This is a genomic window from Roseivirga sp., assembly GCF_034669765.1.
Lineage (GTDB): Bacteria > Bacteroidota > Bacteroidia > Cytophagales > Cyclobacteriaceae > Roseivirga.
Genome location: NZ_JAXMOQ010000002.1, coordinates 1 through 115,343, shown reverse-complemented (window position 1 = coordinate 115,343; position 115,343 = coordinate 1). Strand labels below are relative to the sequence as shown.

General features: G+C 39.8%; 69 protein-coding genes and 1 pseudogene (1 of these 70 running past the window's edge). 45 read left to right on the top strand and 25 right to left on the bottom strand.

Annotated features, from left to right (window positions below; translation table 11 throughout):
* Together VOI17_RS03505 and VOI17_RS03500 are read right to left on the bottom strand one after the other, a co-directional pair.
* Window positions 1-1,071: the 5' portion of an efflux RND transporter periplasmic adaptor subunit gene (locus VOI17_RS03505; RefSeq protein WP_323755856.1), read on the bottom strand. 3 nt of this gene lie to the left of the window's left edge; the window shows 1,071 of its 1,074 coding nt (coding positions 1-1,071); the start codon lies at window positions 1,069-1,071; the stop codon falls past the left edge of the window.
* A gap of 3 nt (window positions 1,072-1,074) precedes the next feature.
* Window positions 1,075-2,388 (bottom strand): TolC family protein, encoded by a 1,314-nt coding sequence (locus tag VOI17_RS03500; protein ID WP_323755855.1) that lies wholly within the window; start codon window positions 2,386-2,388, stop codon window positions 1,075-1,077.
* 142 nt (window positions 2,389-2,530) lie between these two features.
* Here VOI17_RS03500 and VOI17_RS03495 point away from each other — a divergent pair, with 142 nt between their 5' ends.
* The 3 genes from VOI17_RS03495 to VOI17_RS03485 all read left to right on the top strand — a co-directional run bounded on the left by VOI17_RS03495 (window position 2,531) and on the right by VOI17_RS03485 (window position 4,297).
* Window positions 2,531-2,998 carry a hypothetical protein gene (locus tag VOI17_RS03495; protein WP_323755854.1) on the top strand — a complete coding sequence of 156 codons (468 nt, stop codon included), beginning with the start codon at window positions 2,531-2,533 and terminating at the stop codon, window positions 2,996-2,998.
* Between the two features lie 181 nt (window positions 2,999-3,179).
* Window positions 3,180-3,689, top strand: coding sequence for a hypothetical protein (locus VOI17_RS03490; protein ID WP_323755853.1), 510 nt, complete (start codon window positions 3,180-3,182; stop codon window positions 3,687-3,689).
* Window positions 3,689-4,297, top strand: a complete 609-nt coding sequence (locus VOI17_RS03485; RefSeq protein ID WP_323755852.1) for a hypothetical protein — start codon at window positions 3,689-3,691, stop codon at window positions 4,295-4,297. The genes VOI17_RS03490 and VOI17_RS03485 overlap by 1 nt, the downstream gene beginning before the upstream one ends.
* 14 nt (window positions 4,298-4,311) lie before the next feature.
* On the opposite strand, the gene VOI17_RS03480 is transcribed toward VOI17_RS03485, so the two are convergent.
* Complete coding sequence (locus VOI17_RS03480) at window positions 4,312-5,421, bottom strand: serine hydrolase domain-containing protein (protein WP_323755851.1); 1,110 nt, start codon at window positions 5,419-5,421, stop codon at window positions 4,312-4,314.
* A 3-nt stretch (window positions 5,422-5,424) separates the two neighbouring features.
* On the bottom strand, window positions 5,425-6,999 hold the full coding sequence (locus VOI17_RS03475) for a D-aminoacylase (protein WP_323755850.1): 1,575 nt from the start codon (window positions 6,997-6,999) through the stop codon (window positions 5,425-5,427).
* Between the two features lie 577 nt (window positions 7,000-7,576).
* Here VOI17_RS03475 and VOI17_RS03470 point away from each other — a divergent pair.
* From VOI17_RS03470 to VOI17_RS03435, 8 genes are all read left to right on the top strand, one after another.
* A complete protein-coding gene (locus VOI17_RS03470; protein ID WP_323755849.1) occupies window positions 7,577-12,862 on the top strand; it encodes a PAS domain S-box protein in 5,286 nt (1,761 codons plus the stop codon).
* A 1-nt stretch (window position 12,863) separates the two neighbouring features.
* A complete protein-coding gene (locus VOI17_RS03465) occupies window positions 12,864-13,304 on the top strand; it encodes a response regulator (protein ID WP_323755848.1) in 441 nt (146 codons plus the stop codon).
* Between the two features lie 82 nt (window positions 13,305-13,386).
* A complete protein-coding gene (locus VOI17_RS03460; protein WP_323755847.1) occupies window positions 13,387-14,808 on the top strand; it encodes a response regulator in 1,422 nt (473 codons plus the stop codon).
* Window positions 14,809-15,134: 326 nt separating this feature from the next.
* Window positions 15,135-17,654, top strand: coding sequence for a cation-translocating P-type ATPase (locus VOI17_RS03455; protein WP_323755846.1), 2,520 nt, complete (start codon window positions 15,135-15,137; stop codon window positions 17,652-17,654).
* Between the two features lie 262 nt (window positions 17,655-17,916).
* On the top strand, window positions 17,917-18,318 hold the full coding sequence (locus VOI17_RS03450) for a response regulator (RefSeq protein WP_323755845.1): 402 nt from the start codon (window positions 17,917-17,919) through the stop codon (window positions 18,316-18,318).
* A 358-nt stretch (window positions 18,319-18,676) separates the two neighbouring features.
* Window positions 18,677-19,072, top strand: a complete 396-nt coding sequence (locus VOI17_RS03445; protein ID WP_323755844.1) for a response regulator — start codon at window positions 18,677-18,679, stop codon at window positions 19,070-19,072.
* Between the two features lie 10 nt (window positions 19,073-19,082).
* Complete coding sequence (locus VOI17_RS03440) at window positions 19,083-21,134, top strand: LruC domain-containing protein (RefSeq protein WP_323755843.1); 2,052 nt, start codon at window positions 19,083-19,085, stop codon at window positions 21,132-21,134.
* Window positions 21,135-21,312: 178 nt separating this feature from the next.
* A complete protein-coding gene (locus tag VOI17_RS03435) occupies window positions 21,313-21,684 on the top strand; it encodes a VOC family protein (protein WP_323755842.1) in 372 nt (123 codons plus the stop codon).
* Window positions 21,685-21,755: 71 nt separating this feature from the next.
* On the opposite strand, the gene VOI17_RS03430 is transcribed toward VOI17_RS03435, so the two are convergent.
* A complete protein-coding gene (locus VOI17_RS03430; RefSeq protein WP_323755841.1) occupies window positions 21,756-22,277 on the bottom strand; it encodes a hypothetical protein in 522 nt (173 codons plus the stop codon).
* 373 nt (window positions 22,278-22,650) lie between these two features.
* On the opposite strand from VOI17_RS03430, the gene VOI17_RS03425 reads away from it, so the two are divergent.
* The 14 genes from VOI17_RS03425 to VOI17_RS03360 all read left to right on the top strand — a co-directional run bounded on the left by VOI17_RS03425 (window position 22,651) and on the right by VOI17_RS03360 (window position 37,678).
* Window positions 22,651-23,412 (top strand): sugar transferase, encoded by a 762-nt coding sequence (locus VOI17_RS03425; RefSeq protein ID WP_323755840.1) that lies wholly within the window; start codon window positions 22,651-22,653, stop codon window positions 23,410-23,412.
* A 3-nt stretch (window positions 23,413-23,415) separates the two neighbouring features.
* On the top strand, window positions 23,416-24,585 hold the full coding sequence (locus VOI17_RS03420) for an acyltransferase (protein WP_323755839.1): 1,170 nt from the start codon (window positions 23,416-23,418) through the stop codon (window positions 24,583-24,585).
* A gap of 5 nt (window positions 24,586-24,590) precedes the next feature.
* Window positions 24,591-25,292 (top strand): TolC family protein, encoded by a 702-nt coding sequence (locus tag VOI17_RS03415; RefSeq protein WP_323755838.1) that lies wholly within the window; start codon window positions 24,591-24,593, stop codon window positions 25,290-25,292.
* A 3-nt stretch (window positions 25,293-25,295) separates the two neighbouring features.
* On the top strand, window positions 25,296-27,332 hold the full coding sequence (locus VOI17_RS03410) for a hypothetical protein (RefSeq protein WP_323755837.1): 2,037 nt from the start codon (window positions 25,296-25,298) through the stop codon (window positions 27,330-27,332).
* A 75-nt stretch (window positions 27,333-27,407) separates the two neighbouring features.
* On the top strand, window positions 27,408-28,565 hold the full coding sequence (locus tag VOI17_RS03405) for a glycosyltransferase (protein ID WP_323755836.1): 1,158 nt from the start codon (window positions 27,408-27,410) through the stop codon (window positions 28,563-28,565).
* Between the two features lie 43 nt (window positions 28,566-28,608).
* Entirely contained in the window at window positions 28,609-28,917 is a 309-nt protein-coding gene (locus VOI17_RS03400) for a nucleotidyltransferase family protein (RefSeq protein WP_323755835.1), read from the top strand.
* The gene (locus VOI17_RS03395; RefSeq protein ID WP_323755834.1) at window positions 28,898-29,233 is read left to right on the top strand and encodes a DUF86 domain-containing protein; all 336 of its coding nucleotides are present in this window, start codon (window positions 28,898-28,900) and stop codon (window positions 29,231-29,233) included. Before VOI17_RS03400 ends, VOI17_RS03395 begins: the two co-directional genes overlap by 20 nt.
* A 108-nt stretch (window positions 29,234-29,341) precedes the next feature.
* Window positions 29,342-30,784, top strand: a complete 1,443-nt coding sequence (locus VOI17_RS03390) for an O-antigen ligase family protein (protein ID WP_323755833.1) — start codon at window positions 29,342-29,344, stop codon at window positions 30,782-30,784.
* A gap of 1 nt (window position 30,785) precedes the next feature.
* Window positions 30,786-31,964, top strand: coding sequence for a glycosyltransferase (locus VOI17_RS03385; RefSeq protein ID WP_323755832.1), 1,179 nt, complete (start codon window positions 30,786-30,788; stop codon window positions 31,962-31,964).
* Between the two features lie 139 nt (window positions 31,965-32,103).
* On the top strand, window positions 32,104-33,270 hold the full coding sequence (locus tag VOI17_RS03380; protein WP_323755831.1) for a glycosyltransferase family 4 protein: 1,167 nt from the start codon (window positions 32,104-32,106) through the stop codon (window positions 33,268-33,270).
* A complete protein-coding gene (locus VOI17_RS03375) occupies window positions 33,270-34,571 on the top strand; it encodes an oligosaccharide flippase family protein (RefSeq protein ID WP_323755830.1) in 1,302 nt (433 codons plus the stop codon). Before VOI17_RS03380 ends, VOI17_RS03375 begins: the two co-directional genes overlap by 1 nt.
* Window positions 34,572-34,578: 7 nt before the next feature.
* Window positions 34,579-35,379, top strand: coding sequence for a class I SAM-dependent methyltransferase (locus VOI17_RS03370; protein WP_323755829.1), 801 nt, complete (start codon window positions 34,579-34,581; stop codon window positions 35,377-35,379).
* 3 nt (window positions 35,380-35,382) lie between these two features.
* Window positions 35,383-36,267 carry a glycosyltransferase family 2 protein gene (locus tag VOI17_RS03365; protein WP_323755828.1) on the top strand — a complete coding sequence of 295 codons (885 nt, stop codon included), beginning with the start codon at window positions 35,383-35,385 and terminating at the stop codon, window positions 36,265-36,267.
* A gap of 211 nt (window positions 36,268-36,478) precedes the next feature.
* Complete coding sequence (locus VOI17_RS03360; protein WP_323755827.1) at window positions 36,479-37,678, top strand: glycosyltransferase family 2 protein; 1,200 nt, start codon at window positions 36,479-36,481, stop codon at window positions 37,676-37,678.
* Between the two features lie 43 nt (window positions 37,679-37,721).
* Here the strand turns inward: VOI17_RS03360 and VOI17_RS03355 are convergent, their stop codons facing one another.
* A complete protein-coding gene (locus VOI17_RS03355; RefSeq protein WP_323755826.1) occupies window positions 37,722-38,450 on the bottom strand; it encodes a LytR/AlgR family response regulator transcription factor in 729 nt (242 codons plus the stop codon).
* 58 nt (window positions 38,451-38,508) lie between these two features.
* Complete coding sequence (locus tag VOI17_RS03350) at window positions 38,509-41,730, bottom strand: PAS domain S-box protein (RefSeq protein WP_323755825.1); 3,222 nt, start codon at window positions 41,728-41,730, stop codon at window positions 38,509-38,511.
* Between the two features lie 196 nt (window positions 41,731-41,926).
* Between VOI17_RS03350 and VOI17_RS03345 the strand changes: the two genes are divergently transcribed.
* Window positions 41,927-43,840: a M14 family metallopeptidase gene (locus VOI17_RS03345; RefSeq protein WP_323755824.1), complete on the top strand. Its 1,914-nt coding sequence runs from the start codon at window positions 41,927-41,929 to the stop codon at window positions 43,838-43,840.
* Window positions 43,841-43,935: 95 nt separating this feature from the next.
* Here VOI17_RS03345 and VOI17_RS03340 read toward each other — a convergent pair whose 3' ends face one another.
* Window positions 43,936-44,412, bottom strand: a complete 477-nt coding sequence (locus VOI17_RS03340; protein ID WP_323755823.1) for a DUF456 domain-containing protein — start codon at window positions 44,410-44,412, stop codon at window positions 43,936-43,938.
* Window positions 44,413-44,463: 51 nt separating this feature from the next.
* Here VOI17_RS03340 and VOI17_RS03335 point away from each other — a divergent pair, with 51 nt between their 5' ends.
* Together VOI17_RS03335 and VOI17_RS03330 are read left to right on the top strand one after the other, a co-directional pair.
* Window positions 44,464-44,988 carry a hypothetical protein gene (locus VOI17_RS03335; RefSeq protein WP_323755822.1) on the top strand — a complete coding sequence of 175 codons (525 nt, stop codon included), beginning with the start codon at window positions 44,464-44,466 and terminating at the stop codon, window positions 44,986-44,988.
* Between the two features lie 764 nt (window positions 44,989-45,752).
* Window positions 45,753-46,235, top strand: a complete 483-nt coding sequence (locus VOI17_RS03330; protein WP_323755821.1) for a DUF4348 domain-containing protein — start codon at window positions 45,753-45,755, stop codon at window positions 46,233-46,235.
* Between the two features lie 384 nt (window positions 46,236-46,619).
* Here the strand turns inward: VOI17_RS03330 and VOI17_RS03325 are convergent, their stop codons facing one another.
* Window positions 46,620-49,706 (bottom strand): VPS10 domain-containing protein, encoded by a 3,087-nt coding sequence (locus VOI17_RS03325; RefSeq protein WP_323755820.1) that lies wholly within the window; start codon window positions 49,704-49,706, stop codon window positions 46,620-46,622.
* A gap of 1,047 nt (window positions 49,707-50,753) precedes the next feature.
* Complete coding sequence (locus VOI17_RS03320) at window positions 50,754-52,640, bottom strand: YfbK domain-containing protein (RefSeq protein ID WP_323755819.1); 1,887 nt, start codon at window positions 52,638-52,640, stop codon at window positions 50,754-50,756.
* A gap of 95 nt (window positions 52,641-52,735) precedes the next feature.
* On the opposite strand from VOI17_RS03320, the gene VOI17_RS03315 reads away from it, so the two are divergent.
* On the top strand, window positions 52,736-53,323 hold the full coding sequence (locus VOI17_RS03315; protein WP_323755818.1) for a sigma-70 family RNA polymerase sigma factor: 588 nt from the start codon (window positions 52,736-52,738) through the stop codon (window positions 53,321-53,323).
* Window positions 53,307-54,629, top strand: a complete 1,323-nt coding sequence (locus VOI17_RS03310) for a TonB family protein (RefSeq protein ID WP_323755817.1) — start codon at window positions 53,307-53,309, stop codon at window positions 54,627-54,629. Before VOI17_RS03315 ends, VOI17_RS03310 begins: the two co-directional genes overlap by 17 nt.
* Here the strand turns inward: VOI17_RS03310 and VOI17_RS03305 are convergent.
* Window positions 54,626-55,570, bottom strand: coding sequence for a hypothetical protein (locus VOI17_RS03305; protein WP_323755816.1), 945 nt, complete (start codon window positions 55,568-55,570; stop codon window positions 54,626-54,628). The two genes, VOI17_RS03310 and VOI17_RS03305, sit on opposite strands and share 4 nt — an antisense overlap.
* A 181-nt stretch (window positions 55,571-55,751) precedes the next feature.
* On the opposite strand from VOI17_RS03305, the gene VOI17_RS03300 reads away from it, so the two are divergent.
* A complete protein-coding gene (locus tag VOI17_RS03300; RefSeq protein ID WP_323755815.1) occupies window positions 55,752-58,862 on the top strand; it encodes a VPS10 domain-containing protein in 3,111 nt (1,036 codons plus the stop codon).
* Window positions 58,863-58,872: 10 nt separating this feature from the next.
* Window positions 58,873-60,345: a S10 family peptidase gene (locus tag VOI17_RS03295; RefSeq protein WP_323755814.1), complete on the top strand. Its 1,473-nt coding sequence runs from the start codon at window positions 58,873-58,875 to the stop codon at window positions 60,343-60,345.
* Between the two features lie 115 nt (window positions 60,346-60,460).
* Here the strand turns inward: VOI17_RS03295 and VOI17_RS03290 are convergent, their stop codons facing one another.
* The gene (locus VOI17_RS03290) at window positions 60,461-61,057 is read right to left on the bottom strand and encodes a hypothetical protein (protein WP_323755813.1); all 597 of its coding nucleotides are present in this window, start codon (window positions 61,055-61,057) and stop codon (window positions 60,461-60,463) included.
* 109 nt (window positions 61,058-61,166) lie between these two features.
* On the opposite strand from VOI17_RS03290, the gene VOI17_RS03285 reads away from it, so the two are divergent.
* Complete coding sequence (locus VOI17_RS03285) at window positions 61,167-61,649, top strand: GNAT family N-acetyltransferase (protein WP_323755812.1); 483 nt, start codon at window positions 61,167-61,169, stop codon at window positions 61,647-61,649.
* 73 nt (window positions 61,650-61,722) lie between these two features.
* Here the strand turns inward: VOI17_RS03285 and VOI17_RS03280 are convergent, their stop codons facing one another.
* The 7 genes from VOI17_RS03280 to VOI17_RS03250 form a co-directional block, all read right to left on the bottom strand.
* A complete protein-coding gene (locus tag VOI17_RS03280; protein ID WP_323755811.1) occupies window positions 61,723-62,796 on the bottom strand; it encodes a phytase in 1,074 nt (357 codons plus the stop codon).
* A gap of 109 nt (window positions 62,797-62,905) precedes the next feature.
* A complete protein-coding gene (locus tag VOI17_RS03275; RefSeq protein WP_323755810.1) occupies window positions 62,906-65,677 on the bottom strand; it encodes a TonB-dependent receptor in 2,772 nt (923 codons plus the stop codon).
* Between the two features lie 335 nt (window positions 65,678-66,012).
* Window positions 66,013-68,373: an ABC transporter permease gene (locus VOI17_RS03270; protein ID WP_323755809.1), complete on the bottom strand. Its 2,361-nt coding sequence runs from the start codon at window positions 68,371-68,373 to the stop codon at window positions 66,013-66,015.
* A gap of 74 nt (window positions 68,374-68,447) precedes the next feature.
* Entirely contained in the window at window positions 68,448-69,830 is a 1,383-nt protein-coding gene (locus VOI17_RS03265; protein WP_323755808.1) for a thioredoxin-like domain-containing protein, read from the bottom strand.
* Between the two features lie 568 nt (window positions 69,831-70,398).
* Window positions 70,399-73,236, bottom strand: coding sequence for a PD-(D/E)XK nuclease family protein (locus VOI17_RS03260; protein ID WP_323755807.1), 2,838 nt, complete (start codon window positions 73,234-73,236; stop codon window positions 70,399-70,401).
* On the bottom strand, window positions 73,233-76,373 hold the full coding sequence (locus VOI17_RS03255) for a UvrD-helicase domain-containing protein (protein WP_323755806.1): 3,141 nt from the start codon (window positions 76,371-76,373) through the stop codon (window positions 73,233-73,235). Before VOI17_RS03255 ends, VOI17_RS03260 begins: the two co-directional genes overlap by 4 nt.
* A gap of 60 nt (window positions 76,374-76,433) precedes the next feature.
* Window positions 76,434-79,541, bottom strand: coding sequence for a gliding motility-associated C-terminal domain-containing protein (locus tag VOI17_RS03250; protein ID WP_323755805.1), 3,108 nt, complete (start codon window positions 79,539-79,541; stop codon window positions 76,434-76,436).
* A gap of 220 nt (window positions 79,542-79,761) precedes the next feature.
* Here VOI17_RS03250 and VOI17_RS03245 point away from each other — a divergent pair, with 220 nt between their 5' ends.
* From VOI17_RS03245 to VOI17_RS03230, 4 genes are all read left to right on the top strand, one after another.
* Window positions 79,762-80,151 carry a DUF3127 domain-containing protein gene (locus VOI17_RS03245; protein WP_323755804.1) on the top strand — a complete coding sequence of 130 codons (390 nt, stop codon included), beginning with the start codon at window positions 79,762-79,764 and terminating at the stop codon, window positions 80,149-80,151.
* Window position 80,152: 1 nt separating this feature from the next.
* The gene (gene lhgO, locus VOI17_RS03240; protein ID WP_323755803.1) at window positions 80,153-81,352 is read left to right on the top strand and encodes an L-2-hydroxyglutarate oxidase; all 1,200 of its coding nucleotides are present in this window, start codon (window positions 80,153-80,155) and stop codon (window positions 81,350-81,352) included.
* A gap of 141 nt (window positions 81,353-81,493) precedes the next feature.
* The gene (locus tag VOI17_RS03235; RefSeq protein ID WP_323755802.1) at window positions 81,494-82,606 is read left to right on the top strand and encodes an acyl-CoA desaturase; all 1,113 of its coding nucleotides are present in this window, start codon (window positions 81,494-81,496) and stop codon (window positions 82,604-82,606) included.
* A gap of 56 nt (window positions 82,607-82,662) precedes the next feature.
* On the top strand, window positions 82,663-83,139 hold the full coding sequence (locus VOI17_RS03230; protein WP_323755801.1) for an SRPBCC family protein: 477 nt from the start codon (window positions 82,663-82,665) through the stop codon (window positions 83,137-83,139).
* On the opposite strand, the gene VOI17_RS03225 is transcribed toward VOI17_RS03230, so the two are convergent.
* Window positions 83,136-84,101 (bottom strand): YheT family hydrolase, encoded by a 966-nt coding sequence (locus tag VOI17_RS03225; protein ID WP_323755800.1) that lies wholly within the window; start codon window positions 84,099-84,101, stop codon window positions 83,136-83,138. The two genes, VOI17_RS03230 and VOI17_RS03225, sit on opposite strands and share 4 nt — an antisense overlap.
* A gap of 309 nt (window positions 84,102-84,410) precedes the next feature.
* On the opposite strand from VOI17_RS03225, the gene VOI17_RS03220 reads away from it, so the two are divergent.
* Window positions 84,411-85,028 (top strand): deoxynucleoside kinase, encoded by a 618-nt coding sequence (locus VOI17_RS03220; RefSeq protein ID WP_323755799.1) that lies wholly within the window; start codon window positions 84,411-84,413, stop codon window positions 85,026-85,028.
* Between the two features lie 140 nt (window positions 85,029-85,168).
* On the opposite strand, the gene VOI17_RS03215 is transcribed toward VOI17_RS03220, so the two are convergent.
* On the bottom strand, window positions 85,169-86,656 hold the full coding sequence (locus tag VOI17_RS03215; RefSeq protein WP_323755798.1) for a YfcC family protein: 1,488 nt from the start codon (window positions 86,654-86,656) through the stop codon (window positions 85,169-85,171).
* A 132-nt stretch (window positions 86,657-86,788) separates the two neighbouring features.
* Here VOI17_RS03215 and VOI17_RS03210 point away from each other — a divergent pair, with 132 nt between their 5' ends.
* The 4 genes from VOI17_RS03210 to VOI17_RS03195 all read left to right on the top strand — a co-directional run bounded on the left by VOI17_RS03210 (window position 86,789) and on the right by VOI17_RS03195 (window position 89,967).
* Window positions 86,789-86,983: a YwbE family protein gene (locus VOI17_RS03210; RefSeq protein WP_323755797.1), complete on the top strand. Its 195-nt coding sequence runs from the start codon at window positions 86,789-86,791 to the stop codon at window positions 86,981-86,983.
* The gene (locus VOI17_RS03205) at window positions 86,980-87,513 is read left to right on the top strand and encodes a GNAT family N-acetyltransferase (RefSeq protein WP_323755796.1); all 534 of its coding nucleotides are present in this window, start codon (window positions 86,980-86,982) and stop codon (window positions 87,511-87,513) included. Before VOI17_RS03210 ends, VOI17_RS03205 begins: the two co-directional genes overlap by 4 nt.
* Window positions 87,514-87,556: 43 nt before the next feature.
* On the top strand, window positions 87,557-88,537 hold the full coding sequence (locus VOI17_RS03200) for an NADPH:quinone oxidoreductase family protein (RefSeq protein ID WP_323755795.1): 981 nt from the start codon (window positions 87,557-87,559) through the stop codon (window positions 88,535-88,537).
* A 77-nt stretch (window positions 88,538-88,614) separates the two neighbouring features.
* Window positions 88,615-89,967, top strand: a complete 1,353-nt coding sequence (locus tag VOI17_RS03195) for a DEAD/DEAH box helicase (RefSeq protein WP_323755794.1) — start codon at window positions 88,615-88,617, stop codon at window positions 89,965-89,967.
* Between the two features lie 321 nt (window positions 89,968-90,288).
* On the opposite strand, the gene VOI17_RS03190 is transcribed toward VOI17_RS03195, so the two are convergent.
* Both VOI17_RS03190 and VOI17_RS03185 read right to left on the bottom strand, forming a co-directional pair.
* Window positions 90,289-92,028 carry a M14 family metallopeptidase gene (locus VOI17_RS03190; protein ID WP_323755793.1) on the bottom strand — a complete coding sequence of 580 codons (1,740 nt, stop codon included), beginning with the start codon at window positions 92,026-92,028 and terminating at the stop codon, window positions 90,289-90,291.
* Between the two features lie 8 nt (window positions 92,029-92,036).
* Window positions 92,037-93,656, bottom strand: a complete 1,620-nt coding sequence (locus tag VOI17_RS03185; protein WP_323755792.1) for a M14 family metallopeptidase — start codon at window positions 93,654-93,656, stop codon at window positions 92,037-92,039.
* Between the two features lie 480 nt (window positions 93,657-94,136).
* Here VOI17_RS03185 and VOI17_RS03180 point away from each other — a divergent pair, with 480 nt between their 5' ends.
* Both VOI17_RS03180 and VOI17_RS03175 read left to right on the top strand, forming a co-directional pair.
* Window positions 94,137-95,696, top strand: a complete 1,560-nt coding sequence (locus tag VOI17_RS03180; protein ID WP_323755791.1) for a sensor histidine kinase — start codon at window positions 94,137-94,139, stop codon at window positions 95,694-95,696.
* On the top strand, window positions 95,689-96,360 hold the full coding sequence (locus VOI17_RS03175; RefSeq protein WP_323755790.1) for a LytTR family DNA-binding domain-containing protein: 672 nt from the start codon (window positions 95,689-95,691) through the stop codon (window positions 96,358-96,360). Before VOI17_RS03180 ends, VOI17_RS03175 begins: the two co-directional genes overlap by 8 nt.
* Before the next feature lie 95 nt (window positions 96,361-96,455).
* Here the strand turns inward: VOI17_RS03175 and VOI17_RS03170 are convergent, their stop codons facing one another.
* Both VOI17_RS03170 and VOI17_RS03165 read right to left on the bottom strand, forming a co-directional pair.
* Window positions 96,456-110,594 carry a putative Ig domain-containing protein gene (locus VOI17_RS03170; RefSeq protein WP_323755789.1) on the bottom strand — a complete coding sequence of 4,713 codons (14,139 nt, stop codon included), beginning with the start codon at window positions 110,592-110,594 and terminating at the stop codon, window positions 96,456-96,458.
* A 305-nt stretch (window positions 110,595-110,899) separates the two neighbouring features.
* Window positions 110,900-113,350, bottom strand: a complete 2,451-nt coding sequence (locus VOI17_RS03165; RefSeq protein ID WP_323755788.1) for an ATP-binding protein — start codon at window positions 113,348-113,350, stop codon at window positions 110,900-110,902.
* A 925-nt stretch (window positions 113,351-114,275) separates the two neighbouring features.
* Between VOI17_RS03165 and VOI17_RS03160 the strand changes: the two are divergent.
* Window positions 114,276-115,343: pseudogene (locus tag VOI17_RS03160) on the top strand (hypothetical protein); the annotation flags it as partial.

Here is a 115,343-nt window from a genome sequence, read left to right as displayed (position 1 = left end):
AAAAGTAACTTTTGCTCCTTTGTACAGCTTGCCTTCGTGGCTTAGAATAAAGCGCTCGTTTTCTCCAAGTCCAGAAATCACCTCTACCTTATCGTTATAGGTTCTTCCCAATCTTAACCACCTTAGAATAGCGATTTTGTCATCCGTCACTACATAAACCCCAGTCAATTGCCCTTTCTTGATCAATGCGCTGGTTGGCAGCATGATTTGGGAGGTTTCAGTTTCCTGTGAGTTTGTTGCGAATTTCACATTCACGAACATGCCCGAACGCAATGCTTTGTCAGCTTCTTTGATAGCAATTTTCACCAAGTATTGACCACCCGTATTTTGTGCCGAAGGGCTCAACTCAATGATATTTCCTTCAAATTCTTTCTCAATGGACTTCACATAAACCATCGCTTTTGTGTCTTCCGTAATGTTTGAAATGTCAGATTCTGAAATAGAAGCCACCACTTGATAGTTCTTAGCATCTTCCAAAGCAATAAGTGGCATCCCTGGATTGGCCATCATACCTTCCTTGATAAATGAGTTGACCACAACCCCAGAGAAAGGCGCTTTGATATTGGAGTAAGCAAATTGTGCCTCCACTCCTTTTTTCATTTGTTCAGCAGCATCCACATTGGCTTTCGCCATTTCAAATCGGGTCGTCATGTCGTCCAATTCCTTCTGAGAAGCACTTCCTTTTTCAAACAATGATTTAAACCGTTGAAAGTCTGTTTCTGCATTCTTTAAACCACTTTTAGCCTGAATAATAGAAGCCTCTACTTGTGCCTTTTGGGCGATCAAATCGGCATTACTAATGTTAATGAGCGTTTGTCCTTTGTTTACTTTATCACCCACTTTTACATGAACCTTAGTCACATTCCCCATCATTCGGGTGCTTAGGTTTGCATTTTGACCTGCCTCAATTTTTCCACTGGCGGCTATATAACCTGCCGCTTCAGTAGCGCTTACTTGCGTTACTTTTACAGGCACTGAAGGAAGTTCAGTGATTTCTTTTTGTTCCGTTGTGCCACAGCCAACCGTTAGGAATGCAGCAAATGTTAGAAGTATATATTGGTATGTTTTCATCGTTTATCTAGTTAAAAACCTTAAGTATTCTTTCGTTAAGTTGTATTCAAATAGGGCTTGTAGGTGTTCCAGTTCTTTCTGAAACATTTGAGTTTCGGCCATCAACAAGTCGGCAGTTTTTTCTAAGCCTTCCATAAATCGGTCTTTTCTGATTCGGTAGGCTTCGGCTTTCTGCTCAAAGGCTTTTTGTGATAGCTCCACCTTGTTTTCCGCATCAGCCAATTGACGGTTCGTTTTGTTCAGTTCGAACTGGGCCTGTTGTGTGTAATTTTCTTTTTCGATTGTGGCTTTTTCTACCATTGCTTGGGCTTTCTGAATTTTGCCTACATTCTTGTTGCCATCGAAAATATTCCATGAAATCTGTAAGCCTACCAAATAGCCATCGGCACCAAAACCAAAAGCGTTATTGTCGTACACTTGGTAATTTCCAAAAGCATTGACTCTAGGCATTGCGCTCATTTTGTTGGACTTGAGCATTTTCTCATGCCCTAAAAGCGCCTTGTTCATGGCTATCAAATCCTTTCTGTCTTGCGATAAAAGGTTGGAAAAGTCTTCGGTTTGTAGACGGTTAGAAATAGTAGATTGCGGTTTGTATACTGTTCCGTCAATATCAGTTCCTAGCAGAGTTGCCAGTCCATCGGAAGCATTTCTAATGTTGCTTTTGGCGTATCGCAATTGGTTTTCAACTTCAATTTGTCTAACGGCCACATCCAAGACATCTGCCCTCTTTGCCATGCCCTGATCGAAGTAGTCGTTCATCAGCTTAAGCCCTTGGTCGGCAGTATGCTTTGCGCGTTCTAAAACCGATACCGCCTCATAAGCCAATTGCAATTGCATATAAGCTCTGATGGCTTCCATTTCCATGTGTTCTTGAATACGAGCAGCTTGTAATTCGTAAGCTTCAACCTGAATTTGAGCTGCTTGTCGCTGATAAACACCATCCAAATTGAGAAGCGGCTGCAATACCTGCACCTCTACCGAATAGTTTTCGATCCGATCTGGATCATTCAAACGGTTTGGGTCGAAATCCGCAGCGGTAAGCCTTTCTTGATTCAGTTTAGAACCGAAAGCCATCAGCGGATTGTTGGTCATCATCGAAGTTTGTGTAGCAGAAACGGAAGGTAGAAACAGTGCTTTCGACTGATTCAGGTCTCCCTTTGCCATGGCCGTTTGTTGCTCGGCAATTTTTGATTGAAGATTATTCTGAAGTACACGTTGTACCAGATCATCTTTTGATATAAGTCGTGTGTCTTGACTTTTGGCTGTAAAAGCCAGCAGTTGACCCGCTATGAGAAGTATTAAAACCTTTTTATTCATTACGCTTTGTCCTTATTTGGATCAAAGGTAGGTGGACACTAGATGGCAGTTGGTAACGAATGTTACACACTCCTTCGATTATGGCTTAGCATTGAAGGTTATTTAGAAGTTCCATACCTTGAGGTTTCCAAAGCCAGATTATATGAGTGAAGAAAAGCATATTGACCCAGCAAGTTTGCCGCTTTACAGAAAGGGAAAGGAGATTTTTGAGCTGGTGATGAAAATCGCTGACTTGATTCCCGATGATGATCCAAGACTTCAGCATACCAAGCAATTTATGATTCAAGATGCCATGATGTTGAGTGTGAAAGTTGCAGGCGCTTCTTCTGGCTTGGGACTTTACGATTTAAAAATGGAAGCCGCAGCAATTATCCGCAAATCTGCCAGAGATTTAATGGTTCAGAATCATGCGTTGGAAATGTTCGATTTTAAGGAGGCTCATTATTTTGATATGGTAAGGGGTTTGATCGAAGAATACCGTCTGTTGTTTATCGATTGGGTAGCCGCCTTTGATCCTTGGGATTACATCATTGACCGTTGGGGTTTATTCAATCCACCTGGCGTTGGCCCACACGACCATGATCCAGATGATGATATTCCGAGGGAATAGATACTAACCAAGAATATCATTTCAGTAAAAACGAGTAATATTACCGTTCAATACAAGGCAAAAAATCAATCAACATGCAATTTTTAAACTCATATAATTGTTAAGCCTGCGTATTTTTATTTACTATTTATAACTTGCATAAGAACCGTGTCGTTAAAAGAGAGCACTAAAAGCATTATAAATGAGACCTACTATATTTATATCATATAACAGTGGTGTTCAACAGGAAGAAACACTCGCTGTGAGATTACAGACAATTGGTGCTGTAAACGGGTTTCACACCCTACTTCCAGATAGGTTTAATCATAAATCAGTAGTAGATAGAGAGACTATAAATCGAATTCAAGAGTCTGATTATTTTCTAATATTTGCTACCTCACATCACCTCTCAAAAATTGTTGAGCAGGAAATCGAAATAGCATTTCAACATTTCAAAGACCCTTCAAAAATCATTGTCCTTTACGACCCTAAAGGATCAGACATCACTAGTTCACCTAACTCCAATAAATTAACCCATATCACTTTTAATCCTCATAATGAAACCGTTGATCTGGTAATCAAAAAAATAATTGCTGTTATCAACGTTGAGGAAAAGAGTAAAGAGAAGAAAGAACAGCAAAATGGTCTTCTTGCACTTCTTGGTATTGGATTAGGACTATGGGCTTTAGGTTCAATTATTAATGAGGACTAATGAGTCGGCCTGTTGCAATAGTTGACACTTCCTTTCTAGTTTACTGTACTCTTCTCAAGGAAGTTGATCTATTAAACAAAATCCGAATTCTGTTCGATCATATTCTATTACCAAAAGAAATAATTAAAGAGTTTACCCCTAAGGAAAATCGGCCAGAGAATAACGCTCGACATCAAATTCTTGGTCGAATCGAAATTAATCAAGGTTTTTATAGGCACTGCACATCCTTAGATCATATTATTTATAAAGAATTAATAAATGAAAAAACTATTGATGCAGGTGAAGCTGAAGTGATATCTCAATCACAGCACAGAGGAATACGATTTATCCTTATGGATGAAAAAAGAGCTTTAAAAAACCTTTCAGAAAAGTTTTCACATATTCATTTCTATAACACAATCACCATTCTCGCTGTCTTGGAACTCCAAGGTTTTTTACCAAATTATCGTGATTGCATCATCGGCCTACATTCTATTCGCAAGTTCAGTTCCAAAGACCTTAGGGATGCATTTTTAAAAGGAATGAACTATACTCAAAGAAACCTCTCAAAAAAGGAGTTAAGTGAAAAAACTAGTCTGAAAAAAATATTAAACACATCCAAAACCTAAGTACAAAAACACCTTTACTTCCCCTCCACAAACATTTCCATGAGTTCGAACTGTAAACCATTGTAGTTGAGCGGATCCATATTGCCGGTGATGGCCAATACGGTTTGGGTTGCCTTGTGAATCAGGAAATAAGTAATTCCTCCTACTGAACCACCACTGTGTCCATAGAATGTATTGCCACTTTTACGCGCATAGGTAAACCAGCCGATTCCGTAATTGGTCGATTTCCCATCGTCAGTTTTCTGCGAAGTCATAAACTCGTCAAGCGCTTCTTGTTTCAGAAACCCAGCCGTCATATGGGCCTGACCGAAAACACAGAGGTCTTCTGTAGTCCCCACAAAACCTCCCCCAGCCCATTTGTAGCTATTGTCTACATAAGGCGCGGCCACAACCTTTCCCTCTTTAAATTGATAGAACTTAGTAAGGTTGGCTGTTTTGCGATCGGCATATTCGGCCACCGTATTGTTCATTTCTAATTTATCAAACACCTGCTGTTGCATGTATTGGAGAAAATCAGAGGTTTGAAAAGAGAACTCACCCGCATTGGCGGTTTCCATGGCAGCCGAAATCAGGTTCCAGCCATAACTTGAATAAGAATAAGTAGTGCCGGGCTTGTTGATCAATGGATCATTCATAAAAATGACCAAGCCATCGGTAACGGAAGGATAGTTCTTTGTACTTAAAAATTCATTGCCTTTATAGTGACGAATTCCAGCCATATGACCACCCAATTGCCTTAAGGTAATCTCATATTTCTTTTCTGGCCAAACAGGAACGTACTTTTGAATAGGCACATCCAAATCCACTTTACCATCCTGGTAAAGCAAGGCCAAACCAGCCGCTGTCAGGGTTTTGGAAACACTTCCAATTCTAAACTTGGTTTTGGAGGGGTCGACAGGCGTTTTATTCTCTAGGTCGGAATAGCCATAGCCTTTAGAGAATACCAATTGCCCTTTTTGGGAAATGGAAATACTTAATCCCGGAACTTGAGTAGCTTCTACAAAAGCCTTTAGCTTTAAATCAGCTTGTTCTTGAAGGCTTTGGGCAGAAACACTTACCCAAAGAAAAAGCGCCAATAGCATCCAAGCTGATTTACGCCACATGGAAGTTTGAAATTGTTTCATAGTCTACTGATTTTTTCTGAGTACTCGCCCTGCCCTTTCGTTGGTCAATTCGCCTTTAACGATGGTGAGTTTCCCATTCACTATTACGTAGTCAATGCCTTCAGGGTAATGATGAGGATCTTCAAAAGTGCCTTTGTCAATTACTGTTTTGGGGTTAAAAACAGTGATATCGGCTTTCATGCCTTCTTTGATATAACCACGGTCTGTAAGTCCTAATCTATCGGCTGGCATGGAGGTCATTTTACGCAAAGCGGTTTGTAGATCAATCACGCCTTGTTCTCTAACATAGTAGCCTAAAACCCGTGGAAATGTTCCGTAGCCTCTTGGGTGCGGATGTCCAACTCCAGGTTCTAACAAAGCACCATCTGAAGCTACCATCACCATTGGATGCTGCATAATGCGTTTTACATCTTCTTCATTAATGGCATGGAAAACGCAAGAAGCTCCACCGTTCAATTGTGCTTCAATCACCAATTCAGCACCGTTTCTAAAAGTGGGTTCTAACCCTCGCTCAATCGCCCAGTCCTTTAAGGTTTTACCATTCAGTTCTGGTTTATAGCCGAAAGAAGCAAACTGCACCACATCCAACTGTGCGCCACCTCTATCAAACTCAATATTGAACATAATTTCTTCAATAATCTTCTCTTTCATTTTTGGGTCTTCTAGCCTTTTCTTTAAGGCGGAAGTTCCCCCTGCCATGGCCCAAGTGGGAATAAGCACCGAAATCCCAGTGGAACTGGCAGTATAAGGATATTGATCTGCCATAATATCTAAGCCAATGCTTCGAGCAGAGTCAATCATGGCTAAAGTTTTTACACTGGCGCCCCACATCGGTCGGCCAATGGCTTTATGGTGGGTAAGAATCACGGGGATATCAGCTTCCCTACTAATCATAATCGCTTCTTGCACGGCATCGAGCAAGCCTAAACCCTCTTCTCTCAAATGCGAAGTATAGATTCCTCCTGCTTCGCCTGCCACTTTAGACAGCGCAATCACTTCATCGACCTTAGAAAAAGAGCCAGGCACATACTTAAGCCCGGTGGAAATACCAAAAGCACCATTGTCCATGGCCTCTTGAACTCTGGCTTTCATTTCTTCAAGTTCTTCTGCTGTAGGCTCGCGGTTTTCAGTTTGCATCACAGCCCTGCGGATGGAGTTATGCCCCACCAAATAAGCAGCGTTTACCCCCAAATCATAGCCTTCTAAACTGTCCAAGTAATCCTTCATAGACGAAGGACCACGACCATCGGGACCACCCAAAACGGTGGTTACTCCTTGTTTAATGGCACTTTCGGCAGTAGGCAAACGCATAATGGCTTCTACATGGGCGTGCATATCGATAAAACCGGGCGAAACCGCCATGTCCGTAGCATCAATACGTTTGGAGGCTTTGGCCTTGCTCAAATCGCCAATTTCCACGATTTGATCTCCGTTAATTCCGATATCGGTGACTTGTGCTTCGTTGGTACTGCCATCATAGACTGTTCCGTTTTCAATAATGATATCGTAAGATGCTGGGGAGCCGCAGGATACGGCAAAGCAAAAAATGAGTGCTGTAAAAAGTAGTTTCTTGATCATAGACTTAAAGTTGAAAAAGGAAGATAGTCAACTTATATGATATATGTCCAGCCCTTGTGTGTTGTATGGCGAATACCATCAACTACCCCACAATAAAATAGCATCATTAAAGCACAGTAACTATGTAGAAGTAGACGATGCAAGCCCCCCGAAAATCTACTGGATCAGGATGGCTTTTAGCGATAGTTTTGTGATTATTGCGTTACTTCACTAACAATCTGATTGATCGGCAGTTTACTACCAACAGTTGTACATTAATAATATTTTATTTATCATATATATCTTCATGGCTAGGAAAGCCCATCAATTTTGATGTACTTAATTGTAAGATGGGACGATGAGCGAATAGAAAAGTTAATACTTTCTTCCTGAAGGTTTTTAGTCTCATACCTTATAGAAAAACAAGAATATTCTGCAAAAAATAATATTCATTTAAGCACTTTTATTAAGAATTAAAGTGATTAAAAAACAATGAATGTTTTAATCAAGGCTCACTTAACTGGGTTTTATAGTCTTCAAAAATTAACTTTTTATTGCTTTTTGTTTCAACCAACATGCTAAAAAATCAACGCTGATCATGAAGCAACCTCATTTATCAAATCTCTTTTTAAACCAAAGCAAAGGTCATATTTGGGTGATTAACCTTGACTTACAGTTAATATATGCAAATAAAGCATACCTAGATTTCGTGTATGAAATAACAGGAAAGCAAAAGAAGATTAACGAGTCAATATTTTTTGAAGGCGATAGTAAAAGTGATATTAAAAAATGGACCACTTATTACAAGAGGGCATTTAAAGGAGAGTATTTTGAAATAGAAGAACATTTCCATGATCAAAAATCAAATGAAACTAAATACCGTCAAGTTACTTTCGAACCGTTAACGGGAGACGATGGTAAATTTTTCGCTATTGCATGCCAATCCAAAGAAATTTCTCAAAACATCAAGCAAAGATCTGAAGCGAAGCAATTGATCGATTCCTCCTTAGATGTTTTTTGCACCATTAATGAAAAAGGAGATTTTGTATATGTAAGTGCTGCTGCTGAGCAGCTTTGGGGATATTCACCTGAAGAGCTAATAGGCAAAAGTTACCTAGATTTTGTTTTGGAAGAAGATTTAGCCAAAACTCTTGAAGTTGCAGAGACTATTCTTAGTGGACAAGACACCCGATCTTTCTCGAATCGCTATAGGAAAAAGGATGGAGGCATTGCTTATAATTTGTGGTCGTCAAGGTGGGATAAAAGTACCAGGTTGCATTACTCTGTTGCCAGAGATGGCAAAGAGAAAATTGAGCAAGAACAAGAAACTCAACTAAGTCAAAAAAGATTCGAGTCCTTGGTTGAGAATAGCATGGATTGCATCATTATTATCTCACCAGAAGGTAATACCACCTATGTATCGGGGTCGATTAAAAAAATTCTTGGCTATTCTCCAACTGAATTAATGGAAATGGACTTTAGTGAATTAGTTCATCCTGAAGATTTACCTAGTGCGGAAAATGCTTTGTTGCTCTGCATGCAACATCCCGGAGTTCCTATGAAAGGTTATACTTCGCGAGTAAAGCATAAGAATGGTTCTTGGCGATGGATTGAACCCGTAATCACCAATTTGCTTCATGATCCTGCTGTTATGGGTATTGTGGATAATTTCAGGGACATCACGGAGCAGGTAGAGGAGCAAGAAAGGCTCAAATTACTTGAAAGCGTTATTACAAATACAAAGGATGCCGTTTTAATAACCGAAGCGGAACGATTAGACGCACCCGGGCCCAAAATCATTTATGTTAATGAAGCTTTTACTAAGATGACAGGCTATGAAGCGAAAGAAATCATCGGTAAATCGCCAAGAATACTGCAAGGTCCTAATTCTAATAAAGAAGAGCTGGCCAAACTAGGCCGTGCACTTAGAAATGGGGAACCCTATGAAGTAACCACCATCAACTACAAAAAGAGTGGAGAAGAATTCTGGATAAATTTTACCGTGACACCCGTGGCCAACGAAAAAGGCTGGCACACACACATGGTTGCTATTGAAAGAGATGTAACTGAACAAAAAAACAGAGAGCTAGAAAAAGACCTCATCAATACCATAAGTAATATTTTCCACCAAAGCATCGACAATAACTTGAGCTCATGCCTATCAAATCTTTGCGAACATATTACGAAGTTCGGTGATTTTGACCTCGCAGAAGTATGGTTGCCTGCTATTGACACTAAAAGTATTAATCGTGTAGCTAATTACGCTAAAGGCAAAGCCGGAAATCTATTTCACAAGGCAACCAAGCAGGTAGCTTCTTGTAGCCTAGGAGAAGGGCTACCAGGTAATGTTTGGGAAAACAAATCGATAGAGATTTGGGGAAATATTGAAGGGGAATGGCTTTCACAAAGAAAATTGGCGGCTAAGAAAGCTGGCATTCAAGTGATGATTGGAGTGCCTTTGATACATAAAGATGAGGTGATCGGTGTACTTTTACTAGGGACTATAAAAACCAAACCAGCCCTAGTTCAATATATTGAGTTATTTAAAAAACTAGAATCAACGATTGGTAGTGAACTGAGTCGAAAGAAAATTGAGATAGAACTAGCACAAATTTTTGATTTTACACCAGATTTGATTTGCATGGCAGGCTTTGATGGTTATATCAAACGGATCAATCCAGCTGGCTTAGCATTGCTAGGCTATTCCTTAGAGGAAATACGCTCAAGACCTATCAGTTCATTTTTATATGAGCACGATCGGCCATTGACACTTGACACTCAAACAAAGCTCTATAAGGGTGAAAACTTACGAGATTTTGAAAATCGTTATGTTACAAAACAAGGTGAAATAATTTGGCTAAGCTGGACTGCAACTTCAACACCCGACCAGGAGATAGTTTATGCCGTTGCCAAAGACATTACAAAAGAAAAGAACCTAAGAGAATTAAATCGTGAGGTTGGCAAGTTGGCTAAAATTGGAAGTTGGGAAGTTAATTTAGTAAATAACACTGTCTTTTGGTCAGACGAAATTCACCAAATCTATGGTACAGACCCACATTCATTTGTACCAAATGTGGAACTCTCCATAAATTTTTATAGAGAGGATTTTCGCGATTTGGCTCGATCAAGTTTCGAGAAATGTATTATAACTCAGGAACCATATTCTATTGAAGCTGTCATAGTCAATTGTAGTAAGAAAGAAGTTTGGGTGCGTACCACCGCGAAAGCAGAATATATAAATGGTGTATGTACAAGAGTTTATGGCAGTTTTCAAGATATAGACGACCGCAAACAATCCGAAATTAGGCTTCAATTCTTGGCAAGCAACTTACCTGGTGTAATATTTCAGTATCTCATTTATCCAGATGGAACCGACAATTCAAAACATGTATCAGAAGGGTCAGAATCAGTTTGGGGCTTTTCTAAAGAAGAAGTAATTCAAAACAATCAATTGGTTTGGGATGGCATTAAAGCTGGAGGTGAGTTTGAAAAAGTTCAAAAGAGTATCTCTGATGCTATAGCATTTAAAGCAAAATGGACATGTAGGTTTAATTATGTGATGCCTTCAGGCGAACTTCGCATACATTTGGGTAAAGGAACCCCGAGTTTCTTAACAGATGGCACTATTTTATTCAACTCAATTATACTTGATATCACTCAAGAGGCTCAAAACGAGGAGTTACTAAATCAAACTGCCCAAATTGCCAGAATAGGCAGTTGGGAGATGGATTTAATCAACCAAAAGGACGATAACATGTACTGGTCTCCAATGTTACGTGAAATAGTCGAAGTGAATAGTGACTACAACCCTACACTAACTGGTGGCATAGAATTTCATATCGGAGAAAGTAAAGAACGAATACGAAAAGCATTAGACCTTTTAATTAACGAGGGGACTGAGTTTGATGAAGAGATACTTCTGCTCACGGCTAAAGGAAATGAGCGATGGAGTCGGGCCATTGGTAAAAGTGAGATTGTAAATAACAAGGTCACCAAAATTTACGGTAGTTATCAAGATATTCACCAGCAAAAAATAGCAAATGAAAACCTTAAAAAAGCATTCAATGAAAAAAACATAATTTTAGAAAGCATAGGTGATGCATTCTTTGCAGTGGATACCGAATGGACAGTTACCTATTGGAACAAAGAGGCCGAATCCTTATTGGGCTTGAAGCGGGAGGAAATTGTCGAAAAACACCTTTGGGAGGTTTTTGCAGATGCTATTGATTCAGATTTCTATCGTGAATACCACAAAGCCATGAGTACCGGTGAGGTAATTTACTTTGAAGAATATTATCAAACACAAAACAAATGGTTTGACGTTTCGGTGTATCCTAGTTTAGAGGGACTTTCCATCTATTTTAAAGATATTACAGCAAAAAAGAAATCAGAACATGAGCGCAAGAGGCTACAAACTACACTAGAAAGCAGCCTGAATGAAATTTACATATTCGATGCAAACACGCTACTATTTAGCTACGTCAACAAAGGTGCGCTGCTTAATCTGGGTTATTCAGAACAAGAAATAAAAGCTTTGACCCCCCTAGATTTAAAGCCTGATCACACAAAATCTTCCTTTAAGGAACTTCTTACTCCCCTATTGAGCAATGAAAGGGACAAAATTGTATTTTTCACTAATCACAAACGAAAAGACGAAAGCCTTTACCCAGTAGAAGTCCACTTACAACTAGTAGCAGAAGATGACAATAAAAGATTTCTAGCAGTAATACTGGACATTACAGAACGCAAAAAAGCAGAGGAAAGCATTCTCCAAGCAAACGAACGATTCGAAAAAGTAACCGAGGCAACAAAGGATGTAATTTGGGATTGGGATATTAAGAACAATACCTTTTATCGCTCTGATGCCATTGAGAATTTTTTTGGTAAACAAGCCTCAAAATTTTTGAATAGAGAGAGCTTCTGGAAAGATAGTTTTCATCCTGATGACTTAGACCAAATTCAAAAAAGTATCGAAGTAGCAATCGCTGACCCTTTATGCACTCGATGGAAACAAGAATACAGGTTATTTAACGAAGATAGAAACTTACTATATGTTATAGACCAAGGCATAATTATTAGAAATATTGCAGGGAAGGCTACTCGAATGGTGGGTGCTATGACTGATATTACTGAGCAAAAACATATGGAGCTGCAATTAAGTGAGCTTAATAAATCACTAAAGCAATATACGCTTGAACTCGAACGCTCAAACGAAGAACTGGAGCAGTTTGCTTTTGTGGCATCTCATGACCTTCAAGAACCCCTGAGGATGGTTTCTAGCTTTATGGATCTTCTGCAATTAAAATATGGAGATCAACTTGACGAAAAGGGACATCAGTATATTCATTTTGCAACAGATGGTGCAAAAAGAATGAAACAAATTATCCTTGACCTATTAGAGTATTCAAGAGCAACTAGACCGAGTGAAGGTATAGAGGAAGTAGATATGAATGCTGTTCTATCTGACTTTAAGCAGCTGAGAAGACAACTAATTACAGAAAAATCTGCCAAAATAAAATCTAATAAACTGCCGACACTCAACACCTATAAAGCAGCGATTACGCAAATTCTGCATTGTCTAATAGATAATGCGCTCAAGTATTCCAAAGAAGATACCCCACCAATAATTGAGATTAAGGCCATCGAAAAAGATTCAGAATGGAAGTTTTCAATTAAAGACAATGGGATAGGAATTGAGCCACAGTTCTATGAAAAAATATTCATTATTTTTCAAAGACTACATAATAAGGATAAGTATTCAGGAACAGGCATTGGTCTTTCTATTGCAAAAAGGCACGTTGAATTTCTAGGAGGCCGTATTTGGTTAGAATCTGTAAACGGAGAAGGCTCTGTGTTTTATTTCACAATTCCCAAAACTAAATAACATGGAAAATAATAAAAATAATCTTGCTCACATACTATTGGTAGAAGACAATGAAGGAGACATTTTACTCACTCAAGAAGCTTTTGAAACATGTAAAGTAAAGACACAAATAAGCATTGCTAAAAATGGTCAAGAAGCACTCGATTTTCTGTTTAAAAGAGGAGAATATGTCAATGCCAAAAAGCCCGACCTTATTCTTTTAGATATTAATTTACCCATATTCAATGGTCATGAGGTTTTGAAGCTAATCAAAGCAGACTCCATGCTCAAAAAAATTCCAGTAATTATGCTCACCACATCATCCAGTCAAAAAGACCTAGATGATGCCTATGAAAATCACTGCAACAGCTATGTTAAAAAGCCACTCGAAATCAACGAGTTTTTAGAAGCCATACTAAAGATTGAGGAGTTTTGGTTGCAGCTAACAACACTGTCTGCGTAATTAACATAATTGATTTCTACTCCAAGAACTGGATGTGAGATTTTGCAAGACAGAAAAATAAATGACATAAGCGAGAAGCAGCATGCAAAAAGATAATAAGAAATATTCAATTCTTATCGTAGAGGATAACCCCGGGGATGTAGTGTTGATTTCTGATTATTTGGAAGAGGAGATAGCCATACCCAAGCTTGAAGTGGCTGAAAATTATGCTCAGTCGCGTGAGTTTCTACTCAATGAAAAATACCGTTTCGATGTTATTCTTCTCGACTTATCTCTGCCAGACTCTTCAGGTGAAGCGCTCGTTGAAGAAATTATTAGAATTTCCAAGAATGCACTAGTAATCGTACTAACAGGTTATTCCAATTTAGATTTCGGCAAGAAATGTTTATCCCTCGGTGCCTCTGACTATTTACTTAAAGACAGCCTGAGCCCAACCATTCTATATAAAAGTATTATCTACGCCATAGAGCGAAACGGGTATCTCAATCAACTTAAAGACTCACAAAGAAGATATTTTGACTTATTCAAATTAAGTCCACAGCCCATGTGGGTATGCGATACGGAAAGCTTAAAGTTTCTCCATGTGAACAACGCAGCTGTTGAATTATATGGCTATAGTAAGGATGAACTTTTGGAAATGTCTATTCCTGATATAATTCCTGACCATCAACCTTCTAATTACCATACCAATGAAACGTCAAAAGTGTTGCGCCAAACTGTTCATCTTAAGAAGAATGGAGACAAAATTATAGTAGATGAAAGAAGTAATAACATTGACTTTAATGGTGAAAAGGCCAGAGTTGTACTTGCCATCGACATTACAGAAAATAGAAAATTACAGGAGAAGCTACAGCTTAATACCTATTTAGTTGAAAACCGTGAACGAAAAAGGATTTCCAGTACACTTCATGAAGGCTTACAACAAACAATTTTGGCTTCTTACATGCGTTTTGAGTTTATCAAAAATAACATATCAAAAATTCATGAGGCGAAATACACTAGTCGCTTTACAGAAGCGGTTACCTATTTAAAAGAAGCAATAAATCAAACACGTAACCTTGCACATACAATTGTCCCCGTTCAAATTGAAGAAGAAGGAATTGTCTTTGCTATTAACGATTTAATAAGCAAAAACAGCAATCTCAATGTTCACTATGATTTTGTTGAGAATATTGGTGATCAAAAACTACCCATTAACCTCGAGGTTTTGTTGTACCGCATAGCTCAAGAAGGAACCAATAATATCATTAAGTATGCTAAGGCATCCAGTGTGCAGTATCATCTAATGAAGAATGAAGTATCTGTCAGTCTTAAAATTGTTGATGACGGGATAGGTTTTGATCCCATAACAATTATAAATAAAACCAGCTATGGTCTACAGTCTATAAAAGGAAGAGTCGAGTCCCTTGCTGGTAATTTTCAAATAAAGTCTGAATTGGGGAAAGGGTCAAGTATAGAGGCAACCCTTCCTTTGTCATCAGGAATCAGCCTGACAAATGATTGATTATTTTTATTAAAAGAAATTCAAAATTAAAGTAGCCCAACTGTAAGCAAAGGGTAGTGAATAAGTGTGTGAAGTGTTAAGTCCACTACCCAAGCCCCGACATTCTCATGTCGGGGTTCTTTTTTTAAAGCTTTGTCAAAGAAGTTGAATTTTAATTAGTGCCCGAAATCAACAACACTACAATGCATGTTATTAACTGTCAGTATTCAGTTTACAAAGAAACATTTACATTTGAGCATTAGAATATAATGGCTCTTTTTGCTTCATTACACAACGTAAGCAGCAACCCTAACAACTATCCCATATTACTTAACTAATCCTTCACAATGCCATCAAACAATTTCAACATTAATGGATTGACAGCTGAGGAGGTAAGCCAAGCCAGGAAGAATTTTGGGGAGAATACATTGGAATACAAACAAGAAAACAATGTAGTGGATGCCATTAAAAAATTGGTGAAAGAACCCATGGTTGCCCTCCTATTTACGGCATCCCTCATTTATTTGATTAGTGGAAAAACTGGTGATGCGATATTTCTTGCCTCTGCCATCATTCTAGTTTCCGTGATTTCTCTATTTCAGGATTCAAGAAGTAGAAATGCATTACAAAAGCTAAAGAAGCTCTCGCAACCCCATTGTAAAGTCATCAGAAATGGAGAAATAATAGAAATTGAAAGCGAAGACCTGGTGGTGGGCGATAGTTTGATGGTAGAAGAAGGAACTTCGATTACGGCTGATGGAATCATCGTTCACTCCAATGATTTCTCTGTCAATGAATCCATCCTTACTGGAGAATCGCTGTCCGTTTTCAAAGACAAAGACAAAGCTGACAACCTGATTTTTAAAGGAACAACAGTGGCCAGCGGTTTAGCCATTGCTACCATTACCAACATTGGCAACGATACCAAATTAGGTAAAATAGGCAAAAGCCTAGAAAGCATAAAAGAAGAAAAAACTCCTCTGGAATTGCAGATAACGAATTTTGTGAAAACAATGGTTATTGCCGGAGCAATCGTTTTTATGGTGGTGTGGGCCATCAATTACTTTCTTTCCTACGACTTACTAGACAGCCTACTGAAAGCCCTAACATTAGCCATGAGTATTTTACCAGAAGAGATTCCAATGGCCTTTACCACCTTTATGGCCATTGGTGCTTGGCGACTGATGAGAATGGGGATTGTGGTAAAGCAGATGAAAACGGTTGAAACATTAGGCAGTGCTACTGTCATCTGCACCGACAAAACGGGGACCATTACCGAAAATAAAATGAGTTTGGCAAAGGTATTCACGCTGAATTCACAAAGAATCTTGGCTCCTGAAGATGCCAATGAGGATGAAAAAGCATTAATTAAAATAGCGATGTGGGCGAGCGAGCCTATTCCCTTTGACGCCATGGAAGTATCATTGCACCATGCATACGAAGACCTACATGAAGAAGATGATCGTCCAAACTTTAAGTTAGTTCATGAATACCCATTAGGTGGAAAGCCACCTATGATGACCCATATTTTTGAAAACAGCTCGGGCAAAAGAATTGTAGCGGCCAAAGGAGCTCCAGAAGCATTAATGGCCGTATCTAATTTGACAGCAGATGAAAAGAGTCAAATTGAAAAAGCCATTCAAGCCATTACCAGCGAAGGTTACAGAGTATTAGGGGTGGGCCAAAGTGATTTTGCAGGGAATAATTACCCCAAAACCCAACAGGAGTTCAGGTTCAGCTTTAAAGGAATTGTGGCCTTTTATGACCCTCCAAAAAAGAACATCAATAAAGTATTTGAAGACTTTTACAAAGCTGGAATTTCAGTAAAGATCATTACTGGTGACAATGCGGCCACCACCACCGCCATTGCAGAGAAAGTTGCATTTAGGGGCTTTGAACAAAGCATTACTGGTGATGAACTGATGAAGCTTACGGACAAAGAATTGCAAGAAAGCGTAATGAATACCAATGTGTTTTGTCGAATGTTTCCCGAAGCAAAACTAAGGATTATCAATGCCTTGAAAACCAATAATCAGATTGTAGCCATGACAGGTGATGGCGTAAATGATGGGCCAGCTTTGAAGGCAGCGCACATCGGCATTGCCATGGGGAATAAAGGGACAGAAATTGCCAAACAAGCAGCTTCACTCATATTAATAGAAGACGATTTATCAAAAATGGTGAATGCTGTGGCCATGGGTAGGAAAATCTATACCAATCTAAAAAAAGCAATTCAATACGTTATATCTATTCACATTCCGATTATCCTCACGGTTTTTATTCCACTGGCTTTAGGATGGATATATCCGAATATTCTTTCTCCAGTGCACATCATATTTTTAGAATTAATCATGGGCCCCACCTGCTCTATTATATTTGAAAATGAGCCGATGGAAAAAAATACCATGTCTCAAAAACCACGACCCTTCACTACTACTTTCTTTAGTTGGAAAGAACTTACGACAAGTATTATTCAAGGATTGGCAATTACAGTAGGTACTTTGGCAGTCTATCAATATTCCGTTTATATGTCATTTGACGAAGCACTCACCAGAACCATGGTGTTTACTGTGTTAATAGCCGCAAACATCTTTTTAACACTGGTAAATCGATCTTTTTACTATTCCATTTTATCCACTTTGAGATACAAAAACAACTTAGTTCTGCTCATCATCTCCATCACAGTAGCCATCACTGGATTGATACTCTTTGTACCTTCTTTGAGTAGTTTCTTTGGGTTTAAGTCCCTTAGTTTTTCTCAGTTGGCCATCTGCATTGGAATAGGTTTTATATCCGTAATCTGGTACGAGTTGGTAAAAATAAAAGCAAGGTTAAAAAGGAATACTCCCAGCATTGCAACCCAGTAGTACTTTACATCCGCCCTAGTTGGTTTTCTTCACCACCAAATCAACCACTCTTATACTAAAAGCCACACTAGAATAATAAAAAACAAAAAGCGATGGGTTAAAAACTTTATTAACGTATTTTTGTGCCATACTAAAGTTAAATTTGTTTTCGTTACCAAGATACTAAGGGCTTCAGAACACTAGCCCAAAAACACCCAAAACACTTTGTGCTGTACTTCAAATAGGAATTTATCCCCTTTCCAAAATTTGGATACTTATTAAGATGCAGAACAACAACATATTTATCACGGTTGACGATGACCCTATCAACCAATTTCTCTCAAAAGTTATCATCACTAAGAATGTGAATAATGCTGAAGTGCATCCCTTTAGCAATGTTCAAGAGGCAATAGGTTTTATTACTGATGGAAGTGCTCATTTTCATAAAATCATTCTGCTCCTCGATATTAACATGCCTCTATTTGATGGCTGGGATTTCTTAGATCAATTCGATTGCTTCGACATTGAACTCAAGAAGAAGTTCGACATTTATTTATTATCCTCCTCCACTGATAAGGCTGACTATAACAAAGCTAAATTTTATCCTTCGGTAGTTGATTTTATAGTAAAGCCACTGACAATCAATTCTTTGGATATTGTTTTTGAACGATTGAAGGCTGCGTAAAACTGAAAAATGGTAGCCAAATCGTACTCCAATAATCAAGTAAATTATAAATATAAACGTGTGTGGTATTCTACCTTCAGGTCTCGACATTCTTATGTCGAGGTTATTTTTTGCTCAAACGATGTATAAGTAGCTAAATACCAATTTCTGACTTAAGGCATTCCGCCTCTGTATTGTTAAAAACTTACGTTCAACCCACTTTTTACTGAGTTTAAATACAGACTTAAGCATTTCACCTGATTCTTTATCGTCAGTTTAATTCCCATTATCGAAGAAAAGAGCCCATTCGTCTTTTCTGTCCAAATAGCGCATTTTCACCTCCTACTTTTGACTCAAGAAAACGAAAAAAATACGCAAAATGGAAAACATATTAATCGTAGAGAGCAACACAATGATGAGATTATTCTTGGCCAATTACCTAGGGGACAATCATTTTGTTAAAGCTGTTAAATCTCCAGCAGAAGCTCTAGAGTGGCTAGAAGGGAACGATGCAGCATTAATATTAGCGGATTATCAAACCAAAAACTCTCAAGAGTATCAGGACCTCAGCCAGCTAAAAAGGCAAGCCGACTTATACACTATGCCAATGATCATTCTAACCGACAATGACAAGAGTGAACAAAGAATTCACGCTTTAGAACTTGGTGTTAGCGATTCAATCAGCAAGCCTTTCAGCCCTATAGAACTAAGTTTAAGAGTAAACGTGGCCCTTAAACCTGGCCAGCTAAGAACTCGCTTACAAAAAGTAGCCTAAACAAAAAAACATGAAAAAGCTAACTACATTACTTACCCTGATACTAATCATGGGCTGTGTTAAAGAGCCAGATTTTGACCAAACAATAGCAGAGCCAGTAGAAACATCTGAATTTGCTGACTTCGATTTCACAAGTGTAACATCTACCGAAATCAACCTTACTTTTAAGGATGCACAAAGTACTCCTTTAAAAGGAATCAAAATTCAGCTTTTAGATCCACTAACAAATCAAGTGTTGGTCACTGGATTTACGAACACAAGCGGGATCTTGAGTCAGAAAGTAGCATTGGCCAACCATTTAACTGAATTGATGATGGAAGCTCAATACATTGGAATTCCGAATAGCATTTCTATTCCAATCCTTTCAAATTCGGTTACCTTAAATTACAATGGATCAATTGATCCATCACAAGTAATTAACAACACTTCGTCTGAAGCCAATAGCGCTACCATAGGTTACGCAGCGGCAGGAACTACATTTAGCAATAATTCCACTACCATTGTATACATGGGCGGTTATAACTCAGCCGGAGTACCTGATTATTTAGAATCGGAACGCGATATCGTTTCCGCTTCGATTTTAGAATACATTAATGCTTCGTTACCAGAAAGTTTACCTGTACCCGATTATCATCCAACGTATTTGGCCAATGGAAAGAAAACGACCTTGGACATTGTGGAAACCGCAGATGTTTGGTTGACTTTTGTGCACGAAGGAGCGGGATGGAGAAACGCCATTGGTTTTTACACCTACCCTACCAACACTCCACCACAGACATTAAATGATGTACAACAAATCAACATTGCCTTCCCTAACCTATCATTTGCTGGTAGTGGCGGTGGACTAATCACTGGAGACAAAATCAATATTGGCCGCTTCGAACCTGGAACTTCTGTGGGTGTAGTACTATTGGCCGATGGTTGGAACGGCAGCAACTCAGAAGACTATAATCATGTGGTGTTTGCCGATAAGAACTTAAACCCTGAACCTGACGACAATCTAAAGCAACATAACGTTTTGCTTTGGGACGAAGAAAACGAACTCTTTTTACTCGGCTTTGAAGATATTAGAAGAGACGACATTCCTTTTAAATGTGATCAGGACTTCAATGATGCCATTCTATTTGTATCCTCAAACCCAGTAAAAGCCATTAGCACCGCCAATGTAAGTCCTATCGACAAGCCAGGCGTTTTAGACACTGATGGTGACGGCATCAACGATGCTTTGGACGAATACCCGAACGATGGTACAAAAGCTTACGACAGCTACTACCCTTCTTCGACTACTTATGGTACTTTCGCTTTTGAAGACAATTGGCCAAATATGGGCGACTATGACTTTAACGATTTGGTAGTAGACTATCAGTTCAAACATATAATGAATGCCGATAACAAAGTAGTAGAAATGGCACCAAAATTCATGGTGAGAGCCGCAGGAGCAGGTTATAGAAATGGCTTTGGGTTTTCGATAGACCTTACTCCAAGTGATATTTTAAGCATCCAGGGTAATGTTTTGAATACTGGAATTATTAAAACCAACGCCAACGGAACAGAAGCAAATCAGCGGAAAGCAGTGTTTATTGTTTCGGACAACGTACACGACCTTTTCGCTAAAAGTGGTTTTATTAATACACGTAAAGAAGACGGCTATGCTGATCCTTCAATTGTGAAAATGACGATTAAACTAAATAGCCCCAAAGCAATCGAAGACTTAGGTTCAGTGCCCTATAATCCCTTTATTATTATTTCTCAGAACAGGGGAAGGGAAGCGCACCTACCAGGCTACTTGCCAACAGATTTAGTGGACGAAAGCTTTTTTGGAACGGAAGATGATGATTCTGATCCATCGCAAGGAGACTATTATAAGTCGAAAACAAGCTTACCTTGGGGGATTAGTTTGCCAGAAAGCTTCGTTTACCCTGAAGAAAATATTGACATAAGAAAAGGACATTTAAGATTTAATGATTGGGCAAAAAGTAGTGGCTATAGCTATATGGATTGGTACAGAGGTATAGATGGATACAGAGAAGTTGGAAAACTGTACACTAAGGGTAGTGACTAAGTGTGTGTGAAGTGTTAAGTCCACTACCCAGGCCCCGGCATGAAAATGTCGGGGTTCTTTTTTATGTCCGGATAGTAAAAGCCTGATCGGTACTCTAAACTTCGAATTGTGCACAGCATAATACGTTGAGTCCTTGCAATAAAATTCCTATCTTCATTTCGAAACAAAACCCACAACTATGAAACTTGGCGCATTCTCCATTAGCCTTAGTGTAAAAGACCTAAAGGCTTCCAAAGATTTTTATGAAGCCCTTGGCTTTGCTGTATTTGCGGGAGATATGGAGAAAAATTACCTGATCATGAAAAATGGCAATGCATTGGTGGGGCTTTTTCATGGCATGTTCCCTAATAACATTCTCACCTTTAACCCAGGTTGGGATGAAAACGCTCAAAAACTCAAATCCTACGATGATGTACGCGACATACAAAAGGAATTGAAAAGCAAAGGCATAGCACTTCAAAGCGCAGCAGACGAAAGTACTTCTGGCCCTGCCAGCATGGTAGTAATGGATCCAGATGGCAATGCTGTGTTGATAGATCAGCATGTTTAGGGAGTTTCCTCTAACCTCAGCCAGTAGTAATAAATGTTTTCTAATTTACTAATACACTAATCACTATCGGTTCATTTCATAGCAAGGTACTTCTCAGGCAAAGGATAGACAGGGCTCTCTCCCATCCAGAATACGCTTACTATAAACCAGCGGTCTTTTCCATGGAGAAGCTGAATACTATTAATTCCTCTGGCAAAGGGTTTTTCATCATCTGCTTTTGTGCGAGACTCGTAAGTGCTAAAAATATGCATGATGGTGCCATATTCTTCAGACTTTCGAGCTATTTCTATTTCATAGAACCCATTTGCTTCTAAACCTGTTCCAGCTTGCTCAACATATTCTTGTACAGTCCAGACTCTATAACCGACCTCCCCTGTTTGAGCATTCTTCCCTGAGGGCATCAAACGTCCTTCAGGAATAAAGAGGCTTTTCATTCTATCCCAGTTCCGCTTCTCTCCAGCAGGCCCTGAGATTACATCATAAAGTGCGGCAATAATGGCATCAGGTGAGGCTACATCTTTAAGGTCGACTGTTTGGGCTTTAGTTTGGGTGGATAAAGAAACAATGAATATTAGAGCAAATAACTTCTTCATGACTTTAATTTAAAGTGATTTTGGTATACTAGATGAGTAAACCACTCAATATAAGTCAATTGAATTATAAAATAAAGAAACCAAACCCTCTTATACTCTTGAGGGGTGATTGAGCACCGAGCCATATAATAATGGACTTTCAGAGGAGGGAAGATATAATTATCCTTCACCTTAGGTTAAACTTCAAGTACATCAGAATGACAATTGGTTATAGCACAAAACTTCTGAGAAGAATCTAGATAAAACTCTCTGCTAAGCAGCAAAACCGCCATCTGCTAAATCATTTCATTCGACTGCCAAAACCTTGCGGTCGTCTAAATTACCCAAGCCCAGCCCCCATTCAGCATAGCTTTGTATCAAATAAAACAGAGCTATGAGACCTTCATTAAAAGTACCCTTTGTAAAAAGAGCTTTCGACATTACAGTAACCGGCATTCTGGTTTTATGCTTGGCACCCTTATTCCTATTGGTCATGATCCTGATCAGGCTAGAATCCAAAGGCCCCATCTTCTACTACTCTTACCGTGTAGGAATGGGCTATAAAATTTTCAAGTTCTATAAGTTCAGGTCTATGCGCACCGATGCCGACCAAATGGTGGAGCAATTAAAGCATTTAAACCAATACGCTAACGATAACGAACAAGCTTTGAAGGCCAAGCCTCTTACGCGTACTATCATTGCTTATTCTAAACACGACAATATTTTAGTAAAGGACGATGAACTGTTTGGTGAAGCAGAATACGAAGCCCACAAAGCATTAGAAGACAAAAAGGCTTTTGTGAAGATCAACAACGACCCAAGAATTACGAAAGTGGGCCAGTTTATCAGAAACACAAGTATCGATGAATTACCTCAACTCTTCAATATTCTTCTTGGTGATATGTCTCTGGTAGGCAACAGACCTCTTCCTCTTTATGAAGCAGAAAAACTCACTACTGATGCCACCATAGGTCGCTTTTTAGCACCAGCCGGACTCACTGGTTTATGGCAGGTAACCGAGCGTGGAAAAGCGGGAATGAGTGCCGAAAGCAGATGTGATTTAGATATTGAATATGCACTAAAACATAACTTCTGGTTGGACATGAAGATCCTCTTCAAAACTCCTCTAGCGGCACTTCAACATGAAAACGTATAAATAATGAGACGATTCACAGAATTTTGGAACTCCTTATTACGTACCCCAAATTCAGGAAACTACATTCCTTTTATTGACGGTTTTAGATTTCTGGCCATCGCACCAGTTCTTTTCCAACACGCCAACGAAAGACTATTGAAGTATAACGTTAGCGCCTTAAATCAAACAGGTTGGGAACAGATGCTTTCTTTCTTGATTAGTAGAGGTACCATTGGAGTGTTTATCTTCTTCGCAATTAGTGGTTTTGTGCTTACCATGCCCTATGCTAAAGGCAACAGAACGCTCAATTACAAAACCTATATATCCAGAAGACTTACCAGAATTGAGCCTCCGTTCATATTCTGGATTAGCTTTTTTGCGCTTATCATCCTTTTTCAAAGCAATTTAGGAATCGGTAAAGTAATGGCGCATTACTTCGCTACACTTACCTATACCCACAGCATTATCTATGGTGAATACTCCATTATCAATCCAGTAGCTTGGTCGCTGGAAGTAGAAATACAATTTTACCTCATTGCCCCTTTTATTGCATTGCTCTATTTCAATCAGAAAGAAGGTTTTGTGAGAAGAAGCTTTCTGATCATCTTCTTAATTGGCTACATCACTTTTCAATTTGTATTGGGCTGGAATGTTCATCCGCTCAAAGCCACTTTACTGGGCCACTTGCAGCACTTTCTGATAGGTATGTTGGCCGCAGATTTATATGTCAACCGAAAAACTATTGGCCGCATCAAACCATGGATTTGGGATGCCCTCGCGCCCACTCTTTTAGTAGTGATGGCCTTTACCTGGACAGAAGAATATTACAAAACATTAATCTTCAACTCGGCACTAATTCTTTTGCTTATAGCGGGCTTCAAAGGCCACTATTTCAACAAGTTTTTGTCCGTAAAATGGATCACGATCATAGGTGGAATGTGTTACACGATTTACCTCATTCATCTACCATTGCTTGAGTTGCTCTATTCAGTTATCGGCTCCTTTGGTTACTCATCCCCTTATTGGTTACAGTTATCGATAAGTCTGATTATCGCCATTCCTATCGTGTTATTTAGCAGTATGATATTCTTTAAAACAATAGAGAAGCCCTTTATGAAGCCAGCAGGATTTAAGAATCTAATGGACAGCATCAAGGGTATTGTTTCAGAGAAAACGGTTCAAACACAAAAATAGGAATCATGAAAAAATTGTTAATCGCCATATTATTGATCAGTGCCACCGCACTAACTGCTCAGGAAACACCCACTGGGATGGACAAGATCAAACCATTGGATTCTCTCATCAGCATGGCCCTAAGAAGTGCTCCATCTGTACACCGCCTCACAACAGGGCAGTTACAGAAAGAGGAGGAAATGGCCATGTCGAAAAAAGACTGGTTACAACATGTGGCATTTACCGCTGGCTATAACTACGGAAACGGTGTAATCTCAGATCAACTATTAACTTCCAGCGACAATCAAAGCACTTTCGTGACGCGACAAAATGCTACTTACAGTTTAGGGCTTAGCATCAGGTTGCCATTCTCGGAACTCGTTTCGAGAAAGAATAAAATCAAGCTGAATAAGTATGCTATTGAAGAAATAGAATACCAAAAAACAGATATTAAAAAAGTGATTGCAGAAGAAGTGACCAAGCGTTATAACCTGCTTAGCCTTTCTTTCAAAATTATTGCACTACAAACTGAAAAGATGCAAGCCAACGAATCGGCATTGATGCTTACGGAAGGATATTTTAAAGCTGGAAAAGCTGAAATGGATGCCTACAGAATGGCTTTAGACATTGCTACTACTTCTAAAATAGAACTTGAAAAAACCAAAAGCGATGCTTGGTATACACTTAAGACATTAGAGCAATTGGTTGGATCTTCAATAATTCGATAAACCATGAGTTTCATTCAAATCGCTCGTTTATTAGTTCGCTTTTCGGCCTACATTGGCCTTACAGCATTGTGCTTAGCTTTTCTTGTGTTCTGGTTTACAAAAGACGCAAAGCAAGAATACCAAAGCCACACGTTGTTGAATACCGGACTTATCTCTGGTTATAACATTGAAAGTAATAATGGCGAGAGAATCGATTACGCTTTCACCAATAATGAAATGGAGAACCTTATCAATTTGGCTACTTCATTCGAAACCCAAAAAGAACTTTCAGCCATGTTATTGGCCCATATTTTATTAGAAAGGTCGAAAGACGAAAACCCAATTTTAAAAGAGAATCAAGAAGTACTTGAAACCAGTTTAGAGAATATCGAAGTAGAAATAAGTGAGAGAGACTCTTTGAAGTCGGTACAGCAAAAGGTTATCGCCCTAAGAGAAGCGGATAAGCAAAATGCCATTTATGAACTCTCTTATTCTAAAAACCCATTTTTTGGGCTAGATCAGTTGGAGAACATTAAAGTAGTAAGAGAAGGCAATAGTGACATGATTCGTATGGAATACACTTCCATAGATCCTTACATTAGTCAGGTAACCCTGTCTTTCTTAACAGATATTTTCATGGAAAGTCAATTGGATACAAAAGAAGGCCAAACTGAGTCGGTAATCCTATTCTTTGAAGAAGCCACTGCCAACACCTTGGCCAAACTAAAGAAGGCTGAAGACGATTTATTGAGTTTCAGAGTAAAAAACCAAATCATCAACTATTACGAACAAACCCGCTTTATTTCTGGAAATAAGGAAGAACTAGACAAGCAATATCAGGAGCAGTTAAAGTTGAAGGCTGGGTCGGAATCGGCCATTAAACGCATTGAATTAGAGATTGATGATAAAAGTGTATTGCCTGTAATTCAAGAAAGAATTGCGGCAAGTCAAAAGAAAATAGCAGGATACACGAATGCATTAACGGAAATTACTTTAACCAACGATAGCCTATTAGACGGGCAAACGCTGATTAAGAAAAGAGACCTTGAAGCGAAAATCAATACGCTCAAGGCAGAAATGATTGAATCAACGAAAACGGTAATTGCTGTAAATCAAACTTCTGATGGTGTACCCACTTCCAACCTTTTAACCCAATGGTTGAACTCTGTAATTAGTAGAGAAGAATCATCGGCCAAACTGGAAGTAATGAGCATGCGTCAAAAAGAATACGAAGCCATCTATGATCGTTTTGCTCCATTAGGTTCTACCCTCACCCGATTGGAAAGAGAAATTGATGTAGCTGAAAGAGAATATTTAGAAAATTTACGCAGCTACAACCAAGCCCGGTTGGACAAATACAATATGTTGATGTCGAGCAATTTGAAAGTAATCGACAAACCATTCTACCCTGCCCAGCCAGAGAAATCAAAAACTTCTATGATGGTAATTCTGGCCTTCATGGTGGGATTGGTTGTTCCATCAAGCGCTGTTATCGGGATGGAATTTATGGATAGCAGTTTGAAAAGTCCTAAAAACACTACTGAGAAAACAGGTTTAAGATTAGCGGGTTTAATGCCAAAATTGCCAAAGGATGTAGAAAAATCCAATATCGATTTCGATACCATCACCGAGCAAGCCATGAACCTTTTCATTCAAGAATTGAGAAGCTCAGGGAAGCAGACCAAAGGCAAGAAAAATGTGGTGGTTTTTAGCATTCAAAACCAAGAAGGAAAAACCACATTGATCGAGAATGCTCAAAAGTTTGTTGAAAAGCACTTCGATGAAAATGAATTCAATTGGATTGAATTGCCATCTATTCTCAATCACCCCTACGGCCATGACAATGTAAAAAATGGCGACATCCACATTTTAGTCACCAAAGCAGATAGAAAATGGACCGAGGCCGACCAACATGCCTTAAAAGTGTATAAAAAATACGTAGGCCAAAAGCCGGTGGTATTCCTTAATGGTGTTAGAGCAGATATTATGGAAGATGTAATTGGCGAAGTACCAAAGAAAAGAAGCTGGTTAAGAAGAAAAGTGAAGGCGGTTTTGAGCTAAGGGCTCAGAAGACAAGAGTGAATACGAAGAAGAAATAAAGAGAAGTTGAAGAAAATTCACAATTAGAAAAAAACAATGAAAACAATTATATGCCATAGTTTCCCTGCTTGGGACACACCCTACATAAAATCCACCATGGAGATTATGACCAGGCTGGCAAAAGATCACCGAGTAATTATGCTCGACTATCACTACACTTGGAAAGATGTGTTGAAAAATAGATTCACACCTAAAAACCAGGTCTTAGGTAAGAAAAACAGAACTAGGAAAATTGAAACTGAAAATGGTTTGGTAGAAGTGTACAATGCCATACCGGTAATTCCAGTAAACTGGATTAACAATGCTACCATTTTCCGTTTAGTCATGCTCATTAACGCTTGGTTCATAGGCCTGAGCATCAAGAAAATATTAAAAACAGTAGACAGAGAGCATACAGTATTGGTGAATGCCTTCAACCCTATTTATGGTTTCTTTACCAGAAAATATTGGGGAGAAATAGAACGCACTTATTACTGCTACGATGAAATATCTGGTACCGAATGGGCCAGTAAATGGGGCGCTGAATATGAATCAAAATTCATAGATCACTGCCAAAGAATTATCACCACTTCTGAACAGTTAAAACAGAAGTTTATAGGCAAACACTCCGATGTTTCTTGTGTAAAGAATGGTGTCAACCTCTTCATATTCAGATCTGAAAGCGCAGAACTTACTAAGAATTATAAAGTGGGCTATATTGGTGCCATTGACCAGCGCGTTGATTTAGACTTACTAGCTCAAAGCGCCAAGGCTTTACCCAGCCTGACCTTTGAAATGCTTGGGCCAGTAAAGGTCGATTTACCTGATAATATGCCGGAGAACATCCTCTTTCGTGGAGCAGTACCTCAAACAGAATTACCCGAAAGTGTTCAGCTTTGGGATGCCTGTATTATTCCCTTTGTGAAGAACGAGCTTACGAAGGCCATTTATCCGTTAAAAATCAATGAATATATGGCCATGGGTAAACCGGTAATCACCACTGATTTTAGTGATTTGTCAGATTTCTATCCATTGATCTACATTGCAGAAAACACCGAAGACTTTGTTTACGGTGTAAAGAAAGAAATTCAAGCAAACAACCGCCTCAAAGTGCAAATGAGAAAGCACTTCGCGCAGCAAAACAGCTGGGAGGCACGGACAAATGAATTTGAGCATTTGCTCAAATTAGATTTTCAAAACGTTGAAAATGGTTGACAGTGATCATAAATGATTTTATTAACTTTGACATATGGAGGTTATGCTAGAACAAAAGTTAAACGAAATCAGAAATCTTTGCGAAGGCCACTTCGTAACGAACCTTTCTGTTTTCGGGTCTTCAATTCATGGGGGCTTTAATAACGACAGTGATTATGATTTTCTGGTTTGCTTTAATGACAGCCTCCCTCTTTCTAGCTACGCAAAAAATTTCTTTAGCCTTCAAAGACAATTGGAAACTTTATTGAATAGGAAAGTCGATTTAGTCACCGAATCGAGTTTGACAAACCCTGTTTTTATTGATCAAATAAAGCGCTCTCAAATTTCCATTTATGACTTCAAGGCAGCTTAAATATATACTCGATATCGAAAGAGTTATTCAAGAACTCATTTGGATTCAAGATAGATTTGACAATGATTTTGAAAAATTTAAGAGTGATTTTATGGGTGTGAGAGCAGCCGAAAGGGCATTTGAGATTTTAGGAGAGGCACTTAACAAGCTTCAAAAAATTGAGCCTAAAATTGAGATTAAAAATGCAGCCGAGATCATTGGATTAAGGAATCTTATCGCTCATGCTTATGACACAATAGATGTAAAAATCCTTTGGTCAATTTTAATTCAAGACATCCCCAATGTAAAAGAGGAGATCGACCAGCTAAAGAATTAATATTTCTTTTATCCCTCCTTCCCGTCAATTATCGAAGCAAAGCTTCCAGTTATCGTAATCTAAAAAATAGCCGCGTGGCTGGCCGTACTTTTATGTTAAGAAAAAAGCATGAAAAGTTACGCCAACATACCTACCAAATACGGAGTCGAGAAATTAAGATCGGGCTTTGGCCTGATCAGTTTACTCGGGCTTATCGTTGTGGGCACTGGGTTAATCCTAGTATCAGGTATGGCGGGCGCAATTATTCTGCTCGGACTCCCTTTCATCGTGACCCTACTAGCTGTACTATGGAGCAAACCAAAACTTGCGCTATGGGGCAGTCTAGTGATGGGCTTTTTAATTTCAGGAATTAGTCGCTACATCAGCGCTCCTTGGGGTTTAACCCTCGATATCCTAATGGTATTGGCTTGGTTGATTATCCTCCTCAACAAGGAAGTAAAAGTCAACTGGAAATTCCTTAAAAACGACATTGTCATCTTCTCTACCATATGGATGGTTTACTTGATTTTCGAAATCGTAAACCCTGCTGGAAACGGATTAGTAGCCTGGTTTTATGCCATGAGAGGCCTTGGTTTCTACCAAGCCTTGAGCATTCCTTTAATATTCTTGCTATTCAGAGATCGAAAAGACTTCATGATCTTTCTTAACATCCTCATTGTGCTTTCTCTTATAGGAGTCGCCTGGGGCTTTAAGCAGCAAATCATCGGGGTGGATGCCGCTGAATACCGTTGGTTATGGGAAGAAGATCACCACGAAGAGCATATTCTACATGGTGTTTTAAGGGTATTCTCATTCTACAGCGATGCAGGTCAGTTTGGAGCTTCACAAGCCATGATGGCCCTTTTTACAGGCATTTTAGCTAGAGGTCCTTTTAAATTCAGAACCAAAGTATGGTATGCCATCTGCGCTGTATTATTCTTCTTAGGCTTTGCCATTTCGGGTACAAGAGGCGCCTTGGCTGTGCCTTTATTTGGTGGAATAGCCTACCTCATTGTTAACAAAAATTTCAAAGTGCTTTTGGGCGGTCTTACTGCCATTGTACTGGTATTCTGTATTCTGAAATATACTTTCATGTTTCAAGGTGTAGAGCAAGTTCGCAGAATGCGCACCGCTTTAGACCCCAATAACAAATCTCTTTCTGTAAGACTCGATAATCAAAGAACCTTTGGTGCCTACTTGGCCAACAAACCTTTTGGTGCCGGAATTGGTACTGCAGGCTTTTGGGGCGCCAGGTTCAACCCAGAATCACTAATGGCCAACACCGCTACCGATAGCTGGTATGTTAAAGTTTGGGCAGAAACCGGCACCGTAGGCCTTCTAATTCACTTAGCTTTTCTAGGCTTTGTATTGGGCAAAGGCGGGCATTTGGTAATGAACCTTAAAGACAAACAAAGTAAAACATATGCACTCGGACTATACGCATGTATTGTAGGAGTGCTCTTTTCCAGCTATGGAAACCAAGTATTTGGCCAAATGCCAACAGGCATGGTAATGAATATGGCCATCCCTTTTCTCTTTTTAATCAAAGAATGGAAACCACAAAAAAACTGATATGGAAACTTTAATCATCATCGTACTCGCAATATTGATCGCCTATTTCGGTGGATCTGCCCTTTACCTTTTCATTTTGGCCTTGGCTTCAAAAGTGAAAACCCGTCCTAGTATTCAATCAGTTGAAAAAAGAAACAAGTTTTTGGTGATGGTACCTGCTTATAAAGAAGATGCCGTAATCATTGAAAGTACGAAGCGCAATATGGCTTTGCGATACCAATACCCTAAAAGAGCTTTTGATTATGTGGTGATTGCCGATGGTTTGAAACTGGAAACAGTAAAAACCCTCAGAAACCTTGGTGCTGATGTGTTGGAAGTGAAGTTTGAAAAAAGCACCAAGGTGAAATCACTTCAAGAAGCCATGAAGGTTTATGGTAAAAATGGAGCTTACAATGCCACCGTAATCTTAGATGCGGATAACGTAATGGACATGCATTTTCTGGCCAAAGCGAATCAATATGTAAATACAGGCATGAAAGCCATTCAAGGCAATCGCGCAGCAGCCAACGGACAAAACACCATTGCTTTATTAGATGGTCTTTCAGAATTCGCCAACCAAGAAATGATTTGCAAAGGCGCCAATGTTTTGGGCTTGTCTTCAAAGCTTTCTGGCTCAGCCATGGTATTTGATTTCGAATTATTCAAAAGCGTAGTTTTTGACTTAACCGCCATCGGTGGTTTCGACAAAGAACTAGAGCTGGCTTTTACAGCTAAAAAGGTGTTCATTCATTTTGCAGAAGACTTGGTGATCAAAGATGAGAAAGTAGGCTCATTTCAGCACTTCTCTAAGCAGAGAGGTCGTTGGTTGGAGTCTCAGTACTCCTTTTTGAGAAAATCGATTAAACCAGCCTTCAAAGCACTTTTAAAAGGCAACTTCGATTACTTCCACAAAACTATGCAACTGGCTTTGCCACCACGCGCGCTAGCCCCTTTTGTAATGCTAATGTTGGTTGCACTTTCATTGCTAACAGGAAATGTTGTTCTGATTGCAGTTGCTGTCATTGGAACCGTAGCCAACTTTGGAGCTTATGTAATTTGTCTTCCTTTCAAAGTACTTCTACAAAACGGCTTAAAGCTTATTGTAGCACTACCTCAATTGGTACTGTCAACGCTTAATGCCTTCACTTGGATGAAGAAGTCACGCACCGAGTTTATTCACACACCACATAACGCAGTATAATCATGTTTGAAGGAATGCCTTGGCCACTCTTGCTTCCCATAGCAACCCTGTTTTTAGTCTGGGGAGTAATGAGATCGAAATTAGAACTGGCAGCTGAAGCCAAAAAAGAAAAGAAGAAAAGCGCTAAAAGAAAGAAAAAATGAAGCCCACTAAATTGAACATATTATTGATCTGTAAATCTCTTCCTTGGAGATTCAAGGGCGGAATTCAAACACATACCTGGAACCTCGCTTTGGCATTAACAGAGAAAGGGCATTCAGTGTCTGTGCTTACTGGTGGCGCTTACCGCAAGGCCGAAAAGCAATATGAAATTGATGGCGTTAACATCATCGAAATTCCATTTTTCCCAGGGAGATACCTTAAGCCAATCTCCAATTTAGCGGAAGAATTCAGTTTTAACTGGCAAGCCAAAAACTGGGTAACAAAAAATCACAACTGTTTCAATGTGATACACACTCAAGGACGCAGCGGATATTTATCATACATGATTCCTGCGCTTAAAGGAAGATTAGCGAATACAATACATGGAATCATCAGCAGAGAGAGCAGTAGTGAAAAAGGTTGGAGTTTCAACTCAAAACTACATACTTGGCTTACTCAAAAGATAGAAAACAAACTCTTAAAAGCTGCACAGCTAAAGATTGCAGTAAGCGAAGATGTTTGCAAAGAAATTAGCCTATCAAACCAGCTTGAAGGTGTAGAAGTAATTCCAAATGGAGTTCAACTTTCATCAATTACAGCAACCAATAAGATGCACATTTCAGCAGAATATAAAACACGTTTTCTTTTCGTGGGCAGACTTCACCCAGTAAAAGGGTTGATACCTGTGATTACCGCCATCGCCAAAACCAAATCAAAAATTCAATTGGATATTGTTGGAAATGGTCCGCAGTATAAAACGCTTAAAGATTTGATCAAGAAGCTTAAGCTAGAAAATCAAGTCAGATTATTGGGAGAGTATTCCAATGCACAAATTCATGAAGCCATGCCATCGTATTGTGCTTTACTATTACCATCGCTATACGAAACTCAAGGGATCGTTTTACTTGAAGCCAATGCACATGGAATACCCGTAGTAGCCACCGATTTGGCTGCCATTCGCGAGTCCGTTGCACATGCAGAAAATGGCATACTGTGTAACATCGAACAGCCAGAATCCTATGTGTTCGCTATGGAATACCTTTTAGAAAACCCAGCTGAAGCGGAAAGAATGGGGGCAATTGGCAAAGAAAGAATTTCATCAGTTTTCACTTGGGACAAAGTGGCCGAACGCACGATTGAGTCATACCAAAAACTTGCAGTATAATGATTAAATCACTGAAAAACAGCGCCATGTTCTCGAACAGCCTCTATTCTATTGCAGGCCAAGCCTCATTCTTGGTAAGTAATTTTCTGCTCTTCATCGTGCTACTTAAAGAATTTCCTCAAGAAGCCGTGGGTGTTTGGGCACTATTCATTACCGTAATATCCATTGTAGACAGTATCCGTCAGGGCTTAATCCAGAATGGGCTGACACGTTTGTTAATTCAAAAAGCGGACGAAGAAGCGCAACAAGCAGGATCTGGAATAACCATCAACTTCTCTGTAATCATCTTAAGCGCTATCCTACTCTATTTTGGTGCAGGCCTTCTGGCGAATTTATGGGAGGCTCCTGCCCTAATTGAATTGTTCAAACAAAGCTGGAAGCCATTGGTGAGTTTAGGTACAATTCAGATGATGAACATTCTCTGTTTTGCCAAAAACAAGTTCAAACTTTATGCTAGGCTAAACCTCATTTACATGGTTACTTTTTTAACCATTATGGTGACGGTTTGGTACACAGGAAACTTAAGTTTTAATGCCATTCTGAATGGTCAATTATTGGCCATAATTCCACCTGTATTGTATATGTTATTCAAGCATCCAATTGCTGTTGCAATGCCACAATTGGCCATCATAAAAGAGCTACTTGGATTCGGAAAATACATTGCCGGAACCAATCTTTTGTCTTTGCTTTTTAACAAAGCCGATGTGCTTATGATTGCCTATTTTCTTGATCCAATTTCACTCGCGCTTTTCCATTTTGCATCAAGGATTATTCAGTACATAGAACTCCCATTAACAGCCCTAAGCCAAGTCATTTATCCGCGATTAGCCGCAAGTTATCATGCAAACGGTGTCAGTCAACTAAAGAAAGAATATGGCCGCTCAATACTCACGTTATTAGCACTCATAATCCCAGGAGTAATGGTTATAGATATTTTCAATATGAGTATTATAAATATTTTATCATCAGCAGATTACCTAGAATCATCTCAACTGATAATTATACTATCTATTGGCTGTTTGTTCAAACCTTGGGGTCGTGTATTCGGACTTACCTTGGATGCGATAGGTAAGCCCAAAGTAAACTTTCAGATGCTGGCTTTCAGCCTATTAGTAAATATGATCATGAATGTCTGGTTAATTCCTCAGTATGGTGTTGTAGGAGCGGCAGTGGCCACTACAAGCAGCATCATTCTTACCATAGTATTAGGGCAAATAAGAATCAAAAAATACATAGACATTTCACCATTACCTGTAGTATTTAACTCATTAAAAAACAAAGCTTTAATAGCTACAAAATAAACTCATTATGGAACTCACTTTCGGAAACGCACAGGTATATACTAGCGAGAGAATGAAGGGCAATCCCCTACTCGCCAAACTGTTCAATAAGGTGTTTGGCTACACCAATGTGGGCAACTATGCACGCTTTACTATTTTCAAAAAACTAATGAAACTTGTTCCCTTTAAGGGCAATGAAAATATACTTGATTTAGGTACCGGATATGGCGAGTATGCCATCAGTTTAGCTACCGCTTTTCCAAACTCAAGGGTGCATGCTTTAGACATAGATCAAAGTAGAATCAACACCCTTAATGAAGCACTCTACAAGTCTGAAATTAAGAACATAAAAACCTATTCCGACTTCCTAGATCGCACTTCAATTAAGGAGCTTGACTTTGCCTTTTCAATTGATGTTTTCGAACACATTGCGCCAGAAAATATGCCTTTCAATACGGTGCATGATCGTCTGAAAAAAGGAGGTCATTTTATGGTGAAAATTCCGAACGTAGAACAAAAAACAATTTTGCCAGATCGCTACTTTGCCGATCATGATGAATGGCTAGAAGAAGAACACATAGGACAAGTGTACGACCTCGATGGATTGAAGAAGAAGTTTGAGCAAGAGGGGTTCGAGGTAGTACATGCCTCCTATTCTGATGGATATTTATCTCGACTGGCATGGGAACTTGCTTACCTAGGAAAGAAAGCAGGCGTAGTTACTCAATTGCTAAGCTTGCCTTTGGCAAAAAGCCTAATCCACATGGACCGTTGGTTCCATCATGGGAAATGGGGCAACGCAATTCAGGTAATCGGAAAAAAGAAATAAGATATGGAAAGCCCACTGGTCAGCATTATTACGGTAAACTACAAACAGGCACAAGTTACTTGTGAGCTATTGGATTCAATAGCTAAACTCAGCTACCCTAACTTGGAAGTAATTGTAGTGAACAATGCTCAATCAAATGATGACACTCAACTCTATCGCAAACATTTCGAGAAAGTCATGGTAATCAGCAAAAAGGAAAACCTGGGTTTTGCAGGAGGAAACAACGAAGGCATTAAAGCCGCTAAAGGCGAATACATCTTTCTTTTGAACAACGACACAGAAATTGCAAACGGAACCATTGAGAAGCTCATAAATTGCTTTACTAGCCCATTTGTTGGTGCAGTGAGTCCGGTGATTAAGTATTTTGACGCGCCAGACACAATTCAGTTTGCTGGTTTTACAGAAATCAATAAGCTGACAGGTAGAAACGAACTCATAAAATCACGCCCTCAACCCACAGGAACTGTATCAACCCCCTATTTTCATGGAGCTGCAGTCATGATTCCTCGGTTTGTGATTGAACAATGTGGCTTAATGCCCGAAGACTATTTCCTTTATTATGAAGAACTAGATTGGTCCAGAGTGTTTCGTGAGGCAGGTTTTGAACTAAAAGTATGTATGGATGCGGAAATCCTCCACAAAGAATCAATCTCCACAGGGAAAAACAGTCCGCTTAAAGTCTATTACCAAACTCGAAATAGAATCTATTTTATGAAGCGCCAGAAAGGACAGAGAAATACAGCCTTCTTGCTTTTCTTCCTCTTACTCAGTTCACCTAAAAACCTTTTGAATCACTTATTGAAATCGGAGTTTAAGCATTTTAAAGCCTTCACTAAAGGGGTTTGTGATGCTTTAATTTTAAGAAAAACAGGGTTTGTAAAGGTATAAACCCTATAACAATCCATTTTATTCCACAAGAATTTAAGCGCCTTTTAAGTTACGACTTAAGAGGCGCTTCTACGATATAGGCACTTTTAAAGGGCCATTTCACTCCTCATCCTATCATTGAGTTATTCATCGGCAAAAGTCTACAACTCATCGAAACTCGTCCGTACAAGCCCCTGATTAGGCTACTTTTATCCTACTAAACAAACAGCACATGGAAACGCTATTCTGGATTTCGACCTTTACTATTCTTTACTCCTTTGCGGGTTACGGCATACTCATCACCTTGCTTAATAAGTGGAAGAAAAAGAAAAACACTTACACACCCTTCTCTGAAGAAGACTGGCCTGAGGTTACACTGTTGATTGCTGCTTATAATGAAGCTGAGATCATCAGACAAAAAATTGCCAATTGTGAAAAGATTGACTATCCGAAAGACAGACTAAAAGTGCTTTTTGTGACAGATGGCTCCACGGACCAAACGAACGACATCATCAATCAATACGCATCCGTTTCGCTTAGATTTAGTCCAGAAAGGAAAGGTAAAATCGCTGCAGTAAACCGAATCATGAGATACATTACTTCGCCTATTACCGTATTTAGCGATGCAAACGTAATGATGAATCCTGGTGCCATCAAAGCTTTGGTTCAACCTTTCGAGTCTAATTTAATGGGCGCTGTTTCGGGTGAAAAAATAGTATTAAGTGATACTGAAGACAGTGCCAGTGCTTCAGGCGAAGGTTTTTATTGGAAATATGAGTCGTTCTTGAAAAAACAAGATGCCGAATGGAATACTTTAGTAGGTTCGGCTGGAGAATTGTTTGCCATCAGAACTCGTTTATTCGTTCCAACAGAAGAAAACACACTTATTGAAGACTTTGTAATGACCATGCGCATGGCAGCCAATGGCTATAAAGTGGGCTACGAACCTAATGCCATGGCAACAGAGACAGCCTCGGCCAATATTGCGGAAGAAACTAAACGTAAAGTAAGAATTAGCGCTGGTGGAATTCAGGCCGTAATCAAACTAGTGAAGCTTTTGAATGTTTTTAAATATGGAAAACTCACCTTTCAGTATGTGTCGCACCGAGCCTTGCGCTGGACGCTTATGCCATTGGCTTTGATAGGCGCTTATGCCAGCACAGTTTGGCTTGCCGACACAGATTGGTTTTACAATTTGGCTTTTAGAGTTCAATCTATTTTCTACCTCCTTGCCTTCTTTGGCTATGTAATTAGAGACCAGAAAACGTCCTACAAACTACTCCACATCCCCTACTACTTTGCATACATGCACATCTGTGTAGTAAAAGGCTGGATCAAGTATTTTAAAGGAAATCAAAAAGTAACTTGGGATAAATCTGAAAGGGTGACTTTAAATGGATCAGAAAATCAATTATCCGTGGTTAGAAACTAAAAAGGAGGCCAATGCTCCCTTTTTAAAATGTTTTAGTGGCTGATTAAAGCAAATTCAATCGCTTCATCAATGCCTCTTTATTGGCCCTAGAAATAGGAATTACCTTATCCTCAATAAGCAAGTTCGACTCTTCAATATCTACGATTTTAGATAAGTTTACGACAAAAGATCGGTGCACTTTCTGGAAGTTAAAAGCATCCAACCTTTCTTGTACCTTCTTCATAGTACTATGTACTATGTAGCCTTTACTGGGGGTTTTAAACAAGGCATAATCTCCTTTAGCTTCTACATAAAGAATATCTTCAATTTTAACCTTAACAAGCTTCGTGTCCACTTTCAAGAAAATGCTATTGTCTATAATCTTAGACATCCCACTGCTTTTTTCAGCAGTTTTAAGTCTTTCATAAGCCCCCATAGCTACTTCAATAGCGGCATTAATGTCTTTTACACCATAAGGTTTTACGAGATAACCAAATGGCCCTCTTTCTCTGGCCCTTGCCACCGTAGTATTATCAGCAAAGGCAGTCGTGAAAATGAATGGGATATCAAATTGATCGTTGATAATTTCAGCCAAATCTACACCATCAATATCTCCTCCAATTTGAATATCTAGCAGCGCCAATTGAGGTGAATGGGCATTACAAAGTTCTATGGCATCATCGGCATTTGCAGCAATTCCTACTACTTCATGATTCAACATCTCCAGAATGTCTTTTAGACTTTCTGAAATCATCATATCATCCTCTACAATTAATATCTTTAGCTGGCTCATTCTTTAAATAAGATTTGAGTTAAAGATAATAATTATATCGCCTTAAAAAAGCTTTAGCTTAATTGGTTGGGATGATAACCACAAATTCAGAACCTTGATCTTGGTCACTATTAACAGAGATAGTACCTCCATGCATTTCTACAAATTCCTTCACAATGGAGAGTCCTAATCCTGACCCTTGAATATTTTTAACATTCGTAGCACGATAAAAAGAAGCAAACAATCCTTTTTGGTCTTTCAATGGAATACCAATCCCGTAATCTTTGAAAGTAATTTTAACCTGATGGGTCTTTTCAAATGATAAAACAACCTCTGGGTCTTTTTTCCCTTCTGAATATTTAAAAGCATTTGAAATGAGGTTGGTAATAATGTGATCGAACAAATTAACATCGATACTAACTGGTTGTGCAACACCAATTACAGACAACGCTATGGCCCTGCCATCAGTGCGACTTTGTGTTAATTGAACTACCGATTTCTTAATTAACTCGTTTAAGTCCGTTGGTCGTTTTTTAATTTCTACACGTCCAGCCTCAATTCTACCTAGCATTAAGATATCGTTCATCAAGAAAGTTACGCGACCAATTTCTGACTCAATCCGATTGAGGTACTTGTTATAACTTTGGAAATCTTCTGGAAATTGATTTTCGAGTTTAAATGCTATTAAGTCTGTATTCTGCTTAATGGTAGTCAGTGGCGTTCTAAACTCATGAGAGGTCATTGAAACAAACCTAGATTTGAGTTCATTCAACTCTCGCTCCTTACTCAATGCCTTTTCCATTTCATTTTGTACTTCCTTCTGCAAAGTAATATCACGCACAAAAGCAGTAAACGAATGAACACCATCTCTAATGATTGGTAGAATCGCTAATTCAATAGGGAATTCCTGGCCACTTTTCCGCATGGCGGTAATTTCTATTCGCTGATTTAAAACAGGCCCCTTCTTTGTTTTAAAGTAGTTTTTCATTCCGTTATCGTGCGCAGAATGATGCTTATTAGGAATAATATTATTTGTTAGTGGTTCACCTATTACCTCTTCACTAGTCCATCCAAAAATTATTTCAGCCTGAGGGTTCCATTCCGTTATCAAGCCTTTTTGGTCAATTGTGATAATCGCGTCAAGTGCTGAATTAATAATGGTACGGAGTTTATTTTCATTTTCTCTTAATTCCTTTTCTGCTCTTAATTGCCTACGTTTTGCTTTGGCATTTTTTAATCGGTTTGAAGCTAAGTTTGCAAGTGTAGTAAGTGTTGCTAAGTGCTCTTCATTAAAGAAGTTTTTCTTGTGATGCTCGGAGTCAATGATTCCAATAATTTTTCCGTCAGCAATTATTGGGACAGTAATTTCTGAGGCCCATACAAAATCAACAGCCTTATACCTATTGTCTTTAGATGTATCATTTACTATTTCTGAAACACCAGTTTCAGCCACATGCCCCACTATCCCCTCACCCAATTTTATTTGAATTGGGTTAATGACTTTTCGACCTTTTGACATGTTAGGCCCATAAAGCGCTAATTGCTCTAAACAGTTGTGGTCTTCGTTAAAAACGTAAACAACGCAATCCTCGAAACCGAACTCATCAATCACATTTTCTGCGATCTCCCAAGCTATTTCTACGATATCTTCTTTAACCAACAACTTGGTAACAAAACCATTAATTGATTTTAGGTAACGCTCATTCTTAGACAGTTTTTCATTCCTTAACCTTAAGTTTTCACGCTCCCGAGCCAATTGCTTTTGGTTTTCATCTTGACTCAGGATGAATCCAATATATTTAGCTAAAAGGTCGATAAACTCTAAATCGTAGGCATCGAAAGGCTGTTGGCGAGCATTTACACAAGTGAAGTTAACCGTTCCTCTTCTCTTTCCATTTACAGAATAAGGGGAAGCAATGTAGGTTTCTAAACCAAATTTCTTAAAGGCTGGGTGGTCGGCAAATTCTGACTTACTAAAATTATCAATAGCCAATTTTGAGTCTTTCGCATAGGTAATATCACAATAAGTCTCGCACAACTCAAAACGTGCTTCTTCACCCATTTCTTCCGTGCTGTTTTCATTGTAGCTATACTGCACAAAATACTGATCACCCTCTATCCTACTTACAATTCCGAATGGTAAATTAAGATAGTTAGCCGCAATCTTCATTCCCTCATTGATTTGGCTGTTTACATCTAAACCAATATTGGAGGTCATTTCGTTGAGCAGTTCCAAACCTACCCTATACTTGTCTAAGCGACTACGGGTAAATATCAGCTCTTCTTCGTCCTTTTTCCTACCAGTGATGTCCATGTGAATCCCTAAGGACCCAATTCGTTCTCCATCAAAATTATAATTAGGAGCACCGCTAATCAAACACCAAATTGGTTGCCCATTTTTGTGTTTCAACCTTACCTCATAAACACTCGCTACTCCTTGAGCTCTTTTGTCGTGCTCTCTGTCAATGATCTCTTTGGTTTGTTTTGGAACCAGTATATCAGAGGCAACTTTACCAATTAATTCATCGACAGCATAGCCTGTGATGTTACACATGGCCTCATTAACAAAAAGGATTCTTTCGTCTAAATCCACTTCCAAAAGCCCGAACTTCAGGTTCTGTATGATGCCTCGGTACTTCTCTTCCGACTTCACAAGTAACTGATCCGATACATGTCGATCCGTAATATCCCGGGCTACAGACATCATACCTAAAAGTCCATGCTCATCCTCAAGTATCTGTACATTTTGACCAATCCAGATGACTTCACCATCTGCACAAACAATAGGGAATTCCAAATAAGTGGTAGTTTCTCCTTTAGCCATTTGGTTTTGGTAAAAAAGAGCTACCCTTTCTTTGTGGTCATCTCTGACCACATCGATATACCGCATCCCAACAACCTCTTCCTTGCTATACCCCACAGCCTTTAATGCTTTGGGATTTGCATAGGTGAAACAACCTTGAGTATCGGTTTCATAAATAATATCATTGGCCGCTTCCACCAACATTTTGTAGCGGTTAATCGACTTAGATCTTGAAGAGTATGATTTTTTGTCCTGCAAATCGAAAGAGATATGGTACAAGTTATCTGAGCAATGGACACTAAGATAATACAATGCGCCATTCATTTCGAATTGAATATTTTCTTTCTTAGATAAATCTATAGAAATAGAAGACCATAATTTTTCTCCAATCTGCTCCCCTACTACTAAGCCCAACTGTGAGTTCCAGAGCGAGGGCACAAACTGTTTACTGACTAAAAGTCCGTTGGTGGTGGTGGTTATTTGAGGCGCTGTATTCACTTAGGTTGAGTTATCCACTACAAATCAATTGAATTAATATTAGACGCCATGATTCTTTCGATAACTGACAGTATTATTCGATAACTGACAGAAATCTTCGATAAATGAATTAGAGTATTCTCCACCACTCCCATTAAAAGCATTCCCATCAGATTGCTTTTCTTTCTATCTTCCCATTCAAACAACCTTATGGAAAATGAATAGGAAACACACGCTGTTATTTTTATTACTCTACTCTCCCTTGCTCTTTGCGCAAGAAGTGAGAGTGCTGAATCCCGTCACCTGGCCTGAATCGGATAAAGACACTGCCACATACACCATCAAGGGTGAAAGACATGGCGTCAGTTTTTTCAAACAGTTTCGGCATGCTGAAGTGCAATACGAACCCACAAATCAGCTCACTTTCGACACCTACCATACCGTCAACGTGATGTATCATTGGTATAAAGTATGGGCCGAAAAGTACCCAGACATTGTGGATTTATATCAAGTAGGCACCAGTTTTGAAGGTCGACCTATTCTACAAATGACCTTGACCAATAAGAAAACTGGCAAAGACACTGATAAGCCAGCTGCCTATTTTGAAGGTGGTCGACACAGTGGTGAAATCACCAGTAGTGAATCCATTCTATGGTTAACCAATCATTTATTAGAAGGCTACGGTAGCGATCCAGCAATTACAAAATTAATTGATACCAAGGCGATTTACCTGAGGCCGCAAAACAACCCTGATGGTTCGAATCTATATTTGAACACCGCCCAGCGAAACCGTTCTACAGTAAGACCACACGATAACGACCGTGATGGTTTGCTTGATGAAGATGACGAAGAAGATTTGGACGGGGATGGCATTATGTACCAAGTGCGTGTAAAAGCCAAAAAGGGCGAAACAGGCACACATATTATCGACCCAAGAGACCCGAAAGGCAGATTAATGAAACGTTCGCAAGATGGAGATTACTTCGTTTACAGCGAAGGCATTGATAACGATGGCGATGGCCGTTTTAATGAAGATGGTATTGGCGGACTCGACTTGCACAGAAACTACCCTGAAAACTGGAGACCAGACACTGGTGAAGACGAAACAGGCAGAGGATACACTCAAAACGGAGCAGGTGCTTTCCCTATGTCGGAACCTGAATCACGCTCTATCGTGATGTGGATGCTAACTCATCCTAACATTTCGGTAGCCAATTCAATGGACACCAGAGTACCGATGCACTTAAGAGCTCCTTCTACTTCTAAAAGTGAAGAGAGAATGTATCCTGAGGATTTGGATATCTACAAAAAGTACGATCAAATAGGAATGGACATTACTGGCTATCCTTGGGCGGGTGATGTTTTTGAAACTTATGCTACGCGATATAAAGTTAACCCTTCTACTGGCGATCCATTAAAGCCAAGTCCACTTTTCGGACATGGCCCTGATTTTGGATACTTCTATTACGGGTCCATTTGGTATGGCGATGAGCTGTGGAACAATGGCGCCATGAAAGATTACGATAACGATGGCATTTATGATGATTATGATGGGCTGCGTTGGGACGATGAAGAAAACGGAGGTCGTGGCTTTAAGGAATGGGAGCCATTCGAACACCCTACCTTAGGCAAAGCCGAAATCGGTGGTTTTCACCCTAAATTCTTTGGGCAAAACGGACCACCATGGCAGTTAGAGAATTGGGCAAAAAAGCAAGCGCTCTTCAACCTAGCCATGGCCATGGATTTACCTCAAATCACTTTGAACAATGTAAGCGTTCAAAGTAAAGGTAAAGACACTTATTTGGTCAAGGTGAAATTCACCAATACAGGCGAATTACCAACCGCGCTGAAGCAAGCGCAATTGGTTAAAATTGTACGCGAAGACCGTGTTCAGTTGCAGTTAGATTCAAAACTGACCAAAGGTGGAGATGATGCTCAAGTACAAATCATCAGCCCTAGCCTATCGGATAAAACTCAGTACATGGACAGAACATTATCTGGGCAAACACAAGAGGCTACTTTTGAAATCAAGCTGAACAAAATCAAAGGGGCTAAAGCGAAGGTGAAAATCCTTTCTACGCGTGGCGGCTATATTGAAACTGAAGTAACCATTGGAACTCCTGAGAAATAATTATAACCATTCTCTACGGAGAGACACAGTTTAAAAACAGCCCGAAAATCAATTGACTTTCGGGCTGTTCTATAAATAAGATATAATCAAACCACTTAAAACAAATAGATAATGAAGTAATAGGCCATTACAAAACAGGCGATAAGCTTGAGTAGTGTACCTGCTAAAAAACCAAGAAAAGACCCTAATGCTGAACGCATGGCTTTATTCGTATCCTGACCAGCACTCATTTCGCCCACAAAAGCACCTACCAATGGGCCTATGATAATACCAAAAGGTGGAAAAAAGAACATACCAATAATCAAACCTATGGTACTCCCCCATACACCCTTTTTAGTGCCGCCAAACCGTTTTGTGCCATAAATAGGAACAATATAATCGAGAACAGTAACGGCCACGGTAATCAGCGCTAAAGTCCATAAAGTATCTTCTGGAATATCGGTTCTGGCTGTGAAATGCAGAAAGAGTAAACCTAAAAAACTAATCGGTGGCCCCGGCAGAATGGGTAAAAAGCAGCCCGCAACGCCCACAAGCATAAAAACGATACCTAAAACAATAAGCAGTATATCCATGGCTAAAAAAGTGATTGATATTTAAAGATGATTAATTTTGGTGTATAAGTCATGATGGACATTCGAAAACAACTTTTAAAGGAACACTCCAAAGAGAATACGAACCTGATCGTTTCATATGTCGCAGAACAACAGGAACGGTTTGATGCGCTGATGAATCTATTTCTGAACGATGAATATCGGGTAACTCAAAGGGCAGCTTGGGTAGTTGGTGAAATTGGCAGAATGAACACTGAAATGCTTAAACCCCATTTGAGTGCGATGGTATTTAATCTCAAGCAACCCAATTTACATGACTCCATTAAACGCAACACCGTGCGTGTGCTTCAGGAACTAGAAATTCCAGAAAGCCTTTGGGGCGAAGTAGCTGATATTTGTTTTGGTTATTTGGCCTCTAAAAGCGAAGCCATTGCCATTAAGTGCTTTTCCATGACAGTGCTTTTGAATATCACCCAAAAAGTACCTGAACTGAAAGGTGAACTTCAAATCCTGATTGAAGACCAAATGTCATATGGCTCTGCCGGTTTCAAATCAAGAGGAAAACGAACTCTAAAGGCGCTTGAGAAAATTAATTAACGGTGACTGATTGCCTACCACTTCTCTTATGAGATTCCTTCTGAATTCTTGCATAACGGCTGCTAATTCATCGCAATGACGGTGACCGATGGCTCACCACAAAACCCAAACGCTTTTACCACGAACGACAAATCGGAATGTCATTGCTCCTTCGCTGAGTCTTTTGCCAAAGTTTACACCCACCGGTGAAAGCTTCAGCGCAAGCGTTGCGAACCTGCCAATGCTTAACGAAGTGAAGAAGCACACGTGAAGCAATCTCACTGATTACTTAAACCTCAACCCTATTTCGAGCCGTCATTTCGCAGCTTGCGGAGAAATCCTTTCACGTTCCATAGATCAAGGTTAACTGTACCAAAAGGTTATTGCGCCCCGTTGGGGCTACAAAGGTGTCGCCCCACTGGGGCTTAATGTAGGATGGGTACTTCTTTATGCTACAAAGTGACCGCCCCGATGGGGCTTTGCTTTTGCATAAGCATTCTACTTCTCTTAGCCCTTTCAAACTGTCATTGCGAACCTGCCGATATATATCGAAGCGAAAGAGCCTACGTGAAGCAATCTTAAGCAAGGATAAAATTTCCTCATAGCCACCAATATTTGGATGCTATAAGGAAGTTTTGATAAATTACATGAGATATATAAGCCACAAATGTGGCGTGTAGATAACGTTACCAGCAGTAAAAATCATGATTAGATATACCTCTCTCTTAATTTGTTTATGTGTAATGGTTTCCTGTACACCGACAGATAACTCAGAAATAATTACTTTGAATCAAAAAATTACCGATTTAAAATTAACTATTGATTCGTTGACATTGGAGCTGAAAGAGCTCAAAACCGACAAAGGAAAAGGTCCATCTGGATCGATAAATAATAAGGATAAATCTACAAATGAAGAATTCTGGGGTTTTTTATGGTCTTTTATGACCGATTCAGCGTTTCAAATTGAGCGAGTATCATTCCCTTTACAATATGAGACCTGGAAAGAAGATGAAGAAGGATACCCTGATTTGGGAGGAGAAATTGTAATTCATAAACTAACCAAGGACAATTGGGAACATGACTATTTGTACGCAAATTCTGCGACTGAGAGAACTCAGGTTTATGACAATTATGAAATGTCATTTAGGGACACTGATGAAAGAATAATTCATTGGTTCGGAGTAGAGTCTGGTGGTGACGCAAAATATTTCTTTAAAGCCAAAGATGGTAAATGGTACTTGGTGAGAAAAGAGCAACTAGGTGATTAAAACTACTGTTAACACTGTATATAGCAAATAAGGAAGTTAGTGGAATACGAAAGTTTAATACTATTTATAAACACCACTGTCGCAGGTTCTCCGAACCTGTGACTACTATTAACCTAGGACTCTGTCCTTGGGTGGACCACATTTATACCCAAACCTTGATATTTTAGACCTTTCGTGCCTCAAGGAAAGAAAGGAATGAGTGGCAGCCAAAATGGTTAAAACCATTACAAGGTGCCATTTACACAAATAGCCCACGGTTTAAACCGTGGGCTATGGAATAATAAGCTGACGCCAACCGTTTCAACGGTTTCATACTTATACTTTAAAGCAAAAAACCCAAAACATCTCTGCTTTGGGTTTTTAATTCTTAAGGTACTTGTAAGCTTAAAAGCCTGGTAGTAGCTCTAGCTTCAGCCCATCTACATAAGCTTTATAGGCTGGCCAATCGGTTTTGAAGAAGCTATTGAGTTCTCCAATTACCTCGTTGGCTTTCTTTTCTGCATTGGCCAAAGCAAAGCGCATGCCCTGCGTTACTGGATCATAACTTCCACCCATCTTACCTCTAATAGTTCCTAAATAGCTTGATAGAACGCTTTTGTCATTTCGTGAACCTTGTGTGCTTTCAGCATAAATCAGTCGATTCAAAGCCGTTAGCTTTTTCTTGATTTCAGTATTCTTGGCTTTTAAGGCTGCATTATCATCCGCAAAACCATCTATCAAACCAACACTTTTCGTAGCGGCTTGCAAACGATCAATCGCTTCGGTAACAGGTGCCAAGAAATCATAATACTCTTGAATGAATTTCTGTTTTGCCTCAATCTCGCTCATGTCCCATTCTGGTGAACGAGGATCTTTCATGACCTTAATCGTTTGGCTGCTTGAAGCATTCCCCTTTGTCATTTTAACAGTATAAGTGCCCGGCAATACATCATAACCACGTGGTGGTGCAGCGCCTTCTCTGCTCGCGCCAGAACCCGGCTGACGAACACCATCTCCTTCAAAGCCCCAATACATTCTGTTCAAGCCTTTATCAGCCGACTCAGAAAGTGTTCTCACCACTTTACCTTGTGCGTCAGAAATTTCAACTTTCACACGACCTGCCTCTTTAGCATAATAGCTTATTCCTGCACTAAACGGCTTGTTTTCGCCCATGAAAAGTCCGTCACCTGTACTTCTATAACCCATGTACTGACCAATGATAGCATTGGTCGCAGCAGGAATTGGGAAAACGTGAAGGTTTTCAGCCATCAGCTTTTTCATACCCATTTTAGTCGCTTCACGAAGCGGACGGATATCGTCCAAAATCCAAAGTGCTCTACCAAAAGTGCCGATGATCAAATCATGCTCTCTTGGGTGAATCTGAAGATCCATGGTCGGTACAGTTGGGTAACCATGTGTCCATTTGGCCCAAGTAGCAGCACCATCCATACTCACGTAAAGTCCGCCTTCAGTGCCTAAAAACATTAAGTTCGGCTCAATTGGGTCTTGAACAAACGAAAGTGCAAAACCGAATACAGCGTCCTTCTTCACAATACGTTTCCATGATTTTCCGTAATTGGTCGTTTGGTATACATAAGGCTCCCAATTGTTTCTTCTGTGGTCGTCAAAAACCACCACTGCCGTAGCAGCATCATAAGTACTTGGCTTGATTTGCTGCACCCAAGTGGCGTCTGGTAAACCTTCGAACTTACCTGCGCTATTCTCCCATTTTCCACCGCCATCTTGCGTCAACTGAACGTTACCGTCATCTGTACCTACCCAAATCACGTTTTGCTTCAATGGACTCGGCTCAATTACGGTAATGGTAGTATGCATTTCTGCACCTGTATTATCGAAGTTCAAGCCACCCGTATCAATTTGTCTTTGCTTTTCAGGATTGTTGGTTGTCAAATCTGGAGAAATGATCTCCCAGTTTTTACCATGATCGGTAGACTTGAAAAGGAATTGCGCCCCTATGTACAATGTCTTTTTATCGATTGGATTCACATTCACCCCTGCATTCCAGTTCCAGCGTAATTCTACGCCATCAGGATGCTCAGGTCTAATACCGACCATCTCACCCGTTACTCTATCGTATCGCTGAATGTTGGCACCTTGACTCAATGAATAACCATAGCGGAAATCGGTAGGATCTGGCACTACATCGAAGCCATCGCCACCTACAATTCTTTCCCAATACCCATTTCTAATACCTCCGTTTTTCAACAATTGGCTTGGCCCTAACCATGCGCCATTGTCTTGCATTCCACCCATTACATTGTATGGATATTCCATATCGTAATTCACGTGGTAGAACTGCCCGATTGGTAAATTTTCAGAATATTGCCATCTGCCACCGCGATCGGTACTTACTTCTAAACCTCCGTCATTTCCTAAAACTAAGAAATTGGGGTCATCTGGGTGCACATACCAAGCATGGTGATCGACATGGATAATACCTGAATTCACAAAGTTTTGGAAGCTCTTACCGCCATCTTCACTGGCCGTAACTTGGGTGTGAAGCGAATACACCCTGTTTTCATTCTGTGGATCTACATAAATGTCTGCATAGTAAAACGGTCGGCTACCAATACCTCTATCGTTCTTATTTGAAATTCTGTACCATCTTTCTCCCCCATCGTCTGAGCGATAAATAGCGTTTTCTGCTGATTCTACCCAAGCATAAATCCTGTCGGGCATAGAAGGCGCAATGGCCAAACCAATTCGACCTAACTCACCCTTTGGCAAACCATGGTCACCCGTTTTTCTTTTCCAGGTTTCGCCCCCATCGTAGGTAATATAAATACCCGAAGCTGGACCGCCAGAGTTGAAGAAATAAGGCCATCTGCGGTGTTCCCACATGGCCGCTACAATTTTATTAGGATTAGTAGGGTCGATTACCATGTCGGCAATTCCCGCACCCGGACCTCCATAAAGTACTTTTTTCCAGTTTTTTCCGCCATCGGTAGATTTAAAAACACCGCGCTCTTCGTGTTCGCCCCAAGGGGAACCAATTGCACCTACCCAAATAGTGTTGGGGTCGTTCGGGTGAACAATAAGGCGATGGATATTGCTGGTTTTCTCCAAGCCCATGTGCTCCCATGTGCGACCCGCATCTAAACTGCGGTACACGCCATAACCAGAGTTGAGAGAGTTACGCGGATTTCCCTCGCCAGTACCTACCCAGATTACACTAGGGTTGGATGGGTCGATGGTCACCACTCCGATGGAGGCTACATCCTGATCATCAAAAATCGGCTCCCATAAGGTGCCTTGACTGGTAGATTTCCATAAACCACCAGAGGCAGTTCCTGCATAAATAATGTTTTTGTTCGATCGAACTACATCGATTGAAGTGACCCTACCCGACATTCCTGCCGGACCGATAGAACGTGGTTCCATGGTTTTGAATAGGGAAAGGTCGGTTTGCGCTGTGGCCGAAGCGACACAGAGGCATAAGAATAAAAGTGTAAATAGATTTCCGAGCTTCATTGAGAAAGGATTTTGGTTATTTATCAATGGCCCAAGATAGGGCTATCTCGAGGTTTTTGTGGGGTGGAATTTTATTAGTGGTTGGTGAGGAAATGGCAACTCCCTTAACAATTGGTTATAAAGCTCGCTAAGAGAATTATTTACCACTTCTGCTTTCTACGAAGTCATTTCGCAGCTTACGAAGAAATCCTTTCAAGCCTCATAAGTCAAGTCTCTCTGTGTTTCGGGAAAACTCCGAGGTCTCGGAGCCTACGGGATGACTTAGAGTAAGCCATTGGCACCCTCTTCGCCCTTGTTGGTGTTTTCACCAACAAGCTACCTAAGCATGTCTCACCGATAAATCGCTCCTGTGTTTCTGAAAAAGGAGCAGGATGACTTAACGCAGGCTATTGGCACTTTGGTTAACCTTATTGCTAATAAGCCAAAACTATCTCGCCCCTTCAGGGCTGAATTTACTTTATTCTGAATCCGGAATGGGTTGCACCCATTCCTAGGATATTTCGCCCCGTTGGGGCTAAGGTGTCGCCCCGCTGGGGCTGAATGTACCGTATATATTTCTCCTTGTTACAAATATGCCAACCCGTTGGGGCTTGGATTTTGCACAAGTATTCATTTTTTCTCCGGTCGCAGGTTCGGAGAACCTGCGACCCCTTTTATTCAAGGACTCTGTCCTTGAACCGATACCCCTTCATAAAACCGGAATGCAAATAACACAATCGCTATGGGTCGCCCCGATGGGGCTTAATGTACTGTATATGTTTCTCCATGCTACAAATATGCCGCCCCGATGGGGCTTCGATTTTGCACAAACATTCAGCTACTCTTAGCCCTGAAAGGGCGAAATACCAAAACGAAGGGTGAAACCCTTCGGAAATCACGGAGTACCCCTATCGAAGTCCTGTAAGGACGAGATAAACCAATGCGGCTGTCAGTTCATGGCTGTAAATAGGAATGGTAAATGGTCATTAATCAAGAATCAAAAAGACCTCTCAGGTTTTGAAAACCTGAGAGGTCTTTGCTTGGTGAAACCTTTTAGCGATAGACTATTTAGAACAACAGCCCAGCCATCTCCACCAGCCTGAGGAATTCTGCACGGTAGCCTTCTTGGTCTATGCCTTTTGCTTCTTTGGCCAAACTGATGACCGCATTGAAAGTCAGGTTGTTTTTGTATTCTGAATCGCGAAGCATCATTCCGAAACCAGCTACTGCAGCCGACCAACGGAAGTTTTCAGAACTGTCGCTCAATTTTACTGACTCATTTCTAATCACTTGCTGTAACAAAACACTAGTGTCTCCATCAGGCTTTTTGTATCGAAGTTTCACCGTCATCAAGTCTGTTGTATTTCCTGTGGTTTTCTTCACTTCGGTATTCTGATATTTCAAGTCGTCCAATGGCTTGAACTGGCTGTTCACCCCTACTGGAATGATTTCATATAAAGCCGTAACGGTATGACCAGCACCTAATTCGCCCGCATCTTTTTTATCGTTGTTGAAATCTTCGTCATTCAGCTTTCTGTTTTCATAACCAATCAAACGATAAGCTTGTACGGTAGCAGGGTTAAACTCTACTTGAATCTTCACATCCTTGGCAATGGTGAAAAGCGTTCCGCCAAACTCATTTACCAATACTTTCTTAGCTTCTAAAATATTATCGATATAGGCATGGTTTCCATTTCCTTTGTCGGCCAAAAGCTCCATTTTAGAGTCTTTGTAATTGCCCATTCCGTAGCCCAAAACGGTTAAGAAAACACCTTCATTACGCTTTTCTTCAATCAAGTCTTCCATTGCTTTATTACTAGAAGCACCTACATTGAAATCACCATCGGTAGCCAAAATCACTCTGTTATTTCCTTCTTTCATAAAATTCTGCTTTGCGATTTTGTAAGCCAATTCAATACCAGCACCGCCAGCCGTTGAGCCACCAGCATTCAATTTATCCAAGGCTTCAATAATCTTGTTTTTCTCTTTACCCGAAGTAGAAGGCAGCACCTCTCCAGCTGCGCCCGCATAGACTACTATGGCCACATAATCTTCATCACGCATTTGGTTGACCAAAAGCTTCAATGATTTTTTGAGCAAAGGCAATTTATTATCCGCGCCCATAGAACCCGATACATCGACCAAGAAAACAAGGTTGGCAGGAGGTAATTTATTTACTTCAATCTTCTCGCCTTGAATACCAATATGAACGAGTTTGTGTTGGATATTCCATGGCGCATCGGATACTTCATGCTGTACTGCAAATGGATGTTTTCCTTTTGGCCCTTCATAGTCATAATTAAAGTAATTGATCATTTCTTCAATTTTCACAGCATCCTTCGGAGGCATTTTTCCATCATTAATAAACCTGCGCACATTGCTATATGAAGCCGCATCTACATCAATGGAAAAAGTGGAAAAAGGGTTCTTCCATGGCGTATTGAAGCCACTTTCCTTTATTTCAGCATAATCTTCTTGACTTAATTCTTTTGGGTACTGGTAAGCCGTAGAGAAATTATTCTGGGGCTGCATGTACATTTGGGAAGAGATATCAATATTCATTTCTTCTTGGTTTGCAATGGCTCCAATCCATATTTTCCTTGTCTGCTCCGCTTCCATTTGTCCGGTTACAATAATTTCCCCCATTTCCTGAGCATCTACTTGAAGGCTAACATTGATTTCCGAATGCTTCCCTACTTTCACTTCTTGGGTAATGTAGCCTAGGTATCTAAAAATCAATACCGTTTCGTTGTTGGGTACGGTAACGCTGTACTTGCCATTGGCATCCGTAGAAACGCCTTGGGTAGTCCCCTTAATCAATACAGACACTTGAGATAGCGGAAGATTATTATCGGCACTTTTCACAATGCCGGTTACCTCTTTTTGAAAATCTTTGGCTTGGCCGTTATGGAAAATCCCCATCAACAGCATCATTACAATTATTAAATTCTTCATGGCTAAAAGGTTTATGTAAAAATTTCTTTAACCTTGAGATGCACGGTTTTTGAAGATTCCATAAAAGCAGAGAAAAATAATTCATTTATAATCCGTTGTTCTCAAAAAAACGAACTGATATCGCCCAAAAAACTGACCTAGAACTGATTTTCGCTTATCAAGAAAATCAGGACAATAGGTGGCTTGGTGAGCTGTATAAGCGATACATGAGCTTGGTGTATGGGGTTTGTTTGAAATATTTGAAAGACCGCTATGCTGCCCAAGACATGGTGATGCAGGTTTTTGAGAAATTACTTTCGCAGCTGCAAAACCAAAAAGTAGAAAATTTTAAAAGTTGGCTATACGTGCTCACTAAAAATGAGTGCTTAATGCTCCTCAGAAAACAGAAGTCGCAAGGGCATTCTGTAGAAAATGGAGAAGCCGTTATGGAAATTGCCTTGGCAGTGCATCATGACACCGAAGCGAATGCATTGGAAAGTGATTTGACCAAATTGGAAGACTGTATTGGCCAACTGAATGAGGAACAAAAAGTCTGCGTGCAGTTCTTCTATATTGAAAAGAAGAGTTACCTAGAGGTGGTAGCACTGACGGGTTTTGATTTGAAGAAAGTAAAAAGCTACATTCAGAACGGACGTAGAAATTTAAAAATATGTGTAGAAAACCTTCGTGAACAAGAAGCATAACCATATTGAACAATTGACCCCAGCAGTACTGGAAGCCTATAAAAAAGGGCTTTTGAATGCTGAGCAACAACATCAAGTTGAAAAACTGATGCTGGAAGACCCTTTCTATGCCGATGCATTAGAAGGCTGGGAATACATTACCGAAACCGACCTAAACGCAGACTTAGCCAAACTTGAAAACCGTTTAGACCAACGACTGGCAGAAAAGAGTAGCATTAGCTTTTGGACAACTACCAGAAGATTGGCTGCTACTTTATTGATTCTAATGACTGCTTCCTTTGTCTTTTTCTGGTTACAGAATAAGGATGAAGTACCTGAGAAATTCACTGCGGAAAAAGAAGTCGAAACTGAGGCAAGGCCAACCACAGACAGTCTTGAGTTGATTAACCCAGACCAATTAGAAAAGCCAAGACTAACCGCTTCAAATACCGATACCAAGCCAAAAACGATGACGCTCTCCCCCATTGCCAATGAAGAAGAATTGGCGGAGGTGGTAGTTGATATGAGTTTAGAAGCAGAACCAGAAAAAGCCGATTTAAAAGCCCTTTCAGAAGCGAAAGAAAGCAATGCCGTAACATTAAAAACAGAAGAGGCTACAAAAATGAAAGCTGCCAAAACAGCGGTCGAAGAAAAGTCCGAAACTGAAATGGCCAGAACGATGGATGTTCAAAGCTTGCTGCAAGGCCGAGTAGCTGGAATTCAAGTTAGTCAGCCCAATATTACTCTGACAGTAATAGATGCCAGTGATCTTTCCCCCTTGCCTCAAGTGTCCGTTTTAATTAAAAATACTATCCAAGGCACCGCCACGAATATTCAAGGTAAAGCAGAAATCCCTGTCGATACCTCTGCGACTTACATGGTTCGCTATTTGGGTTATATTAGTCAAGAATTTAAGATAAGCGACCTTTCCAAAATAAATGACACCATTAGAATGGAGGCTGATGCCACGGATCTGGCTGAAATTATTGCTACCAGTCCGGCCCAAGAAAATCAACAAAGACCGCTAGTGCGTGCCAATCAAAAAGCAGCGCCTGCAATGGGAATGGCCGATTACAGAAAATACTTAGAAGAGAATGTCATCTATCCTGAAAATGACTCAAAAACCAGAGGTACGGTTCGAGTAGAGTTTACTATTAATGCAGATGGTTCTTTAAGCAATTTCGAAATCAAGGAAAGCTTAGGTACAGCTTTGGATGAAGAAGCCATCAGGTTGATCAAAGAAGGGCCAGTATGGACAGCGGCAACTGATGAAAATGGAGCTTCGAAAGCTTCGACTGAAACTATTCGGGTGGTTTTTAAGCCTTAAAGCGAATCCCAAAGCTTTCTGGGCGGCACCATAAAGATGGAAAAGCGCAAATAGCTTGAGTCTTTAATATCATACTCGCTTATTGCATTCTTAATTCTATTTCCGGGGTTTACGGTAAAGTATGTCAGGTTATGTACATAGCCTACATCTACCCCCAACCAAAGCCAATCGTGTATTTCCTGCTCTAGTTTAAGTTTAAAGTATACATCGGCTCGTTGTAAAGTGATTAAATGCGCTTCATTTTCTAGGGCATCAGTAAGGTTAAAGCGCCAATTAACCAGTTCGGTTTGAAAAATAAAGTAGGTGCTTTCACTCGAATGATGCCTCAGATTAATTGAGTTGGGCAAAATGGCTTCGAATAACATTTTATCTGAAAGCTGTTTTTTGTAAGTGAAGGTTGGATAGACATTCAATAAACCCAAGGCGTAATTTACAACACCGCCATAGCCAATAATGGTACTTTCATTCAGCTGTTTGCTGTATTCGCCCATCGCTAAGAATCGATTTGAAAATTGATTTATGCCCCAAGTATCGCTAGCCAATTCAGTTAAGACAATGAGAGTGAATTTCTTCTCCTTTGAAATATTCCTTTGGTATAGAAAATTGAGACCAGCATTATACAGACTATTGTTATTCAAAAAATCGAATAACTCACCTTGCTGCCCAGCTTCCAGGCCATAGGATTGTCTGTAATATTTAAATTGAAACGCAAAAAGCGTTTTTTCCTTTAGAATCACTGGAACACCCAAGCGCACTCGCAGTAAGTTATCCTTTTCAATACTTGAAATAGAGTTGTTCTCACCTGAGGGCTTTTCATAAGACTTATAATTGGAAAGATATTCTGTACTGAATTCAACTACTTTAGGTCGGTAAGTAAGAATGTCTTGCGCATTTACACTGACAATACAGAATAGAAAAAGGGAAGAAAGTAGTAATCGCATTAAAAGCTTAAGTCTAAGGTTGGAACCGACCAAGTTTCCGTTTTCATTCAACCCGTAAGTAAGAGAAAAGTTATGAATATTTACTTACCGTCAATCCCTGCTCACCGCTCTTAAAAAATCAATCTTACCGCTTGAAACCTTTCCTTATCTTGAGCTTCAATATCAACCCAAATACTTAACTATGAAACGACTCCTATCCTTATCAGGACTGTTAATCATCCTATTCTCTTCCCAACTTATGGGGCAAATCAAGTCAGAAACCTATACTGACTTAGCCCTAAGACACATTGGCCCAGCCAATATGAGTGGAAGAATAGTCGATTTAGCCGTACAAGAAAGCGACCCATATATTTTCTACGCAGCCACTTCTACTGGTGGAATATGGAAAACAACCAACAATGGCGTCACCTTTACGCCAGTTTTTGAAAATGAAGCGACTCACTCAATGGGAGCCATTGCTTTAAACCAAAACAACCCAAACATTATCTGGGCTGGAACTGGAGAGCGTGCCAGCCGTCAAAGCTCCTCTTGGGGCGATGGTGTTTATAAATCTACTGATGCAGGTAAAACCTGGACCAATGTAGGTTTAAAAGATTCTCACCATATCGGTAGAATTGCCTTACATCCTACAAACCCCGACATTGCCTATGTAGCGGCAATGGGGCATCTATGGGGGCCGAATAACGAAAGAGGCCTTTACAAAACCACTGATGGTGGCAAAACTTGGGAACGCATTATTTATGTAAATGATGACACAGGAGTTGTAGATGTGGCCATGGATCCAAGCAACCCGAACATTCTATTTGCAGCGACTTACCAAAGAAGAAGAAGACCCTACGGTTTTGATGGTGGTGGACCCGGAAGTGGTTTACACAAGTCTACCGATGGAGGTAAAACATGGAAAAAACTAACAAGCGGTTTACCAGCAGGTGAATATGGCCGTATTGGTATTTCCATTTATGGAAAAAACTCAAATATTGTTTACGCTTCCGTGGAGCAAGGTTTTCAGTACAATGCTTCCACAGCTTACAACGAGCGCAGGGCTGGTTTATACCGTTCTGACGATAAAGGAGAAACTTGGGCATTTATGAGCGATTGGAATCCAAGACCAATGTATGCTTCTCAGCCTTATGTAGACCCGAATGACGATAAGCGTATTTACATGCAAAATCAGTTCAGCTATTCTACGGACAGCGGAAAAACCTTTACGGCTCCACGTCAGTCGCTGCATGGTGATGATAGAATTGTTTGGGTAAACCCTAATGACTCTCGCCATGTGATCAAAGGTGATGATGGTGGAATTGGTATTTCTTACGACCAAACCAAAACTTGGCTTTTCCTCACCAATTTACCTGTTAGTCAGTTCTACAGAATTGCAGTGGATAATGCCGAGCCTTATAATATTTATGGTGGTCTGCAAGACAACGGTAGCTGGGTAGGTCCAAATGCAACTTATAATAGTGGTGGAATCCTTAATTCTGATTGGAGAAGAACAGGTGGTGGAGATGGTTTCTTGAGTTTACCACACCACACCCAAGAAGGCGTTATGTATGGTGAATCTCAATATTTAGGTCTTTTCAAGCTAGACTTAAACACTGGTCAAAGAAAATCGATCAGACCGGGTGACCCGAAAGGCGCTATTGGAGCTAGAAGAAACTGGGATTTCTGGGGACCAGGTTTACCTGAGCCAGATTTGGAGAACGCAATGGCACCAGCCAACTGGGACGGCCCATTCTTCCTTTCGTACCATAACCCAAATACGATCTATGCAGGCACCAACGTACTTTGGAAAAGTACTGATGGCGGAAACTCTTGGGAATCTTTAGGTGATTTAACCACCAAAGTAAACCGTAGAGATTTAGAAATCATGGGAAGAAGAGCTACAGAAAACACAGCTTCCTTAGATGATGGAATTCCATACTACCCTACCCTTACCGCGGTGGCAGAAGATCGCTTTACCCAAGGTTTATTATATGCAGGAACAGATGATGGCTTGCTTCAAGTTTCAAGTGACGATGGCCAAAACTGGACAGATGTTACTTCAAAACTGAGTGGCTTACCAAAAGAAACCTGGATCAATACCATCGAAGTTTCTAGCCACAATGCAGGAACAGCTTATGTCGCCATTAACAATTACAGAAATAACGACTTCAAAAACTACGTATATAAAACTGTAGATGGCGGTAAAAACTGGACTTCAATTACAGGTAACCTACCAGCCGATCGTGTAGCCAGAACTTTAAGAGAAGACCCTAAAAACCCAAGCTTACTTTACTTAGGAACTGAATTAGGTCTTTTCATTAGTAATAACGGTGGCAAAAACTGGGTTGAATTGAAAAACAATATGCCAACATTGCCTTTCAATGATTTGGTGATTCACCCTAGAGATAATGATTTGGTTTTGGCCACGCACGGACGAGGTGTTTGGATTTTGGACAATATCAACGCCATTCAAGAACTCACTACTTCGGTAGCTAACCAAGATGCAGCACTATTCAGTATTGGAAAAGGTGTGATGATTAATTACACTAGTGATGGAGCCCATGTAGGTGACATGTACTTCAGAGGTGAAAACCCAGTTCGCGGAGCAATCATTGATTACTACTTAAAAACGCCTGTAAAAGAGGAAGAAATTTCATTGACCATTCACGACACTCAAGGCAATCTAATCAGGACATTGTCTCCTAGCACAGCCGCTGGTATTCAGCGTGAAACTTGGGATATGAACTACGAAAGCTTTGCTCCTGCTTCTGCCGCAGCAAATACTGGCGGTGGGGGCCGTAGAGGTGGCTTTGGCTTAAACGGACCAAAAGTAATCCCTGGTAATTATGTAGCCAAGTTGACCGTTAAAGGCACCACTTATACCCAAACTTTCATGGTAGAAGATGACCCAAGGTTGAATGTCGATATCGCTGAAAGAAAAGCATGGACAGCCAAATTGATGGAGATTGGAGAGTTCTCTTTGAAGGCTACAGAGGCCATGGGCGATCTTGCATTATTGCAAAGACACCTAAGTCAATTAGACAGAAATAAGGTAAAGTATGATGAGGCTGCTGCCAAAGAAATCAGAAATGTAGCTGGATTATATTCTGAACTAATAAGCCGAATAAGAGGCGTTTATTCTGGTGCTTCTGGCTGGATTGGCCCAATCACTGGTGACCAGCAAGCGCAGTTCGATTACTTACAAGAAATGCTGATCAAGTTAGAGCCGCAGAAAAAGGCAGTAATGAATGATGCTGTCAAAAAGCTGAACAAAGGCTTAAGCAAAGAAAACAAATACTCAGGCCAATAATTTATAGCGTATGAAAATCAAAGTTCTAATAGCGCTTCTGGCCATTTCCATTTCTGGAATGGCCCAGAGCCGCAAAATTGATGTAGAATCCAAAGTGGTGACCACGCATGAGGTCACCATCAAAGGAAAGCGTGTACCCTACTCTGCTACTGTTGGAACACAACCCGTATGGGATGATAATGGAGATCCGATTGCGACCTTGTTCTACACCTATTACGAGCGAACTGATGTCAAAGACAAAGACAGTCGTCCATTGGTGATTTCGTTCAATGGTGGCCCTGGTTCTGCTTCTGTTTGGATGCACTTGGCTTATACTGGCCCTCGTATTCTAAAAATAGACGATGAAGGTTACCCTGTTCAGCCTTATGGTGTGAAGGATAACCCGAACTCGATTTTAGATGTAGCGGATATTATTTTCGTGAACCCAGTAAACACTGGCTATTCTAGAATCACAGATCCGAAAGCAAGTAAATCGACTTTCTTTGGGGTGAGACAAGACATCGCCTATTTATCTGAATGGGTAAACACTTTTGTAACACGTGCCAACCGTTGGAGTTCACCCAAGTATCTAATTGGTGAAAGCTACGGAACTACGCGTGTTGCTGGAATGGCCTACGAGCTTCAGAACAATCAGTGGATGTACCTGAACGGTGTTATTTTAGTGTCACCTACTGATATGGGTATAGAGAGAAGTGGCCCAGTTGAAGTAGCCAATCGTCTGCCATATTTTGCTGCTACAGCTTGGTACCATAAACAACTTCCTTCTGATTTGCAAAGCAAAGATTTGTTAGAAGTGCTGGATGAAGTTGAAAGTTACGCCATTAACAAATTCATCCCCGTAATGGCCAAAGGCGCATGGGCTACGGAATCTGAAAAAAATGAAGCGATCAAAATGTTTGCGCGTTATTCTGGTTTAGAGGAAGAAATCATCAGACAGCATAACCTTGATGTACCATATAACTTCTTCTGGAAAGATTTACTTCGTCATGAAGGTCATACCGTTGGTCGTTTAGATTCGCGCTATAAGGGTATTGATAGAATGGACGCAGGTATGGGGCCAGATTTTAATGCTGAGCTCACTTCTTGGCTACATTCATTTACACCAGCCATCAATCAATATTTCATGAATGAGTTGGGCTACAAAACTGACATCAAATACAACATGTTTGGCCCAGTAAATCCTTGGGATCGTTCAGGTGATAACTCTGCCGAGAGTCTGCGCAAAGCATTGGCCATGAATCCTTACTTAAAAGTAATGACGCAAAGTGGCTACTACGATGGCGCTACAACCTACTTTAATGCCAAGTACAACATGTGGCAGACCGACCCAAGTGGTAAACTAAAAGACAGAATGAGTTTCAAAGGTTACCGCAGTGGCCATATGATGTATTTAAGGGCTGAGGATTTAGCCAAATCGAATGAGGACATCAGAGAGTTTATCAAAAACTCAATACCACCAGCAGGAACGCCAGCGAAGTATTAATTGAATTTAAATCTTTATTGAAAGGGCGGATAATCATTATTCGCCCTTTTTTATTTTCTCTGAGTAGAATAGACAAGCATTGAATATGTCTGATATTAGCATTATTAAGCCATAATTATTTATTAATCCTCCCATTCATAAAATCTACTTTGGGGTTAATTGGGTTACCAGCCATTCTCCTCAGCGTTACTACCTGACCTATGTGCCACAGGGCATCTTCCAGCGGGCCATTTAGTCCATTCCAAAAAGGTAATTTTTGTCCGTTTCCACCTGCAAATTGCGACACCAAATTGTAACGCTCAAAATCTTCATCGTTACTCATTTTAAGTAAGGCACTAGCGGTTTGAATAAAAGATAACACCTTACTTCTTTTCTCTATAAAAGTTAGGTCTTTGGTTTCAATTGGAAAGGTAGTGGGTTGCTCCATTACCGCATTAGTGAACATTAACACCAAAGTATAGATGTGGTCAACGGTCTCTCCAATAGTTCTCGACTCCTCTCCTGCTTTAAAGTTTAAGTTGTCTACGTTAAGCCCTTCTGTAGCCCAATAAAATCTAAAACCAAGCCCGTCAGACATGCGCCCCATCAAAGTACCTGAAGTGTAAGCCTTCGCGAAAGGTGGCATTTCTCTGAAAGGAAGGTCTTGGGCATTAGTTATGCCCACAAACGACAATAAGAAAAGGATAAAGAAAATGGTTTTACGACTGTTCATAATTCAGTATTATTCAATAATATGGCTAAGATAAGAAGAATGAATAGCCATTACTTTTCCTGGGCAAATAAGTGAATATTCAATTCCACTTTTTTACCTTTCCCGTCATATGCAAGTCATTCAAACCAAACAGTTATCAGCGCAGCAAAAAGAAAGGGTAATGGACTTGTGGAATGCTGAATACCCAGCTTCGCTGAGTTACAATGATATTTCCGAGTTTGATAAATTTCTTGCCAATATTGATCAGCTGAGACATTACATGCTTTGTCATCAGTATGAAACAATTATCGGCTGGCTTTCTGTTTTTATCCGAAATGAAGAAACCTGGTTTTCAGTTATCCTAGATAGTGCTTTTCAAAAACAGGGATTTGGAAAACAGCTACTCAACTTAGCCAAACAAGACTTTGAAATTCTTAATGGTTGGGTGATAGATAATGACACCAGTAAAAAATCAGACGGCTCATTATATACCATGCCCTTGCCCTTCTATCTGAAAAACGGTTTCAATGTGCTCAGTGCTGTTCGTTTAGAAACCGAAAAGCTTTCAGCCGTGAAAATCAGGTGGAAGCGTACAGTTCCAGCAGTTGTTTAAAAGTTAAAAAGTCTAGACGCTACACTTTTGGCAGGCCTAGACTTTTAAATTGATAGAATTCGGTTTTTAGTGATTACTTTTTCAACAGGTCACCTAGAATATCCTCCACTCGGTAATATTGGAAAGTGCGGTTATCCGACATCGCTACAAAGATTCCGTGTTTGAAAGTATCATTAAAAGCCACATTGCTAATTTCAGAACCATCACTTTCGTTGGTAGAAACTTTGATGGTTTTCAATAATTCATGCTGATGTGGATTATCTACAGTGCCTTCTCTTGAAAAGATCTGAAATTGATTTGCCTGCTGATCTGACACCAGAATAAATCCTTTACCATTACCAGCATCATAAATGGAAATACCTTCGTTATCGTCTAAAAAGATAGATTTCCCGAACAAGGCCAATTCTTTATTCCCCATTTCAGGATCTGCGTAGTATTTCTTCACCCCTACATTTTCGTCTGAATAGTAAACAAAGCCCAACTCGTTATCTACAGCAATGGCTTCGATTTCCTTCACGGCACTAAAGTATCCGAATTTCCTCACCAAAGTAGCTTTCACAGTTCCTTCATCAGTTCCTTCCAATAAATATTGCCATAAGTAAGTACCATCAACTGGTCCATTTTTCCTGCCCATAATTGCAAAAATTGCACCATCTATTGGCCTTTTATAAAGGGCTACTCCCATCAAATCTCTGAATTCAGCTGCCTCCTCACCTTCAAAAACAGGAATTCCACCATTGTCAATCGCTTTCATTTCAGGCAAAGCAAAGACTCGCATATTGTGTGTGAATCTTTCTCCGGTAACCGCAATATCAACAGTGTCGCCAGCTACGACTAAACCATATTCGATGTCTACGTTATTAGGCCTCTTCAAGCCTCGAACGGTCCTTTCTTCAATCACTTTCCCATTCAGATCGAAGGCATATAAAGCACCATCCACATCCTTATCGGTACCAATAATCATGCTTTGAGCAGGATCAGTAGGATTAACCCATATGGCAGGATCATCTGTATCGTGAAGGGTTGCTTCTGTAGTTACTATTGGCTTAATGGCATCTATTCCCAAAGCCGTTTTCTCTTTTGTGCCTCCACAAGACACCGCAATAGCGGCAACCCCAAGGGCAATACTTAGTGTTAATTTCTTCATATAAAAAAATAAAAGGAAGTGGTTAGCTGCTGTTAGTCGAGAAACCAGTAAACCCTGACCGCGAAGCATCAGGGTTACCAGTTCAAATCAAACCACTTTCCCTGACTTATTAATTGTTAAATAAATCGAATTTCACACCAGCATTGAACCTAACATTGTAGTATTCAGCTTGCATAGTTCTTGAGCTAATGCCTTGATAATAACGCAACGGCTGATTTGTTAAGTTTTTCACTTCAAAGAAGAATCTCCAATTTTTACTGAAAGCATATGATCCATTTACGTCTACGAAAGTCTGCTTGTCATAGTATCTATCTTCAAAACTCTCTCCACCAAGCTCATCAATATAATCGCTAGCAAAGTTTAGTGAAGCTCTTAAGACTAACTTCTCGGTCTCATAAGAAAGAGAAGCATTGAACATATTATTGGCAGTGCCAGGAAGTTCCAAATCGTCAGCTTCTCTACCTTGAATACCTGTTGTATTAGAGCCAGTGTAGGTATAGTTCAAATACAATCCTAAGCCTTTCCAAATTTGTCTTTGGAAGGAAACTTCAAGACCATAAATCTCTGCTGTACCACCATTTTTTGAGGTAGTGAATTGCAAATCATTGCCATATACTGGGTCGTTATAGCCTTCTACCCTTTGCGGGTAAATGAAGTTATCTAGGTTCTTATAAAACACACCACCTGAAACGATACCAATGTTATCGAAATAGTTTTCGTACATCAGGTCAAAGTTCATAGCAGTTGTCGCTTTCAACTCTGGATTACCTTTTTCTAGTTCCTCGTCTTCGGCACTGAACTGCACATAAGGAACAAGATCATAATAATTTGGTCTGGCAATGGTATTGGTAAAAGCAAACCTTAAGATTGAAAAGTCAGAGAAATTGTAGTTCAAATGAACACCTGGCATAAAGTTAGTATAGCTCTGAGAATCCTCAACTTCGCCAAGTTCTTCTTCCTCATCAATATCGAATACATAACCTTTGTAGTCAATGCTTGTAGACTCTAACCTCAAACCAAAAATGGCAGAAAATTCATCAGTTAACTGAATATCCGACATGGCATAAGCCGCATAAATATTTTCAGTAGCACTGTAATTACCGGCCAAATATTCTTCCAAAATATCTTCAGAAGCAAAAGCCCCAGAATTCAAATTAAGGCCTCCTAAAAACTGTGGGGTTCCGAATATCCCTGATCTAAATTGACTTCCAGGTAAGAAACCAGCGTCAGAATAATCACTATTTGGTATATCACCAATAGTGGCTCCAAAAGCGTTTTCGTCATTTGGCTCGTAAGCAAAGAAGTTATTATCTCTCTCTTTTTTCTTGATTCTTGCTCTACCTCCAAACTTCAAAATACCATTTTGAGATATAGGAAGGGCAAAATCTAGCTTTCCATTGATATCCCTGTCGAAAGTATATCCATACTGTTCTGAAATCTCATTGAAACCGATTCCTGCATTATCAGCAGGATTTGCCAATACAGCAAGCGGGAATTCTGGATTACTCAAATCAACATTTACACTCTGTCCGCTAGACCTGTAGCTCAAATATCTTTCGTTAGGCCTTTCTTCAGATGCTTTTGCATAAGTAGCAGACCAAGTCACTTTTAGTCTGTCCAATTGGTGTTCGCCTTTCAAAGACAAGTTTCTGTTTCTTTGGTCTTCAAGTCTACGATTATCCACCCTGTCACTCCCAATTCCTCCTTTGGTTTGGAACTCTACTCTAGCGGCAGAAACATTATACTTATTGTTCCCCAGGCTAGTGAAATCACCGTCATTGAATGCATCTTCCATTTGGCTTACGCGCATTCTAAAGCGATTTTCCCAATCGTCTCTCCAGTTGTATGTTCCAGAAAGGAAGATCTTATTGTTTTTATCGATTTGGTAATCCAAAGCAAGGTTAGCACTTCTTCTTACCCTTTGTACCCTGTATTCTCTAATATCAAACTCATCAATATAGGCATTGCCATCATCACCTTTTACCCAAACCGCTTCAATATCATCTGAGCCAAAGTTATGGTTGTTGTAAGAAGCGGAAAAAACTGCCCCTAATTTCCCATTGGCAAAACGATCTGCAGCAATCAATGATCCTGTCCAGATGGCTTTGTCAGAAAGGAAGTTGTAACCAGAAGCCAAAGTACCAGAAATTCTTTGTCCTGTAGGTTCAGAACGGGTAACTAAATTAATAGAACCGCCAATCGCATCAGCATCCATATTTGGCAATACTGCTTTGTTTACCTGAATGGTTTGAATCATATCAGAAGGAATTAAATCCAACTGAACATTTCTGTTATCGCCTTCAGCTGAAGGAATACGCTCACCATTTAGAGTTACCGAATTCAATTGTGGGGCAAGACCTCTAATAATAATGTTTCTGGCTTCACCTTGGTCGTTCTGAATGGTAATACCTGGGATTCTCTTTAGTGCATCTCCAATATTAGCATCAGGGAAACGACCTACTTGATCAGCAGACACTACGTTGGTAATGTTGGCGTTGGTTCGCTGCTGATTCAATGCTTTGGCCTGACCTTTCAGTCTGTCTCCAATTACCATAACCTCACCCGCTTGAGTATAACCAGGTTCCATGGTAACATTACTAAGGGTAGTTTGGCCTGCTACCACAGTAATTACTTGTTCTATTTTTTTATAACCCACATAAGAAACCGTTACGTTATGGTCTCCTTCTGGTATTTCAATTAAGGTATAGTTTCCGTTAACATCCGTAACTCCCCCTTTATTGATGGTTGGAATAAAAACTGTAGCTCCAGGTAGTCCTAAGCCGATTTCGTCAGTCACCTTACCACTAATAATTCCGTTTTGCGCTACGGCAACACTGGAAATTAAGAGTGCTAGTACGAGTGTGTGTAAAAGTCTTTTCATAGATAGATTAGGTTAAAAATTTGCTGTGCCAAATCTGACCATTGCAGAAAAACTAGTCGTTTCGAAATGATTAAGAAAAAGGCAAGAGAGTCCGCTCTAGTGTTAAGAATTTAAGAGCATCGCATGGCTAGAAGCACTAAACAAGCTATGGATTGAAGGAATATTAAGGATATATGAGGCCTGATTTACAGAAGAGTTAAGCCAACATTACCTATTTGTTAGTAGATTAATATTCTGGCATATGTGCTTACTCGATTGACCTGCACAGGTCATTTAAGTAAACAAGTTACCCTCGATTAAAAGAACAATATAAACCTCGGATAGTCAACTCGTTCTTAATCCTGTCGTAGCGCCTCAACAGGATTGATTTTACTGGCCTTTACTCCAGGATAAATCAATGCAAGTGCAGCAAGTGAGGCCATCAGAATTACAGTAAGGGCTACATGTTCTGCGCCAAGTGTGACTCTATATTGGTAGCCTGACAGCCATTCTCCTGAAAAATAAAAAGACAGGGGGACAGAAATCAAAACTGAGGCAAGACAAACCCAAGCAATTGGTTTTCCTATTTGTGCTAAAATTTGCTGCATTCCGGCTCCTATTGCTTTTCTTATGCCAATTTCTTTGCGCTTCTGATCAGCATAAAAGTAAGTCAAGCCAAAAATGCCCATGGCCGAAACGAACACTAAAAGTAAAGTAGCCCATTGATAGAATGCTCCCTTCTGATAATCCTGTCGATAAGCATTGTCAATGGATTCTTCCACAAGGTTATAAGTCAGCAGATAGCCTGGGAAAAACTGATCCCATTTCTTCTCCAATGCTGTAGTCAATTGATCATCGTTAGATTCTGTTCTTAAAGTGAGGTTGAAGTAGCCTCCAAGTTCATTGGTCAAGAGCACCATGGGCTCTATCATATCGTGCATAGTCGCATAATGGTAATCAGCTACCACTCCACTGATGGTATACTCCATGGTGGTGTCGCGCATGGAATACATCATTTTTTGGCCAACCACCTCATCATTGGATGAAAAACCCAGTGCTTTGACGGCCTTTTCGTTCAGTAATAATTTTCTTCCGTTCTCAACAACATTCTCCCCTACCAAAACCAGCATTTCATTGGTTTCTACAAAATCGGCATCTATGAGGTTTACGTTAAGCAAGTGATTCTCAACTGCGGTATCTTTTCTAATGGAGAAGTTGGCTTTACTTTGCCACCCAAAAATTGGAGCGGTTGAAAGACTCGCTTTCTTTACTCCTGCAATTCCTTCAAAAGCTGTTTTAATTGTTCTTGCTTGGTCATAACCAGAAACTTGGTTTAGCGTAATCGTCATCAGGTCATCTTGCTCGTAGCCTAAATCTATGGTTTCCATGTAAGTCAACTGATCTGAGATTACGCTCGCACTGAAAATAAAGAAGCCCGCTAAAGTAAATTGTAACCCAATCAAGAATGTACGAACACTACTTTGGCCTTTGGTTTTATAATTTGAAACAACAGAATGGCTGTTCCAACGACTCATTAACAATGAAGCTCCCGCGGTAATCATCCAGAAAATCAAAAATAATCCTCCCATCAACCACCATAAGTTGTCAGCCGAGAACCAGCCATTGGCCAAGGTTAGGTTTGTATATTGCTCTAACTCATTTAAAGCCACTGAAATCATTACACCGCTCAATGCAAAGGCAGGCAAAAGCACAATCATCGATTCATAAGCTTGTTGTTTGATTTTCGAAGCCCATGTAATTCCCAATACCTGCTTGATAGAAAGCTCTTTTGATCTTTGAATGACCAAGGCTGTTTGCATATTGAAGAAATTAATCAGTGTTGAGATGATAATAAAAATGGCCAATACAGCTATAACCCAAAGCGTATTCTTATCATGCTTTTGCCCTATATCAAACTCCAATCCTCGATGGTAATGCATACCAGAATAGACTTCAGCCTCATGTACTACAATATCAAGCAGGTCTCCTATGTTTTCCTTATAGAATTCATTGAGTTTCTCATTGAGTTCTTCAACATCAATTCTTCCATTGGTTACCAAAAAAGTATTCAATCCAGGCACAATGGAGCCATAGTTCTTATTGCTCAAAGGTTCAATAATTTGAAAATCGGCTAAGATGTTTGGGCGGAAAGAAACATTGGTAGGATAATCCTTAAAAACTCCTACAACAGTCAACCCCTTCGAGCCATAAATTCCTTGAGAAGAAATTACTTGATTGATGGGGTCAGTAGTACCAAATAACCTTTCGCTGGTACTTTCATTGATCAAAATATCACTTTGTTCTTTGGGAAATTGCCCAGCAACCAGCTCGGTGGTAAAAGCGCTATAATAACCAGAATCTACAAAAGCAGCGTTTTCATTACTGAAAATCTTATCTCCCAAAGTCAATGATAAGGTCTGATAACGCAGTCTCACCCGGTCTGTGATTTCAGGAATTACTTCTGATAAATTATCACCGCTCATTACAGATGTGGAAGCAAAATGTCGTTTCCCATCTCGCATATTCAAACCTGTCGATAACCTGTAAATTTCGTCACTTCGTTGATGATAGCCATCATAGGAAACATCATGAAGTAAAATTGAGAAGAGCAAAATCGCCCCTGTAAGACCTACAGTAAAGCCTAAAAAATTGATTAAGCTGGGAATTTTGAATCGCGATACGGACCGAAGAGCAAAACGAAAGTGAGTAGACATCATAGCAATCTGATTTGAAACTAAAGTATTAGGTTTAAATCAAAAAACCAACTATTTAATTAGTTTATACAGAAGTCTCAGTTAGTTAGACTCTTTAGATAGTCAGAAATTTGAGAGACACTGATTCTCTTAAGTACAATTCGCTTCTCCTTATCGAGCAAATAAAGTGTTGGAAAAGACTGAACGTTATAATCGCGCTCCGCATTCAGCAAATCACCAATATTCATCAAGTTTACCCAGTTTGACTTAGTCTTCTCCATCAGGACTCCTTTCCAAGCAGGTTTATCTCCTTCAGCAAAAACAGTGACCACATTAAATGAAGGTAATACGGATTGATCCAATTTAGATAGTTCTTCCAACGTCTTTTCGCAAGGAATACAATCGGTTTGCATAAAGGCAAGGATCGTCCAGTCCGCTGATTGTGCATAAAGTGACTGGTTTGCTCCATTTACATCTGGCAGTTCAAAATTGACCGCTAGTCTGCCACAGAGGTTATTTCTTAAGTTATCGGCACTAGTTTTCAACTTCGACAGTCCTTCTTCATCCATCCAAACTGCCTTTCCATTCAAGTAGTAAGTGTCAATTAAATGCAAATAGACTTCGTCTTGACAAATCACATTGCTCTTAGCAAACTTATTCAACAGGGTAATCAAGGTGTATTTAAAGTACTCATCATTGGCACTAGTCTCTTTCAATATGTAATCGGCAGCCACAATCAATGAATCAGGTTGCGGTACCGTCAATTGATCTATATAAGCCATCATCTTTGGATGAAAGACTGGCGAATAAAGGATTTCACTTGTAGAGAAATGAATATTATCGAAGTAATGCTTTCGGTAATCATAAAAGGTGTAAGCCGAAATTTCATCTTCTGATAAGCCAGCTGGGGCTTCTTTTGGCTCATATTCAATAGAGGACGCAATCAATTGCGCTAAATAACTCTCTGGGTATTTCTCAATAAACTCTTCCCTTTTTTCTTTTCCCTTTTGCTCCATATCCATTTGGACAGTCGCTCTTTGGGCATCGCTTAGTTCAGTATTGGCCTCTAGTTTTTGAAAATCCATTTGCCTCTGATTATTATACTTTAGGTATTCATAAAGCTTTGCATTTTCTTCAGACGCGATCACTTCCATTGCTCCAATAACATCGTCTTTATTCGTTTTCATTATCACCCTAGGCTCTTTGGCAACGAACTCAAAGTAGTTGTTATCTGGAAACACAAGCATACACAAACCAACATGAAGCGTGTCGATTTTAAAGGTTACCAAACCACCTTCTTGAGAAAGTACCTCTTGTTTGATGTATTGTTTTTCACCTAAATAGTAAGCCAAACGCATATTTTCACCGGCAGGCAAACCCTCTATGGTAAAGCTATAGTCTGTATTGTAAATCTCTTGGGCTGAAGTTTTAGATGGAATTCCGAGTACTAATACCAGAATGAGGAGTTTCAAAATACGCATGCGGAAAGATAATTGATTTTAGGTTTTGAAGGGAATTGAAATGGAGATAATGTGGGTCACTCCTACGGAGTTCAACGGTTATTTCTGTTTGCAAGCCTACAAACAGGTCGTCCCGCTGGGACTTTTATTTCAAGCATACAGCAAGCCAAAACCTTAATTTAGCGACACTTAAAAAGCAGTCTTTCTCAACCTAACTTGTTTGCTGAATATCAAGTAAAACACAGGTCGCTCCTACGGAGCTTAGCGGTTAATTTATGTTTGTAAGTCTACAAACGGGTCGTCCCTCTGGGACTTTTATAGGGCGAAACAATCACGCACATCATAGCTAAATCAGGCTTTCTGAACCAGGCTTAGTTTAATGAATTTCATAGAAATGGGTCGTCTCGCTGGGCCTTTTATCAAAGACTTTAACAATTGGAGATCTATCTCCGGCCAAGCCCGCAAATAAGTTTAGTTAATCCAATTCGTCTTTTTGAATTTAATGAACCCCAGCGGGGTGAACTTTTGTAAAAACCTTGGCCATAAAATCAACAAGCCCCAGCGGGGCGACCTGTTTATATCTATACCATTAACATCCCCTTTTACACAATTGCTGAAACTCACAATACTCACAGCGCTTTAAATCATCGGTTTGAGCAAATGGAATTGCTGGATTGTAGATTTCGCGTACTAGGTTTTGAAGCTTTTCTTCAAACATAGCAATGGCCTCAGCGGGAATGGCTTGACCATCTCGAAGCCACTGCGTGCCTTCGCTCAACTTACGCATACTCGTAATCCCCACTTTTACAGGAAGGTCAAAATGACCTTTTGTGAGCACCGCATAGAGGTAGCCTTGGAAACCAGACTTGTATTTTGGGTCATCAAAATACTTGTCAATATAAGCCTCTGGATCTTTATTCATCAGCGCCTTGCCTACAAATTCTACCTTACCCGTTTTATAATCAGTAATGCGTAACTCGCCAGCCTTTTCATCCATTCGGTCTATCGTACCACTGACCCTGGCTTGGCCAATTCCATCAATGGCTACCAGCGTTTCAAATTCTTCTGCTTCCAAACCAATCACTTTAAAAGGAGCTTCTTGCGCATCTAAATCCAATACTTTTTGAATCATCTGCTCCATCACCTGCTTGGTCACCAAATCTCTACCCGACAGATGTTGGTTTTCTTGAATAATTTTGTTTCGTTCTAAAGAATCAATCAGCTGCTTTTCGACCAAGCCCTTTAGCAAACGGATTTGCTCCGCACCTATCTCCCTGTTCAGCCAAGGTTTGTATAAAAACTCCAACACCTCATGCACTACAATTCCAAGATTTCGCGCATCAATATCTTCATCCAAATCATCCAATTCTCTAAAGCTGGCTACATTTTTCAAGTAGAACTTTAGCGGACAGGTAATGTAATTGGTAAGGGAAGTGGGCGACAAGAACTTACTATCTTCTGTGCCCTGCAAAAAGCGACTCAGTAGTTTATTTACCTCAGGCCCTTTTGGAATCGAAATCTCATTCGAATTAATGGCTTTCGGAACAAGCCCTTCATACGATTTCTCTAGAATAGTATAATGATCAAGCTTCTTGTATCGCTTTAACTGTTGCAAAATGAAACGACTTCTCTCTCCTGTCGAATCGCCTTGCGTGGTGTTATCATAGACAAAATGAACCTCTTCTGCTCGCTGTAACAATCGCTTGAAGTGATAGGCATAAATGGCATCTTGCTCCTCGAAAGTAGGTAACTGGAACACCTTTCTTAAGCCATAAGGAATATAAGAATTGGAGTTTCTGGTGGTTGGAAGTTTTCCTTCGTTGGCCGAAACCACTATGATATGTTTGAAGTCCAAAGTTCTGGTTTCTAGAAAACCCATCACCTGCACCCCTTGCACTGGCTCACCCTCAAAAGGTATTTTCACCGCCCTAAAATGCTCTTGAATAATTTTCTTGATCAACCTTAAGGAGAAGGTTTCTTTCTGTCTTAGGTAGTCGTTCAGCTGGTTGAGCGACTTCAGGAAAAAATAGATAAACTCACGATCCGTCAGTCCGCTGTCTTTCTCTTTAAAATCATAGAATGCGGCTGTGAGGTAAGTTTTTAAGGCCAAAGCAACACCTTCCCATTCTTTACCCGCTTTGAGCAAGGCTTGCAACTGACTTGACTTCACTTTCTCAAGCAATTCGTTCAAGCCAATTTTGGTTTTCTTTTCCCGAACAAACCATTCGTTCAATTGTTGATAAATGCCTTCGTGAAAAAGCGCGGTGTAGGCATTAGAAAGGAAAGGTCGCAAATCGTAGGTATGGAAAACCAAACCCTGGTCGGTGGTTTGTGCCTTTCGCATCAACTCCAAATAGCTAAGCACAAAATCGAAAACGATGGTAGACCTCATTGGATACCCCATCGTTACGTTGACTTTATGGCCGTGCAGTGGCATGGCGTAAAGAAAGGGCACCAACAGCTTTTCATCGGCCAATACAATGGCAGTTTCTTCTGGCTTGGCACCTTGCTGAATGAGTTCTCCGGCCAACTTTGCAGCCAAATGCGCTTGCGCCATATTTTGCGGCACAGCATGCACATGTATCGTTTTGGGATCACTTAAAGAATCAGCATCGAACCAAATACTGTCGGGCCATTTGGTTCGGTATTCCCGCATAAAGTCGCCAGCCTCTTCTTTCTTCTCGACCATGAAGTAGTTATCCGTATCCCAATACAACTGGGCGCGCTTCGCTTTTACCAAAGCATCAAAAATCACTTCTTCCGATTTGGAAAGGGCATTGAAACCACAAAAATGATAATAATCGAAAGGATGCTCAAAGTGGTCTTGGCTCAGTACCGAAGCCAAATTGCGGTACAGCATCCCGCCATAAGCCTTTTCTTCTTTCAGTAATTCACCTTGAAAGTCTTCATACACCGCACCGACCTCTTTCCATATTTTCAAGAATTCGGTGAGTAGTTTCGTTTTGTCTTGCTTTTCCGTCAGGGTTCTGAAACGAGCAATGATCTCTCTGAATTCGTCATTATAACCGAAAACATGATCAATTTCTTTAATATTCTGTAAGTCGGAATAGATCTGTTTGGCATTGGCCAAGTAGCGATCTATCTCGTCATAATCTTTCAGAATCACTTTTCCCCAGGCATAGAAAGCATCAAATTCTAAATCCTTATCTCGCTTTTGGTAAATTTTAAAAAGGTGAAAAAGCAGCGTGAGTTCGTCAGTAATGGACAAGCCTGTCATGCGCTGGACAAAGTCTTCAATACTGAAAATGGTGGGCAGCATAAAATCATGATGACCGTATTTTTGAAGCAAAGCGCGCTTGAAGAAAACGCCTCCACGTTTGGTAGGAAACACAAAGCAATGGCCTTTCAACTGTTGCAAGTCGCTTTCCTGAATCTGGGCTACTATAAGATGGTGGAAGGTTTTCATGATAAAGCTACCTCCTTCACTATCACTGGTTCCACATAAATTAAATGACCAGAGACTAGCTCAAAACCAAGGGCTTTTATGGCGTTCATATAGCGTTTTACTTGTTCTTGATGGGCTGGGCTTTCCTTTTCCTTTTTATAGTCGATAATCACTGCCTCCTTGCCTTTAATCAGTAGCCGGTCGGGTTTATGGGCTTTGCCTTCGAACCAAATTTCTCTTTCATTAAAAACCTCATATTCATCCGAAAACCAGACACTGATTTTTGGGTCCTCAAAAAGCCTGAGGATTCGGTCCTTTACCAGGGCTATTGCATTATGATCCAACTCTCCAGCTTGTAAAAACTGCCTTAAGACCATTTCTAAATCTTCCTTTACCCGAATGGCAGACAATACTTCATGCACCTGATTTCCTAAGCTAATATTCTGCGCTTCTTCAGTTTCTTGCAGCATAAAAAATCGTTCCGAATCATTGCGGATCGTCAGCTGATTGAGGAAGGAAACTTGCGGATAAATGCTGATCGCTATTGAGGCACCTATCTCCTCTCCGCTTCCTATTTTCTGACCATCAGTACCCAAACTGAACTGCGTATAAGTTGATTCTTCTTGAGAAAGCAATCCAATTTCAGGAAGTAAATCCAATAAGAACTCATGGATTTTAGTACTTCCAATTCTCTTGGGTAATGGCGCTCCTAAATAGAGTTTCTCTCTAGGCCGAGTAAAAGCCACATAGGTTTTATTGAGAATATCTAGTGCACTTTCTGCCGCTTCGGTATAATAGTCATCTTGAAAATGAGATTTCAGCAATGTGCCCTTGCTGAAATCGAGCGGAATGTATTGAAGCGATTGGTATTGCTCAGGAATATTCTTCGTCCAAAACTGATGTGTGGTAGCATTCGGCAAAATATCCCAATTGGCAAAGGGAATAAAAACAATAGGCGATTCCAGCCCTTTAGATTTATGAATCGTCAGAATTCTTATGGCATTGGTTTTCTCACTTGTGGCTACCGTTTGATTATCTCCCTCCTTTTCCCACCACTCCAAAAAAGTATTGATGGAATTAGCACCTCTTTGCGATTGCTCAAGAATAACATCCAATAGCTGTTGCAGATACACATCCGATTTCTCTTCGATGTCGAACATGAGTAATAATTCGCTCACCAAATCAAAAAGTGCATACTGCTTGATTTCGTATTGTCTGGTCAGGAATTCTTGAGGGAAACCCGCTTCTTCCAAAGTCATTCGCTCTCCTTTTCCACGCAGCATTACAGCTTGCTCGGGAATGTCGTTCAACCTAAAGAAAAGACTGATGAGGTTAAGCATCAGCACTTCATCCTTGCCTGATTGTAAATAGCGAAGCAATTCCAGTACAAACAAAACGGATTCGCTTTGCTGAAGCTTGAGCGATTCACCATTGATGAAAGGGATTTTCTCAGTTAAAAAAGCAGTGGCGATATCTGAGATTTCCTTGTTACGATTCACCAAGATAAGCATATCGCTCAGTGAAAATCCCTTTTCTTGGTTCTCTCTAATTTGAATTAGAAGGTCATTTATGGACTGCGCCTGCCATTTTTCATCTTCGTCATCGGAAGAATAATAACGCATTTGCACATAGCCACCCTCTCCCCCTTGTATTTGTTGCTCGTGGTTTTCATAAGCTTGGGTGAACAAAGCTGTATCGTGCAAGACCTCGTTTTTACCGAAAGCTTCCGGCAGTTTTCCAAACAAGTTATTATTGAAGGTGACAATACTGCTTAAACTTCGCCAGTTATCATTCAACACTTTATCGGCTTCCTTGGGATAAAAAGCACCTAGCTCCTCCTTCACTTGAGAAAGCAGCAGACGCATATTCCCACCTCTGAAACGGTAAATAGATTGCTTTACGTCTCCTACAATCAATACTTCATTGTCTTCTGACAGGGCGTTAATGATCAAAGGTTTTAAGTTGCTCCACTGAAAATTGGAGGTATCCTGAAACTCATCGATCATGATATGCTTGTAGAAACTACCGAGCTTTTCGAAGATGAAAGGTGCATCGGCTTGTTCCAGAATGTCTTTGAGAATGATGTTAGTGTCCGAAATAAGCATCACATTGTGCTCATCGCGGTATTCTTTTAAATACTTATTCAGTTCTTCCAGCAAACCGAAAGCATAGACATTTTTCAGAATGGCTTTGGCTGTGTTGTAGTCAAATAATTTGTTTTCAATCAAGTCAAGTGCTTCCGTTCCCAACTGGTTCAGCAAGTTTTCTCCCAGTTCATTGGCCTGATCAAAGTTGGCACTCTTTTTTGCTCCCCATGGCATATCACCATTGAGTGTTTGTAAAAAGCGCTTTTTCTCATCAATATCCGTTTGAATTTTTAGCACGGCGTTAAATGCCGCCATGGCTCCACTTCCAGCATAATGAAAATCAGCTATTGCCAAACCGTTTTTCTCAAGAGCATCCAACGCCTGATTTCCAATTGACTTGTAGGCCGACTCAAAAGACTTGATGTCTGATCTGAGCGATTCAATGATAGCTTTCAGTTCATCGAAACTAAGATTTAGCCCACTAAAACCATCTTGAAAGGATTCTCTAAAGAGGTTACCGCCAAGCTTTTCGATCTGCTGATCTACGTTCCATGATTTATCACTTTCAATTTGCTCTTTGGCATATTGAGTAAGCCATTGCCGTACTTCTTTATTGTCGTCTAGGCTTTTAAAAAGCTCATTCATGGCTTCTTGCAAGGCCATGGAAGTATTCATTTCTACTTCATAACTGAGTGGCAAATCCAATTCCCTAGCAAAAGACTTAAGCACCCTAGAAAAGAAACTGTCGATGGTGGACACTTCAAAACGACCATAATTATGAATAATCAGGTCATAGGCTTCTTCTGCCCTTTGTTGAATGTTGAGTGGAGTGAGTTCTGCGGCCAGTTCGGTAACTAATATTTTGAACAACTGAGTTTCCTTCCCGGCTCCCATTTCTTCCAAAGCCTTGAGAATACGGGTTTTCATTTCCTCCGTAGCCTTGTTGGTGAAGGTAATGGCCAAGATATGTTTAAAGTCTTGTGGCCTTTTAATCAGCAACTTGACATATTCCTTTACGAGCGTAAAGGTTTTACCCGAACCTGCAGAAGATTTATAAACCGTTAATGCCAAAATAATAAGTTTTCAGTCCAATGCTGAAATTAAAGAAAGGCTTTGATTTGGTAAGGAAGTCTAGCGAAAAAGTTTCAAAGAACCTCTTCTGGTTTCTTCAAAGCTTACACCGTTTAAGGCACCCGCATAGAAAATAATGTAGCTGTACTGCCCATCTAGAACCTTCTTCCCTTTATATCTTCCGTCCCAGCCTTTGGTGATGTCTTCTGTTGAGAATATTATTTCTCCCCATTTATTAAAGATTTGCATACTGTATTGAAGATTACAGTCGGTGACAGGCTTAAACTCATCATTAAAATCATCATTATTAGGGCTAAAGGCATTCGGAATGAAAATTTTAGGGAAGCGCTCTTCCACATCAAAATCCATTACCGTTTCGCAACCATTGGCATCTCTAATGGTCAACGAATAAGCGCCTTGAGAGAAATCGCTTCCTTCTTGCGAGTCCTGTGTTGGTTTATTACTCCAGTAGAATTGGTAATCTGGCGTACCCCCTATGGCTTCAATGTAGGTTGTTCCGTTTGTGGCTTGAGGACAGATTGGTTGATTAATAAATGAGTCTAAAAATGGCGCCAAAGCCGGTGGTTCAGATACGGTATAGGTTCTGGAAATTCCACAGCCGTTGGCATCCGTTACTGTAACCGCATAACCGCCCGCTGGTAAGTCCGTGATCATAGGTGTATTATAAGTTTGGTCAAAATTAACCCCTACTACCTGAATAGAATACTCGCCTTGCGCGTTGGGTGTTCCTCCTGTAATATCTAAGCTAATGCTTCCGTTGCTTTCCTGAAAACACCTTACCGGTAAAACTTCAGCATTCGTAATGTCCAATTGAGCTGGTTCGATTATGGTGTAGGTTTCAATAACCTGGCAACCAGCAGCATCTGTAATGGTGGCTTCATAATCACCTGCAGCAAGTCCAACAATAGAAAGCCCCGTCATTCCATTGTCCCAAGTAGCTGAATAGCCATCTGGTTTACCGCCTGTTACCGTGAGCTCAATTGCACCATCGGTCAACCCGAAACAAGAAATGTTAGTAATATTGGCCACGGGTTTAATTTCTGAGTAAACCACCACCTCTAAATACTCTGAATAACCATCACAATCCACTACCAATGGGTTTGATTCTAAAAATCTAATCCTCTTGCCAGCTCCAACCCCATTCCACTTTACTTTTACAGTATTTCCTGTATTACCATTTAGAAAAGTCCCTCCTGTTACTTCCCAAGTGTACACTGCACCATTAGTTTGAGGAGTAGAATAAGTGACCTCTTGGTAATCCGTATAGCAAACATCGCTAGGGCCAATGGGTAATGGAGGAGTAAGCTCTTTATTGATCTTCACCGGAAGAGTGATTGTAGCGCCCACACAGCCTAAGGCGTTTCGAGGTATTACTTGTAAAAAAGCATTGTCATTTGATGCCCCCCAAGAAACTTGCACTTTATCGGTCCCCTGTCCGCTTGTAATCTGCCCATCACCAGTAGATACAATCCATTCATAGGTATTCCCTTCTGCACCAACTATAGAATAATCTATAAATTGAACATCTGGACAAACTGATTGTGGCCCCACAATTTCAGAGGCATCAACGTCTAAAATAGAAACCTGTTTGGTAAAGACTTCCGAATTACCACAGCTGCCTTCGCCATTGGAAGCAATTACTCTGATAACATAGTCACCAGGCTCCGTATAAGTATGGTTCACTTCTTTTCCCGTGGCCATGGCGCCATCATCGAAATGCCAATCGAAAACAGTATAAAGTGGGTCTTCGCCAGGTATAGTTTCAAATTGAATTTTAAAATCAATATCTGAGTTCAAACAGCCTTCATCGGCAATAATATTGAGATCGGCATCGGCTAACAAAAGTTGGGCATTGAGGTTTTCAAGGCTGGCTCCAGCCGAGTATCCAAAAGATTCGACATTTCCATAGCCATAGACATAAGCGATTACGCCTTCAGGGGCGGTCAGCCTATGATTACCTTGAGAAATGTTCAATGAAGCGTATGCAGCATTTCCCTCAGTTTTGAATTGATCCGTTATATCAACGCCATCCAAAGTAACGTCTTTAATGGCATCACTCGCAGTTATAAGTGTAAGATAATAACGATCAATGTTTTGAACTACAAAGGCATTAAAGGTTACTGACTTAATCCTTTGTTCTAAGGGGCTGACAATAATCATAAAAGGGTCAGAAGGTACTCCATCACACTCTTGACTTCGACTAAACTGAGCTACAGTAATGGGTTTATCTGCCGAAATGGTTCTAACCCCATCAAGTGTTTTATAGATTTTAACCTCACCTGCCTGAAGGAAAAGTGTTTGAGACATCTTAGAGATTGTAACTTTGGTGTCATTTTCAGAAGCAATGATTTTTACATAATCCCCACCCTTCCTTGTTTCATAAGGAACAAAAAGAAAATTCTTCCCCCAAGTAGAAACTGGAAACATTTGTTCCAACAGGTGATCCCTAGCGGGACCACAACCACCCACGTTGGTAAATACATTCCCTCCAAAAACCGCTATATTCTTACACTCGGAATTATTTTGACTTACAGTACGCACATAAGAGCCACTTAAATCTTCATCAGACTTAACCAAGTAAGTTTCCCCTGCGTCTAACTCTATGATCTGAGGAACACCTTTAAGCCATCCATTATAAGTATCCCCTGTAGGGGTGATTTCAATTTGCGTATTGTCTTCGGAAGCTGCTACCAGAAACTCTGATTCTCTTGCACTATCTTCTATATCGCCTGGGGGTTCCATATGCGCCACTACATAATATTCATTCCCCAAGGCTGGTGTGGGTAATATTACCGCTGCATCTGCGCTAAACTGCCTTTTATTCAATGCATATAAAGAAATAGGATTATCAGAGGTGACATGAATACCGTAACCGTGCTTGCCCTCATCTGTAGGCATGAGATTCATGGGCAATACTACTTTTTTTGAAACTCCTGGATCCACTGTAACTGTAACATTAAAGGTGCTTTTTGGAGCAACAATAGTCACCGAAGTCGCCTTTTCGGCACTTATGTATATTTCAATGAATTCTGCATTCGAATTATCCATAAAGCCAAACCAGAAGTCTCTACCTTCAGTAGTTACTTGGGCATTTGCCGATATGGCAATAGATAGTAGTCCAAAAAAAGTTAGAATTATGCTCCTCAATGAATTCTGCTCTTAATTAGTAGTCTGTAAAGTAAAAGCTAATATTAGCATTTCCTTGTATTTGGCTTTGATTTATCCAAAGAAAAATTTGGTCTGAGGTTAATTCAGCCCAGCTTTGACATCTATTTTAGTAAAAGGGTTTAAGGTGGTTTTGAATATAGTTGGTCTTTCAATTTGCATCTTGACCATTTAATCAATTGTTTTGAGCAAAATTTAGAAAATGGAACTCAAAGCTAAACTCCTCGAAATATTCCCAACCCAGCAAGTGTCAGCCTCTTTCAAGAAAAGAGAGTTTGTAGTAGAATTTGCTGAAAACCCACAATACCCTGAGTATGTGAAATTTGAAGCCATCCAAGACAAATGTGATCTTTTGGATAGTTTTAAACCCAACCAAACTGTAAATGTGAGTTTCAACCTAAAAGGAAGAAAATGGACTGATGCCCAAGGACAGGTAAAATATTTCAATTCATTACAAGCTTGGAGAATCACTCCAGAATCGGCTGGTCAGAGTGCCGCAACACAAGCCAGCGGTAATACACCTCCTCCCCCTTCGGCCAATGATGAGCCAGACTGGTTGAATAGTGATAGTTCAGACGATTTACCATTCTAATATGAAGTACGATGTGATTGTTATAGGAGGTGGCATTGTAGGCTTAGCCACTGCCTATCAAACTTTGAAGAAAAAGCCAAACCTGAAACTACTACTACTTGAAAAAGAAGGAGTGCTAGCCGCACATCAAACTGGCAATAATAGTGGTGTAATTCACTCCGGCTTATACTATAAGCCAGGGAGTTTAAAGGCTACCAATTGTATCAATGGCTACCATATGCTTATTGATTTTTGCGATCAAGAAAGCATTCCTTACGAGCTATGTGGGAAAATTGTGGTAGCCACTGATGACTTTCAAAAACCGTTATTAGAAAACCTATATCAACGTGGTTTACAGAATGGTTTAGATAAGATTTCTAGAATTTCCGTAGAGGAGATGAACGAAATTGAGCCACATGTAAAAGGTATTGCTGCCTTAAATGTACCTTATACTGGCATTGTTGATTATAAACTAGTGGCCGAAAAGTACGGTGAGAAAATCAAAGAACTAGGTGGTGAAATTAAGCTCAGCACCAAAGTAACAGGTATATCTGATCATGGTCAATATTCTAATGTTTCCACCAATGACAGTTCATTTGAAGCCAAGCTGGTGATCAATTGCTGCGGATTGTATTCTGACAAGATTGCACGAAAAACTTCTGACGATGTGGATTTGAAAATCATTCCTTTTAGGGGTGAGTATTTCAAACTGAAACCAGAAAAAGAGTATTTAGTAAAGCATTTGATTTATCCAGTTCCCGATCCAAACTTCCCTTTTCTTGGTGTTCATTTCACCAGAATGATGAAAGGCGGAATTGAAGCAGGACCAAATGCCGTTTTGGCTTTCAGGCGCGAAGGCTACAAAAAATCTCAAATTCATTTAGGCGAATTGGCCGAGTCATTAATGTGGCCGGGCTTCCAAAAAGTAGCCATGAAATATTGGAAAACAGGTTTTGGCGAAATGTACCGTTCCTTTAGCAAAGCTGCATTTACTAAAGCCTTGCAGAAGTTAATTCCAGAAATTCAATCTGATGATTTAATTGATGGCGGTGCGGGGGTTCGTGCTCAGGCCTGTGACAGAACTGGCGGCTTATTGGATGACTTCTCGATTATAGAAACCAAAAAGGCCATTAATGTGTGTAATGCGCCATCGCCAGCAGCTACCTCTTCTTTATCCATTGGTGATTCTATTTCAGACTTGGCTTTAAAGCGTTTCGATTGAATGGGTAGGAATTTCAAAGTTCATTGAGAATCAATGAGTTCATTATTGATATAATGAACCCACCGATAATCAAAACTTTCGTTGAACTACACCAACTCAACTGAATTCGCATTACTTTTGTAGCAAAGTAAAAGAATCAATATGAGTACTCCCGTTGTCAAATTCAATACAAAAGACAGACCCGAGTTTGTTACCGAACTGAGAAAAAACGTAAACGGGTACTTTAAAGAAAACAACATCTCTAAGCAGGCCAACACCACTATGGTGGTAAAAACTGCTTTCATGGTTTGCCTGTATTTCATCCCTCTCGCCATATTACTTTCTGGCACCATCAATAGCTTTTGGCCTATGATGGGCATTTGGTTTTTGATGAGTATGGGCATGTCAGGCATTGGTTTATCCGTAATGCACGATGCCAATCACGGAGCTTATTCCAACAAGAAAAGCGTGAATCAAGTTTTCGGTTTCTTGGTCAATTTTTTAGGGGCTTACCATATCAATTGGAAAATTCAACACAATGTACTGCACCATTCTTTTACCAATGTGGAAGGTTTTGACGAAGACTTTGAAAACCCCGTAATGCGTTTATCACCAAGCCAGCCACGCAAAAAAGGATATAAATTTCAGGCGTTCTATGCTCCCTTTGTTTACGGCCTATTGACATTGAACTGGCTTTTTAGCAAAGATTTTAAACAGCTGATTGACTATAACAAAAAGAATCTATTGGTAGGCCAAGGTCTTACACTTAGAAAAGCCATTTGGAGATTAACTTTCAACAAAATAGGCTATATTTTACTCACAGTGGCTTTACCGATCATTATTGTCGACTTACCTTGGTGGCAAGTGATGCTTGGCTTTTTAATGATGCAGTTTATTTCAGGGCTTATTCTGGCACTCATTTTCCAGCCTGCGCATGTGATTGAGGAAACTGATTTCTTCCTTCCAAATGCAGAAGGAAGTATGGAGAATAACTGGGCCATTCATCAGTTGAGAACAACCGCCAATTTTGCCAACGGCAGCCGTTGGTTCTCTTGGTATGTGGGTGGATTGAACTTCCAAATTGAGCACCATCTTTTCCCAAACATTTGCCATGTGCATTATAGAGCTATATCAAAAATCGTAAAGGAAACAGCCGAGAAATACGACATTCCTTATTACCAACACAGGACGTTTTATGATGCCCTAAAAAGCCACTTTAGCTTATTGCATGATTTGGGGACAGGCAAATACGACCAGAAATTAGCGAAGGCGTAAAACCCTAATTCACCTACTATTTTTGAAGGCTCATTATTAACCAAGGGAATTCAAATATGCCCATTATCACAATTAAAACCATTATCAACGCGCCTATCCAAAGGTGTTTTGATTTATCAAGAAGTACTGATCTTCATCAAATTTCCACGATTGAAACCAAGGAAAGAGCAATAGCAGGTAAAATTACCGGATTGATTGGGTTAAACGAAACGGTAACTTGGCGAGCAAAACACTTTGGCATTACTCAAAATCTGACTTCAAAAATAACTGCTTTCGATAGCCCTCACTTCTTTGTTGATGAAATGGTAAGTGGAGCTTTCAAGTCATTCAAGCATGAACACCATTTTGAAGAAATTGATGGGCAAACTCAAATGATAGATTGCTTTGATTATACTTCCCCCCTTGGCATCATTGGAAGATTCTTCGACAGCATTGTTTTAGAAAAATACATGTTCAAGCTTCTTGAAAAAAGAAACCAAGTCATCAAGGAGTTTGCCGAATCAGAAAAATGGAAACAGGTTCTTTCTGTTTAACCCTTTTCTTCATTCAGAAACTCAAGTGCCCTAAGTTCTGAATAGGTGAACTCACTTTTAGCAAGGGTAAAACCTACATGTCCTCCCCTTTTTGGTGTTTCTAAATAGAGGTTTGGCATTTCTTTCGCTAACTGATATGGGTAGCAATCCCCTTCCAGCAATGGGTCGTTTAGTGCATTAATAAGTAGTAAAGGCACTTCAATGTTTTTAATAAAGGGGTATGGATCACAAAAGGCATAAAACTCCTTCGCGTCCTTGAAACCATGAATTGGCCCAGAATAGAGGTTATCAAATTCTTTCAGTGTCTTCACTGCATCCATTCGGCTCACATCAATTTCTGGAAACTGAAGTGCCTTCTTTTTAATCTTCTCCCTAAGTTTTACCAGAAACTTCTGTTCATACACCTTATTCACTCTAAGGTTTAAAGTGGCAGCGCTTTCAATCAAAGAGCATGGCGCACTAATGGCCACTGCGCCCTTCACGTTTTTCGGCAATGGAAAATCTGATTCCCCCAAGTAACGTAAGGTCTGCCCGCCCCCCATGCTAATACCGACAAGACTAATTTGATCGTAGTCGTGCTTCTGATTTGCATGATCAATGACAGTCCGCAAATCATAACTAGCGGCATGGTGGTAAAGAATTTTCTGCCGGTTCATTTCACCACCACAGGTTCTATTGTTCCAAGCCAAAACATCCCAACCATTCTGACCGAAAAGCTTTGCCAACCCTGTTACATAATGTCTTCCTGAGTCTCCTTCCAGTCCGTGGCTCACCACCAATAAGCGGTTATTTCCTTTTCTTATCCAGTCGATATCCAAAAAATCATCATCTGGAGTTTCTATTCGTTCTCTTTCATAAGTCACTCCTGTCACCTTTCTTTTTATACTTGGAATAATGGTCTCAAAATGGCCATTAAAATAAAAGAACGGTGGACCTTGATATTTCGAAGAAAGTATGGGCATGAGGCTTTAATGAATTTTATAATCGAAAGGGTAGAAAGTTCGATTCGCAAATATCTACATTCCTAAACAAAAAGCCTTAAAACACTGATTCTAATTACAGAGGAAACATTTCCATTAAGAAGTAACACATTGTTAACCTTTCCTTTACGACTGAGATATACACACGACTTACCTTTAGGCTAATAAATAATCTCTTCATATTCATTGGGTGTTTGTAAAAAAGGTCTGGTTTTCCACAGACTTTTTTTATGCAAAAAAACCTGTTCAAAAGATGGCTAAGTCCTAACTTGCGGCCATTAATTAGAACATATGCACGTAGCGATAGCAGGAAATATTGGGTCTGGTAAAACCACCTTAGCTCAGAAACTAGGAAAAGATTACAATTGGAATGTTGAACTAGAATCGGTTGACGATAATCCTTACTTAAAGGATTTTTATGAAGACATGAGTCGTTGGTCTTTCCATCTTCAGGTATACTTCTTGAATAGTCGTTTTAAGCAAATTTCTGCTATTCAGGAATCGACAAAAGGCACCATTCAAGACAGAACCATTTATGAGGATGCTCATATTTTTGCGGCCAACCTTAAACAATCAAAGCTGATCAGCGAAAGAGATTACGAGAATTATTTGGAGCTATTCAAGTCCATGATTAAATATGTGCAGCCACCAGATTTATTGATTTACCTCAAAGCAGACATTCCAAAGCTTGTGGGCAACATTCAGAAACGAGGAAGGGATTACGAAGAGCTGATCAGAATTGAATATTTAAAGAACCTGAATACGCACTATGAAAACTGGATTGGCGCATACGATATGGGCAAATTGCTTGTCATTGATGTCAACAACCTTGATTTCGTAAACAATATAGAAGACTACTCCCTCATTGTAGAAAAAGTGAACATAGAGGTTAATGGACTTTTTAGTTAAAAGTATAGAAATCAAGCTATTGAAAAAATTACTATATTGGTAATGTAATCGCTAGAGAAACTCTACTTTTTAATTGAAACTTATACAGTCCTGGTATTCTACCGGGACATTTTTTTTGTATCAACTCAAAAGACTGTTCCTTAAATCAAATAACCTACAGCTAGAATCCCCATCCCAATAACAGCCATCATAAGCATTGGGCGCCAAACAAATTTAAGCCACACATTATAAGGCACATTCACCATGCTCAATGAAGGGAGTATAATCCCAGCTGGTGTAATGAACATCATCAGGCCAAAACCAAACACATAAGCATTAACAATTTCCTCCGTTGGCACGCCCACCACATTGGCCAAAGCCCCCATGATTGGCATACTCACCAAGGCCAAGCCAGAGGAAGAAGAGATAAAGAAGGCCAACACAAAGAATACCAACATCAGCACAGGCAAGAACACCAAGCCATCTACTCCGCTCACCATATTGGAAGCATAGTTCAGGATGGTGCCGGAAATCTGTCCATCGTTCATAATGATGGTGATGCCTCGTGCAACTCCAATGATCAACGCTACCCCCAGTAGGTCTCTAGCACCGTTAATAAATGCATCCACAAAAGCATTTTCGCCCAAACGAATAATCAAGCCTAAAAACAAGGCGCTGACTAGAAACAAGGCTGTCATTTCTTCGAACCACCAATCTAAGCTAGAAACACCATACACCATAATGACGAAAGTGAGGCCGAAGAGCATTAACAGTAATTTTGTTTTCGCATTCAACTTTCCAGCACCTTCTGTTTTCTTCAATGCTGAAAATGGCTGTTTAATATCCATGCTATACAAAAGCGATTGTTTGGGGTCTTTCTTTACCTTTTCCGCATAGCGCAACACATAAGTAATCATTATTATGCCACCCAAAATGAACATGGCCAATCGACTGTAAATCCCCAAAGTCCAACTTACACCAGCGGCATCAGATGCTATGATGGTTTCAAAAGGATTGATCATGGCGCCCATTAAGCCTATGCAGGAACCTCCATACAATGCTCCGACAGGCACTATCAAATCATAACCAGCGGCTAAAAATATGGGGACTAGAATAGGATAAAAGGCAATGGTTTCTTCTTGCATTCCAAAGGTTGTCCCTCCAATGGCGACTAAGGTCATTACTGCTACAATCAACCATTTTTCTTGGCCTTTCATTTTTTCTGAAAGCGAAGCCAAGCCACGATCAAAGGCGCCAGAGGCCGTAAACACACCTATGAACCCGCCAATAATCAGTACAAAGAGAATAATATCAATCGATTCGTAGATGCCCTTTATCGGTGCATACACAATGGCCATTAGTCCTTGGGGACTCGACTCTATTGCGTTGTAAGTATTTGGAATTGAAACGGGTTTTCTGATTTTACCTTCTTCAAATTTAGAAAGTTCCATTTTCAGATTCAGGCTATCCAAAACAGATTGACTCGCTTTTAAGGAAACGGTATTTTCCTTGCTTTCAATTATAAAATTACCTTCATCATAACTCAAGGTAGAAAAGCTTCCAGCCGGCATAAAAAAAGTAGCCACTGCACTGAGTATAATAATAATGTACAGTACTGTAAACGGATTAGGGAACTTGAATTTCTTCATATGGCAAGATTAAAGGCTTTAAGTTAAGGAATTTGAAGGATTGATTTTCACCCTAAAGAAATGGCTGCTTTTCAAGTTAAAATCTAAGCTAAATCACGCTTTCCATTCTTTCGCTTTCATTACATTTGTAGTATGGACGGAACCAATAGAGCAGACATAACACCTGGTATTGAGGTAAATATTGTGCTTAAACAAGACCAAAGAAATGGGAACCTGACCCAAGGTGTGGTGAAAGATATTTTAACGAAATCTCCAAAGCACACCCATGGCATCAAAGTGCGTTTAGAAGATGGCCAAGTGGGACGTGTAAAAGAAATACTAGAATGAAAACCAGGGCTGCCATCATTAGAAAGTGTAAAGCAAAAGATTTAAAACAACTGACCCAGTTTGCACTCAAAACCTTTAAAGACACCTTTGAAAAAGACAACGAGCCCAAAGATTTCAATGCCTATATAGAAAAGGCAATTACAGAAGAAAAGCTAGGTCAAGAAATGGCCAGTGAAGGTTCTAACTTCTACTTTTTAGAACTTGAAGGCCAAGTGATAGGCTATATAAAACTGAACTTCGCTCCTTTTCAGTCAGATATTAATGACCCCAAAAGTTTAGAGCTTGAGCGAGCTTATGTCGACATGAAGTATCATGGCCTAGGTTACGGCAAAATGCTTTTCGATTTCATAACAGATCAAGCCAAATCACATCAAATTGAATACATCTGGTTGGGCGTTTGGGAGAAAAACGCAAAAGCCATTGCTTTTTATAAGCAACTAGGGTTTTATAAATTTTCAGAACACCCATTTAAGCTAGGCACAGATAATCAAAAGGATCATTTAATGCGCTGCGATTTGCCTTTGTCTTAAATCTTGGTTAATCTGAGCCTGCAAGTCTAAACCTAGAATTTGAATGATGAAAGCCCTACTCTGCCATGAATTTGGTTCCACAGAAAACCTCAAGTTAACTAATACAGAAAGTCCCAAACCCGAAAAAGGTCAGCTGGTCATTTCTGTAAAAGCATGCGGAGTGAATTTCCCTGACAGTCTTATCATTCAAAATAAATATCAGTTTAAACCTGAATTACCTTTTGCACCTGGAGGCGAAGTAGCAGGCATTGTAAAAGAAGTGGGCGAAGGAATCGACCACTTAAAAGTGGGTGACCGTGTTTTCTCGTTGACAGGCTGGGGAGGTTTTGCAGAAGAAGTTTTAGCCGATGGGTATAAGACCCTGCCGATTCCCGAAGGAATGGATTTTATCACCGCTGCGACAACGATGTACACTTGTGGCACTTCACTTCACGCCTTAAATCAAAGAGCACAGTTGAAAGAAGGCGAAACACTTTTGGTATTGGGTGCAGCAGGTGGTGTAGGTTTGGCAGCAGTTCAAATCGGGAAGTTGATGGGCGCTAAAGTGATTGCAGCGGCTTCAACAGACGAAAAGCTTGCCTTGTGTAAGGAAAAAGGAGCAGATGAAGTCATCAATTACAGCACTGAAGACCTTCGGGAAAGAATTAAAGCACTGACCGACAACCGAGGTGTAGATGTAGTATATGATCCCGTAGGTGATCGTTTTTCAGAACCTGCAGTTCGTTCCTTGGCTTGGCAAGGACGCTATTTAGTAGTGGGCTTTGCAGGAGGAGCTCCAGCTTCCATTCCTTTAAATTTACCTCTACTGAAAGGCGCTTCCATTGTTGGCGTGTTTTGGGGTGCATTTGCCCAAAAACAACCTAAAGACAGCATGGGCAACTTTCAGCAAATTCTTGCATGGATTAAAAGCGGCCAGCTAAAGCAGCATATCCACCACCAATACCCACTGAACGAAGGTGCTCAAGCCATTCAAGATTTAGTGGAACGAAAGGTGATGGGCAAGAATGTGGTGGTAATTAAATAAAAGACTTTCACAGAAGATTTTCTGGGCTTACTAATTGCTAATCAAGATATTCCTACTTTTGCAAAAATATTTTCTTCATGGATAACTTTGAATCGCTTAATCTTTCTACTCCGCTTCGGAACGCCCTTGATGATCTGAATTTTGAAAAACCTACCCCTATTCAGGCAGAAGCTTTCCCGGTAGTCTTATCTGGAAAAGACTTGGTGGGTATTGCACAAACGGGTACAGGCAAGACCTTCGCTTACATGCTTCCCTCCCTTCGAGACCTGAAGTTCTCTAAACAGACCACACCACGGGTTTTGGTGGTTGTTCCTACCCGAGAACTTGTATTGCAGGTGGTAGAACAAACCAAGATACTCACAAAATATATGAACGTCCGAACTTTGGGTGTTTATGGAGGGGTGAACATCAAAACGCACATGGCCCAAGCAATTGAAGGTTGTGATATTCTAGTGGCTACTCCAGGTCGTCTATATGATTTGGTACTTAGCAAGGCGCTTTCTTTAAAGAGCATCAATAAATTAGTTATTGATGAAGTAGATGTAATGCTTGATTTGGGCTTTAGATTTCAACTTCAAAATATTTTCGATCTACTCCCTGAAAGACGACAAAACATAATGTTTTCCGCCACGATGACGGATGAGGTAGACGCCTTAATTACGGATTACTTTGTAACTCCTGCTAAAATATCCATTGCGGTAAGCGGAACACCGCTTGAAAATATTTCGCAGCAGTGCTACCCAGTGCTTAACTTTTACACCAAAGCCAACCTCCTCGCCCATCTTTTAGAGGATAAAGAAGAGTTTAAAAAGGTATTGGTTTTTGTGGCCAACAAAAAGGTAGCAGACAGGCTCTATGAATTGTTGGAGGAAACCTTTATGTCGAAGGTTGGGGTGATTCACTCTAACAAATCGCAGAATTACAGGATTCGCTCTATTGAAGAATTTGACCAAGGCACTACTCGAATTTTAGTAGCAACAGATGTAATTGCGCGTGGATTGGATTTAGACCAGATCACGCATGTCATCAACTTCGACACCCCTAATTTTGCTGAAAACTACATGCACCGAATTGGCCGAACTGGCCGTGCGGAACATCAAGGAAAAAGTATTTTGTTTTATACTGAAAAGGAAGAAAACGATAAAGAAGCCATAGAGCTTTTAATGGGGTATGAAATTCCAACCTTGGATTTCCCAGAAGAGGTAACCATCAACAGGAAGATGACAGCTGAGGAAGAGCCAGCGGTAATTGAAATCCATAAAAACCACAAGAAGTCAAAACATGAGCCTGGCCCAGCCTTTCATGACAAGAAGGAAAAGAACCAAAAAGAAAACCTTGGAGGCTCTTACAAAAGAACCATCGAAGCCAAATACAAAAAGCCGAGAACCCGAGGCGATAAAAATCAGATCAAGAAAGGCAAAAGAAAATAGTATCCCATTTTCCTAGCGTTCCGGCCTGACAAAGGTTATGTCTCTTTTTAGTAACTTATTAAAAAAACATTAAATTCAACAAAATTTAGAAACCATGGCCAAATCTCAAGACGCAAAAAAGTCGACAAAGAAGGAGGCATTAAAAACTCCTAAAGAAAAGAAAGAAGCAAAAAGGGAAAAGAAGGGCAAAAAGAGCTATGATTAAGTTCAATTAGAACAGCATAATAAAGCAAGCCCTATTTAATTCCTTAAACTCATTAACCACAAAAAAACCGGAGTCTCCTCCGGTTTTTTTATTCTTAAAAATTAGCTAGTACTGGTTTAGTTGGTTACAACACCACCTTTAGCACTATCCACTGTAATTTTAGGAGTACCTTTTCCCGATACAATCCAGCGTAAAACGACTGTACTATTTCCAGGAATACTCTCCAACACCATTTTAGCAGGGTCTATCTTCTGTTCTGTACTAAGGTTTAGATCTAGATCCTGAACAATCATACCTGCTTGCACATCAACGCCTGAAATAGTTACATAATCAGGACGCTCAATTTTATACTTCAAATCTTGAGAAGCATGAGTAGGCATCATTCTATCGTTTTTGATTACTACAGTAATCTCTCTAAGTCCTCCACCTAAGTCTTTCTCTGTCACCTTATCCACACTAATTAAAGGCATATGGTGAGCATGATATAATGCAAAAGCCATGTTTCTATGCAGCTCTTCTTCTAACATGAAGCCAGGAGTAGCTCTACCGAAGTTTTTCTTGAAACCACCAATTTCCACTTCACCATAAGTTGGGTGGTTATAAGTTGCCCAAGGAGTAAATGCATCGCCAGCCAATAACTCTTGATCAAAATCATAGCTTTGGTTACGATCAGGGTTATTAGTCTTGTAGTAAGCAAAGCTTGAGAAAATCTCGTTGGTGAATGTATAAACACCTCTGCTACCGTAGAACCAATCCAGCTCTCCTCCGAATACAGAATACAAATCTTTGTACACAGTTAAGTAGCGGTAGCCAGGAAGCATTTTCTGTCCTTTCATACCAATAGCATCGTAAATTCTAAGGTCAGCACGGTTGTACGTAGCTAAATCTTCTTCAGCCCCAGGGCCTCTTAAAATCATACCTCCAGAATTATGGAAACTTTGCGCACCAGCAATATTTGGATGAGCCAAAACGAAATCAGCTACAGCACGATTTTCAGGTGCACTGAATGGGTATTTTAATGCTCCACGCTGAATATAATCAGGTTGCCATTTCCAAGCCCAGTCTCTGTTTGGATCATAAACACCCGGTCTGTCTTCATTCACTCTGCCGTCACCGTCATTGTCAATTCCTTCAGAACCTAACATTTCATAACGTTGAGCAGTAGTAATGTCATCTGGCCCTATTTGCAACATTTTACGTGGGTCAAGTGGATCTACGATAAAATCGCCATACTCACTTTTTCTACGCATGCTGGTTACAGAACCGTCACCATCTAAATCATCTAGACCATCTTCGTCTACTAAACCATCACGGTCATCATCCAAAGGCATCATACCCGAACGAGGAGAGCTACCTGTGTTCGCTTCTTTCATGTAATTGTTTCTTGCATCAGGGTTGATGGTTGGAACAATGTAGAAAATACGATTATCAAGCATATCAGTAATGTAATCTACATCACCAAAGTTTTCAGTTAGGTACCAGGCAGTATAAATAGAGATTTCCGCTCCTTGAATTTCATTCGAGTGAATGTTTCCATCTACATAAAACCCAGGCTTTCTGTCTGCCACTCCTTTTTTGTAGTTGGTTACTTGAAGCATCCAAATATCACGTCCTTCATAAGATTTACCTATAGAAACACGCCTCACCAAATCAGGGTGTGCGGCTGCAATTTTTTTAGATATTTCGGCTAATCCTTCTGCCGTATAATAGCGATTAAAGGCGATGTCAACTTTAGGATTGTGAGGAGAACCTGCAGCCCTAAAAACTTCATCAGCATTTTGTGCAAAACTGGTTGCCGGTAGTGTTAAACCTACCATGATTAAACCAGCGAATAAGTTTGATATATATCTTTTCATCGGTTTTATTATTTAAGGTTTACAGTTACGTTATCAACACCTGCGTGTGGAGCGCCAGCTTCAATTAGAACTGATCCGTTTCCTTTCACAAGCCAAGTAAATTGTTGTGCCCCATCACCATCAAGGTTATTAATGGTCATAATTCTTCGGCCAGAAATTACTTCTTGGTCCTTACCAAGCTTCACTTCAACTCTTATTGGCATTAACCAACGAGAACGAGTTCCCATTTGAGTATGGGTTGGCAGCGTACCTGCATTGTAAACGTCTACCGTGATTCTTGTCATTCCTTTACCAACGGCTTCAGATTTAAGATTCACCAATTTAACATCGGCTTGCATGCCTACTAATTCAACAATAAAATCATTGTTCTTTTTAGAAGCATCACCTACCATTGACATTGGAGGATTGTTCATTTTGAATGGTGCAATACCACCTACTTCTACTTTTTGATTTGGAAAATCAGGGTGACTGATTTCTTTCCAATCAACGAAATAGTTGCTTAGGTTTTCTTGTGCTGCCCATCTTAAGAAGTTCACTTCTTGGTTTTTGTCTTTATTAGCAACAGCTCCTTCTTCATCTTTTACTGTAGGTGCCCACCATCCGGGTGTGCCTACGCTCAATCTTCCGAAGTGGAAATAAGCCCACTGCAAGAAATCACCACCTTGTTCGCCAGAAGCAGGTGCATTTTTCATTCCTGTTGTTTTGTTATATGCATCCGAAATGAATTTATTCAAATCGGCATCCTCACTCAAAACACTTGTTACTACTCTTTTTGAAGCACCAGCACGGTTGAATTTCCATGGGCTTGAAAGGTTATTTCCAGGTCCAAAAGTGAATACTGAATATAGGTTCCACTTGGTATAAAGGAAGTCTAGTAAAGCTCTGTTTTCTTTTTCAGAAACAGAATGCTCACCAGCTCCAGCTTCGAAGTATGGAAACTCATACGTTAAATTCTTTCTGAAATGGATTCCACCTTCACCATCTTCATTGAAGCTTCCGTCTTTGTCGTTATCTCTTCCTTCAGTAAATATCTTGTATTTACCTTTTTCACCTTCGCCTTTATTGGCTTTGATCATCACACGGCTATCGGCAGGGTGAGTAATCCAGTCACCTGTTGCATCTTCGACACGCATCCAAGTAATGATTCCGTCTCCGTTCAAATCATCAAAAGGATCTTCGTTCAGTTTTCCATCACGGTCATCATCCGTTTGTTTTGCATTGCCGCTTCTTTCGTATTTCAATTTTGCAAAATACTGCTCAGTAGCATCAGGACTCATGTTTGGAAAAACATAAAAAGTAGTTTTCTCCAAAACACCCGCATTATCATTCACAATTCCTTCAGCAAAACGAACTGCCATTTCTACTCCGAGAACATGTGCTCCTTCTACCCCACCGACAACGGCCATAGCTGGTTTGCTATCGACATCGCCTTTACCAAGGGTAAGCATCCAAATGTCTTTCCCTCCATCGGTTTTTGTGATTGATTCTAGTTTTACATCGGGTGAAGACCCGGCCAACTGCTTCAGCCTTTGTTCAAGCTGATTAGCGTTGTTGTAGTCTTGGGCTTGAAGAGAAACACTAAAAAGAAATAGTGCCCCCAATACCCAGTTTTTGACTTTCTGGTTCATAGGCTAATTAATAGTTTGTTCAATTAAACCATGAGTTTAAGGAAAAAATGGGGTTGAAAAAATTGAGGATTACTAAATGCATTCAATTCCTCTGTTGAATGGTAGTTGGTTGGGTTAGATGGAAGACATAAAAAAGAACCCAAAATCACTTCTGGGTTCTCAAACATAATAGCCATTTATATTAAATTGAGTAAGCTAGAATGTCATAGTTGAAAAAATATACTGGTTGAGGTTATCATTTTCAATCTACCATTTCTACAATACCTTTAACTGGTATTGTTGTGAATAACCCAATTCTGTTGTGGATGACTTATACAATAAAGACTTCCTCAAGCTCCTCTATAATTCAAAAACTTCGTTCAATAAAAAATACAGAAACAAGGCTCTATTCACTACTTTAGATGATTATTAATTTCTTAAAAACACAAATTGAGAAATCTTTGTCCATATAGCTATCTGATAATTTCGCTCTTTTTAACGATGACTGTGAATGCACAGGAGTCTCCGTTTTCTCCAGGTGACTTCCGGCAGCACTTTGACCAAGCCGAGAAACTGAGTCGCGCCAGTTTATACTCAGAATGTATTGATGAACTCACCAAATCTATAAAATTAGCACAGCTAAATCATTTAGAAAAAGAAGAGATTCAGGCCACTATTTTTCTCGCAGAGACTTTAAGAAAAACCAAAGATTACGACAAAGGAGCGGCATTACTTTTAAGATTGAAAAACACCGAGAAATACCCCCTTGAACATGTAAAAAAACTAGGACGGCTTGCTGCAATATATCACGAATCAAGCTTTGACGACCGACAACAGACCGTAGACTCTGTAAGTAAATACATTAACCTTGGGCTTGAATTTGCCGACAGCTATGACTTTGAAATTGAAAAAGCACTGCTAAAAAATGAGTTCGGTCATTTAATCGGAGGCAGTGACGCACTACCTTATCACTTAGAGGCTGCACAGCTTTTTTTGAAAAATAACGATAGACACAACTATGTTGGCGCATTGACCAAAGTCCTAAATATTTATCAGAACACACTTTATGATTATGGCAAGGCTGATTCAATTATACAAATACTTTTAAAGGAAACGGAAGGTAAAAATTGGCATACCGCAGAAGTTGAGCTTTTCAATATTATTGCCTACCAATACATTTTAAAGTCTGGCGATTCGCTCAACTATTTTAAATGGCAAAACAAAGCGAGCAATTCCTTAATTAAGTATAATGCAGCAATTGGTTCTGAAAGACTCGATAATTTTAGAGTTCAGCAAGAAACACTGAACTTTCAAAATGAAGCCATAAATGCTCAATTGGCATTAACACAACAGGAAATACGTACTAGAAATCTTTTTATTTACCTCTCTATTTTAATAGTTATCATACTTAGCATAGCTATTCTTTTTTACAGGGAATTGATATTAAGGAACAAACTCAAAGTAATGAATCAGCAGCTTGAAACGGCCAATAAGCAATACCAAATGCTAATGATCGAAAGCAACCACCGAATAAAAAATAACCTACAAATGGTGATATCAATGTTCGAGTTTGCCGAGAATACTCCAAATGCGAGTGACCTGACTGTGATAAAAAGAATGTCTAGAAAGATTCAAACAATCAGTGCATTGCACAAACACCTTTATGCAGACGTTCACAATGAAAAGGTGAGCCTAGAGTTATATTTTAACGAAATCATTAAGCTCTATTCTGATTTATCAACCACTAAGTTTATCATCTCACATCAATTTGAAAGCGCAGAGATTCGTAGCCAGCGAATAGTTTATTTTGGGCTAATTTTTAACGAAATGCTCTCCAACACAATGGAGCACTCGAAAGCAGCAACGAAACAAGCTCATATAGAGATTTCCAAAACCAATGAGTGGTTTACCTTTTATTATAAGGACAATTCACCCTGGGACAGTAATTATAAGGAAGGAACCGGTAGCGTTTTGATTAGACAGTTAGTTGAAAGAGTGGGTGGGTTCGATTTTCTTTTCGATCCTAAAAGCGGTCAGTTTAATTTTTCATTTCATGTTTAAAGCCAAAGTTGTCATTATAGAAGATGAGTTTTTTGCCGCGACACATTTAAAAAAGCTGGTGTCACAGCATAACTTTTGGGTGGTAGGGATTTTTCATAGTGGCGAGGATTTCCTCAAGGAAACCGATTGGGAGTTTGATGCTGCCATTGTTGATATTTTTCTTTCTTCAAAAGTAACAGGGTTAGACTTAGGGCCTAAACTTACGGAACATCAAAAGCCCTTTGTTTTCATAACTGCCAACAAAGACAAAGAGACATTAAAGGCTGCTGCCCGCCTAGCACCCGCTGCTTATATTAGTAAACCTTTCCATGAGGTAGATGTTACTGCCGCCTTGGAAATAATTGCTCATAAACTACCAGAAACACTTAAAATCCGTACTGCTAGTGGGGTTGAATATATTAATCCAAACGATATCGTTTATGTAAAGTCAGATGGAGTCTATGTCGAAATACATACTCCCCAGCATCACTTTATACAGAGAAAGCTCTTAAAGGAAATTGAAAACGAGCTTCCTTCATCGTTTTTACGGGTGCATAGATCTTATTTAGTAAACAGTCAGTATGTACTCCAATTTTCAGCAAATCATCTAAGCTTAAAGGGGCATAAAATCCCCATTTCAAGAAGCTATAAAGAGAGTATCGATAAGTTTTTCAATTCACAGTAACCAACTGAACATAAAAAAGTAAACAAAAACACTAAGAGTCACGGGCAGTTCACTTTAACAGACCTGCCCCTTCAATGTTTCCTTGCCTGAGTCTACTACCTGAAAATGATCAGCTTCTTTCTTACCACACCAACCTCTGATTTAACCAATACAATATAAATACCCTGAAGATAATTACCGACCTCAATATCATGGGAAGTATTTCTAATATTCGATATATTATATAGCTGAAGCCCAGACTCATTAAGTATTAAAATATCAACTGGTTTTCCATTATACTGAATCAAATCGAGTGTAATCCGATCATTAGCAGGATTTGGATAAATACTTACAGCCAATTCATCGATAAACCCATTATAAATTGAAGCCACTATTTCAGCCACAGCAACCACCGATTTAATTCCAGAGCCTCCATTATAGTTAAATACAATATCGCCAGTGTAAGTCTTAGCTTCTGAAGGAGCAAAACTTATAGTGATCGATTTACTGGTAGATGGAGTGATTCCTTCAACCTTTGCTGGACCTGTAAAGCCATTTGGATAGGTGATTGAGCTCACTTCCATTACATCGTCACCATCGTTGAAGATTGAAATTTCAATTGTTGTAGTTTCTCCTACATTGGTGGTTTCCGCACTCTGCCCTCCTTCTAGTCTTAGTATTGCCTCGGCTTGGTTGGTAATCGATATGACAAAGCTGTTTTCAAATGATAATCCCCCTGCATCTGTTGTCTTGATTCTTGTTGAATAGGATGTTTTGGTTTCAAAATCAAATGACGTTTTGGCCACTAACTTATTACCTAGAATTTCAAAAGAAGCATTATCTGTATCTCCTGTGCCATTAACCAGCGCATAGCTGTGTGTATCTCCTGTATCTTGGTCCGTTGTTGTAATTCCACCAATGATTCCACCAACTTGATTATTCTCCATGATTTGAGCATTATCAAGCGAAATCGCTGTGGCAGTTTCATTAACATCATTCACTGCAATTGAGAATTGTTTTTCAAAGAATAGGCCTTTGCTATCTGTCGTTCTAAATCGAACTGAATAGGAAGACTTACTTTCAAAATCAAGTGCAGAAGCCGATTTCAAAACACCACCCTGGATTGTGAATTGCGTATTATCGGTATCACCAGTTCCTGCCACTAAGGAATAGACATGTGTGTCACCTGAGTCTTCATCAACCGAGGCCAAATTACCAACTAAGGTTCCAATGGCAGCATTCTCAGTGAGTACAGCAGATGACAAGCTAATCCCCGTTGGACTTTCGTTCACATCCTTCACCTTGATCGTCATTGCTTGTTCAAAACTACCCTCAAAGCCATCCGTGGTTCTAAGCCTTATAGAATAGCTAGACTTTTTCTCATAGTCAACAGAAGCCGCTAAAACCAAGTTGCCATTGGTCAATGCGAATTTATCATTGTCTGTACTCCCTACCCCACTAACCAACTGATAAGTAAATATATTATCTCCAGCATCCACATCAATACTCGATAAGCCAGAAATAACAGTCCCTAGTGCTGTATTTTCATCCATGGTATTCGAAGCTAGATATATAGCTGTTGGAGCGTCATTTACATTAGTCACTAGGATTTTGAATACATCATTGGCCTTACCACCTGAAGGATCAGTAGCTGTTAATGTTACAGTTACTTCACCTACATTATCATTATCTGGAGTGCCTGAGAATGTCCTTGTGATAGGATCAAAGCTTAACCAACTGGCAGTATAACTGGCTGAGTAGGTCAATGCATCATTGTCAATATCTGCAAAGCTTGAAGAAGAAATAGTTTTCTTAAACACTGCGTCTTCAAGAATAGATTGATCTCCAGTTTTTGTAACCAAAGTAGGTACATCATTCACAGCACTGACCGTAATATTAAAGCTCATCATAGAGGCTTTGCCCTCTACCATTGCAGTTACATACAATTTATCCAGCCCATTAAAATCAGCAACGGAACTAAGCTCTATTTTACTTCCATTGATCGATGCACTAAGATTTTGATTACCAGCTAAGCTGTATGCAAATTTAGCATTCGGGTTAATTGCATAAGAGAACACAGTGCTCAAGTCTATTTCCTTCAATCCAAAATCTTCTTGTAGTGTAATATCAGATATAGAATTGGCTATTGTAATATCTTTACTATTAACAGCCGTTAAGAAATTTAAATCCTGAAGAGTAGTTAATTGACCGTCACTAACCGTCAATTTGGCTGTTTCTAAACCAACATTTCCATTAGAAGAGGTTATAGTGAGTACACTTCCGCTCATTGACAAAGCAACATTAGAAATGCTACTCACTGTATAGGTCAAATCTTTTGCCGCGGTCTCTTTATCCTCAAAGAAATTCGCAAGGTCTAGTGAATAAGTTGGAAAACCTTGAACCAGCGCCTGAGTGTTTAGCGCTTTGCTCAAAATTGGAGAATCATTCACTGGAGTTACTGTTACTTTAAAAGTTTTACCAGTAGATAAGGCTGTTTTGGTTCCCGTTCCGTCATCCGCATTAACCGTAAACTCAAGCTCTCCAAAGAAGTCCGCTTTTGGAGTTACTGTCAATGACCCATTTTCAATTTTATAGGATACATTATTATCGGCATTGGAGCTGGCCAGATAATTAAAGACACTTACATTTCCATCAATATCAGTCGCAGAAAGAGGTATTATCAACTGATTATCTTCCGCTACGGTTTGATTTTGAATATCCCCCATGATTGGAGCATCATTTACTGGCACTATTACCAAAGTGAAATCATCGGTGACTACTTGTGGGCTTGAACTCCCCACCTCAGTAACCAACAGCTGGACATTTACATTGCCATTAAAATCATTGGTGGCTTTCAATTCTATTTTACCATCCACTACTGTTCCAGTAACATTTGAATTGGATGAAATCACTTGATAAGATAATTGACTATCTGGATCAGTAGCCGTAAAACCTACCGACAGCGTTTTATCTTCATCCATTGACTGATCATTTATATCCAATAATGTTGGTGCATCGGGAACGTCAGTTACCTGAACTCGAGCGTAAGCCAACAAGGTTTCATTTCTTCCTTTATGTGTTACACTGAATTGTACCGAATCCTTTAATCCAATTTCTGATGCAGAAGTATATGCTATCGTCCACTCGGTTAAACCATCCTTGCTAGAAGCTAGCTTAGGGCTACCAACAGTTCCACTAATAGGCCCTTTTACGATTGCAACTACAGCATCTGACAAGTCAAAGTCACCAAATTCAACGGCAGATAGTTTAAGATTAACCGTTTCATTTTCAGGCACAGATGAATCAACTGAGAACACGGAGAAATTACCATCAATAGATGAATCATCATTAATTCCGCCACCACCTAAGTTACCAGCGGTGTTTCTACTAAATATTTGTGCTTTTGAATCGTGAAATCCATTTGTGGTTGATATACTCACACCCAACAAAACTTTAGTATTTGTAAATAATGCTGGGTAGTCAGTTTTACTCAATGACACTTTATATGTTAGTGTGCTACCATCAATTATAAAAGCTGATTTAGGTATGGCAATATTTTCTCTAAATGTTTTGTTTATTTTTTCTTCTTTACCCCTATAAAAACCACTGATGAAATACTCGTTATTGATTACTTGATCATCCAGTTTAACCACAAGGTCAATACTGTTTTCATCTTTTGGTTCTATCGTAATAGGATAAAGCGTATGCTTTGAATCAGGAACCCTAAATTTAAAACGTACTGTGGCTTCCTGTGAAGACAGACCTCCACCCTGCTCGACTGCTTTGAATATTACTTGATCTTCATACACCGTTTCAGGAGAAAGGCCATTGGGTACAAAAGTGTATTCACCGGCTTGTGTACGAGCCGTCAAGGTGCCTAAACTAGGTCCTTCAACAATGACAAAATCAACAAGTTCACCTTCTGGGTCATAACCTATCAATTTAAATAAACTACCCGGTACATGGGCAATTCTTACAGAAGGAGCCATTGCAATTGGTGCTCTATTCTTAAGCCCTTTCCCTACAACAAATAATTGTTGTACATCGGCATTGCTTATTACCTCAAGCCTATTGAGTAAAAACTGATCATCTGTTGGGCTGAAAGTAATATTGACTGTTTTTTCCTGTCCAATCCCCAAAGTAAAGTTTGATTCACTCGCACTAAATCCTACCGGTAGTTTAATGTTACTTACTTGTAAGCTTGCATCTGGACTTGTGTTCTTGATCTTCACTTGACGTGTTTTGCTTGCCCCTATTTTCACTAGGTCGAATATGATGCTATTACCTCCTAATTCGATATTAGTAGCATCGACAATAGTCAAAGCTGCTGTAGGTTCTGCTACATCAGCAACCGTTATGGTTTTGGCCGTCTCATAGGTTCCCCCTCGTAAATCCGCCACTTGAATTCTGACTGAAAGCGACTTTACATCTTCATAGTTAAAAGACAAGCCTGCTTTTTTGAAGAGCTTATTACCTACGATATCAAACAGATCATTGTTCGTACTTCCCGAGCCACTGACAAGTTTGTACGAATGAAGATCTCCTACATCAACATCATTAGTAGATAAGCTACCTATCTCTGTACGGTTGATGATGTTTTCTGCAATTGCCGATGTGCTCAAGTTTATTTCGGTAGGAAGTTCATTTCTGGCCTCAAAGCTCTGATTTAAAATGGGCGATGCCAAGTTACTATTATTTTGGGCATCGATAATGGTGTTTGCTTTTAGACCTACCGAGGCATTACCATCAAGTATAGAGTTTAAAGTAAAACTGTAAGTATCTCCTGTTCCTTCTAGATTAGAAATAGAGGCATTATTCAAGATAAAGTCTGTGACTTCAAGTCCAGTAATAGCTTCACTAAATTTAAGTGAAACCTTCACAGAAGGTGTAAAAGCCAATCCGTTCACTTCTGCAGTTAAGGTCACCACGGGTTTTATTTCTTCTAAATCGGTAACGGTAATTGTTACCGTATGAATAGATTCATTTTTTCCATCATTTGCTTTGATTTTAATGATGTAAGCATTGTCTTTATTAGCGTCTTTTGGATCTTCATAATTAGGTGCAGATCTGAAGGCAATCACTCCATTGGCAATCGTAAATAGCGCTTCATCATTGCCAGTCCCTAAACTGTAGGTAATTGCATTTGCATCAGTTGCTTTGACGGTATAGGCCGCCCCTGTTCCATTTTCCGTAAAAGTTGCTTTGGTGGTTGATGTAAATACAGGCGCAATTTCGTCAACATCCACAATGGTGATGGTCACCGTTTGCGAGACCGTATTGAAACCATCATTTGCATTGATTACTATTATATAACTGTTCTTGGTTTCAAAATCTGGAGCAGATTTGAAAATCAATTCACCAGAAGTAGCATTAATATTAAAAAATGATTCGTCATTGCCATCACCCAAACTGTAGGTCAATGGGCTATTATCTGTTGCAATAGACGTATAAACTACCTCTGTACCATTTTCAATAAAACTTACTGTAGTAGCTGATGTAAATACAGGAGCAATTTCGTCAACATCCGCTATGGTGATAGTCACTGTTTGTGAGGCAGTATATAAGCCATCACTTGCCTTTACTACTATTGTATAGTTGCTCTTAGTTTCATAGTCTGGTGCAGATTTATATGACACTTCACCAGCTGAGATATCGAAAAAATCCTCATCGTTATCAGTCCCTAAACTGTAAATAATTGCACTGGCATCCGTAGCAGTGACGGTATATGCCGTGCCCGTTCCGTTTTCTGTAAAAGTTGCTGTTGCAGCCGAAGTGAATATAGGAGCAGTTACGTCATTAACAGTGATAGTAAACGACTGGTTCGATACATTCCCTAACTCATCTCTTGCCTCAAGTAAAACTGAATGAGGACCCGAAGGAGCTGAAGAAATCCCTTGAATAAACGTTTTTCCTATCGAGCGTTTGAGTACATAAGGACCAGAACTAATGTATAATTCCCCATTTGAATCAACTGCAATTCCAGAAGGACGTCCTATCCCTGCCTGTACCCCAATTCCAGCTGAATAAGCGTCTGTTCCATTACCTATTATAGTAGTTGTTACACCCGCTTGGTCTATTCTTCTTATACGTCTATTACCATTATCAGCTACGAAAACTACCCCCAGATCGTCCACTGCTATACCACTTGGGTATTGAAAATAAGCAATCCCAGGATCACCATCTTTAACTCCACCATTTCCGCTCCAAACTAATGTTGTCACCATTCCATCAGGCGCTATTTTTCGGATACTGTGATTGTACTGATCAGAAACATACAAGTATCCATTTAGATCAACTGCCAATCCACTCGGCCCATCGAACGATGCAGACGTCCCAATACCATCGGAATGGCCTCTGCTGCCATTACCAGCTATAGTAGTCACCTCTCCAGAGGGGGCTATTTTTCTAATCCGACCATTTATAAAATCTGCAACGAATACATTTCCCGATTTATCCACATCGATGCCCATTGGATTGCTAAAGGATGCATTAACCCCTTGCCCATCTCGGAATGCATCATCCCCCGAACCAGCCATAGTTGTTACTTCTCCATCGGGGCTTATTTTTCTTATTCTATTATTTTGCCAGTCTGAAACGTATAAGTATCCAAGATGATCCACCGCTATGTCATATGGTCGATAGAATTGAGCTGATAGACCATTGCCGTCAGAATAACCAGGCACGCCAGAACCAGCAAAAGTAGACACTACTCCCTCCTTGCTAATTTTTCTGATTCTATGGTTAGAATTATCTGCGACAAAAATATTGCCCTGATTGTCGATAGCAAGACCATATGGATTTGCAAAAGATGCATTCACTCCTGTTCCATCCATATATCCACCCCTTGAACCAGCAAATATGTCCACCTCATCCAAGGTTTCATTTTTCAAATTCAACCAACTTGGAATCTCGGAAGCGCTAATGACTACTTTATCATTCTCGGGGTCAGTTACTGTAATATTGTAGCCATAAGTCTCATTATCATCAATTTCAGTAATAGGTGTTGAAGTAAAAACAGGAGCTTCATTAAGGTTTGTAACACTAATATTCACAGTTTTACTTACAGAGTTCACTCCATCATTTGCATTAATTTCAATAACGTAAGTGTTATCGGTACCCAAACCTATTGGCGATTCAAAATCAGGAGAAGATTTAAAAACGACCTCTCCGGAAGCCGCACCAAAATCAAATAAAGCCTCATCATTGTCTGTGCCAAAGCCATAAGTAACAGTGTTTACACTAGTTACTTGAGCCGTATAAACCACCCCAGTTCCATTCTCAGTGAAATTTACAGTTGCAGCAGAAGTGAATACGGGTGGAGGAACAGTTTCGTTAAGCAAGTTGATGCTACTACTAATTGAAAACACCTGCTCATTTCTGTCATTACCAGTATTATTACCAGTATCAATAACTTTTATCAAGGTTACTTCTCTTGTACCAGCTACTGGGGATTGATTGGTATTACTATAAGTTATACCATTTATAAGGTCGATTGTTGAATCATCGCTTAAGCCTTGAGATGCTGACAGTCTAACTGTCGCTATATCATCGACTAATTCAATATTAACAGTGATTGAATTATTGACTGTTACTCCAGACTCGCCATCTGTTAATGTAAACTGCTGACCATCAATAAAAATAAGTTCTTCTGCGCCATACACTAAATTGTTAACTGTAAATTCTATTTGACTAATTTTCTGAGAAGACTCTACTGCAGAGGCATTAGTATCCTTAAAAAGACTTACTGGATTATTACCTACATAATGTGTAGGGTTCAATGGAGAGGAACTCAAATAAGGTTCTGTATCTGTTCCAATCAGCGTTACATTGGAAGTTATTGCAAAAGTTCCAGTATTATTATTATCTGCCTCATTGCTCCCATTATCTTGAATAGTTTTTAAAACAAAAGTTCGAACATTTTCCACATCAGGATCTCTACCAGCATAGTTATACTTTACGTTGTTCAATATTGTATTAAACACATCAGTAGTAATACCTGATTCTTTAGTAAAGGTCATTGTATTTACTCCAGAAATCACTTCACGCCTCATCTCCAAACCATTGTTTTGAGTAGTACCTCTAGAGTTAGATAACCATATGGTTGAACCATCAAAACTCTCAAAGCTCCCAGCATTTGGAAAGGCAGCTATGTTTGTCAACTCTATAGAAAAAGAGGTAATCAACTGATCTGGCTCCACTGTCGAAACTGAAATATTCTCAAATAACAAAGTACTAATGCCAGACTGAAAAGCTTCGGTATAGGTAAAATCTCTGCCATTACCTGTTAATAGTGGTGGGTCATTGCTATCAGCAACTGATACTATCACTGTTTGACTCACCTCATTTATCCCATCACTTACCCTAATTTCAATCACATAGGTATTATCCGAATCTGAATCGGTTGCAGATTCGAAGTCGGGAGAAGATTTGAATGTTACCTCTCCAGTTGCAGCATTAATATTAAAAAGGTTCTCGTCATTACAAGCACCTAATGAATAACTAAGCGTATTGGTATCAGTAGCTACCGCTGTGTATGCGACTCCTGTTCCATTTTCTGCAAAACTAGCTGTGATAAGTGATGTGAACACTGGATTTGTATCGTCAACATCAGTCACAGTAATGGTTACCGTCTGGTTTACCTGATTTACGCCATCACTGGCTCCGACTTCAATCACATAGACATTATCCGTGTTTGCATCTAATGGTTCCTCAAAATCTGGGGAAGTATTGAATGTTATCACTCCCGCATTTATATTGAATAATGCTTCGTCATTGTTTGTGCCTAAGCTATAAGTAATCGTATTCGTATCAGTAGCTGTAACGGTGTAAGCTGTGCCTGTTGCGTTTTCGGTAAAAGATATAGTGGCGGGAGAAGTGACGATGGGCGCTGTAACATCATTGATTTCAATTTGAAAATTCTGATAAACTGTTCCTTCATTATTATCATTCAAACTAAGGCTTACGTCATGGGTCCCTGATTGCCCAATGGCTGAGCCAGAAAGGATATACTTTTTCGAAATCTTTCTTATTCGTGAATTACCTGCATCAGCGACAATTATATTGCCTGCATGGTCAATTGCAATACCAGCTAGCGTATTAAACTTGCTCTCTTCTGCGGATCCATCGTTGAATCCTGAAGTGCTACCTGCAATTGTACTTACATTTCCAGAAGCATCTATCTTTCGAACTTTATCATTGAATCTATCGGTAACGTAGAGATTGTTTGAAGGATCAATTGCTAAAAATAAAGGATATTTAAATTGGGCACTTTGACCTAAGCCATCGGCATACCCAGCACTTGATCCAGCAAATGTCGTGACGTTACCTGATTGGTCAATTTTTCTTATTCTATTATTACCAGAGTCTACTATATATATATTACCACTTTTATCAATAGCAACATCCGTAGGTGAGGAAAACTGGGATAGGTCAGAACTACCATCGCTATAGCCTCTTGTGGAACCAGCTAATGTAGTAACCAAACCTGAAGGTGTTATTTTTCTAATTAGGTGATTGCCCGCATCCGCAACAATTAGATTTCCTTCTTGATCTATTGCAGAGCCCAAAGGATTTGAAAATTTAGCATCCGCCCCTTGTCCGTCAGCATAACCAGGTTCACTTCCTGCAAGTGTAAATATTTCCCCCTTGCTGGTCATACGCTCAATTGTACCAAAACTGTACGTAGAAATATAAAATACACCATCATCAGCAATGGTTACATGACTAGGATGCATTGCAGAAGTAGTACCACCATTATAGGTAGAGGTCCTCCGGTAAACACTAGCAAATGAGGTAACCTCTCCTTCAGGAGTTATTTTTCTTATACTGTTACTGTTTTTTTCAGCCACATAAGTGTTCCCAAAGCCATCTGAGGCGAGGCCTAAAATTTCATTAAATTTCGCACTAACACCAACACCATTTTGAAAACCATTGACTGAACCCGCAAGTGTTTCAACACTATGCTCAGACTCAATTTTTAACCAACTTGGTAAGACGGAATTGTTTAGAGATAAAGAATCAAAATCTATATCATTAATTACCAACTCATATTCATAGGCTTGATTATCATCCACCTCTAAAACAGGTGTTGAATCTATTGTTGGAGCATTGTTGGCTTGAACAAGAAATGTCTCTTCTAAATCTGTAGGAGTTAAGTTTACCAACTCGTTACCATGAATATCAGTGATGTCTGTACTAGCCTTTAAATTCAAATCAATCAAACCAGTCTTGGCAACATTGATTTTTATGGTATACAGGGTTTCATCAAATATGTCTTTGGTAATATTTATTGCAAGGTTTTCCGCACTATTGAAACTAATTTCAAAATCCGTAACATCAACGTTTAAAACCTTCTCACTAAACTTCACTCTGAATGCTACCCTATCTGTTTTTATTGTTTCTTCTATGGGGTCAATCCTTACTATCTCGGAAATAAAAGGAGCAATATGATCTCTCACTTGAAGAGTGAAATTTTGATAAATAAATTCGGAGTTACTATCAGTGGCAACTAAAGAAACCTCATGATCACCTACATGCTCGAGTGGATTACCACTTAAAACGTTAACCATGTCTATGATCCTAAATTTAGGTTCTGAACCATGTAAAAGTATAAGTTGATCATCAGCACCTTGTCTCATGCTCCTAGTATTCCGTAACTTAGCTTGGCTTCCAATACCATCCACTAATCCTGTACCACTACTACCACCAGCAATAGTACTGACCAATCCATTGGCATCAATCATTCTAATCCTAGAAGCTTCTCCTACAAATATTCTATTCTTAGTGTCCACAATAATACCAGTAGGAGCTGAAAACAATACATCGCCCACACCCCCATCTTGATAACCCTCTATACCACCAGCAATCGTAGTAACCATGCCTTGAGAAGAAATTTTTCTTATCTTATGATTGTATTGGTCAGTAACATAAACATTGTTTGCTGCATCAATACTAATGGCCGAGGGAGTGTTAAATAGTGCTACATCACTGGCTCCATCCAAATACCCAGGATCAATTACTCGGGAGCTTAAACCATTAACATTTCTTGTTTTAATATTATATTTACCCGCAAAATTAGTGACTTGACCACTTATGTCAATCTTCCTAATTATATGGTTTCTACTATCCGCGATATACATATTACCACTAGTGTCGAACTCAATATCAATTGGCCAAAAGAAAATTGCCTCTAATCTATCTCCATTAATTACTTCTGGTCGACTGTAAGGCCCTGAACTTGGAATGTCTTCAAAACGGGTACCAGCAAAAATTGAAACCTCACCTTCAAGTGTCACTCTCCTGATCAAGCCATTTCGCATATCTGCGATATATAACAAACCATCTGGTCCAAACTCAATATCCATTGGTGTGTAAAATGAAGCATTCACCCCAGTTCCGTCTAAAGAACCATAATCCTCAATGCCTGCCAAGAGTGTTATTTCACCAGTAACGGCATCAACTCTTTTAATTTGATTTCCATCAATTGCGTAAATATTCCCAATACCGTCTTTGGTAAATGCTGATCCAATACCAGTTGTGCTCGTCACTTTACCCGTCAATCGAAGTTTTAGCCAGTCTGGGCCTTGTGCCAATGAGAAAATTGATTCATCAGGCTTAGAGGTAAGAACACTGTAAACATATTCTTCATCCTCATTCACACTTACAATAGGAGTCGATTTAAACTCAAAAACAATTTCTTCGACATCCGTTACTGTAATGGTAACAATTTGACTTACCTCATTTACTCCATCACTCGCATTCACTTCAATCACATAATCGTTATCCGTATTCGTATCTGTCGGTGTCTCAAAATCTGGAGCCGATTTAAAAGTTACTTCACCAGAAGTAGTATTAATATTAAAAAGGTTCTCGTCATTACAAGCACCTAATGAATAAGTAAGCGTATTGGTATCAGTCGCTACCGCAGTGTATGCGACTCCCGTTGCATTCTCTGTAAAAGTAGCTGTAATCAATGATGTGAACACTGGATTTGTATCGTCAACATCAGTCACAGTAATTGTTACCGTTTGGTTTACCTCATTTACACCATCACTGGCTCTGACTTCTATCACATAGGCATTATCCGTGTTTGCATCTAATGGTGCCTCAAAATCTGGGGGAGTATTGAACGTTATCACTCCCGCATTTATATTGAATAAGGCCTCATCATTGCCAGTGCCTAGGCTGTAAGTAATTGCACTGGCATCTGTGGCTGTTATTATATAAGCTGTGCCTGTTCCGTTTTCTGTAAATGTAGCTGTAGTGGCTGAAGTGAAGACTGGATCAGTTGCATCCAGAACCGTAATGGTGAAGCTCTGCTGTGCAGTACCTCCGTTACCATCGGCTGCATCGAGTACAACGCTGTGTGTACCCAACTGATCGGTAGGGTTGCCGCTCAACAAGGCTTCTGTAATTTCTATTTTTCTAATGCTGTGTGTTTGTGCAACGTATAAATCACCATTTTGATCAGCAGTCATATGATATCCGAAATAGAATGAAGCACTTGTTCCAATACCGTCTACTGAAACTATCGGGGAAAAAGAGGAACCCGCTACTGTTGTCACTTCCCTCTCGGCAGTAACCTTTCTTATTCTTTGATTAAATTGGTCCAAAACATATAGGTTTCCTGACGGATCAAATACAACATCAACCGGATTATAGAACTCAGCTTCAGATCCTGTTCCATCAGCGAAGGAAGCATTTCCTGAACCCACGAAAGTGGTGACAACTCCCTCTGGGGTAATCTTACGAATCAAATTATTTTCTCTATCTGCTAGGTAAATATTTCCATCCGGCCCTACTGCCAAACCTCTTGGATTATCGAATTCAGCTTCAGTTCCCGTGCCATTGGATGACCCCCTATTTCCAGATCCCGCCAATGTGGTGACAACTCCCTCTGGGGTAATTTTTCTGATTGAGTAGTTCTGGTCATCACTTACATACACATTACCCTCAGAGTCTACCGCAAGCCCAGCAGGGTTATTGAAAAGCGCTGACGTACCTATACCATCTGCTCCACTTCCAAATGACCCTGCCAATGTAGTTACCACACCAGAAGGACTAATTTTTCTTATCGTATGATTACCCGAATCAGCAACATAGATATTACCGTCAGCATCAATTGCAAGAGCACTTGGTAGGAAAAAACGAGCTTCAGTACCAGTACCATCGACCAATCCGCGACTTGTTGAGCCCGCCCATGTTGAAGTAACTCCTTGCGTATCGATAATTCGAATTCTATTATTTTGTTGATCGGCTACATAGATATTGCCAACAGCATCTACCACAATGCCTCTTGGATCCCAAAAAGAGGCAGCGGCCCCTGTGCCTTCAGCAGATCCAAACACACTACTCCCAGCAATTGTGCGAACAATAGCCTGTCCTTCACTCAGGTTGAGCCAGGAGGGTTTAGTATTTGCGGTCACCGTTACGGCATCTCCATCCGCATCACTCGTGGTTATGGCATAAATATAAGTAGCATTATCATTGATTGTCGTGACTGCTGTGGATGTGAAGGTTGGATTTACATCACTGACATTGGTTACCGTAATAGTGACCGTTTGATTAGTTGAATTTCCTACGTCATCTCTGGCAATTATTCGGACTAAATATGTGTTATCTAAACCTACATCCGATGGGCTTTCAAAGTCAGGAGCATATTTAAAAGTAACCACACCCGTTGCGCCCACAATGTCGAACTTGTCGCCATCATCTCCTGCATCAATACTGTAAGTAACTGTATTCACATCGGTAGCCAATGCTGTATAGGCAGTGCCTGTTCCGTTTTCAACAAAAGTAGCCGTGGTTGCCGAAGTGAAAACGGGATTTGTATCGTCTACATCAGTCACGGTGATGGTTACCGTTTGGTTTATCTGATTTACCCCATCGCTGGCTTTAACCTCAATCGCATATGCATTATCTGTATTCGCATCTATTGGCGTCTCAAAATCTGGAGCAGATTTAAAAGTTACTTCACCAGAAGTAGCGTCAACATTAAATAGCGCTTCATCATTACCTGTACCTAATGAGTAAGTAATGGCACCGTCATCCGTAGCGGTAATGGTATAGGCCGTGCCTGTTCCGTTTTCAGTAAAAGTTGCTGTAGTGGCTGAGGTGATGATTGGGTCTGTTACGTCACTCACCCTAATGTTAAGGTTATGCTCAACAAAACCCTTATTATCATTGCTTATCAAGCTTAAGTCATTTATGCTTGAATAAGAGTCATCAGGAGTTTTTAATTCAGATACCCAGTCCAATTTCTGGGAATATATTTTTTGGCTTAAAAGAAGAAAGATCAAAGAAAGCAATGAATACTTCACAATGGGTAAAAGACGAGCCATATAAGCTGTAGGGTATAGTTTTGGTTATATCGCCTAAAGATAACTTAATTCCTCAAATACTATTGAAATTGTTCTAAAAACAAATGTAATAAGTCATAAAAAAGTAAGGAGCTTCCATTTCCTCTGCTGAATGGTGGTTAATCTGTTCAAATGGATGTGAGTATTTGAAGGTGGAAATTCTAGTCTGTTTTCTAATTACAGCCCCAAGGGTGACAATCAACTTAAATCCCTACCCTTTCAGCAACTTCTTTTCTTGTTTTAATACCCAGTTTCCCATAGATGTTTTTGATATGAAACTTAACGGTATTTATAGAAATGAATAGCGCTTCTGCAATTTCTGGGTTTGAATACCTTTTCGCTAAAAGGTAGAGTATTTCTGCTTCGCGTTCTACCAAGTTGTATTTCCCCACTAAGTCCTCTATATCGATTTGCTGAGTACTTTCATCAAGTTTTCGAATAATCTTAATCCTGTTTTCTAGAATATTTTTTATTCGTGCCAGAAATTCAGTGGAACTGAATGGTTTGGTCAAATAATCATCAATACCCAAAGTGAGGGCATAGAGTTTATCGACATGATCGGCCCTGGCGGTTAACATTACCAGTGATACTTGATGCAGTGCTTTGTCCTTTTTAATGGCTTCCAATAACTCAAATCCATCCATTACAGGCATCATCACATCCGAAATCACAATATCAATCCTTTCGGCCTTTAGAATATCCAATGCAATCTTACCGTTCTCAGCCTGTTTGACTTCAAAGTATGGGGCAAGGGTTTTGGTGATAAAAGCACGCATTTCAGGGTGATCTTCAGTGACAAGAAGTACTGGTTTATCTAATTTAAACTTCGTTGCATAATTGGAAATCGTTTCTGTAAGGGCGCTTTCCAATTCTTGTTCTTGACTCTCAATAACTGAAGATTTAAATATTGTTTCTTCAAACACTTCTTTAATTGGCAATATCAAAGTGAACGTGGTTCCTTGGCCTAATTCGCTATCCACTTTTAAGCGCCCTCCATGTAAAACGGTAAGTTCCTTTGCCAATGCCAAACCAATCCCAGTGCCACCCTCAGCTTTCTTGTCGGGTTGATCGGATTGGTAATAACGGTCAAAAACAAAGGGAATATCAGCTGGATGAATACCAACCCCGCTATCCGTTACCTTTATAAAAAGTAGATTATCTTCAATATCCTCATCTACTACTACGGAAATGCAGCCTCCCTCAGGCATAAACTTTAAGGCGTTTGAAAAGAGGTTATTAATAATTTTTGTGCACTTATTTTCATCTATTAAAATAGCTAAGTCCGCTTTCGGGTAGAATTTGTAGCTTAAACTAATGGACTTATGTTCAAAACCAGATTTATAGTCGGACAAGAGCAATTCAATAAAATTATTAACTCGCACAGGATTCTCAACCAATTCAAGTTTCCCTGCATCCAACTTTGCTAAATCTAAAATCTCCTCTACTAATGAAAGTAAGTTCACACCATTCCGACTAGCAGTTTCTAAGGTCTGAAGTATTTCTGGGTCATCTATTTTACCATTATGTATAAGTGACTCTAAAGGTGCATTGATCAATGTCAACGGTGTTCTCAGCTCATGAGAGATATTGGCAAAAAGTCTAGATTTGACCTTATCTAATGCTTGTAGTTTTTCGTTGGTTTTTGAAATTTTCTTTCGACTCCAAAAAATAAAGCCTACAATAACCATTAACAAAAACAAGATGACAAACAAAATTAACCTTTGCTTAGCTTGAAGTTTTTGCTCACTGAGCAGTAGATTATTTTTCAACTCAACCCTATCTACCTCATGTGTGACCTGCACTTCAGCTAAATTTTGATAGTAATTATCGGTGTTAATATCCGATTGGATATAGAAAAAGCAATGGTAGTAATCCAGCGCCTCTTTGTACATACCTTTGTTTCTATAACAAATAGATAAGTTGTTAAAAGAATTGGATCCTAGCCCCTTCATTCCCGCAAACATAGAAATATCAAGTGCTTCCAAGTGATATGGAATGGCTTTATCATACTCCCGTTTAACAAGAAATTCATTTCCTATGTTATTGAGAATGTGCGCCTGCAATATATAATTGCCCACTTCTTTGGCTACAGACAAACCTTCCTGAAAGTATTTAATAGCCAATTCACCCTTTTGATACGAACCGGCCACATTTAAATGTCTGGCTAAAGATTCCATCATAAGCGTATCGGATTTATTTAAATCTGATTTTAATAGCGCAATGGCCTCTTCGGCATATCCTAGTTTCATTTTATGGTCATGTTCCAACATAACCTTGGCGTAAAGCAGGTAAGATTTACTCAATGGGTCACTTACCGTTTCGAATAAACCTATGGCTCTTTGAAAATAGAATTTATATGGGCGGCCCAATACATTTCCTAAGCGGATATTATTTGCGATCTCAAAACAGGCAATCGCTATGATTTTTTCTTCTCCAAGTTTCTCTGCCAAATAAAGAGTCCTTGTATAATATTGATAGGAGTCCTTTACATTGTCTACCCATTTGGACTCTCTACCTAATCGCTCATTCAATCCCATTTCTAACCTGTCATCTCCCTTTGCTCGATCCAATTGATCTTTCAAAGCGTTTATTTTATTGGCTGACTTCTCATTTTTTATATTTTCTAAAACTTTCACCACCTCCTGTGCTGTCAAATCTTTTGACAATAATCGAACTAAGGAGTCTGTTTTTGAAGATAGTTGATAACTATAGGATTGACCATTTGAGGTCATGGGATTGATAAACAAAACCAAATGAATGAATATCACTAAGTATTTAAAATAGAGATTTAATGGCCTCTTAGCTGGAGTCATATTAGGTGTAAATTAATATCAAGGTTAATTAATGGCTTTCCAATTTCAGGATAGCCTCAATATAGGAGCGTTTATTTCAAGATCAAATGCAATAAGTTAATTACAAATATGCGGCCTCAACTCCATTGACTTGGCAAAATACAGCAATCACATAACCAAAATTATAATCGCTATCCGTTAAAGACTAATGCCATTAAATCTCCACCACCACCTTCCCAAAAGTCCCACCGTTTTTCATAGCTACAAAAGCCAATATTGTTGCTGAAAACATCAAACTGGTGCAAATAAATTTCACTTAATTTTAATTGTTAAAGATCACTATTTGCTCGAGTTCTTGTTCGTTATCAATTTCCCCTTCTTTCGGAATACGCAAATCACATCTTTGAAACTGTCGTACTAATGTAATTTCTAGTACTTGGAAGACTTCCTCAATCCAAAAACACAAGCCTCTTATAAGCCTTATTTAATGCTCATAAATACCATACTAGGCATTTCACTTAGCACTAATAATGGGTGAAAGGATCATCTGTGGGCTGATTTCTAACATTAAGTTTGTTCAAGAGCCTTATCAGATAACTTATGATTTCAACTAGAAAGAAAGGAAGTCAGGTAGGTTCAAAAGGAATTTAAAAAAGCACAATACTGATAGATCCGATTGTTTTATACATCTCGTAAATACAGGTGCTTGAGACTTAAAGTAAAGGCCAAAAGTCCATTACCAGAAGTCTGAATAGAATTAGAGAACTTAATTAAAATCACCTAAGCAATGATCAAGACGAATCTTAATCAACTGATTCTTATACCCTTTTTGTTCTTGACTTTGAACCTAGGACTTAGCGCACAATCAGTTGGTATAGGTAGTGTTGATTTCAAACCAGACAGCGCAGCAATCTTAGAGTTAAAGTCTAATAATCAAGGTTTACTTATACCCCGATTATCAAGTCAACAAAAACAAGCAATAGCCAATCCTCCCCTTGGACTCCTAATATTTCAAATTGATGAGCCAGTCGGGTTTCATTTTTACTCAAAGAGTGGCTGGAATTATTTAATCGATTTCGATCAGCAAAAGAGCCTTAGTTTTCAACAGTTGAGTTTTGATGAAACAACCGGCCTTTTAACCTTAGAAAATGGCGGATCTGTGAAACTAAGCAGGTCCTTTAACGGAAACGCGCTCTTAAGTGGCACCACAAACCCTACTTCCTCCAATGGCGTAGACGGTGACTTCTTTATCAACACTACTACGCTAGACTTATTTGGACCTAAAACTATTGGGAACTGGGGAAGTGCAACTTCCATCATTGGAACCCAAGGAGTTCAGGGAATTCAAGGTATTGCTGGTGCTAAAGGAGACCAAGGTATAGCTGGAACTAACGGCACTAATGGAATTGATGGTGCAAAAGGTGACAAAGGTGATAAAGGAGATCAGGGTATAGCTGGAACCAACGGTACTAACGGAGCTGATGGCGCAAAAGGTGATAAAGGAGACAAAGGAGATCAGGGCATTCAAGGAGTAGCTGGCGCTAAAGGAGACAAAGGCGATCAGGGTATAGCTGGAACCAACGGTACTAATGGAGCTGATGGCGCAAAAGGTGATAAAGGTGACAAAGGTGATCAGGGCATTCAAGGAGTAGCTGGTGATAAAGGAGATAAAGGCGACCAAGGTATTGCTGGAACTAATGGTACCAATGGTGTAGATGGCGCTAAAGGTGACAAAGGTGATAAAGGAGATCAGGGTATAGCTGGAACCAACGGTACTAACGGAGTAGCTGGCGCAAAAGGTGATAAAGGTGACAAAGGTGATCAGGGCATTCAAGGAGTAGCTGGCGCTAAAGGA

Coding starts and splice junctions, on each gene's coding strand:
- VOI17_RS03340 (WP_323755823.1), bottom strand. CDS start 44,412: ATGGATATACTGCTTATTGTTTTAGGTATCGTTTTTATGCTTGTGGGC.
- VOI17_RS03430 (WP_323755841.1), bottom strand. CDS start 22,277: ATGAAGAAGTTATTTGCTCTAATATTCATTGTTTCTTTATCCACCCAA.
- VOI17_RS03425 (WP_323755840.1), top strand. CDS start 22,651: ATGAGACCTTCATTAAAAGTACCCTTTGTAAAAAGAGCTTTCGACATT.
- VOI17_RS03355 (WP_323755826.1), bottom strand. CDS start 38,450: ATGAGCCAGCTAAAGATATTAATTGTAGAGGATGATATGATGATTTCA.
- VOI17_RS03265 (WP_323755808.1), bottom strand. CDS start 69,830: ATGCGTATTTTGAAACTCCTCATTCTGGTATTAGTACTCGGAATTCCA.
- VOI17_RS03300 (WP_323755815.1), top strand. CDS start 55,752: ATGAAACGACTCCTATCCTTATCAGGACTGTTAATCATCCTATTCTCT.
- VOI17_RS03245 (WP_323755804.1), top strand. CDS start 79,762: ATGGAACTCAAAGCTAAACTCCTCGAAATATTCCCAACCCAGCAAGTG.
- VOI17_RS03395 (WP_323755834.1), top strand. CDS start 28,898: ATGACTTCAAGGCAGCTTAAATATATACTCGATATCGAAAGAGTTATT.
- VOI17_RS03220 (WP_323755799.1), top strand. CDS start 84,411: ATGCACGTAGCGATAGCAGGAAATATTGGGTCTGGTAAAACCACCTTA.
- VOI17_RS03325 (WP_323755820.1), bottom strand. CDS start 49,706: ATGAAGCTCGGAAATCTATTTACACTTTTATTCTTATGCCTCTGTGTC.
- VOI17_RS03200 (WP_323755795.1), top strand. CDS start 87,557: ATGATGAAAGCCCTACTCTGCCATGAATTTGGTTCCACAGAAAACCTC.
- VOI17_RS03260 (WP_323755807.1), bottom strand. CDS start 73,236: ATGAAAACCTTCCACCATCTTATAGTAGCCCAGATTCAGGAAAGCGAC.
- VOI17_RS03360 (WP_323755827.1), top strand. CDS start 36,479: ATGGAAACGCTATTCTGGATTTCGACCTTTACTATTCTTTACTCCTTT.
- VOI17_RS03375 (WP_323755830.1), top strand. CDS start 33,270: ATGATTAAATCACTGAAAAACAGCGCCATGTTCTCGAACAGCCTCTAT.
- VOI17_RS03235 (WP_323755802.1), top strand. CDS start 81,494: ATGAGTACTCCCGTTGTCAAATTCAATACAAAAGACAGACCCGAGTTT.
- VOI17_RS03470 (WP_323755849.1), top strand. CDS start 7,577: ATGAAGCAACCTCATTTATCAAATCTCTTTTTAAACCAAAGCAAAGGT.
- VOI17_RS03275 (WP_323755810.1), bottom strand. CDS start 65,677: ATGAAAAGACTTTTACACACACTCGTACTAGCACTCTTAATTTCCAGT.
- VOI17_RS03480 (WP_323755851.1), bottom strand. CDS start 5,421: ATGAAACAATTTCAAACTTCCATGTGGCGTAAATCAGCTTGGATGCTA.
- VOI17_RS03210 (WP_323755797.1), top strand. CDS start 86,789: ATGGACGGAACCAATAGAGCAGACATAACACCTGGTATTGAGGTAAAT.
- VOI17_RS03410 (WP_323755837.1), top strand. CDS start 25,296: ATGAGTTTCATTCAAATCGCTCGTTTATTAGTTCGCTTTTCGGCCTAC.
- VOI17_RS03445 (WP_323755844.1), top strand. CDS start 18,677: ATGGAAAACATATTAATCGTAGAGAGCAACACAATGATGAGATTATTC.
- VOI17_RS03185 (WP_323755792.1), bottom strand. CDS start 93,656: ATGAACCAGAAAGTCAAAAACTGGGTATTGGGGGCACTATTTCTTTTT.
- VOI17_RS03280 (WP_323755811.1), bottom strand. CDS start 62,796: ATGAAGAAATTAACACTAAGTATTGCCCTTGGGGTTGCCGCTATTGCG.
- VOI17_RS03365 (WP_323755828.1), top strand. CDS start 35,383: ATGGAAAGCCCACTGGTCAGCATTATTACGGTAAACTACAAACAGGCA.
- VOI17_RS03335 (WP_323755822.1), top strand. CDS start 44,464: ATGATGGACATTCGAAAACAACTTTTAAAGGAACACTCCAAAGAGAAT.
- VOI17_RS03225 (WP_323755800.1), bottom strand. CDS start 84,101: ATGCCCATACTTTCTTCGAAATATCAAGGTCCACCGTTCTTTTATTTT.
- VOI17_RS03490 (WP_323755853.1), top strand. CDS start 3,180: ATGAGACCTACTATATTTATATCATATAACAGTGGTGTTCAACAGGAA.
- VOI17_RS03285 (WP_323755812.1), top strand. CDS start 61,167: ATGCAAGTCATTCAAACCAAACAGTTATCAGCGCAGCAAAAAGAAAGG.
- VOI17_RS03195 (WP_323755794.1), top strand. CDS start 88,615: ATGGATAACTTTGAATCGCTTAATCTTTCTACTCCGCTTCGGAACGCC.
- VOI17_RS03485 (WP_323755852.1), top strand. CDS start 3,689: ATGAGTCGGCCTGTTGCAATAGTTGACACTTCCTTTCTAGTTTACTGT.
- VOI17_RS03400 (WP_323755835.1), top strand. CDS start 28,609: ATGCTAGAACAAAAGTTAAACGAAATCAGAAATCTTTGCGAAGGCCAC.
- VOI17_RS03440 (WP_323755843.1), top strand. CDS start 19,083: ATGAAAAAGCTAACTACATTACTTACCCTGATACTAATCATGGGCTGT.
- VOI17_RS03305 (WP_323755816.1), bottom strand. CDS start 55,570: ATGCGATTACTACTTTCTTCCCTTTTTCTATTCTGTATTGTCAGTGTA.
- VOI17_RS03465 (WP_323755848.1), top strand. CDS start 12,864: ATGGAAAATAATAAAAATAATCTTGCTCACATACTATTGGTAGAAGAC.
- VOI17_RS03205 (WP_323755796.1), top strand. CDS start 86,980: ATGAAAACCAGGGCTGCCATCATTAGAAAGTGTAAAGCAAAAGATTTA.
- VOI17_RS03180 (WP_323755791.1), top strand. CDS start 94,137: ATGACTGTGAATGCACAGGAGTCTCCGTTTTCTCCAGGTGACTTCCGG.
- VOI17_RS03385 (WP_323755832.1), top strand. CDS start 30,786: ATGGAAACTTTAATCATCATCGTACTCGCAATATTGATCGCCTATTTC.
- VOI17_RS03415 (WP_323755838.1), top strand. CDS start 24,591: ATGAAAAAATTGTTAATCGCCATATTATTGATCAGTGCCACCGCACTA.
- VOI17_RS03320 (WP_323755819.1), bottom strand. CDS start 52,640: ATGAAGAATTTAATAATTGTAATGATGCTGTTGATGGGGATTTTCCAT.
- VOI17_RS03370 (WP_323755829.1), top strand. CDS start 34,579: ATGGAACTCACTTTCGGAAACGCACAGGTATATACTAGCGAGAGAATG.
- VOI17_RS03175 (WP_323755790.1), top strand. CDS start 95,689: ATGTTTAAAGCCAAAGTTGTCATTATAGAAGATGAGTTTTTTGCCGCG.
- VOI17_RS03380 (WP_323755831.1), top strand. CDS start 32,104: ATGAAGCCCACTAAATTGAACATATTATTGATCTGTAAATCTCTTCCT.
- VOI17_RS03295 (WP_323755814.1), top strand. CDS start 58,873: ATGAAAATCAAAGTTCTAATAGCGCTTCTGGCCATTTCCATTTCTGGA.
- VOI17_RS03345 (WP_323755824.1), top strand. CDS start 41,927: ATGAATAGGAAACACACGCTGTTATTTTTATTACTCTACTCTCCCTTG.
- VOI17_RS03460 (WP_323755847.1), top strand. CDS start 13,387: ATGCAAAAAGATAATAAGAAATATTCAATTCTTATCGTAGAGGATAAC.
- VOI17_RS03190 (WP_323755793.1), bottom strand. CDS start 92,028: ATGAAAAGATATATATCAAACTTATTCGCTGGTTTAATCATGGTAGGT.
- VOI17_RS03450 (WP_323755845.1), top strand. CDS start 17,917: ATGCAGAACAACAACATATTTATCACGGTTGACGATGACCCTATCAAC.
- lhgO (WP_323755803.1), top strand. CDS start 80,153: ATGAAGTACGATGTGATTGTTATAGGAGGTGGCATTGTAGGCTTAGCC.
- VOI17_RS03390 (WP_323755833.1), top strand. CDS start 29,342: ATGAAAAGTTACGCCAACATACCTACCAAATACGGAGTCGAGAAATTA.
- VOI17_RS03435 (WP_323755842.1), top strand. CDS start 21,313: ATGAAACTTGGCGCATTCTCCATTAGCCTTAGTGTAAAAGACCTAAAG.
- VOI17_RS03455 (WP_323755846.1), top strand. CDS start 15,135: ATGCCATCAAACAATTTCAACATTAATGGATTGACAGCTGAGGAGGTA.
- VOI17_RS03270 (WP_323755809.1), bottom strand. CDS start 68,373: ATGATGTCTACTCACTTTCGTTTTGCTCTTCGGTCCGTATCGCGATTC.
- VOI17_RS03230 (WP_323755801.1), top strand. CDS start 82,663: ATGCCCATTATCACAATTAAAACCATTATCAACGCGCCTATCCAAAGG.
- VOI17_RS03405 (WP_323755836.1), top strand. CDS start 27,408: ATGAAAACAATTATATGCCATAGTTTCCCTGCTTGGGACACACCCTAC.
- VOI17_RS03500 (WP_323755855.1), bottom strand. CDS start 2,388: ATGAATAAAAAGGTTTTAATACTTCTCATAGCGGGTCAACTGCTGGCT.
- VOI17_RS03215 (WP_323755798.1), bottom strand. CDS start 86,656: ATGAAGAAATTCAAGTTCCCTAATCCGTTTACAGTACTGTACATTATT.
- VOI17_RS03420 (WP_323755839.1), top strand. CDS start 23,416: ATGAGACGATTCACAGAATTTTGGAACTCCTTATTACGTACCCCAAAT.
- VOI17_RS03475 (WP_323755850.1), bottom strand. CDS start 6,999: ATGATCAAGAAACTACTTTTTACAGCACTCATTTTTTGCTTTGCCGTA.
- VOI17_RS03290 (WP_323755813.1), bottom strand. CDS start 61,057: ATGAACAGTCGTAAAACCATTTTCTTTATCCTTTTCTTATTGTCGTTT.
- VOI17_RS03495 (WP_323755854.1), top strand. CDS start 2,531: ATGAGTGAAGAAAAGCATATTGACCCAGCAAGTTTGCCGCTTTACAGA.